This is a genomic window from Streptomyces sp. NPDC001513 (genome assembly GCF_042894695.1).
Classification (GTDB): domain Bacteria; phylum Actinomycetota; class Actinomycetes; order Streptomycetales; family Streptomycetaceae; genus Streptomyces.
In genome coordinates, this window is record NZ_JBIAVU010000017.1 from 112,805 (window position 1) to 220,793 (window position 107,989).

The 107,989-nt window shown below is 72.6% G+C and carries 103 protein-coding genes (1 of these 103 only partly in view); 53 read left to right on the plus strand and 50 right to left on the minus strand.

Annotated features, from left to right (window positions below; translation table 11 throughout):
• Window positions 1-1,274: the 3' portion of an amidase gene (locus ACFYZ4_RS32895; RefSeq protein ID WP_390785604.1), read on the plus strand. The gene continues 166 nt to the left of window position 1, outside the view; only the last 1,274 of its 1,440 coding nucleotides appear in the window; the start codon falls outside the window, past its left edge; the stop codon is at window positions 1,272-1,274.
• Between the two features lie 18 nt (window positions 1,275-1,292).
• Here ACFYZ4_RS32895 and ACFYZ4_RS32900 read toward each other — a convergent pair whose 3' ends face one another.
• The gene (locus tag ACFYZ4_RS32900; protein ID WP_351288616.1) at window positions 1,293-2,210 is read right to left on the minus strand and encodes a LysR substrate-binding domain-containing protein; all 918 of its coding nucleotides are present in this window, start codon (window positions 2,208-2,210) and stop codon (window positions 1,293-1,295) included.
• Window positions 2,211-2,282: 72 nt separating this feature from the next.
• On the opposite strand from ACFYZ4_RS32900, the gene ACFYZ4_RS32905 reads away from it, so the two are divergent.
• Together ACFYZ4_RS32905 and ACFYZ4_RS32910 are read left to right on the plus strand one after the other, a co-directional pair.
• Window positions 2,283-3,794, plus strand: a complete 1,512-nt coding sequence (locus tag ACFYZ4_RS32905) for an aminotransferase class I/II-fold pyridoxal phosphate-dependent enzyme (protein ID WP_390785605.1) — start codon at window positions 2,283-2,285, stop codon at window positions 3,792-3,794.
• A gap of 138 nt (window positions 3,795-3,932) precedes the next feature.
• The gene (locus tag ACFYZ4_RS32910; protein ID WP_390785606.1) at window positions 3,933-4,883 is read left to right on the plus strand and encodes an ABC transporter substrate-binding protein; all 951 of its coding nucleotides are present in this window, start codon (window positions 3,933-3,935) and stop codon (window positions 4,881-4,883) included.
• Between the two features lie 240 nt (window positions 4,884-5,123).
• On the opposite strand, the gene ACFYZ4_RS32915 is transcribed toward ACFYZ4_RS32910, so the two are convergent.
• The 6 genes from ACFYZ4_RS32915 to ACFYZ4_RS32940 form a co-directional block, all read right to left on the minus strand.
• Window positions 5,124-6,842 (minus strand): BCCT family transporter, encoded by a 1,719-nt coding sequence (locus ACFYZ4_RS32915; RefSeq protein WP_390785650.1) that lies wholly within the window; start codon window positions 6,840-6,842, stop codon window positions 5,124-5,126.
• Between the two features lie 243 nt (window positions 6,843-7,085).
• Window positions 7,086-7,625, minus strand: coding sequence for a hypothetical protein (locus tag ACFYZ4_RS32920; RefSeq protein WP_390785607.1), 540 nt, complete (start codon window positions 7,623-7,625; stop codon window positions 7,086-7,088).
• Between the two features lie 86 nt (window positions 7,626-7,711).
• Complete coding sequence (locus ACFYZ4_RS32925) at window positions 7,712-8,092, minus strand: hypothetical protein (protein ID WP_390785608.1); 381 nt, start codon at window positions 8,090-8,092, stop codon at window positions 7,712-7,714.
• A gap of 81 nt (window positions 8,093-8,173) precedes the next feature.
• On the minus strand, window positions 8,174-9,529 hold the full coding sequence (gene gdhA / locus ACFYZ4_RS32930; RefSeq protein ID WP_390785609.1) for an NADP-specific glutamate dehydrogenase: 1,356 nt from the start codon (window positions 9,527-9,529) through the stop codon (window positions 8,174-8,176).
• A gap of 264 nt (window positions 9,530-9,793) precedes the next feature.
• On the minus strand, window positions 9,794-10,438 hold the full coding sequence (locus ACFYZ4_RS32935; RefSeq protein WP_351288604.1) for a dihydrofolate reductase family protein: 645 nt from the start codon (window positions 10,436-10,438) through the stop codon (window positions 9,794-9,796).
• Between the two features lie 101 nt (window positions 10,439-10,539).
• Window positions 10,540-11,103 (minus strand): TIGR03086 family metal-binding protein, encoded by a 564-nt coding sequence (locus ACFYZ4_RS32940; protein WP_351288602.1) that lies wholly within the window; start codon window positions 11,101-11,103, stop codon window positions 10,540-10,542.
• A 311-nt stretch (window positions 11,104-11,414) separates the two neighbouring features.
• Between ACFYZ4_RS32940 and ACFYZ4_RS32945 the strand changes: the two genes are divergently transcribed.
• The gene (locus tag ACFYZ4_RS32945) at window positions 11,415-12,386 is read left to right on the plus strand and encodes a PP2C family protein-serine/threonine phosphatase (RefSeq protein ID WP_351288633.1); all 972 of its coding nucleotides are present in this window, start codon (window positions 11,415-11,417) and stop codon (window positions 12,384-12,386) included.
• Window positions 12,387-12,408: 22 nt separating this feature from the next.
• Here the strand turns inward: ACFYZ4_RS32945 and ACFYZ4_RS32950 are convergent, their stop codons facing one another.
• The 14 genes from ACFYZ4_RS32950 to ACFYZ4_RS33015 all read right to left on the minus strand — a co-directional run bounded on the left by ACFYZ4_RS32950 (window position 12,409) and on the right by ACFYZ4_RS33015 (window position 30,601).
• The gene (locus ACFYZ4_RS32950) at window positions 12,409-13,380 is read right to left on the minus strand and encodes an NHL repeat-containing protein (RefSeq protein WP_351288600.1); all 972 of its coding nucleotides are present in this window, start codon (window positions 13,378-13,380) and stop codon (window positions 12,409-12,411) included.
• 187 nt (window positions 13,381-13,567) lie between these two features.
• Window positions 13,568-15,265 (minus strand): PKD domain-containing protein, encoded by a 1,698-nt coding sequence (locus tag ACFYZ4_RS32955; protein ID WP_390785610.1) that lies wholly within the window; start codon window positions 15,263-15,265, stop codon window positions 13,568-13,570.
• 191 nt (window positions 15,266-15,456) lie between these two features.
• Window positions 15,457-15,816 (minus strand): metalloregulator ArsR/SmtB family transcription factor, encoded by a 360-nt coding sequence (locus tag ACFYZ4_RS32960; RefSeq protein WP_351288596.1) that lies wholly within the window; start codon window positions 15,814-15,816, stop codon window positions 15,457-15,459.
• Window positions 15,817-16,004: 188 nt separating this feature from the next.
• Entirely contained in the window at window positions 16,005-16,379 is a 375-nt protein-coding gene (locus ACFYZ4_RS32965; protein ID WP_351288594.1) for a hypothetical protein, read from the minus strand.
• A 181-nt stretch (window positions 16,380-16,560) separates the two neighbouring features.
• Window positions 16,561-18,300, minus strand: coding sequence for a thiopeptide-type bacteriocin biosynthesis protein (locus ACFYZ4_RS32970; protein WP_390785611.1), 1,740 nt, complete (start codon window positions 18,298-18,300; stop codon window positions 16,561-16,563).
• 53 nt (window positions 18,301-18,353) lie between these two features.
• On the minus strand, window positions 18,354-20,291 hold the full coding sequence (locus ACFYZ4_RS32975; protein WP_390785612.1) for a TOMM precursor leader peptide-binding protein: 1,938 nt from the start codon (window positions 20,289-20,291) through the stop codon (window positions 18,354-18,356).
• Entirely contained in the window at window positions 20,288-22,105 is a 1,818-nt protein-coding gene (locus ACFYZ4_RS32980) for a hypothetical protein (protein ID WP_390785613.1), read from the minus strand. Before ACFYZ4_RS32980 ends, ACFYZ4_RS32975 begins: the two co-directional genes overlap by 4 nt.
• Complete coding sequence (locus ACFYZ4_RS32985; RefSeq protein WP_390785614.1) at window positions 22,102-23,277, minus strand: lantibiotic dehydratase C-terminal domain-containing protein; 1,176 nt, start codon at window positions 23,275-23,277, stop codon at window positions 22,102-22,104. Before ACFYZ4_RS32985 ends, ACFYZ4_RS32980 begins: the two co-directional genes overlap by 4 nt.
• Before the next feature lie 98 nt (window positions 23,278-23,375).
• Window positions 23,376-26,084 (minus strand): lantibiotic dehydratase, encoded by a 2,709-nt coding sequence (locus tag ACFYZ4_RS32990; protein WP_390785615.1) that lies wholly within the window; start codon window positions 26,082-26,084, stop codon window positions 23,376-23,378.
• A 137-nt stretch (window positions 26,085-26,221) separates the two neighbouring features.
• Window positions 26,222-26,404 carry a thiazolylpeptide-type bacteriocin gene (locus ACFYZ4_RS32995; protein WP_390785616.1) on the minus strand — a complete coding sequence of 61 codons (183 nt, stop codon included), beginning with the start codon at window positions 26,402-26,404 and terminating at the stop codon, window positions 26,222-26,224.
• Window positions 26,405-26,427: 23 nt separating this feature from the next.
• On the minus strand, window positions 26,428-26,616 hold the full coding sequence (locus ACFYZ4_RS33000) for a thiazolylpeptide-type bacteriocin (protein WP_351288580.1): 189 nt from the start codon (window positions 26,614-26,616) through the stop codon (window positions 26,428-26,430).
• 448 nt (window positions 26,617-27,064) lie between these two features.
• A complete protein-coding gene (locus ACFYZ4_RS33005; protein WP_351288578.1) occupies window positions 27,065-28,738 on the minus strand; it encodes a hypothetical protein in 1,674 nt (557 codons plus the stop codon).
• Between the two features lie 215 nt (window positions 28,739-28,953).
• A complete protein-coding gene (locus ACFYZ4_RS33010) occupies window positions 28,954-29,829 on the minus strand; it encodes a hypothetical protein (protein WP_351288576.1) in 876 nt (291 codons plus the stop codon).
• A gap of 127 nt (window positions 29,830-29,956) precedes the next feature.
• Window positions 29,957-30,601: a GAP family protein gene (locus tag ACFYZ4_RS33015; protein WP_351288632.1), complete on the minus strand. Its 645-nt coding sequence runs from the start codon at window positions 30,599-30,601 to the stop codon at window positions 29,957-29,959.
• Between the two features lie 364 nt (window positions 30,602-30,965).
• Between ACFYZ4_RS33015 and ACFYZ4_RS33020 the strand changes: the two genes are divergently transcribed.
• Together ACFYZ4_RS33020 and ACFYZ4_RS33025 are read left to right on the plus strand one after the other, a co-directional pair.
• On the plus strand, window positions 30,966-31,922 hold the full coding sequence (locus ACFYZ4_RS33020; RefSeq protein WP_351288574.1) for a CorA family divalent cation transporter: 957 nt from the start codon (window positions 30,966-30,968) through the stop codon (window positions 31,920-31,922).
• Window positions 31,923-32,362: 440 nt separating this feature from the next.
• Window positions 32,363-32,596: a hypothetical protein gene (locus ACFYZ4_RS33025; RefSeq protein ID WP_351288572.1), complete on the plus strand. Its 234-nt coding sequence runs from the start codon at window positions 32,363-32,365 to the stop codon at window positions 32,594-32,596.
• A gap of 125 nt (window positions 32,597-32,721) precedes the next feature.
• Here ACFYZ4_RS33025 and ACFYZ4_RS33030 read toward each other — a convergent pair whose 3' ends face one another.
• The 3 genes from ACFYZ4_RS33030 to ACFYZ4_RS33040 form a co-directional block, all read right to left on the minus strand.
• Window positions 32,722-35,040, minus strand: a complete 2,319-nt coding sequence (locus ACFYZ4_RS33030) for an ADP-ribosyltransferase domain-containing protein (RefSeq protein WP_351288570.1) — start codon at window positions 35,038-35,040, stop codon at window positions 32,722-32,724.
• A 93-nt stretch (window positions 35,041-35,133) separates the two neighbouring features.
• Window positions 35,134-36,228: a mechanosensitive ion channel family protein gene (locus ACFYZ4_RS33035; RefSeq protein WP_351288568.1), complete on the minus strand. Its 1,095-nt coding sequence runs from the start codon at window positions 36,226-36,228 to the stop codon at window positions 35,134-35,136.
• A 204-nt stretch (window positions 36,229-36,432) separates the two neighbouring features.
• Window positions 36,433-37,707: a pyroglutamyl peptidase gene (locus tag ACFYZ4_RS33040; RefSeq protein ID WP_351288566.1), complete on the minus strand. Its 1,275-nt coding sequence runs from the start codon at window positions 37,705-37,707 to the stop codon at window positions 36,433-36,435.
• Between the two features lie 166 nt (window positions 37,708-37,873).
• On the opposite strand from ACFYZ4_RS33040, the gene ACFYZ4_RS33045 reads away from it, so the two are divergent.
• On the plus strand, window positions 37,874-38,569 hold the full coding sequence (locus tag ACFYZ4_RS33045) for an alpha/beta hydrolase (RefSeq protein ID WP_351288564.1): 696 nt from the start codon (window positions 37,874-37,876) through the stop codon (window positions 38,567-38,569).
• Between the two features lie 85 nt (window positions 38,570-38,654).
• Here ACFYZ4_RS33045 and ACFYZ4_RS33050 read toward each other — a convergent pair whose 3' ends face one another.
• The 3 genes from ACFYZ4_RS33050 to ACFYZ4_RS33060 form a co-directional block, all read right to left on the minus strand.
• Entirely contained in the window at window positions 38,655-39,830 is a 1,176-nt protein-coding gene (locus ACFYZ4_RS33050; RefSeq protein ID WP_351288562.1) for a histidine kinase, read from the minus strand.
• On the minus strand, window positions 39,827-40,483 hold the full coding sequence (locus ACFYZ4_RS33055; protein ID WP_390785617.1) for a response regulator: 657 nt from the start codon (window positions 40,481-40,483) through the stop codon (window positions 39,827-39,829). Before ACFYZ4_RS33055 ends, ACFYZ4_RS33050 begins: the two co-directional genes overlap by 4 nt.
• Window positions 40,484-40,600: 117 nt before the next feature.
• Window positions 40,601-41,512: an NAD(P)-binding domain-containing protein gene (locus ACFYZ4_RS33060; protein ID WP_351288558.1), complete on the minus strand. Its 912-nt coding sequence runs from the start codon at window positions 41,510-41,512 to the stop codon at window positions 40,601-40,603.
• 83 nt (window positions 41,513-41,595) lie between these two features.
• Here ACFYZ4_RS33060 and ACFYZ4_RS33065 point away from each other — a divergent pair, with 83 nt between their 5' ends.
• From ACFYZ4_RS33065 to ACFYZ4_RS33075, 3 genes are all read left to right on the plus strand, one after another.
• The gene (locus ACFYZ4_RS33065; RefSeq protein ID WP_351288556.1) at window positions 41,596-41,985 is read left to right on the plus strand and encodes a helix-turn-helix domain-containing protein; all 390 of its coding nucleotides are present in this window, start codon (window positions 41,596-41,598) and stop codon (window positions 41,983-41,985) included.
• Between the two features lie 198 nt (window positions 41,986-42,183).
• On the plus strand, window positions 42,184-42,507 hold the full coding sequence (locus ACFYZ4_RS33070) for a hypothetical protein (protein WP_351288554.1): 324 nt from the start codon (window positions 42,184-42,186) through the stop codon (window positions 42,505-42,507).
• Window positions 42,504-42,698 (plus strand): hypothetical protein, encoded by a 195-nt coding sequence (locus ACFYZ4_RS33075; protein WP_351288552.1) that lies wholly within the window; start codon window positions 42,504-42,506, stop codon window positions 42,696-42,698. The genes ACFYZ4_RS33070 and ACFYZ4_RS33075 overlap by 4 nt, the downstream gene beginning before the upstream one ends.
• 79 nt (window positions 42,699-42,777) lie before the next feature.
• Here ACFYZ4_RS33075 and ACFYZ4_RS33080 read toward each other — a convergent pair whose 3' ends face one another.
• Window positions 42,778-43,383: a hypothetical protein gene (locus tag ACFYZ4_RS33080; protein ID WP_351288550.1), complete on the minus strand. Its 606-nt coding sequence runs from the start codon at window positions 43,381-43,383 to the stop codon at window positions 42,778-42,780.
• A gap of 191 nt (window positions 43,384-43,574) precedes the next feature.
• Window positions 43,575-44,282, minus strand: coding sequence for a hypothetical protein (locus tag ACFYZ4_RS33085; RefSeq protein WP_351288548.1), 708 nt, complete (start codon window positions 44,280-44,282; stop codon window positions 43,575-43,577).
• A 214-nt stretch (window positions 44,283-44,496) separates the two neighbouring features.
• Here ACFYZ4_RS33085 and ACFYZ4_RS33090 point away from each other — a divergent pair, with 214 nt between their 5' ends.
• From ACFYZ4_RS33090 to ACFYZ4_RS33100, 3 genes are all read left to right on the plus strand, one after another.
• Complete coding sequence (locus tag ACFYZ4_RS33090) at window positions 44,497-44,757, plus strand: DUF5958 family protein (protein WP_390785618.1); 261 nt, start codon at window positions 44,497-44,499, stop codon at window positions 44,755-44,757.
• Between the two features lie 145 nt (window positions 44,758-44,902).
• Window positions 44,903-45,703, plus strand: coding sequence for a hypothetical protein (locus ACFYZ4_RS33095; protein ID WP_390785619.1), 801 nt, complete (start codon window positions 44,903-44,905; stop codon window positions 45,701-45,703).
• A gap of 33 nt (window positions 45,704-45,736) precedes the next feature.
• Window positions 45,737-46,693, plus strand: coding sequence for a GNAT family N-acetyltransferase (locus tag ACFYZ4_RS33100; protein ID WP_390785620.1), 957 nt, complete (start codon window positions 45,737-45,739; stop codon window positions 46,691-46,693).
• A 6-nt stretch (window positions 46,694-46,699) separates the two neighbouring features.
• Here the strand turns inward: ACFYZ4_RS33100 and ACFYZ4_RS33105 are convergent, their stop codons facing one another.
• The 5 genes from ACFYZ4_RS33105 to ACFYZ4_RS33125 all read right to left on the minus strand — a co-directional run bounded on the left by ACFYZ4_RS33105 (window position 46,700) and on the right by ACFYZ4_RS33125 (window position 51,006).
• Window positions 46,700-47,344: a response regulator transcription factor gene (locus ACFYZ4_RS33105; RefSeq protein WP_351288540.1), complete on the minus strand. Its 645-nt coding sequence runs from the start codon at window positions 47,342-47,344 to the stop codon at window positions 46,700-46,702.
• Entirely contained in the window at window positions 47,296-48,618 is a 1,323-nt protein-coding gene (locus ACFYZ4_RS33110; RefSeq protein WP_390785621.1) for a histidine kinase, read from the minus strand. The genes ACFYZ4_RS33105 and ACFYZ4_RS33110 overlap by 49 nt, the downstream gene beginning before the upstream one ends.
• Window position 48,619: 1 nt before the next feature.
• Window positions 48,620-49,510, minus strand: coding sequence for a CPBP family intramembrane glutamic endopeptidase (locus tag ACFYZ4_RS33115; protein WP_390785622.1), 891 nt, complete (start codon window positions 49,508-49,510; stop codon window positions 48,620-48,622).
• Between the two features lie 164 nt (window positions 49,511-49,674).
• Window positions 49,675-50,145, minus strand: coding sequence for a flavodoxin family protein (locus ACFYZ4_RS33120; protein WP_390785623.1), 471 nt, complete (start codon window positions 50,143-50,145; stop codon window positions 49,675-49,677).
• Between the two features lie 111 nt (window positions 50,146-50,256).
• Window positions 50,257-51,006 carry an SDR family NAD(P)-dependent oxidoreductase gene (locus ACFYZ4_RS33125; RefSeq protein ID WP_384341149.1) on the minus strand — a complete coding sequence of 250 codons (750 nt, stop codon included), beginning with the start codon at window positions 51,004-51,006 and terminating at the stop codon, window positions 50,257-50,259.
• A gap of 61 nt (window positions 51,007-51,067) precedes the next feature.
• Between ACFYZ4_RS33125 and ACFYZ4_RS33130 the strand changes: the two genes are divergently transcribed.
• On the plus strand, window positions 51,068-52,006 hold the full coding sequence (locus ACFYZ4_RS33130; protein WP_390785624.1) for an NAD-dependent epimerase/dehydratase family protein: 939 nt from the start codon (window positions 51,068-51,070) through the stop codon (window positions 52,004-52,006).
• A 114-nt stretch (window positions 52,007-52,120) separates the two neighbouring features.
• Here ACFYZ4_RS33130 and ACFYZ4_RS33135 read toward each other — a convergent pair whose 3' ends face one another.
• On the minus strand, window positions 52,121-53,107 hold the full coding sequence (locus ACFYZ4_RS33135) for a ScbA/BarX family gamma-butyrolactone biosynthesis protein (RefSeq protein ID WP_390785625.1): 987 nt from the start codon (window positions 53,105-53,107) through the stop codon (window positions 52,121-52,123).
• A gap of 459 nt (window positions 53,108-53,566) precedes the next feature.
• Here ACFYZ4_RS33135 and ACFYZ4_RS33140 point away from each other — a divergent pair, with 459 nt between their 5' ends.
• From ACFYZ4_RS33140 to ACFYZ4_RS33175, 8 genes are all read left to right on the plus strand, one after another.
• Complete coding sequence (locus ACFYZ4_RS33140) at window positions 53,567-54,856, plus strand: cytochrome P450 (protein WP_384341073.1); 1,290 nt, start codon at window positions 53,567-53,569, stop codon at window positions 54,854-54,856.
• 193 nt (window positions 54,857-55,049) lie between these two features.
• Window positions 55,050-55,724, plus strand: a complete 675-nt coding sequence (locus ACFYZ4_RS33145; RefSeq protein WP_351288526.1) for a ScbR family autoregulator-binding transcription factor — start codon at window positions 55,050-55,052, stop codon at window positions 55,722-55,724.
• A 236-nt stretch (window positions 55,725-55,960) separates the two neighbouring features.
• A complete protein-coding gene (locus ACFYZ4_RS33150) occupies window positions 55,961-56,629 on the plus strand; it encodes a ScbR family autoregulator-binding transcription factor (RefSeq protein WP_384341075.1) in 669 nt (222 codons plus the stop codon).
• A 259-nt stretch (window positions 56,630-56,888) separates the two neighbouring features.
• On the plus strand, window positions 56,889-57,764 hold the full coding sequence (locus ACFYZ4_RS33155) for an AfsR/SARP family transcriptional regulator (protein WP_351288522.1): 876 nt from the start codon (window positions 56,889-56,891) through the stop codon (window positions 57,762-57,764).
• A gap of 127 nt (window positions 57,765-57,891) precedes the next feature.
• Window positions 57,892-58,632 carry a ScbR family autoregulator-binding transcription factor gene (locus ACFYZ4_RS33160; protein WP_390785626.1) on the plus strand — a complete coding sequence of 247 codons (741 nt, stop codon included), beginning with the start codon at window positions 57,892-57,894 and terminating at the stop codon, window positions 58,630-58,632.
• On the plus strand, window positions 58,622-58,801 hold the full coding sequence (locus ACFYZ4_RS33165; protein ID WP_390785627.1) for a hypothetical protein: 180 nt from the start codon (window positions 58,622-58,624) through the stop codon (window positions 58,799-58,801). The genes ACFYZ4_RS33160 and ACFYZ4_RS33165 overlap by 11 nt, the downstream gene beginning before the upstream one ends.
• Before the next feature lie 318 nt (window positions 58,802-59,119).
• Window positions 59,120-59,956, plus strand: coding sequence for an AfsR/SARP family transcriptional regulator (locus ACFYZ4_RS33170; protein ID WP_351288516.1), 837 nt, complete (start codon window positions 59,120-59,122; stop codon window positions 59,954-59,956).
• Between the two features lie 204 nt (window positions 59,957-60,160).
• Entirely contained in the window at window positions 60,161-61,291 is a 1,131-nt protein-coding gene (locus ACFYZ4_RS33175; RefSeq protein ID WP_390785628.1) for an FAD-dependent oxidoreductase, read from the plus strand.
• A 28-nt stretch (window positions 61,292-61,319) separates the two neighbouring features.
• On the opposite strand, the gene ACFYZ4_RS33180 is transcribed toward ACFYZ4_RS33175, so the two are convergent.
• Both ACFYZ4_RS33180 and ACFYZ4_RS33185 read right to left on the minus strand, forming a co-directional pair.
• A complete protein-coding gene (locus tag ACFYZ4_RS33180; protein WP_384341081.1) occupies window positions 61,320-61,760 on the minus strand; it encodes a hypothetical protein in 441 nt (146 codons plus the stop codon).
• A gap of 376 nt (window positions 61,761-62,136) precedes the next feature.
• Window positions 62,137-62,427: a hypothetical protein gene (locus tag ACFYZ4_RS33185; protein ID WP_351288510.1), complete on the minus strand. Its 291-nt coding sequence runs from the start codon at window positions 62,425-62,427 to the stop codon at window positions 62,137-62,139.
• Window positions 62,428-62,884: 457 nt separating this feature from the next.
• Between ACFYZ4_RS33185 and ACFYZ4_RS33190 the strand changes: the two genes are divergently transcribed.
• The 4 genes from ACFYZ4_RS33190 to ACFYZ4_RS33205 all read left to right on the plus strand — a co-directional run bounded on the left by ACFYZ4_RS33190 (window position 62,885) and on the right by ACFYZ4_RS33205 (window position 68,278).
• On the plus strand, window positions 62,885-64,156 hold the full coding sequence (locus ACFYZ4_RS33190; protein WP_390785629.1) for a helix-turn-helix domain-containing protein: 1,272 nt from the start codon (window positions 62,885-62,887) through the stop codon (window positions 64,154-64,156).
• A gap of 76 nt (window positions 64,157-64,232) precedes the next feature.
• Window positions 64,233-65,195 carry an SRPBCC family protein gene (locus tag ACFYZ4_RS33195; protein WP_390785630.1) on the plus strand — a complete coding sequence of 321 codons (963 nt, stop codon included), beginning with the start codon at window positions 64,233-64,235 and terminating at the stop codon, window positions 65,193-65,195.
• Entirely contained in the window at window positions 65,192-66,130 is a 939-nt protein-coding gene (locus ACFYZ4_RS33200) for a 4'-phosphopantetheinyl transferase superfamily protein (RefSeq protein WP_390785631.1), read from the plus strand. Before ACFYZ4_RS33195 ends, ACFYZ4_RS33200 begins: the two co-directional genes overlap by 4 nt.
• Window positions 66,131-66,184: 54 nt before the next feature.
• Entirely contained in the window at window positions 66,185-68,278 is a 2,094-nt protein-coding gene (locus ACFYZ4_RS33205; RefSeq protein ID WP_390785632.1) for a condensation domain-containing protein, read from the plus strand.
• 15 nt (window positions 68,279-68,293) lie between these two features.
• Here ACFYZ4_RS33205 and ACFYZ4_RS33210 read toward each other — a convergent pair whose 3' ends face one another.
• Together ACFYZ4_RS33210 and ACFYZ4_RS33215 are read right to left on the minus strand one after the other, a co-directional pair.
• Window positions 68,294-69,115, minus strand: coding sequence for an AfsR/SARP family transcriptional regulator (locus tag ACFYZ4_RS33210; protein WP_351288500.1), 822 nt, complete (start codon window positions 69,113-69,115; stop codon window positions 68,294-68,296).
• A 129-nt stretch (window positions 69,116-69,244) separates the two neighbouring features.
• Window positions 69,245-69,412 (minus strand): hypothetical protein, encoded by a 168-nt coding sequence (locus tag ACFYZ4_RS33215; RefSeq protein WP_351288498.1) that lies wholly within the window; start codon window positions 69,410-69,412, stop codon window positions 69,245-69,247.
• A gap of 373 nt (window positions 69,413-69,785) precedes the next feature.
• Here ACFYZ4_RS33215 and ACFYZ4_RS33220 point away from each other — a divergent pair, with 373 nt between their 5' ends.
• From ACFYZ4_RS33220 to ACFYZ4_RS33235, 4 genes are all read left to right on the plus strand, one after another.
• The gene (locus ACFYZ4_RS33220) at window positions 69,786-71,012 is read left to right on the plus strand and encodes an aminotransferase class V-fold PLP-dependent enzyme (protein WP_390785633.1); all 1,227 of its coding nucleotides are present in this window, start codon (window positions 69,786-69,788) and stop codon (window positions 71,010-71,012) included.
• Window positions 71,013-71,198: 186 nt separating this feature from the next.
• The gene (locus ACFYZ4_RS33225) at window positions 71,199-72,773 is read left to right on the plus strand and encodes an acyl-CoA carboxylase subunit beta (RefSeq protein WP_351288494.1); all 1,575 of its coding nucleotides are present in this window, start codon (window positions 71,199-71,201) and stop codon (window positions 72,771-72,773) included.
• On the plus strand, window positions 72,770-72,991 hold the full coding sequence (locus ACFYZ4_RS33230; RefSeq protein ID WP_390785634.1) for an acyl-CoA carboxylase epsilon subunit: 222 nt from the start codon (window positions 72,770-72,772) through the stop codon (window positions 72,989-72,991). The genes ACFYZ4_RS33225 and ACFYZ4_RS33230 overlap by 4 nt, the downstream gene beginning before the upstream one ends.
• A gap of 86 nt (window positions 72,992-73,077) precedes the next feature.
• Entirely contained in the window at window positions 73,078-73,863 is a 786-nt protein-coding gene (locus ACFYZ4_RS33235; protein ID WP_351288630.1) for an SDR family NAD(P)-dependent oxidoreductase, read from the plus strand.
• Window positions 73,864-73,968: 105 nt separating this feature from the next.
• Here the strand turns inward: ACFYZ4_RS33235 and ACFYZ4_RS33240 are convergent, their stop codons facing one another.
• Complete coding sequence (locus ACFYZ4_RS33240) at window positions 73,969-74,967, minus strand: AMP-binding protein (protein ID WP_390785635.1); 999 nt, start codon at window positions 74,965-74,967, stop codon at window positions 73,969-73,971.
• Window positions 74,968-75,287: 320 nt separating this feature from the next.
• Between ACFYZ4_RS33240 and ACFYZ4_RS33245 the strand changes: the two genes are divergently transcribed.
• The 4 genes from ACFYZ4_RS33245 to ACFYZ4_RS33260 all read left to right on the plus strand — a co-directional run bounded on the left by ACFYZ4_RS33245 (window position 75,288) and on the right by ACFYZ4_RS33260 (window position 78,575).
• Window positions 75,288-76,106, plus strand: a complete 819-nt coding sequence (locus ACFYZ4_RS33245; protein ID WP_351288488.1) for an NAD(P)H-binding protein — start codon at window positions 75,288-75,290, stop codon at window positions 76,104-76,106.
• Window positions 76,107-76,276: 170 nt separating this feature from the next.
• Window positions 76,277-76,912 carry a hemerythrin domain-containing protein gene (locus ACFYZ4_RS33250; RefSeq protein WP_390785636.1) on the plus strand — a complete coding sequence of 212 codons (636 nt, stop codon included), beginning with the start codon at window positions 76,277-76,279 and terminating at the stop codon, window positions 76,910-76,912.
• The gene (locus tag ACFYZ4_RS33255; RefSeq protein ID WP_351288484.1) at window positions 76,909-77,400 is read left to right on the plus strand and encodes an anthrone oxygenase family protein; all 492 of its coding nucleotides are present in this window, start codon (window positions 76,909-76,911) and stop codon (window positions 77,398-77,400) included. Before ACFYZ4_RS33250 ends, ACFYZ4_RS33255 begins: the two co-directional genes overlap by 4 nt.
• Before the next feature lie 176 nt (window positions 77,401-77,576).
• A complete protein-coding gene (locus tag ACFYZ4_RS33260; protein ID WP_384341108.1) occupies window positions 77,577-78,575 on the plus strand; it encodes an AraC family transcriptional regulator in 999 nt (332 codons plus the stop codon).
• Window positions 78,576-78,647: 72 nt separating this feature from the next.
• Here ACFYZ4_RS33260 and ACFYZ4_RS33265 read toward each other — a convergent pair whose 3' ends face one another.
• From ACFYZ4_RS33265 to ACFYZ4_RS33290, 6 genes are all read right to left on the minus strand, one after another.
• A complete protein-coding gene (locus ACFYZ4_RS33265) occupies window positions 78,648-79,352 on the minus strand; it encodes a 4'-phosphopantetheinyl transferase superfamily protein (RefSeq protein WP_351288480.1) in 705 nt (234 codons plus the stop codon).
• Window positions 79,349-80,185 carry an alpha/beta hydrolase gene (locus ACFYZ4_RS33270; RefSeq protein ID WP_351288478.1) on the minus strand — a complete coding sequence of 279 codons (837 nt, stop codon included), beginning with the start codon at window positions 80,183-80,185 and terminating at the stop codon, window positions 79,349-79,351. Before ACFYZ4_RS33270 ends, ACFYZ4_RS33265 begins: the two co-directional genes overlap by 4 nt.
• Window positions 80,182-80,655, minus strand: a complete 474-nt coding sequence (locus ACFYZ4_RS33275; protein ID WP_351288476.1) for an SRPBCC family protein — start codon at window positions 80,653-80,655, stop codon at window positions 80,182-80,184. The genes ACFYZ4_RS33270 and ACFYZ4_RS33275 overlap by 4 nt, the downstream gene beginning before the upstream one ends.
• A gap of 94 nt (window positions 80,656-80,749) precedes the next feature.
• Window positions 80,750-82,276 carry an FAD-binding protein gene (locus ACFYZ4_RS33280; RefSeq protein WP_390785637.1) on the minus strand — a complete coding sequence of 509 codons (1,527 nt, stop codon included), beginning with the start codon at window positions 82,274-82,276 and terminating at the stop codon, window positions 80,750-80,752.
• Window positions 82,277-82,288: 12 nt separating this feature from the next.
• Window positions 82,289-83,851, minus strand: coding sequence for a flavin-containing monooxygenase (locus tag ACFYZ4_RS33285; protein ID WP_390785638.1), 1,563 nt, complete (start codon window positions 83,849-83,851; stop codon window positions 82,289-82,291).
• Window positions 83,852-83,861: 10 nt separating this feature from the next.
• A complete protein-coding gene (locus ACFYZ4_RS33290) occupies window positions 83,862-84,758 on the minus strand; it encodes a class I SAM-dependent methyltransferase (protein ID WP_351288470.1) in 897 nt (298 codons plus the stop codon).
• A 205-nt stretch (window positions 84,759-84,963) separates the two neighbouring features.
• On the opposite strand from ACFYZ4_RS33290, the gene ACFYZ4_RS33295 reads away from it, so the two are divergent.
• The 3 genes from ACFYZ4_RS33295 to ACFYZ4_RS33305 are packed head-to-tail and all read left to right on the plus strand — an operon-like array spanning window position 84,964 to window position 86,965.
• The gene (locus tag ACFYZ4_RS33295) at window positions 84,964-85,218 is read left to right on the plus strand and encodes a hypothetical protein (RefSeq protein WP_030390264.1); all 255 of its coding nucleotides are present in this window, start codon (window positions 84,964-84,966) and stop codon (window positions 85,216-85,218) included.
• An 11-nt stretch (window positions 85,219-85,229) separates the two neighbouring features.
• A complete protein-coding gene (locus tag ACFYZ4_RS33300; RefSeq protein WP_351288468.1) occupies window positions 85,230-86,216 on the plus strand; it encodes a ketoacyl-ACP synthase III in 987 nt (328 codons plus the stop codon).
• A complete protein-coding gene (locus ACFYZ4_RS33305; protein ID WP_351288466.1) occupies window positions 86,213-86,965 on the plus strand; it encodes an SDR family NAD(P)-dependent oxidoreductase in 753 nt (250 codons plus the stop codon). Before ACFYZ4_RS33300 ends, ACFYZ4_RS33305 begins: the two co-directional genes overlap by 4 nt.
• Before the next feature lie 217 nt (window positions 86,966-87,182).
• Here the strand turns inward: ACFYZ4_RS33305 and ACFYZ4_RS33310 are convergent, their stop codons facing one another.
• Window positions 87,183-88,100, minus strand: coding sequence for a BTAD domain-containing putative transcriptional regulator (locus tag ACFYZ4_RS33310; protein WP_384341116.1), 918 nt, complete (start codon window positions 88,098-88,100; stop codon window positions 87,183-87,185).
• A gap of 294 nt (window positions 88,101-88,394) precedes the next feature.
• Between ACFYZ4_RS33310 and ACFYZ4_RS33315 the strand changes: the two genes are divergently transcribed.
• The 12 genes from ACFYZ4_RS33315 to ACFYZ4_RS33370 all read left to right on the plus strand — a co-directional run bounded on the left by ACFYZ4_RS33315 (window position 88,395) and on the right by ACFYZ4_RS33370 (window position 99,492).
• The gene (locus ACFYZ4_RS33315) at window positions 88,395-89,606 is read left to right on the plus strand and encodes an aminotransferase class I/II-fold pyridoxal phosphate-dependent enzyme (protein ID WP_351301108.1); all 1,212 of its coding nucleotides are present in this window, start codon (window positions 88,395-88,397) and stop codon (window positions 89,604-89,606) included.
• 40 nt (window positions 89,607-89,646) lie between these two features.
• Window positions 89,647-90,900, plus strand: a complete 1,254-nt coding sequence (locus ACFYZ4_RS33320) for a beta-ketoacyl-[acyl-carrier-protein] synthase family protein (protein ID WP_351301105.1) — start codon at window positions 89,647-89,649, stop codon at window positions 90,898-90,900.
• Window positions 90,897-91,754 (plus strand): MaoC/PaaZ C-terminal domain-containing protein, encoded by an 858-nt coding sequence (locus ACFYZ4_RS33325; RefSeq protein WP_351301102.1) that lies wholly within the window; start codon window positions 90,897-90,899, stop codon window positions 91,752-91,754. Before ACFYZ4_RS33320 ends, ACFYZ4_RS33325 begins: the two co-directional genes overlap by 4 nt.
• Complete coding sequence (locus tag ACFYZ4_RS33330) at window positions 91,751-93,343, plus strand: AMP-binding protein (RefSeq protein WP_390785639.1); 1,593 nt, start codon at window positions 91,751-91,753, stop codon at window positions 93,341-93,343. The genes ACFYZ4_RS33325 and ACFYZ4_RS33330 overlap by 4 nt, the downstream gene beginning before the upstream one ends.
• The gene (locus ACFYZ4_RS33335) at window positions 93,340-93,597 is read left to right on the plus strand and encodes a phosphopantetheine-binding protein (RefSeq protein ID WP_351301096.1); all 258 of its coding nucleotides are present in this window, start codon (window positions 93,340-93,342) and stop codon (window positions 93,595-93,597) included. Before ACFYZ4_RS33330 ends, ACFYZ4_RS33335 begins: the two co-directional genes overlap by 4 nt.
• Before the next feature lie 44 nt (window positions 93,598-93,641).
• Window positions 93,642-94,685, plus strand: a complete 1,044-nt coding sequence (locus tag ACFYZ4_RS33340; RefSeq protein ID WP_390785640.1) for a hypothetical protein — start codon at window positions 93,642-93,644, stop codon at window positions 94,683-94,685.
• Between the two features lie 106 nt (window positions 94,686-94,791).
• Entirely contained in the window at window positions 94,792-95,553 is a 762-nt protein-coding gene (gene trpA, locus ACFYZ4_RS33345) for a tryptophan synthase subunit alpha (RefSeq protein WP_351301090.1), read from the plus strand.
• 75 nt (window positions 95,554-95,628) lie between these two features.
• On the plus strand, window positions 95,629-96,003 hold the full coding sequence (locus ACFYZ4_RS33350; protein ID WP_030721055.1) for an ectoine synthase: 375 nt from the start codon (window positions 95,629-95,631) through the stop codon (window positions 96,001-96,003).
• A gap of 60 nt (window positions 96,004-96,063) precedes the next feature.
• Window positions 96,064-97,209, plus strand: coding sequence for an acyl-CoA dehydrogenase family protein (locus tag ACFYZ4_RS33355; protein ID WP_351585780.1), 1,146 nt, complete (start codon window positions 96,064-96,066; stop codon window positions 97,207-97,209).
• A complete protein-coding gene (locus ACFYZ4_RS33360; protein WP_351301085.1) occupies window positions 97,206-97,943 on the plus strand; it encodes an N-(5'-phosphoribosyl)anthranilate isomerase in 738 nt (245 codons plus the stop codon). The genes ACFYZ4_RS33355 and ACFYZ4_RS33360 overlap by 4 nt, the downstream gene beginning before the upstream one ends.
• Entirely contained in the window at window positions 97,940-98,662 is a 723-nt protein-coding gene (locus ACFYZ4_RS33365; RefSeq protein WP_384341129.1) for an indole-3-glycerol-phosphate synthase, read from the plus strand. The genes ACFYZ4_RS33360 and ACFYZ4_RS33365 overlap by 4 nt, the downstream gene beginning before the upstream one ends.
• Window positions 98,659-99,492, plus strand: coding sequence for an alpha/beta hydrolase (locus tag ACFYZ4_RS33370; protein ID WP_384341131.1), 834 nt, complete (start codon window positions 98,659-98,661; stop codon window positions 99,490-99,492). The genes ACFYZ4_RS33365 and ACFYZ4_RS33370 overlap by 4 nt, the downstream gene beginning before the upstream one ends.
• 81 nt (window positions 99,493-99,573) lie before the next feature.
• Here ACFYZ4_RS33370 and ACFYZ4_RS33375 read toward each other — a convergent pair whose 3' ends face one another.
• From ACFYZ4_RS33375 to ACFYZ4_RS33385, 3 genes are all read right to left on the minus strand, one after another.
• Complete coding sequence (locus ACFYZ4_RS33375; protein WP_351301076.1) at window positions 99,574-100,209, minus strand: DUF6875 domain-containing protein; 636 nt, start codon at window positions 100,207-100,209, stop codon at window positions 99,574-99,576.
• The gene (locus ACFYZ4_RS33380; RefSeq protein WP_390785641.1) at window positions 100,206-100,808 is read right to left on the minus strand and encodes a hypothetical protein; all 603 of its coding nucleotides are present in this window, start codon (window positions 100,806-100,808) and stop codon (window positions 100,206-100,208) included. The genes ACFYZ4_RS33375 and ACFYZ4_RS33380 overlap by 4 nt, the downstream gene beginning before the upstream one ends.
• A gap of 93 nt (window positions 100,809-100,901) precedes the next feature.
• On the minus strand, window positions 100,902-102,296 hold the full coding sequence (locus ACFYZ4_RS33385; RefSeq protein ID WP_390785642.1) for a pyridoxal phosphate-dependent decarboxylase family protein: 1,395 nt from the start codon (window positions 102,294-102,296) through the stop codon (window positions 100,902-100,904).
• A 315-nt stretch (window positions 102,297-102,611) separates the two neighbouring features.
• On the opposite strand from ACFYZ4_RS33385, the gene ACFYZ4_RS33390 reads away from it, so the two are divergent.
• The 4 genes from ACFYZ4_RS33390 to ACFYZ4_RS33405 form a co-directional block, all read left to right on the plus strand.
• Window positions 102,612-104,081 carry a multicopper oxidase family protein gene (locus ACFYZ4_RS33390; RefSeq protein ID WP_384341137.1) on the plus strand — a complete coding sequence of 490 codons (1,470 nt, stop codon included), beginning with the start codon at window positions 102,612-102,614 and terminating at the stop codon, window positions 104,079-104,081.
• A 191-nt stretch (window positions 104,082-104,272) separates the two neighbouring features.
• Window positions 104,273-105,478 (plus strand): methionine adenosyltransferase, encoded by a 1,206-nt coding sequence (metK, locus tag ACFYZ4_RS33395; protein WP_390785643.1) that lies wholly within the window; start codon window positions 104,273-104,275, stop codon window positions 105,476-105,478.
• Window positions 105,479-105,594: 116 nt separating this feature from the next.
• Window positions 105,595-106,575, plus strand: a complete 981-nt coding sequence (locus tag ACFYZ4_RS33400) for a carbohydrate kinase family protein (RefSeq protein WP_351304892.1) — start codon at window positions 105,595-105,597, stop codon at window positions 106,573-106,575.
• A partial coding sequence (locus tag ACFYZ4_RS33405) for a homocysteine S-methyltransferase family protein (protein ID WP_390785644.1) occupies window positions 106,572-107,989 on the plus strand: 1,418 nt, incomplete at its 3' end. The genes ACFYZ4_RS33400 and ACFYZ4_RS33405, both read left to right, overlap by 4 nt.

Here is a 107,989-nt window from a genome sequence, read left to right on the forward strand (position 1 = left end):
CGGTCCCGGGCAGCACCCCGCTCGCGGGCGTGCCGTTCCTCATCAAGGACCTGGCCGTGTCCATGGCCGGCAAGCGCGTGGAGTCGGGCAGCCGTCTCGCCGCCGGCAACGTGGCGGGCGAGGACTCCTTCCTGATGCGGCGCTTCCGCCGGGCCGGTCTGGTGACGCTGGGCCGCACGGCCACCCCCGAGTTCGCCTACAGCACCACCACGGAGCCGGTCCTGTACGGCGCCACGCGCAACCCCTGGGATCCCACCCGGACACCGGGCGGCTCCAGTGGCGGGTCGGCCGCGGCCGTCGCCGCCGGCATCACTCCCCTCGCGCACGCCACCGACGCGGCCGGATCGATCCGGGTGCCGGCCGCCAGTACCGGGCTGTTCGGGCTCAAGCCCACCCGCGGCCGCGTCTCCCTGGGCCCGGACGCCGACGAGGTCTTCAACGGCCTCGCGGTGCACGGCGGGCTCAGCCGCACCGTGCGGGACAGCGCGGCCCTGCTCGACCTGATCCAGGGCCCGGAGACCGGCGATCCCTACTTCGCCGAGCGCCCCCGGCGCCCGTACAGCGAGGAGATCACCAGGGAACCCGGCCGCCTGCGCGTCGGCCTGCTCACCACCCCCTGGAGCGGGCGCGCCGTGGAGCCGGCCGTCGGCGAGGCCGCCCTGGCCGCCGCCCGGCTCCTGGAATCACTCGGCCACCACGTCGAGGTCACCACCGTGGACCTCGGCGTGAGCTGGGAGGAGTTCGTCCTCGCCAACGCCCGCCTGTGGTCCGCGAACCTGGTGCGGTGGATCGACGGCTTCGCCGGGGCGTCCGGTCGGCCCGTGGACGAGTCCACCGTCGAGCCCGAGATGCTCGCGAGCTACGCGTGGGGACTCAAGGTGAGCGGCGCGCAGTTCGTGGACGCCCTCGACGTGCGCAACCGGGTCGCCCGCTCGGTCGGCGTCCACTTCGAGGCCCGGGACGTGCTGCTGACGCCCACGCTCCCCGAGATACCGGTGCCCCTGGGCACCTACGGCCGGGGCGCGGAGGGTGCCGACGGGCTGGGCCGGCTGGAGCACCTGTTCCACCGCTCGCCGTTCACCGCCGCCTTCAACGTCGCCGGCACGCCCGCGATGTCGGTGCCGCTCGCGTCCGACCCGGCCACCGGCATGCCGATCGGCGTCCAGTTCGCCGCGGGGTACGGACGCGAGGACCTGCTGTTCCGGCTCGCCGCGCAGTTGGAGAAGGCCGCGCCCTGGGCGGAGCGCAAGCCCGCCGTGTGGGCGGGGCGGTGAGCGTCCCGGTCCGCGGGGTCAGGCCGCGGCCCAGCGCTGCGTGATCAGTGCGGCCTGCTCCTGCAGTGCCGCGATCAGTTCCTGGGCGGCGCCGGCCGAGGTGGATCGCAGTAAGGCGACGCTGATCTCGCGGGCGAGGTCGGGGTGGGCCAGGGGGCGTACCGCCAGGTCGGGCCGGGGGTGGCCGAGGGCGAGCCGGGGGACGAGGGCCACGCCCGTGCCCGCCGCCACGAGGCCCTGGACGACCGCGTAGTCGTCGGTGCGCATCACGTGCAGGGGCTCGTACCCCTCCTGGGCGCACGCCCAGGCGAGCACGCGGTCGCAGGGGTCGTGGGGGTCGGCGGCGCCCACCCATGCGGTGTCCCGCAGTGCGGCGAGGGGGACCCGGTCCAGTGATGCGCACGGGTGGTCCTCCGGCATGACCAGGAGGAGGGGATCGTCCAGCAGCGGGTGGACCTCGAAGTCCTCTTCGAGGTCGAGGCGGTCGCCGGGCTGGGAGAAGACGAGGGCGGCATCGAGCTCCCTGGCCCGCAACCCGCGCAGCAGCAGCGGAAGTTCGCCTTCGGTGAGCGAGATGTGCACCCCTTGGCGGTGCAGGCGCCTGACCGCGGGCGCCAGCAGCAGGGCGCCCGCGGTGGGGAACGTGCCGATGTGCAGGGTGCGGGTGCCGCGCTCGGCGAGGCCGCGCACCTCCAGCTCGGCCTGGCGCAGTCGCTCGAGCACGGCCTCGGCGTGCGGCAGCAGGGCTTCGCCGAGTTCGGTCAGGGTGGCGCCGCGCGGTCCGCGCTGGACGAGCCGGGCGTCGAAGTGGGCTTCCAGGGAGGCGAGATGGTGGGTGATCGTGGGCTGGCTGTAGTGCAGTGCGCGGCCGGCGGCGGCGAGTGAACCCTCCTGCGCGATGGAGCGCAGTACCTGGAGATGCCTGACGTCGAGCATATAGACATCCTATGGAGGGGCAACGAAAACTCCACTCTTCTTCGATGACTCGCGGGCTGTCACGCTCCCCGGGTGAACACGAGAACCACCGATCAGCGCTCCCCCTCCCCCACCGGTCCCGGTCCCGGTCCCGGCGCAGGCCAGCTGTGTGCCCCGTACGCCGAGGCGGTGCTGGCCCATGCCGGACGGGACTGGCTGAGGCTGAACGTCCCCGGCCACGCCGCGGCCCCCGGCTCGGACCTCGCCGGTTTCTTCGGGCCGCGGATCACGGCCCTGGACTTCCCGCCGCTGCTCGACGGCATCGACCTCGGCCCGGACACTCCGCTGGACCGGGCCCTGGAGCTGGCGGCCGAGGCCTGGGGCGCGCGGCGCACGTGGTTCCTGACGAACGGCGCCTCGCAGGGCAATCAGATCGCCTCGATGGTCGCCCCCGCGCTGGGGCGCACGCTCGTCGTGCAGCGCAGTGTGCACTCCAGCGTGATCGACGGGCTGGTGCTGTCGGGCATGGACGCCGTCTTCGTCCAGCCGTCCGTCGACCCCGGGCAGGGCATCGCCCACGGGGTGACCGCCGCGGACGTGGCGGCGGCGCTCGAGCGGACGCCGGACGCGGCCGCCGTGTACATCGTCTCCCCGAGCTACTTCGGGGCAGTCGCCGACGTGCGCGCCATCGCGGACGCCGCCCATGCCGCGGGAGTCCCGTTGATCGTCGACGAGGCGTGGGGAGCGCACTTCGGTTTCCATCCCGGGCTTCCCGCGCGTGCGCTGTCCCTGGGCGCGGACCTGGCGACCTCCAGTACGCACAAGCTGGCGGGCAGCCTGACGCAGTCGGCGATGCTCCACCTGGCGGAGGGTCCCTTCGCGGACCGGCTCGAGCCGCTGGTGGACCGGGCGTTCCGGCTCGTGCAGTCCACCAGTGCGAGTGCCCTGCTGACGGCGTCGCTGGATCTCGCCCGCAGGGCTCTGGTCACCGGTGCGGACGCGACGGGCCGCTCCGTCGGGGCCGCGGACACGGTGCGGGGCGTCGTCCGCGCGCTGGGCCGCTTCACGGTGGTGAGCGACGGGTTCCGCGCCTTCCCGGACATCGTCGGCGCCGATCCGCTGCGGATCGCGATCGACACCCGCGCCGGCGGGATCACGGGCCACGAAGCCAGGCGACGGCTCTTCCGGGACCACCAGATCATGGTCGAGGTGGCGACCGACGCGGCGATCGTCGCCGTGATCGGTGCTGGGTCCGCCCCCGACACCGACAGGTTCGTCGAAGCGCTGCACACCCTGCCCGCCCCGCTGACCGGCTCGGCGGGCGTCGCCCGGGGCATGCTGCGGCTGCCGGACCCCGGTCCCACGAAACTCACCGCCCGCGAGGCGTTCCTGGCGCCCGCCCGGGTCGTGGCCGCGGAGGAGGCCGTCGGGCTGATCTCGGCGGACACGCTGGCCGCGTACCCGCCGGGGATCCCCAACGTCCTGCCGGGCGAGGTCGTCACCGCCGAGGTCGTCCGGTTCCTCCAGCGGACCGCGACCGCGCCGAACGGCCACGTCCGGGGCGCGCTCGACCCGGGCGTGACGCGCCTGCGCGTCGTCGCCTGACACACCGGGCCGGTCCGGCGTTCGGCCCGGCGCCCCGCGCCCGCTTTCCCGCGCGCCCCTTTCCCGCGCGCCCCTTTCCCGCGCGCCTTTCCCCGCGCCCTTTTTCCCCGCACACCGTCCCCGAGAGAGAGCACAGCCATGGCCGCACGCACCACGACCCGACGGACGCTCGCCGCCGTCCTCGCCGCAACCACCGCCGCCCTGCTGCTGGGTGCCTGCGGCGACCAGACCGAGGCGGGCCGCAGCCCCGGCGCCGACGGAGCCGGCGCCGCGAAGAGCGACGCTCCCCTGTTCGCCCAGCTGCCCGCGGACATCCGGGCAGCCGGTGTCATCAAGGTCGGCACGGACGCCACGTATGCCCCGATGGAGTTCGTCGAGAACGGAAAGATCGTCGGTGTCGACCCGGACGTCGCCGAAGCGCTCGGCAGACACCTGGGCGTGAGGTTCGTCTTCACCAGCGGCACCTTCGACAGCCTCGTCACCTCTCTCAACTCCGGGCGGCAGGACGTCGTGATGTCGTCGATGACCGACACCCTGGCCCGCCAGCAGGGTCTGGACGACAAGGGGCAGAAGACCGGCAACGGCGTCGACTTCGTGGACTACTTCGTCGCGGGCTCCGTCGTGTACGTCCGGAAGGGCAACCCCCAGCAGATCGGCTCCCTCGCCGATCTCTGCGGGAAGAGGACCGCCGTACAGCGGGGCACCACCTTCGAGGAGGTGGCCAAGGCCCGGTCGAAGGAGTGCGAGGCCGCCGGGAAGCCGGCGCTTGCGATCGAGTCCTTCCCGACCGACGCCGAGGCGCAGACGCGCGTCAAGGCGGGCGGCGCCGTCGCCGGGATCAACGACTACCCCGTGGCCGCCTACCTGGCCCTCAAGGCCGACGGCGGAAACGTCTTCGAGGTCGTCGGCGACCAGATCGAGGCGGGGCCCTTCGGGATCGCCGTGGCCAAGGACAACCCCGAACTGCGCGAGGCGCTCAAGGCGGCACTGGCGGCCTGCATCGCCGACGGTTCGTACCGGAAGGCACTCGACAAGTGGGGCGCGGGCACCGGCGCGATCGCCTCGGCGAGCGTCAACGCCGGCTCCTGACCCCACCGGTCCGGGAACCAGCTCCGCCGCCCGGCTGCAGGGTGCTGTGAACGGGGAAGGGGGCACGGACAGAGCGGTCCGTGCCCCTTTCGGCCTTTCCCCTGCGCGCGACGTAGGGTCCTGGATCGAGCTGCCGCCCGTCGGTGCGCCCGGACCGGCGCGGGTGGCGGCCTGCAACTGTGCCGACCCGCAGCTGCTGGAGGTGACGGGGAAGCGCGCCGACTGAACCCCTGGGGGTCGTCAGGGGGTGGGGGGTGGGGGGGCCGGGTTTTCGCGGTCGTTCGTCGGTTTGCCGGGGGGGTCGTCCTGGGACGGGCCGATGCGGATCTCGAACGCGCCGGCGTACTTCTCGTGGCCCGCGATCACGGCTTCCTCCACCGCCTCCTCGGCGAGTTCGGTGCGGACGATCAGCGGGTCCTGGCGGAGGTCCCGCAGGAGGGCCCAGCACATGCCGATCATCACCAGGACGAACGGGGCCGCGACGAGGATCGTCAGGTGTTGCAGGCCCGCGAGGGCGTCGCCCTTGCCCTCGCCGACGAGCAGCATCACGGCCGCCACGCCACCGGTCACCACACCCCAGAAGACGACGATGAACCGGGCCGGTTCGAAGGTGCCCCTCTGGGAGAGGGTGCCCATCACGATCGACGCCGCGTCGGCGCCGGAGACGAAGAAGATGCCGACCAGGACCATCACGAGCAGGCTCATCACGCCGGCGATCGGGAACTCCTGGAGCACGCCGAACAGCTGCGCCTCGGGCGTGGTCGCGCCGCCGAGGTGTCCCTGCTCCTTCAGGCGCATGGCCGTACCGCCGAAGATGGCGAACCAGACCAGGCTCACGGTGCTGGGCACCAGGATGACGCCGCCGACGAACTGACGGATCGTACGGCCCCGGCTGATGCGGGCGATGAACATGCCGACGAACGGCGTCCAGGAGATCCACCAGGCCCAGTAGAAGACCGTCCAGCTGCTCAGCCAGTCGGCGACGTCACCGCCGCCGGTGGACGCCTCGGTGCGGCCGACCAGCTGGGGCAGCTCCTCGAAGTAGGCGGCGAGGGAGGTGGGGATCAGGTCGAGGACCAGGATGGTGGGGCCGACGACGAACACGAAGGCCGCGAGGATGAGGGCCAGCACCATGTTGATGTTGGAGAGCCACTGGATGCCCTTCTCCACGCCGGAGACGGCGGAGAAGACGAAGCAGACGGTCAGCACCCCGATGATGGCGACGAGCAGCCCCGTCCCGGCCTTGCCCAGCCAGCCCACCTCTTGCATGCCGCTGCCGATCTGGAGCGCGCCGAGTCCCAGGGACGTCGCGGAGCCGAACAGCGTGGCGAAGATCGCCAGGATGTCGATCACCCGGCCGGGTGCGCCTTCGGCGCGCTTCTTGCCGAGGAGCGGGACGAAGACGGCGCTGATGGTCTGCCGCCTGCGGCGCCGGAAGGTGCTGTACGCGATGGCCAGGCCGACCACGGCGTAGATGGCCCACGGGTGCAGCGTCCAGTGGAAGAGCGTGGTGGCGAGCGCCGTCTGCATGGCGTCGGCCGAGTCGGCGGGGTCGGTGCCGGGCGGCGGGGTGGTGAAGTGCGCGAGGGGTTCGCTGACGCCGTAGAACATCAGGCCGATGCCCATGCCGGCGCTGAACATCATGGCGACCCAGGAGACGGTGCTGAACTCCGGCTTCTCGTGCTCCTGTCCCAGTTCGATGCGTCCGTACCGGCTGATGGCGAGCCAGAGCGCGAAGACGACGAACCCCGAGGCGGCCAGGACGAACGCCCAGCCGCCGTTGTGCATCAGGCCGTTCAGCAAGGTGTCGGAGACGCTCTCCAGCGAGCTGGTGGCCGTCACGCCCCAGATCACGAAGCCCAGGGTCAGCACGGCCGTCACGCCGAAGACCACCTTGTCGGTGACGGGTGCCTTGTCCTCGTGGGGGTGGCCGCCGGGCAGAGCCGCCTTCACCGGCAGCCGCAGCCTCTGCCTGCGTTTACGTTGCTCCTGGGACACAGGCGTCACCCTTTCGCGATCACGGCCGATGGCTTCGGATATCCCGTACCACGGCGTGCACGCCTGTCCCGGCATCAACAGGCGTCGTTCGGGTGGCCCTGTGCGGGCGATGGGCCGCACGGGTGTCGAGGAGCGGCGCCTGCGGTTCCCGTGTCGCTGCCAGGGTGAGCTGTCGGGGTGAGCTGTCGGGGTGAGCTGTCGGGGTTATCTTCCGGCCAGGCCCGCGTTGGCCCCGTCGCGCAGGTCCGTGAACCCCTGTGCGATGACGGCGGCCGGCTCCAGGCACGCCGTGCGGGTGTCCGCTGCCGTCGGCTCGGTGGCGCAGCCCAGGGTTTGGTAGGTGCGGACCGCGGCTTGGAGTTTGCGGGCGACGGAATCGAGCGTCGCGAATCCCTGCCGTCCGTCGATCTCGGTCAGGGCCAGGCCGGCGGCGTCGGATGTGGCGTCGGCTGCTGCCTTGCACGGTGCGGTGAACATCCGGGGCGAGGACGTCGAGCAGGGGGAGTTCACGCCCGAACCGAACTTCCGTTCATCCGCCGAGATGCGCTTCTCGACGGCGAGCTTCACCTTCTCGGCGGCCTCCGCCTTCACCGAGACCGGCTCCGCCGACGGCGCGGAGGAGGAGGCAGCGGAGGCGGCCGGGGGGCGGTCCGAGGGCTTCGCGCCTCCGGAGTCGCTGCATCCCGTGACGAGCAGCCCCGACATGCCCAACACGGCGGCTGCTCTCAGCGCTTGCCACTTCATCTTTCGCTCCCCCTGTGAACTGTGGCGTCACCCTACCCGAGGGGTCGGTACAAGATCGGGAAGCGTCCGGGAGCGGGTACGCAGGCCTACGCCCGGCCCCGGCGATGCAGGGCGTGCAGGGCGAGGGCTGCGGTGGCGGTGGCGGTGGCGGTGGCCGCGGTGAGGATGCCCGCCGTCATGAATCCGTCGCGTGAGCGCCAGGAGAGCACCGACCAGCTGGACTGTGCGGAGAGCACCGAGCCGGTGCTGAGCCAGGAGCCGGCGGAGAGCAGGGAGAGGGAGGAGCCGATGGAAGCGGCGGAGAGGGCCGAGCCCACCGAGCCGACCGACAGCACCGAGCCGACGGATCCGATCGACAGCACGGAACCCACCGACCCGATGGACAGGATCGAGTCCTTGGACCAGAGGGAGAGGGCGGACCTGTCCTTGTGGCACCACGGGTTCGCCGACGCGTGCGGTTTGGTCACGGGATTCAGTGTGTCACGCGAGCGGTTCTCCGCACGTGCTGCCGCCGGGTGCGGCAGCACGGCGGGTGGCGTGTCGTCGGGTCAGATGACGCCCTGCGCCAGCATCGCGTCCGCGACCCGCTCGAAGCCGGCGATGTTCGCGCCGGTGACGTAGTCGCCCGGGGCTCCGTACCGTTCGGCGGTCTCGTGGGCGACGGCGTGGATGGAGTGCATGATGGCGGCGAGCTCGTCCTCCACCCGCTGCGCGCTCCAGGCCACCCGGCCGGCGTTCTGGCTCATCTCGAGGGCGCTGACCGCGACCCCGCCCGCGTTGGCGGCCTTGCCGGGCCCGAACGCGACTCCGGCGTCCTGCAGGATCCGTACGGCCTCGGGGGTGGTGGGCATGTTGGCGCCCTCGGAGACCGCCTTGACGCCGTTCGCGACGAGCGTGCGGGCGTCCTGGGCGTCGAGTTCGTTCTGTGTCGCGGAGGGGAAGGCCACGTCCGCGGGGACCTCCCAGACGCGGCCGCCGGGCACGTAGCGTGCCGAGGACCCGCGCCGCTCCGCGTACTCGCTGACGCGGCCGCGCTCGACTTCCTTGATCTGCTGGAGCAGCGGGAGGTCGATGCCCTTGTCGTCGACGACGTAGCCCTGGGAGTCGGAGCAGGTCAGCGGGTTCGCGCCGAGCTGCTGGAGCTTCTCGATCGTGTAGAGGGCGACGTTTCCGGAGCCGGAGACCACCGCGGTCAGGCCGTCCAGGGACGCGCCGCGGACGTGCAGCATTTCGGCGGCGAACAGGACGCTGCCGTAGCCGGTGGCCTGGGGGCGGATCGCGGAGCCGCCCCAGCCCTGGCCCTTGCCGGTCAGGACGCCGGCCTCCCAGCGGTTGGTGATGCGCCGGTACTGGCCGAAGAGGTAGCCGATCTCGCGGCCGCCGACACCGATGTCGCCGGCGGGCACGTCGGTGTGCTCGCCGATGTGGCGGTGCAGCTCGGTCATGAAGGACTGGCAGAACCGCATGACCTCGGCGTCCGACCTGCCGTGCGGGTCGAAGTCGCTGCCGCCCTTGCCGCCGCCGATCCCGAGGCCGGTCAGCGCGTTCTTGAAGATCTGCTCGAAGCCGAGGAACTTCACCACGCCGATGTCCACGGACGGGTGGAAGCGCAGGCCGCCCTTGTACGGGCCGAGCGCGCTGTTGAACTCGACGCGGTAGCCGCGGTTGACGTGGACCCGGCCGCGGTCGTCCTGCCACGGGACACGGAAGAGGATCTGCCGCTCGGGCTCGGTGAGCCGCTCGACCAGGGCCACGGCCGGGTCGGCGTACTCGGGCCGGGCGGTGAAGACGGGGGCCAGGGTCTCGAGGACCTCCCGTACCGCCTGGTGGAACTCGGGCTGTGCGGGGTTGCGGCGCTCGATCTCGGCCCGCAGTGCTTCCAGCCTGTCCTTCGGGTCCTTCACGTGTGTCCCTCCAGGGAGTGCGCGGTGCGCGGACGACGGCAGGTGCATGATGCCCACAGGGCCGTGAGTTCCGGTCGATTTCGGGTGCAGCACGCCCCGAACGCGCACTTTCGGAAAAGTTTTTCCGGAAGACGGCCCCTGTCCGGAGGCTATCGCGCACGGCGCTGCTCTGGGGAAAGCTTCTGTCCCGCGGACAAAAACGTCCCCCCGGCGCGGGTGCCCGTGCAGGCTGCCGTGAGCACTCAGGCGTCGGTCAGTCGTCGCTCAGTCGTCGCTTGTGACGCCGCGGTCGGGTGCGCTCATGTCCCCCGTGGCGGGGATGCCGTCGGCGAGCCCGTAGCGCAGGTAGACGGTGCCCTTCGGGCCGGCCGCCGGGGGTGCGAGGAGCGTGAGGCTGGTGGGCACCGCGCCGCCGTCGAACACCTTCTTCCCGACGCCGAGCACGATCGGGTGCACCCAGAGGTCGAGACGGTCGAAGAGCTTCTCGCGCAGGAGGGTCTGCACGAGGTCCAGGCTCCCGACGACCTTCACGTGTGCGTGCCGGTCGCGGATCTCGCGCACCGCGGCGGCGAGGTCCGGGCCGAGCCGGGTGGATCCGGCCCACGGGAGGTCGGGCGTGCCGCGGGAGGCCACGTACTTCGGGACGCTGTTGAAGAGCGCGGCGATCTCGCCGTCCTCGCCGCCCTTCTGGTGGGGCCAGTAGGCGGCGAAGATGTCGTACGTGCGCCGGCCGAGCAGGAGGGCGTCCGTGCCCTCGTACGCGGCGCCGACCTGCGCCCCGGCGACCTCGTCCAGCAGGGGTGCCTGCCAGCCGCCGAACGGGAACCCGGCCGGGTCCTCGTCTGGGCCGCCGGGTGCCTGCCCGACGAGGTCGAGGGTCGCGAACAGCTCGATTTCGATGAGGCCCATGGTGTGCTCCCGGTGCGTCGGTCGTCTCCGTCAAGGGATAGACCGGCGGTGGCCCGCGTACTCATCGCCGCGGCGGGCCCCGGTTTCACCCGCTCGGAGGGTCAGACCGTCCGGCCGAAGTAGGCGGCGAGCCGGTCGAGGGCCGGTGCGTCGTCGGGGGCGGGCCGGGACGGGCCGAACATTGCCGTCCCGGCGCGGATCTCGTCGGGGTGGTTCCCGTACCAGCCCTGCAGGGCGGCCTCGACGGCGTCGGGGTCACCGGTTCGGTCCTGGCCGGTGGCGGTGGCCAGGTCCCAGCCGTGCAGGACGGCCTCCAGGAGGTGGAGATCCGCGATCCGCGGGCCCAGGCCGCCGCCGGGCAGCGGCATCCGCCGGTCCAGGGCTCCCGCGCCCTGCCAGGCGGCCAGGACCTCCTTGGCACCCTGCGCGTACACCTCGCCGGGGTGCCGGTCGCCGATCCGGTCCTGGGCGAAGAGGGAGAAGTCCGGGGCGCCGCCTTGGGCCAGGGTGACGTAGTACGGGTTGCCCGCCACGAGGTGGTCGGCCAGGGCCCGCACGTCGAAGTCCTCGCACGGGGTGGGCCGGCCGTACTGGTCGGGGGTGAGGGTCTCCAGGAGCCCGGTGGTGTGGTTCAGGGCCTTTTCCAGCAGCACGATGTGGGACACGGTTGCGCCTCTCCTCGGGAAGTCCGGGCAGGACGTCCGGACCACTCCAGAGTGACCCTGCTTGCGGACAGTTTCGGTCCGCAATGGAGTGCGGGATCGGCGAGGTACGACGCCCGGCCGCGGAGCGGGGCAGGCGGCCGGCTCCGTCCGCCAGAGCGCTGTGCCCCCTTTGCGCACATATTCTGGGAAGTGTGATCGAGTCTGGACGGCCGCGGCTGCGTCGGCGCTACGGCCGGGGGTGGCTTGTACGGCTGTCGCCGGTCATTCTGACCGTCGTGATCGCCAGCCTGGCCTATGCCACTCCGCGGGAGATGGCCTTCAGCAGGCTCCTGCCCGCGGCGCCGGCCCTGGCCGCCGCCATGTGGCCGGTCCTGCCCACCGTCCTGCTCGGGACGGTCTGCCTCTTCCTGATGATCGGCCTCGGCTTCCTCTTCCCCGACCTGGGCACGTGGTGGACGGCCTCGGGGATCATCGCGGTCACCGTGGCCGCCGCGTACGGAAGCCACGTCCGGCTCCAGCGGGAGCGCACCCTCTTCCAGGTACGGCTCGTCGCCGACGCGGCGCAGCAGGTGGTGCTGAGCCCCATGCCGCACCGCCTCGGGAACGTCGAGATCGAGTCGCTGTACCTCGCGGCCGCGGCGGAGGCCCGGATCGGCGGGGACTTCTACGAGGTGGTCGACACACCGTTCGGGGTGCGGCTGCTCATCGGTGACGTACGGGGCAAGGGCCTGCCGGCGGTGGGGGCGGCCGCGGCGATCGTCAACGCCTTCCGGGAGGCGGCCTACGGCGAGGTCGACATGGTCGACGTCGCGCGCAGGCTGGACGCCAGCAGTACCCGCTACAACGCCGCCTTCGCCCCCGACGGGCCGCTGGAGCGCTTCGCCACGGCCCTGCTCGTCGAGATCCCGCGCGAGGGCGGTCGTCTCCACATCCTCAACTGTGGGCACCCCCCTCCACTGCTCCTGAACCGCGGGAAACTCCGTGTCCTGGAGTCCGACACCCCCTCGCCGCTGCTGAGCCTCGCGGAGCTGATCGGCGATCACTACACCGTCGACACCTTCGATTTCGCCCCCGGGGACCTGCTGCTCCTCTATACCGACGGGATCGCCGAGGCCCGCGCCCGCGACGGCGAGTTCTTCCCGCTGGCGGCGTGGATGGGCCGGCAGCCCCCGACGCCGCCCCGCGAGCTGCTCACGGCTCTTCACGGGGACCTCCTGCGCTACAGCAGAGGGCGCCTCGACGACGACATCGCCGCCCTTGCCGTACGCCTGTGTGATCCCTGAGGGGCACGGTCCCGGTGCGCGGTCACCGCGCCGGGGCGGCCTGTGGGGTGCGGGTGCGCGGGGTCAGGGCCAGTCCGGTGGGGGTGTTGAGGCCGGTGGAGTCCAGGGTGCTCTGGGTGCCGTCGGGGCGGACGCGCAGGACGCGGTTGTTGAAGCCGTCGGCCACGTAGAGGGTGGCGCGGTGGTCGACCGCGAGGCCGAGCGGGCTGCTCAGGCCGGTGGTGGGGACGGTGGTCTGGGTGCCGGTGCCGGCGGCGATCCGCACCACGCGGTTGTTGCCGCTGTCGGAGACGTAGAGGTCTCCCGTGGCGCTGAGGGCCAGTCCGGTGGGCTGTGAGAGGCCGGTGGTGGGGACGGTGGTCTGGCCGGTGCCGTCGGCCGGCACCTTCACCACGCGGTCGTTGACGAAGTCGGAGACGTAGAGGTCTCCGTCGGGTTCCAGGGCCAGGCCCCAGGGGTGCAGCAGGCCGGTGGTGGGGACGGTGGTCTGGCCGGTGCCGTCGGCGGGCACCTTCACCACGCGGTCGTTGAAGCTGTCGGCGATGTAGAGGTCGCCGACGGGGTCGACGGCCAGGCCCAGGGGGCGCGAGAGGCCGTCGGTGGGGACGGTGGACTGGCCGCCTCCGTCCGGGAGCAGCCGCACCACGCGGTTGTTGCCCGTGTCGGCGACGTAGAGGCTGCCCGTACGGTCGAAGGCCAGGCCCGTCGGGCGTACCAGGCCGTCCAGGGGCAGGGGGCTCGGGCCGCCGCCGTCGGGCAGGGTGACCACGCGGTTGTTGCCGTAGTCGGACACGTACAGCGGCGGGGAGGTGTGCGGGCGGGCGGTCTGCGGGCGGGTGTCGTGGGGCGGGGTGGCGCCCGCCGCGTGCGCGGGCAGTGCGCACAGGAGCAGCAGTCCCGTGACGGCGGCGAGGCCGCGGGTCAGCGGGCGGCGGATCCGGCGGGCGGGTGCTGGCGGTTCCTGTCCGTGTGAGTCGGCCGGGACGCGTTCCACGTTGCACCCACCTCTTCGGCGAGGGCTGGCCGTCGGTCGTGCCGGCCCGGTTGCGTCGACCCTAGGCGGCGGCCGCGGGCCGGTCCGGAGCCACGCCATCAACAACAGCGGGGGCCACTCCAATGCGCCGGTGCCCGTCACGTTCACCGGTCGGGGTGGCCCGCGTGTACGGGCCACCCCGCGGGCATCACTTCGACTGGTAGACGCCGAAGACGTCGAGCACCAGGTCGGCGTCCTGGTAGCCCTGGTTCCAGAAGGTGATGACGCCGTGGTCGCCGTCGCTCGCCTGCACCAGGTTCGGGACGGTCTCGCCGGCCGTCCAGTTCAGGGTGGAGGAGCCGGGGCGCGGCGCGGTGGGCGCGGCGGGTGTGCCTTCCGCCGGCAGCGGGTTCGGGCTCGGTGCCACCGAGAGGTATCCGGTGCCGCCGGTCTCGGTGACGGTGGTGTTCAGCACGTAGGCCTCGACACCCGTCGCGGCCTCGGGCGTGAACCCCTGCGTGATGTACTCGCGGGCCCGGAACCGGCCGCCGGGCCAGCCGTAGGCCTCCTCGCGGGTGTCGAGCGTCCGGAAGGGGGTGAAGGGCAGGAAGGCGGCCTTGCTGTCCTTGCTGTAGTAGCCGACGACGTCGACCACCACGTGGGACGGCATCCAGGACCCGTTGAACACCTTGATCGTCCCGTCCGCGGCCACCGGCACGATCACCGCGTTGGCCACCGTCTGGCCGGGCACGAAGTTCAGGTTCGACGCCGTGGGGACCGGCCCGTTGCCGGAGAAGGCGGTCAGGTGGCCCGGCCCCTGGGGTTCGGTCACCGTGACGTTGAGCGCCACGGCGGTGATGCCCTGGGGTACGCCCTGCAGGCCGCCGATCCGGGTGGTGAACGCGCTGCGCGCGGCGAGCTTGCCGCCGGGGGCGCCGAGGCCCTCGCGGGTGTCCACGAACCGGGCGGGTGTCATCGAGGTGTAGCCGCCGGCCGAGGCCCGGGTGAAGTAGCCGGTGACGTCGGCGATCAGGTCGACCGGCTGCGGGCCGCCGTTGTAGAGCTCCACGTACCCGTCCTCGCCGACCGGCACGATCACCAGGTTCGGGACGGAGCGGCCGGCCGTGTAGTTCAGGTTCGAGGTGCCGGGGCGGTCGTAGCCGGCGCCGGGCCAGGCGGTCACGTACCCGCTGTCGACGGTCTCGGTGACGGTGACGTTGAGGGCGACCGCGGTGACGCCGGCCGGGACGGCCGCGTTGCCGGCGATCTTCACCCGGGCGGAGCCCTGTCCGGGGACCTTGGCCGCGGCGGGTGCGCCGGTGCCGTCGCGGGTGTCGAGGAGCCGGGTCGGGGTGTGCGGGGTGAAGTCCGAGCCGGGGGTGAGGAAGGCGCCCCCGTTGGTGGCCTGGACGGCGTTGGCGGTGTCGGTCACCGTCACCTTCACCTGGTACTCGCCGGACTTGTCGTACGTGTGCGAGTGGTGCAGCTCGGTGGTGCCCTGGGCGGTGACCGTGTCGGTCTTCCCGTCGCCCCAGTCGATGACGACGCCGAGCGCGAAGTCGGCGCTGGTGATCAGGGTGGTGAGCTCGATGCCGTGCGCGGTGTAGCTGGTGCCGCTGACGTCGACCGCGAGAGCCGGGTTGGCGCCCGCGTCCGCCGCGGCCACTGCGGCCTGCGTACTCGGGGCGCTCTGCGGTGCGGCGGTCTTGGCGTTCGCCTTGCCGTTCGCCGCGGCGGCGCCGGGCAGGGTGGTACGGATCGTGCGGTCGGCCGGGCTGTGGAAGCCCTCGGAGGTGGCTGCCTTGGCTATCGCCTCGGCCACGCCGGCCGCGACGGGTACGGGATCCGCCGCCTGCGCGGTGCCCGGGATGATGCCGAGACCGGCTGCCACGAGGGCAGCGGTCATTACGAGTCGGTGGTTGCGCACCGGCCCCCCAGTTGTGGTGATGAGCGAGAAGAGGGGCCAACGTATGTAAGGTTCCGGCCAAGGGTCACGGAATCCTGGCGGGATTCACTCCATAGGGGCCAAGGCTTTACCGGCTGTGCGGTTTGTGATCGACAGGAGGCCGCCGCGCCGGCGGCCCGCGGGGTGGGCGGTCACAGCCCGGGCGGACCCGCGTGCACCGAGGTGTCGGCGTGCCGGAGTTCGGCGAGCAACTCGCTCTGCCCGGCCAGCAGTTCGGTGAGGATGCGCCGTGCGGCCCGCAGGAGTTCCGCGACGTCGCCGCCGGCGAGGGCGTAGCTGACGGTGGAGCCGTCCCGTATCGAGACCACGATGCCGGACCGGCGCAGTACCGCGAGCTGCTGGGAGAGGTTGGACGGTTCGATCTCGATCTCGTTCAGCAGTTCGCGTACGGGTACGGGGCCGTTCTGGAGCAGTTCCAGTACGCGGATGCGGACGGGGTGCCCGAGCATGCGGAAGAACTCCGCCTTGGCCTGGTACAGCGGCACCTGCATGCGACAACACTCCCACCCGGGTTCGACTTTCACGAGCTGGCGGCCGGACCTGCCGGATCCTCGGTGCCCGGCTCGATCCATCCTCCCGCCCCCTGGCTCCGGTCCACCCGTCGCTGATCACATTCAGATGTGCCGAGTTGAAGACTCTTTCAACTCGTGGGCATGCGGAGCCGGGAAGCAGGCGACGGTTACATCTCCAGTTCCGCCTCGATGCGCTTGAGCTGGTGCCTGGCCATGGCCAGGTTCGCCCTGCCCTTGTCCAGGACGATGTAGAGGAACAGGCCGTTGCCGCCGCGGCCCTTGATCAGCCGGATGAGGTGGTACTGGCTGCCGAGGGTGATCAGCACGTCCTCGATGTCCTCCTCGATGCCCAGCATCTCCATGGTGCGGAGCTTGGCCCGGATCACATCGGTGTTCCCGGCCGCGGCCACCGTGAGATCGAGGTCCTTGCCTCCGCCCAGCGTTCCGAGGGCCATGCCGCTCGTGTAGTCGACCAGTGCGGCCCCCACGCTCCCCTCGATCGAGGTCATCGCTTCCTTCAGAGACGTCTCGACACTCACCATCAGTACTCGCTCCCTCGGTTCTTGACGGCCCCGGCCGGCTTCGACTGCTCCGGCCGGGTGGTGACGGCCGACGCTACCGACTGGCCACCGGGAGGGCGGGGAAGATCCGATATTCGGCGGGAAACGATCGCCCGCCGTGCGAAGGCCGGTCGGGTCCGACCGGCGCCGCCGGCCGGGGTGGTCAGCCGTCGCTTGGGTGCGGGCGGCGGCCGAGGGGCAGGAGGTACTGGAGGGGCTGGTCCGGGTCGTTGAGGCCGAGGAGTTCGTGGGCCAGGTCGTCGTGGAAACCGCCCAGCGGGGTCCCGCCCAGGCCGAGCGCCGTCGCCGTGAGCAGCAGGGTCTGGGCCAGGTGGCCGGTCTCCAGCAGGGCCAGGCGCAGGGCGCGCAGCCCGTAGCGGCGGCGCAGCAGGCCGAGGTCGGCGTAGAGGGCGAGGAGTACCGGTGCCTGTGCGACGCCGATCCAGTCCGGGTCGGTCGACGGGCGCGAGAGGTAGGTCGACAGGGCGGTGATGTCCTCGAGCGGTGCCACCGGGCCGATGCGGCGCAGGGTCCGGCGCTCGGGGACGCAGTCGTAGGTGCCGGCGGGGAGCCCGGCCACGTCGAGGACGAGCAGGCGCACGCGTGCCGTGTGGAGGGCGCCCGCGCTGGGGTGGGGGCGGTGGGTCAGGGTACGGGTCGTGCCGTCGGCGAGGCGCTGCTCGCTGCGGCCGCTCTCGGCGAGGGAGTGCCACAGCAGCGCGCCGAGGGTGCCGGCGTCGAGGGGGCCGGTGAGGGCGCCGCGGAGCGAGGAGCGGGCGGCGAGGACGGCGCCCAGGGACACCTCGGGCAACGGATCGGCGGGGAGCGGGACTTCGGCGGCCACGGCCATGGCTGCGGCCGCGGCCGGGCGGTCGTCGTCGCCGTCGTCGTCGTCGGTTGGGGCGTACGGGCGCAGTGCCGAGTCCTCGCCGCGGCCGATCTGGAACTTGCTGCGCTCCAGGTACTGCACGTCGGGGGCGGTGTGGCCCGGCGGGAAGAACCCGGCCGGTGCGTCGTCGGTCTCCAGCAGGGTGCGCGCGGCGAGGCGGCACACGGCGCGTTCCTCGTCGGGGCTGACGCCCAGCCGGTTGAACAGCATGTGCAGTTGCGAGCCCCAGACCCCGGCCCGGGTCCGCTCCCCCAGGCCGTCGAGAGCCGCGTCGGCTTCGCGGACCCGTTCGGCCCAGCGCGCCTGCCAGGGCGCCGCCGTGCCCGCCCGGAGGCGCTCGCGCAGGTCCGCGGCGCGCCCGCCGAGGGCGGTGCGCTGCGCCGCGTGGACGGTGTTGACCCGGGTGTGGACGGCGGCGCCGGGCAGCAGCGGCACCTCGGTGACCCAGCGCCAGCCGGCCGCGTGCGCGCGCAGCCAGCGTGTGGCGGCGAGCCGGTCCATGCCGAGCGCGTACGCGGTGGTGTGGGCGAGGTCCGCGGCCGCGGTGAGCCGGGACGCGGCCGTGCCGGCGGCGGGCAGCGCCCGCAGTACGTCGAGGGCGGTGCGGGTGGAGGCGCCGAAGAGCGCCTCGGCGACGGGCAGCGCACGCGGTCCGCCGTAGCGCCGGGTTTCGGGTACGTAGGGGACGGCGCGGGCCTCGCCGTGGAGGGAGGGCCAGGGGCCGGGCACGGCGGGCACCCGGCGCGCCTCCCGGGCCAGCAGGCCGGGGAGTTCGGGCAGCGGTGCGGTGGCGCGGACCCGGATCCGCAGGTGGGGGCCGTCCTCCCCGTAGCGGATGAAGAACCAGTCGGCGGCCTCGCCGGCGGCGACGAGGCCGTCGAGGAGCGGGGCGGCGTCCCGGACCAGGAAGCGGTCGGTGTCCTCGGTGGTGGAGTGCAGGAACAGGTGGTGGCTCTGCCAGGTGCCCGTGTCGGTGGCGGTGGTGGTGCCCGTGTCGGTGTCTGTCGTCGTCACGTCGTCCGGTCCTCGTCGTCGCAGGTCGGTCGGGGCAGGTCGGGCGGGTCGGGTCAGGGGAAGGGGTGCGGGTGCAGGGGCAGTTGGCCGTGGCGCCCGGGCCGGGTGGTGCGGCCCAGGCGGTGGGGCACCTCCAGCAGCCGGGGCAGGCCGAGGGTGCGCCGGTTGACGTGCCCGAAGGTCATCGGCAGGGCGCCGGGGACGACGGCCTTGACGCAGTGCAGGCCGAACCGCTCGCGCAGCCCCGGCTCGCTCTGGTCGACGGTGATCACCTCCAGTCCGGCGCGGGCCAGCCGCTCGACGGTCCGCGTCAGGAGGTCCGAGAGGTCGGGCACCGGGGCGGGGGCACCGGGCCAGGCCTCGGCGACCGGCACGGTGGGGGTGTCGGCGAAGAGGAACTCCAGGCGGGGGGCAGCCTCGGGCAGGGTGCTCAGCCCGACGTGGTCGTCGAGGGTGAGCACGAGTTCCGGGCGCTCCAGCATGGGCCGCAGCCGCTCGGGGTCGCGCGGCCCTCCCTCGGCGAAGGAACGGTGCGGTGCCTCCAGGACGTTGGTGACGACCTCGGCGACGGCCGAGCGGATCGCGGCGCGCGGATCGTGGTGGGCGCCGGCCGCGAGGAACATCCGCGGCGCGTCCGGACGGTCGCCCTCGTAACGGCAGACCGCCAGGACGGCCGGGACGGCGAAGTCGTTGGTCGCGTCCAGGAGGAGCAGCCGGTAGCCGGCGGCCGCCGCCCGGTCCGCGAGCAGCAGGGTGTCGGTGTCGTCGGCCGGCAGGCGGACGCGGCGCAGCGGGGTGGCCGCGTACCAGGCCATGAGGAAGGCGTCGCGTTCCGCGACCTCGAACAGCCCGTACAGGGCGGCTTCTTCGGGGCTGTTGCCGAGGCCGCAGCCGTTGGAGGACTCGTACACGACGCGCGTCCGGTCCGGGCCGGGCACGTCCCAGTACGCGACGTGTTCGGGGACCGCGGTCGGCCGGCGGTGGGTGAGGGACCAGCCGCGTACCCAGTGGAGCGGCAGGTCCGGGGTGTAGGGGACGGTGGGTGAGCCGGGGTGGCCGTGGTGGGCGGGGTCGGGCAGGCCGAGCCGTTCGGGGTCCAGGGCCTGGTCGGGGCCCAGTGCGGCGAAGGAGGCCCACAGGTCGGTGCGGCGGCCGGTCGGGCGCATGCCCGCGTACCGTTCGACGGCCTCGAAGAGGGCGATGCGCTCGCTGTCGGCGAAGGTGCGGGCCCGGCCGTGGCCGCCGTCGTCGACGGACCGGCCGTCGGTGACGATCGCGCTGGTGAGGCTGAACGCCGAGTCCTCGGAGCGGCGCAGCAGCCGCACCGGCCCGAACCGCTCGTCGTACAGGGCGGCCCGCAGTGCGGCGCCGGTCGTACGGGGGTTGGGGCCGCGCAGGACGGCCGGGTCGGGCATCGGGCGCGGCCTGTCGGGCGGGGGGCTGAGGGGGGTCTGTGCGTCGGACGGCAGCGGGCGGCACACGTCGCAGCCGCCGATCGGGCGGACGTGGTGGGTGGACCAGGTGCCGCGGCCCTGGTGGACGACGTGGACGACGGCCGAGTCCGAGTCCGGGTGCGGGTCCCCGGGGTTCGAGTGCGGGTCCGGGTGGTCGAGGAGTTCCCGTACGAGGGCCAGGGCGGCCGGGGTCAGGGCCGGTGAGGGCACTCCGGCCAGGGTCAGCTTCGGGCTCTGCCACGGGACCCGGCCGCCCGCGGTCGCCAGTCGCTGGTACTCGGTGCAGACGAGGCAGGCCGCGGCGCCCGGCCGGAGCACCGGCCCGACCACGGTGAGCGCCCCGTCGAAGCGCACCGGGACCAGGGTCACGGGCCGGCGCAGGGCGTGGCGGCTCAGTTCCTCGGCGAGGCCGAGCGTCCAGTGGGTCAGCAGGACCGCGGCCCGGCCGGTGGTGGCCGCCAGCGCGGCGGCGGCGTCCAGTACCGGTACGGGGACAGGGACGGCGGCCCGGGCGGGGGCGGGGGCGGGGGCGGTCATCGGGTCTCCTCGGCGGTGCGCAGCACGGTGAAGCCGAAGGAGCGCAGCAGGCCGGCGGGTTCGGGGGCGGCGGCCGGGGTGAGGGCGGCGGGGCCGGCTCCGGAGAGCCGGTGCAGGGTGTTCTGGAAGGCTTCCTCGCGCGCGGCCAGGTCGGCGAGCCAGCCGCCGGTCCAGCCGAGGTCTTCCCAGGCGGCGGTGCGCGCACCGGCCGTCGCCAGCGGGGCGACGGCGCCGCCGGAGGGCCGGGGCGGGCCGGCGGACGGTCCGGCCGCGGCGATGCAGGCGGCGGCGGTGACGGCGGCCAGCGCGGCGAAGGACGCGGCGTCGCCGGGCGTCGCCTCGACGGCCTCGCCGAGCACCGGGCCCGGTCCGTTGCCCGGCCCCGCCGGGGTGCGGCGGACCACGGCCCGGTACGCCTGCGCGCCGGGGGCCGCCCGGTGCACCTCCAGGCGCGCGGCGACGGCGAGCCGGTCGGTCAGCGTCGTCCACCAGTGGCGCAGCTGCGGGTGACCGGACCATCGGGCCGGGTCCACCGCGGTGCGGCCGTCCGGGACGGCGGCGGCGAGGCGGCGGGCGGCGGCGTGGCGCAGGGCGCGGCCGCGGGCGTGGACCGGGTCGGCCCCGACGGTGAACTCGCCGTCGCCGAGGAGCAGTTCGGCGGCCCGGCAGAACAGTTCCAGCCGGGCCAGGTCGAGGCGGGGCCCGCCGCCGGTCAGGGTGCGGGGCGTTGCGGCGTTCGCGGTGGCGGGGCCGGGGAGCGTGCAGGTGGCGAGGGGCACCGGGAGTTGGGGCAGCTCCCCCGCCAGCGGTCCGGGCAGGGGTCCGCAGCGGTGCTCCCCGAGGGCGGTGATCCGCCGCAGCGCCTCGCCGAGCCCGGCCGGGGGCGCGAGGCGGACGCGGCGGTCCGCGTCGATCCGCTCGGGGCCGAGCCAGCTGTGGTGGTCGGCGCGCGCGGGGCGGGTGTCGGCGAGGAGGACGGCGGGGATCCCGGGGATCAGCCGCGGGTCCGCTGCCTCGGCGGCCGGGTCGGGCAGTCCGGCGGCCGCGCACAGCAGCCGGTGCGCGGCGGCGCCGGCCAGCAGCGCGGCGAACGCGCCCGTGAGCTCAGGGGATTGCGGCTCACCGGTGCCCGCGGCGGCGGCGAGCCGGGCTTCCAGGGCCGCGGCGTCGGCGCGCGCCTGGGCGGCGCTGCCGGGGGCGGTCGCGTATCCGGTGGCGCCGCCCAGGCCGGCCGCGACCGCCCGGTCCCGGCCGGCGGCGCGGACGGTCAGCAGGACCCGGTCCCCGGGCAGCTCCGGGTCGGGGGTGCGGGTGACGGGCAGGCCGCAGGCCTCCAGTGCCCGTACGGCGGCTGCGGCGGGCGGAGCGGCCGGGTCGCGGGCCAGGACCTCGGCGCGGGCGGTGGCGAGGGCGGCGGCCGCGTCGGCGGGGTGCCCGGCCGTGGCGTCGATCCACCGCGCGACGGCCGGGTCCACGGCGCCGCCGGTGGTGTCCGGGGTCCCGGCGGCGGGTGGTCCGGGGACGAGGAGGTCGTGGTCGGCGAGTTGGCCGACGAGGGTGTCGACGGCGACGCGGACGGCCGAGCCCGGCTCCAGGTCCTCCCGGAACTCCGCGAGGCGGCCGGAGCGCAGGGGTTCCTCCAGCAGGCCCCACACCACCGGAACGGCGGTGCTGCCCTCCAGGGTGACGCTGCCGCGCCGCCCCCGCAGGTGCAGTCCGGCGCGCAGCGGGGTGACGGCGGTGCCGGGGCGCAGCCGCTCGCCGCCCGTTCCCGTGTCCGCGCCGTTGTTCGCGCTGCCGTTCGCTCCGGTCATGTCCGTGCCTCCACCGCGTCGATGACGGCGCCGATCTCGGTGCGCCAGTCGCATCCGGTCAGGGCGGGCACGGCGCGGACGACCAGGTGCGCGGCGAGGTAGCGCTCCAGCGGGCGGACGTCGCAGACGGCCAGCAGCCGGTACAGGGCGTTCGTGCAGGCCCGGTGGACGAGGTAGTCGGGGCGGCTCCACATCGCGCCCTCGGGGTCGGCGCGGCGCAGCAGTCGGTGGAACTCGCTGTAGCGGGTGCGGATGTCCTGGTTCCAGCGCTCGTGGGCGGCGGCGTCGCCGGTGGCGGCGGCCCGGACCCGGTAGGCGAGGGGGTCTCCGTGCAGGTCGGCGCCGGCGTCGTGGCGCTGCTGCGTGAGCCGCCAGGCGCCCTGCGAGAAACCGGCCCAGGCCTGTTCCCAGTCGTCCGCGCGCCCGTCGGCGATCCGTCCGACGAGGGCGGTCACGGTGTCCCCGGCCTGTTCCCCGTGCCGTTCGAAGGTGGCGCGCAGCCTTCCGTCCGGGTCGTCGTGGAGCAGGAAGTCCTCCAGGTGGGAGACGTAGGACCAGTGCCCGCCCGTCAGGCCGCCGGGGTGGGCGCAGACGTGGGCCGCGAGGGCGGTCACCGCGAGGCGGAGCCGGGCCCGGTCGGTGTCGCCGTGCCGGCCGAGGAAGCCGGCGCCGGCCCGCAGGGCGTCCAGGCCGGACCGCAGCAGGTCCTCCCGCAGGCGGGTCCCGTCCGCTCCGAGCAGGCCCCGTACGGAGGACCGGTCGACGGGCTCGATCCGGACCGTGTTGTCGGGGCGGACCGGCCCGTAGGGCGGGGCGATGAGTTCGGCGCGCCCGGCCTCGGCGGCCCGTTCCAGGAGTTGGGCTTCGGTGAGGTCGCTGTGCGAGGGGTGTGCGTGCATCCAGGCGCGGATGCGTCCGGCCGCGGTGGCGGCGGTGTCGGCGACGTGGGCGGGGTCGGTGCCCTGCAGGCGCAGTCGCAGGTGCGGGCCGTGCAGCCAGTGCCGCTCCACGTGGGCGGCGGTGCCGTCCGCGGCGGCGGCAGCGGCGAGCGGCAGCATCACCTCGCGCAGCAGCGGGGCCTTGACCGGGTGGTGGTGGTACGCGACGACGTCGAGGGCGCCGCTGTCGCGCGGGTCGTCTCCGGCGGGGGTTTCGGGGTCGGGGGACGGCATGTCCGGCAGGCTCCTCTCCTGGTGCTGCGGACTCGGCGGGCTCGGCGGGCCGGACCGGCCGGACCGGATCGGCAGGCTCGGCGGGCTCGGCAGGGGGGTCATCGCGGGCGTCCGTCCCGGTAGACCTCCAGGACGAGTTCGACGGCCCGGGTGGGTGCGGACAGGCCGCCGGGTGCGGGCAGCGCCTCTTCGAGGACGACGCCGTCGGTGTGCCGGGACAGCCATTTGGCCAGGCAGCGCAGGTGCAGGGCGTTGCCGAGGTCGGCGAAGTGCGGTTTGGGGCGGGCCAGTCGGCTCAGGAAGTCCTCGGTGGCCCGGCCGGTGGGGGCGCCGGCCACCGGGTGCAGGAAGACCTGCTCGGGCAGGCCGAGCAGGGCGCGCCAGTGGGCGGCGGCTGCCGCGGGGACCCGGCCGGGGCCGGTGTCGGCGGCGAGGTCGGCGCGCAGGTGGGCCACCACGGCGGGCGGCAGCAGCCAGCGGCGGCGCTGGAGCACCACGTGCCGGTGGCGGAGCCGGGAGCCGACGGTGACGTGGCCGCCGGGTGCGGCCAGGGACCGGCGGGGGGCGAGGGGCCGGAGGTCGACGACCCCGCCCGGGTGGTCGGCGAGGTGGGGCGCGATGCGGGCCGGCAGCAGCACGGGGGCGAGGAAGCCGGGGTACAGCACGTCGAGCAGCTCGCCGGTGGTCCGCAGGCGGATGCGGACCTGGTCGGTGGCTTCGTCGTGGACGAGTTCCAGGTCGGCCTCGGCGATCGGGGTGCGGTGCCGGTCGGGGCCGATCTCGTCCGGGACGAGGAGGGGGTGGAGGTTGGCGTTGAACCCGCCGACGGGGCGGATCTGGGCGGGGCGGGCGCCGGGGCCGAGGCCGCGGCGGAGCCGGCGGGACACCTCGGCGGTGGCGCGGGGGTCCAGGGAGTCCAGGAAGCGGCTGGCGAAGCGGCCCCATCCGCCGTAGACGTGGTTGACGGCCAGCAGCCCGGAGGCGGGGTCGCGCTGGAGGAAGTAGGCGTAGCTGAGGGGCCGTTCGACGGTCGGGGCGGGGAGCCGTTCGCCGAGGGTCTTGAGGGTGTCGGCGGGGAGCACCGCCTCGTCGTGGGCCCCGGCGGGAGGGTTGTGGTCGCGCAGGGCGTCGGCGACCTCCGTACGCAGCCGGGCGAGCGGTTCGGTCGCGCTGGGGAACGCGTCGCGGTCGGCGGGGTCGAGGAGGGCGATCCGTCCGGCGGACTCCCAGGCGGCGGTGACGTCCGGGCCGAACTCCCAGGGGTGCGCGCAGCGTCCGCCGGTGCCGTAGCGCTCGACGAAGCGGTCCCGGACGGCGCGGCGGACGAGATGGCCGAGGTCGAAGAGTTCGGCGAGGGCGGTGACCTCGCCGAGCGCCTCGTGGTCGGCGGCGCCGAGGAAGCCGTCGAGCGCCAGCGGGCGCGGGGCGACCACGTCCTCGGACAGGACGGTCAGCGGGGCGGAGGCGGTGGGGACGGGCCGGCCGGCGGCGGCCAGCTCGTCGGTCCAGCGCCGGGTGAGGGCGGCGAGCCGTTCGGGGCGTTCCGCGGCCGGGGCGGCGGCGAACCGGGCGGTCAGCGAGCCGAGTTCGGTGATCCGCTCGGCGCGTTCGGCGTCTTCCGGGTGGCCGGGTGCGAAGGTCCGTAACCAGGCGGCGAGGTGGTGCAGGGGGTCGGGGTCCTGCGGGGGGACGGGGTCCTGCGGGACCAGCAGGCCGGCGTGGGCGAGCTGGTCGAGGAAGGCGGCGGCCGCGGCCCGGCCGTCATCACCACCGCCACCGGCATCACCGTCGGCGGCGGCCGGGCCGAGTGCCGCGGCCAGCTGCCGTGTCAGCTCCGCGAGCGGTACGGGGTTCTCGGCGAGGGCGGTGAGCAGGCGCAGCGGTCCGCCGGAGGCCACCTCCGCCTCGTCCTCGCCGGGCACGAGGTAGCGGCCGCCGGCGAAGGTGGGCCGGTCGCGGGAGTAGGCGGCCCGTCCGTCGGTGGTCCGTGCGGTGCTGGTGATGCGGTGGGGCAGTGTGGTGCGGCGGTGCGGAGCGTCGAGGAGGGCGAGGGTCAGCGCGGTCGTCAGGGTGCGGTTGGCCCGTACGACGGGGCGCAGGGGGCCGTCGAGGAGGGGTGCGGCGCCCCAGGAGGTCACGGGGCGGGCCGGGCCGTCGGCGGGCGCGCCGGCCAGCGGGCCCCACCCGACCGCCGTGAACCACGACAGCGGGCTGGTCTTGGTGCTGGCCCGCAGGGCGTAGCGCAGCACGGTGGGCTCCTCTTTGCGGGCCCGGCGGTCGGCCGCGCCGGTGGCGGCACGGTTCACGGCGCGCAGCAGGTCGGCGCTGGTCAGGGCGGTGGCCTTGGTGAGGGCGGGTTCGCGGCAGAGGGCGGCGAGTTCGGCGCGTTCGGCGTCGAGGGCGGGTCCCGCGGCGGCGTCGAGGGCGGTGAGGAGGGTGTCGCGGTCGGCGCGCAGGGTGAGCCAGGTGGTGAGCCGGGGAAGGCGGGCGGGGAGGTCGCCGAGGCGGGCGAGCAGGGCGGGGCGGGGTTCGCGGCCGTTGTGCAGGGCCCGTCGCAGGGGCAGGACGACGTCGCGGTGGAAGCCTGCGGGGTGGTCGTCGCGGGCGGCGTACAGGTCGTCGCAGAGCGGGGCGGCGGTCAGGGCCAGTTGGGTGTCGAGCCGGTGGAGGCGGGCCAGCAGGTCCCGGAAGGCGGCCGGGGCCGGGTGCTGGGCCGGGTGGGCGAGCACGGTGGCGCGGGCCAGCGCGTAGGGGGCGGAGCGTACCCGGTAGCCGTCGGCGCCGGGGGTGGAGTGCGGCTGCGGCATGGGTTTCCGTCCTGTGGGTGGGGGCGGTGCGCGGGCTTCCCGCCGGGCGCGTGGCACGGCGGGAAGCTCTGCCGAGCGGTCGTGCGGTGGCGCGGTGGTGCGTTGTTGCTGGCGTGCGGTGGTGCGTCCGAATCTCCTTACACGGGGAGTTCGGGCATCTGCGGGTGTGCGCAGGAGGACGAGCCGCAGGAACAGGAGCTGCCGCCGTTGGACGCGCCGCCTTCGGGCAGCGCGACGGTGTCCCGCATGGAGGTCACGGTGATTTCACCGAGGTCGAGTTCGTCGAGGTCGAAACCGGCGGACTGCGTGTGGTCGGTCATGGGGTTTCCTCTCGTGTGCGGGGTCAGGCCTCGAGGGCGACGGAGTTCTGCGGCTGGGCGCAGGACGACGATCCCTGGCAGGAGCAGGAGCCCCAGGACGCCCCGCCCTCGGGCAGTGCGGAGGTGTCCCTCATCGAGGTGACGGTGAGGTCGCCGAGATCGAGTTCCAGGTCGTGGAGTTCGAATTCGGGGGTACGTGCAGTGTCGGACATATAAGTCTCCCGGGGTGTGGAAGCGGAAAGCCGAAGGTGCACTGGACTTCAGTCGACCGGATCGTGCGCGGAAAGCATTGCGAGGTCGTCCGGACGGCGGCAAGCGTGCGGGGCTTCTGCTCGCTACCTGGGCAAGTCCGGTTCGACTTCGTCACGTTGCCGCCGATGAAATCCGGCCATGAGGGTGTTCCGGCCGACGTTCCGGCCGCTCTCCAGTATTCCCCGGGGTCGCTTGAGCCCCGCCGGAGCGTAAGCGGCCGCATTTCTCGGCGGGGGCACGGAAATTGCGCCGACCGGCTTGATTTCAGCGAATTCCCCGAGTGTTTATCGGCGGCCGGCCGGCTCCGGGGTCGGCGGGGTGGACCGGGCCGGGAACGGGGTGTGCCCCGGGAACGGCCGCAGTGGCTGTTCCCGGGGCACGGGGGTGGGGCTGGGTCCGCCGGGCGGATCAGTACTCGTAGAGACCGAACATGTCGACCACCATGTCGGTGGGCTCCCAGCTGCGGTTCCAGAGGTCGATGACGCCGGTCTTGCCGGTGCTCGCCTGGACGAGGTTGGGGACGGTGGCGCCCTTCGTCCAGTTCAGGTTGGAGGAGTTGGGCGGTGTCGGGCGGATCTGGGTCCCGCCGATGTACTGGGCCCAGGTGTTGGTGTCCGGGGCGACCGTGAGGTGGCCGTCGCCCTGGGTGTTGGTGACCGTGGCGTTCAGGACGTAGCCCGTGACCCACGGCTTGCCGTCGGCGAGCGGCAGGTAGCTGTAGTCCTGGCCGGGCACGACGGACCACTTGCGCGAGTCGTACAGCCGCGTGGGCGTGACGGGCAGGTAGGCGGCCTTGCTGTCGGGGCTGTAGTAGCCGACGACGTCCACGATCACGTCGGCCGGGTCCCAGCCGCCGTTGCGGACGTTGATCCTGCCGTCGGAGCCCACCGGGACGATCACCGAGTTCGCGATCGTCTGGCCCGACGTGAAGTTCACGTTCGACGTGGACGGGGCCTGCTGCCCGCTCGGGAAGAGCGTCAGGTGGCCGGCGCTCTTCGGGTTGGTGACCGTGACGTTGAGGGCCACGGCGGTGACGCCCCGGGACGGGACGCCGGCCTGGCCGGCGATCTGCACGGGGAACGTGCTCTGCCCGTCGACCTGGCCCCGTGAGGTGCCGAGGCCCTCACGGCTGTCGACGATGCGGGCCGGGTCCAGCGAGGTGTAGCCGCCGGCGTTGGTGCGGGTGAAGTACCCGGTGACGTCCGCGATCAGGTCCACGTCGCCGGGGCTGCGGTTGACGAACTCCACGTAGCCGTCCGCGCCGACCGGCACGATCGTCATGTTCGGCACGGTCTGCCCCGCGACGAAGTTGACGTTCGAGGTGTCCGGCTGCTCCGTGCCCGACGGGTAGGCCGTGACATGGCCGCCGGAACGGGCGTTGGTGACGGTCAGGTTGAGGGCCACGGCGGTCGCGCCGGCCGGAATGCCGCTGTTGCCGCCGATCTTCACACGGGTCGTGCCGTACGGGAGGACCGGGCCTGCGGCGGCGCCGGTGCCGTCGCGGGTGTCCAGCAGCCTGGTCGGGCCGTGCGGGGTGAACTTCGAACCGGACGCCTGGACCTCCACGCTGTTGGTGGCGGTCACGTTGTTGTCCAGGTCGGTCAGGGTGACCGTGACCGTGTGGGTGCCGACCTCGGCGAACTTGTGGTCCGCCTTGAGGAGTTTGGCGTTGGTGGTGTGGCTGGTCTCGGTCTGGCCGTCGCCCCAGTTGATCTCGACGCGGATCGAGGACTCGACGCTGGTGCTGATCCGGGACGCGAGGCTGATGCCGTGTGCGGTGGTGCCCGAGGCGCGCAGGTCGACCGCGAGGCCCGGGTTGTCCTTGACGGCGCCGGCGCCGGCGCCGGCGGCCTGCGGAGCGGCGGCCGCCTTGCCGTTCTCGCCCGCGTCGGCGGGCGTGGTGGTGGCCTTGCGCACGGTGCGCTCGGCCGGGCTGTGGAAGACGGCGGAAGCCATCGCCGCGGCCTTCGCGGAATCAATGGCGGCGGCCACGCTGCCCGTACGGTCCGCAGGCTGGTCTGAGGCCTGGGCCACGTTCGGTACGAAGCCGATGGCTGCCGCGACGACGGCAGCCGAAATCATGACGCGGTGACGGTGCACCGGTCCCCCCTTGTTCTTGAACCTGTTCAGAAAATGAAGCGCGTTCAGAGTACACATATAGGCGGTCAAACACGAACATAGTTCCGTAACGTACGAACGCCCTGCAGCTCAGGACGGCAGGGCGTTCACGGTGGTTGCACCAAAAATGATCAAGTTGCCGTCAGGGCGCGGTGTTTCGGCGTTCCGGCGCTCCGGTGTCAGGAGCGGCTGGTGACCTTTCGCAGCTGGTACAGGTACTCCGAATCCGGGTGGCCGACGCGCTGGTGGATCCGGGGCTCCCCCTCGGTGCCGCCGACGCTCCACGCCGGCCAGGAACACCCCGCGACCTGTACGCGGACCTTCTGGCTCCGCACGCCCCGCCCGGGCTCGTACGACCAGGTGCCGGAGCCCGAGCACTGCGGCGGCATGCGGTGCGGGTCGGCGCCGGGGCCGTGCTCGCCGACGCTGGAGACCGTGACCCGGCCGTCCGGTGTGAAGACCATGGTTCCGCCCGTGTGGTCGACCCAGGTGCCGGGTACGGTCGCCGGCCCGATCGCCGGCGGCTCGTACGCGGGCAGCAGGCCGGCGGTGAGCCCCAGCGCGCCGAGCAGGCCCGTCCCCGCCACCACCGCCGTACCCCACAGCGCCACTTGCCGACCCAGCCCCGGGTGCCGGGGCCGGGCGATCAGGGCGCCCGTCGAGAGCGACGCGACGGCTGTCGCCCAGAAGACGAGCACGGACCGGGTCTCCACGTGGTTGTACGAGGCGAAGGCCCAGATCGGCGGTGCCACCAGGGCCGCCACCGTCAGCGGCACCCACCACCACGCCTCGCGGCCGCCGATCCGGCGGCCGAGCTGGTCGGCCAGCGCCACCGCCGGCAGGACGAAGACCAGCGACAGCAGGAAGGCGATCACCACGACGATCGCGCCGAAGGAGAACAGGCCCGCCGCGAGGGCGGTGTGGTCGACCGGGCTGTCCGGCGGCGGTTGCGTCCGTACGTACAGGAGGATCACCACGACGGCGAGCGCGACCTCCAGGCAGCCCACCAGCGCCGAGACAGGCAACATCCGGCCGTACGACCGCTTCTGATGCACGGCCAACCCCCCTCGCGGCACGGCGAAACAGACGCGTCCGCCCCGGCCGGGGCGGCGCGCACCTCCATACTGCCAGCCGGGCTGAACGTGTTCAATTCATTCTCCGCGCCCACCTCGCGCCGAGCGGTCAGGCGACCAGCTCGTAGATGCCGCGGGCCGCCAGCCACAGGCCGACGAGCAGGGAGAGCGTGACGATCAGCTGCTCCTGGTGCCGCTCGAGCCAGACCCGCAGGGCGTCCAGCCTGGCGCCCGCGGCCGCCGGTGCCCAGACCGTGTACATCTCCATGACGATGAGGCCGAGGGTGGCCAGCAGGCAGTAGCCGGTCAGTGCGAGCCAGTCGCTGAGGGAGGACAGGTCCGCGGCGACGACCGTGGCGGCGCCGGCGCCGACCAGCGCCCAGGGCTGCAGCAGCCAGGCCAGTCCGGCGGCCGTGACCAGTGAGGCGCCGTCCACCCGGGCGGTCCAGCGCGGCGGGCCGTGCGGGCGGGGCGGGCGACGGCGCCGGTGCGCTCCGTACAGCACCATCCCCAGGCCGATGGCGAGTTTCGCACTCGCCGCGGCGGTCGACGGCGCGCTGTGGCGGGCCGGGGGCTCGCCACCGGTCAGCAGCACCACGCACGCGATCACCACGACCAGGTTGGCGAGCCACGACAGCAGGAACGCCAGGCCCTTGCGGACACCACGCCGTGAGGAGAGCAGCAGGATGAAGGCGCTGTTGTGCAGGGGCCCCAGGGTGATGGCCGTACCGATCACGACCAGGTCGAGGACCATCAGCGCAGTCACTCCCGGAGGCCAGGGCCGTCTGCCGCCTTCGGACGGGCGCGCCGCAGACGGGGTCGGGCGGTGCTGTCACGGCACCGCGTTCCGACTCTGCGTCCGGCGGCCCGGGCGGTCAAGCAGGCCACGCGCACGTCCCCGAATGCCGCACGCGCGGGTGGCTGGAGGTCCGCCGCGTCCCGGTCGGCGGGGGCGGGCCGGCCCGGGGATCACCTGTTCGAGGTGCGTTGCCGGGCGAACGCGTCGCCGGGATTGCGCTGCGCCGTCGCACGTACAGGCTGGAGGCGACGCATCCGATGGCCTGGGCCTACGGCGAGGGACGATGATCGTATCGGTGATGTCCATGCCGGACGGCGCCATGACGCGTACCCGTGTGTCCGAGGCGCGCGAGCGCCTCGCGACGTCCTCTTTCCTGCTCGTGGACGTGGAACTGTCCGAGAAGTCCTTGCCCGTCGGGCAGCCGCTCGCGCACCTGCTGGGTCTGGAGCATGCGGATCTGGCGTGGCTCGGGCGGGAGGGCGAGTCGGTGCGGGCCGAGTTCCTCGGGGACAGCGCCGCGTTCGTCGTGCCCGCGATCGAGGCGGGCCAGGTCATTCACGTCCATGCCGTGGTGACCGAGAGGTATCTCGTCACGGTGCACCGGGGGGCGGCCCGCCTGATCGCAAGCCTCGCCGCCCGTTTCCCCAACGAACGTCCGCCGGACGCCGTGGCCATGCTGTTCCTGCTGCTGGACGAGGCCCTGGAGACGTATCGGGGGTCCGCCGTCCAGGCCCTGCTGGACGTGAAGGACCTGGAGGACGAGATGTTTCGCCGACGGCAGCCCGAGCAGGTCTACCGCCTGACGCGGCTGCGGCGTACCGCGGCCCTCCTGCACCACACGCTCCTCCCCTACCACCGGGTGACGGAGGAGACGGTCACCCGCCGGATGATGAGCGGCAGCTTCCCGGAGGAGCGCCAGCGGCTGGTCCGCGAGTACCAGCGCACCGCCCGGTTGGTGCTCACCGACATCGAGTCGCTCCAGGAAGCGGCCCGGCGCGCCTTCGGCAGCTACTCCTCCCTGGTGTCCGCCGACCAGAACGGCGTGATCAACCGCCTGGCGATCGTGTCGACGATCTTCCTGCCGCTGACCTTCCTGACGGGCTTCTTCGGCATGAACTTCGCCTACCTGACGGACGAGATCGAGAGCGGGGCCGTCTTCTGGCTGCTCGCCGTGGGGCTGCAGGTGGCGTTCCTGGCCATCGCGCTCTACACGCTGCACCGCACCGGCCTCTGGCGCAGGCTCCGGGACGACGACGGCCACGTCGACGACGAGTAGGTCCCGCGGAAATCACCGGCTGAATTCCGGCTTCGCAACTCATTCATCAGGCTCTGGCCGCAGAGGCCGATAAGCGGATGCGCGTAATCCGCAAAGGCGTTTTCCCTCGTCAAAACGATCTTGCCGGGGTGTGACCGGCGTGATAAATTCCCGGAGCGTTCAAAGACTCTTTTGCGGGAGTCGAATCGAGCCATCACACACGGGGGAACTTTCAGATGTTCGCAAAGCGAGTGGTATCCGCTGTCGGGGCAGCGGCGGCCGTTTCGGTGCTCATAATCGGAGGGTCCGGGTCCGCCTCGGCTCAAGAGGTCGGAAAGGTCACTTGGACGAACAAGGCCACCGGTAAGTGCCTCCTCTGGGGCACGACCTGGAGCGATGGCGTCAGCACGGGCGGGTGCTGGAGCAATAACGAGTGGATTGACATGCGCACCGACGACGGCGTGACCTGGAATGAATCGGTCGCCGCCCACAACTCGAACCTCGACAGCGATGCGAATGGCAACGTATACGAGCTGGGCCGTAACAGCGGCAACTACCAGCGCTGGTACGAGCTCAAGGATTCCAAGGGCTGGTACCTGAAGAACAAGGCGACCTCACGCTGCCTGGACAGCAACAGCGCGGGCAATGTCTACACCCTCGGCTGCAATGGCGGGGACTACCAGCGCTGGAGCTAGGTTCCGGATGACCCGGAAGGCCCGGGGTCAGTGGAGGTAGCCGATGCCGCGGGATTCGGGGAGTCTGCCGCCCGGGGTCGCGGCATCGGCGCAGCCGGAGGTCGCGTAGGGGCCGGCCGGGCGGGTCAGGACACCATGGAGGTGTCGTCCACTTCGGTCAGCTTGACCGTGTAGAGGCCGCTGCGCTCGCTCTTCACGTCCGTCACCTTCAGCTGCGTGCCCGGTGTGAGGATGTACTCCTCCTCCCCCGTGAAGGCGGAGAAGCTCCTGATCCCGACCGCCTTGGCGGGCGTCACCTCGAAGAGCGTCCGCTTGCCGCGGCTGCCCAGGAAGGACCGCGCCACGTTCAGCTGCGAGGTGCACGAGGAGACGCCCCACCAGGTGACCGTCCGGCCCACCGGGTACTGCGCCCGCAGGTCCAGCGACACACCGCGCCACAGCGGCTGCGTGTGCGCGGGCAGCCCCGAGACCGCCGAGAACAGCAGGCGCAGGTACGGCAGGTAGGGCGTGACCCTGGTGCGGTCCGGGGAGCGCAGGACGGCGTTGATCTCGCGGTAGAACGCGGACTCGCAGGTGTAGAGGTAGAGGGCGGCGATCGCGTCGGCGGACAGGCCGGCGGACATCTCGTCCGCCCGCCGCTTGCCGAAGTCGCGTGAGCGGTCGATGTGTCCGGCGAGCCCGGACAGTGTCCGGGCGACCGGTGCGACGGCGTCCTGGAAGTCCATCAGCGGGGTGTCGAAGACGCCGGTGATCGCGGGGAGGACCAGGCCCTCGTCCTTGACGCTGGTGAGCCGCTCCAGGTACAGCTGGTGCAGGTTCATGGTCGACTCGATGAAGGTGCCCATGCGGGCCGCGACTCCCCCGTCCGCGCCGGGTGCCCCCGCGTTCCACCCCTTGCTGGGCAGCCAGTCGATCACGTCGGCGCCGAGTGAGGTGAGGGCCTCGTTGACCAGGGCGAAGTGGTCGCCCTCGCAGAAGATGTCGCCCTGCGCCGCCGGGTTCGCGTGGTCGATGTGGCGGACCTCGACGTCCGGGTACTTCTCCTGGAGCCGCAGGACGACCCTCTTCAGGTTGCGGGCGTGCGCCCCCCACCAGGCGAAGACGATCCCGCGGTCCTCCTCGTCGGCGTCCTGCTTGGCCTTGAGGATCTCCTCGACGATCCGTTCGGCGACGGGCCGCCAGAACGCCGTGTGCTGGTCGGTGCCCATCGCTCCGTCGCCGCTGGCGGTGAGCGAGGCGTTCAGCAGCAGCACGCCCTGGGTGAGCATCGCCTGGAACCACTCGGGCGGCTGGACGGTGTCCCGCTCCTTCAGCAGCGCGCGCACGTCGGCGATGGGCGTCTTCTTGGCTATGCCGTACTTCCACATCGCCGCCGCCTTGATGAGGCAGCGGATGCTGACGACCCTGCCGAACTGGCTGTCCTTCCAGTCGCCGAAGGTGTTGTCGAACATGGCTATGCCGGTCGCGCTCTCCGCCCGCGGGTAGGGGTTCTGGCCGAAGGCGACGACCTTCCACTTGTGCGGCGGGTGGGGCTTGAGGGCCTGGAAGGTCAGCTCGCGCACCGGGACGACCTCGGGGCTGCGGCCCTTCCCGATGAAGCGGGGTGCGTCCGGCAGCGCCTCGATGACCGGCTTCAGGAGTGGCAGCCACGGCTCGCCGCCGCCGTCGAAGAGATCGGTGAGAGCCAGGGGGTCGTTCGCGTCCGTCATGACAGAGGGGCTCTCGTTCGTCGTGGTCGGGGCAGGGGCGTGGCCGGCGGGGTGGCCGGCGGGGGCGGGCGGGACGGCGCTGGGCACCACGATGCGCACCCGCTCCTCGACGGGGGCGTTCTCGATGCCGTTCAGCTGCGTGACGATCGTGGCGCGCAGCTCGTCGTCGTCCTCGAACCAGTGGTCGTGGAAGAGGGTGTAGCCGGTCCACATGAGGTTGGCGCAGACCCTGGCCGGGACCCGGCCGGTCTGGGCGCCCATCCCGACCAGGGCCACGGAGCGGATGCTGCCCGGCTTGTGCCGGTTCTGCCGGTGAACGGCCTGGAACGCGGCGGCGCACGCCAGGGCCACGTTCAGTGTGGCGCTCACGTTCTGCGAGGACTGGACCATGGTCGGCGTCGATATCAGGTACCGGGGGGTGGTCGCCCCCGAGGGGACGCAGACCGCGCTGCCCACCGGGAGCGCTCCGGCGAACCGGTCGCGGATCGCGCGCTGCACGCGCACCTGGATGCCGGATCCGAGGTGACGCTTGATGGCGGCGTCGACCCCGCCATCCATCCGGCCCCGGGAGTTCGTCGGGGTGACCCAGGCGTCGACGTCCTCGTCGAGGATCGAGCCCCGGCGGATCTCGATGCCGGGGGTGTCCGCGAACGCCGCCCGCCATGCCTCCACCACGCGCTCGTTCACGTCGGTCAGCACCACCCTCAGCGTGGGCTGAACACTGCTGTCGGTCATCGTCCGCTCCTGTCGGGAAAGGCCCCTTCAACACTGCGAACGTAGCCGCCGGCACTGACAACGGAGCTCCGGTGCGGGGGTGATGACCAGCCGTCACAGCTGCGGAAACGACGCCTCGCGCTGGTGGGGTACGGGCGGGTGCGGGGGCGACGCGGGGTGCTCGTCGTGTTGGAGGGCGACGGTGCGGGTCGGGGCGGGGATGGAGATGCCCTCCGTACGGAAGCGCCGGTGCAGGCGCTTGATGAACTCGTGCTTGATCCGGTACTGGTCGCTGAACTCGCCGACGCCCAGGATCACGGTGAAGTTGATGCGGGAGTCCGCGAACGTGTGGAAGCGGACGGCCCCTTCGTGGTCGGGGACCGCGCCGTTGATGTCGGCCATCACGCCGTCGACGACGTCGAGGGTGACCCGCTCGACGTGCTCCAGGTCGCTCTCGTAGCCCACGCCCACCTGGACCAGGATCGAGAACTGCGCTTCCGGCTGGGTGAAGTTGGTCATGTTCGTCCGTGCGAGACGCCCGTTGGGGATGATGACCAGGTTGTTCGACAGGTTGCGCACCACGGTGTTGCGCCAGTTGATGTCGACGACGTACCCCTCCTCGCCGCTGGTGAGCCGGATGTAGTCACCGGGCTGCACGGTCTTCGAGGCGAGGATGTGCACCCCGGCGAAGAGGTTGGCGAGGGTGTCCTGGAGTGCCAGGGCCACCGCCAGGCCACCCACGCCGAGGGCGGTGACCAGGGGCGCGATGGACACGCCGAGGGTCTCCAGGGCGACGAGGAAGCCCATCACGAGGACCACGATCCGGGTGATGTTGACGAAGATGGACGCCGACGCGGCCACCCCGGTGCGGGTCCCCGCCACGGACTGGACCAGGCCCGCGACGACCCGCGCCGTGCCGAGCGTGGCGATGAGGATGAGCAGCGCGGTCAGGGACTGGTTGACGAAGCCGGAGACCCGGGCGGTGAGCGGCAGGGTCGTGGCGGCCACCGCGGCGCCGGCGATGAGCGCGGCGCCCGGGGCGATGGTGCGCAGTGCGTCGACGATGACGTCGTCGCCCTTCCACCGGGTCCGCTCGGCGTGCCGGCCCAGCCATCGCAGGAGGGCGCGCAGCAGCAGCCCGGCCGCGGCGCCCGCCGCCAGGGCGATGCCTGCGACCAGCCAGTCGTGGAGGACGAGATCCCGGTTCAACGGACCTCCTCCGCCGCGCGTTCCCGGCCGGTGGGTGTGGCGGCGGGCGCTGCCGAGCGTCGTATGAGGTGTGTCGTCACCTTGTCACCTGTCAGTTCGTCGTGCTGTAAGCCGCGTTCGGGCGTGTGTACGCATCCGGAACGGGCTGCCATCCTGCCCCATGGCGGGGTGACGGACCGCAGGCGGGGGCGGTGACCGGACGGCTCAGCGTCGTACGGCGGCGTGTTCGAGGATCGTGCGGACCTCGGCGGTGATCGCGTTCTCGTTGTGTTCGAACTCGGGGCCGGTCAGCAGTTGGGGGTCGGCGGGCAGGCCGGTGAGTACGGGGGTGTGGAGGTGGCCGCCGGGCAGGTGCGGGGCGAGTTCGGTGCGGAGCCGGTTGGAGCGGTAGGCGACCTCGTTGGACAGGTAGCCGCCTCCGCCGCCCGCCACGGCGCGGGAGCCGGGTGTGGGGCCGTCGGTCCGGTCCACGGGGGCGGTGGCGCCCGCCGGGATCTCGGTCACGTCAGGGTTGAGGAGGACCGGGTAGGGGCTCTGCACGGCGGCGGTCACCGCGTCGGCGGGGAGGGTGGTGCGGATGAACTCGGGGCCGGGGCCGAGGCCGGGGGCGGTCACGGGGCGTTCGCGGGTGCCGCCGGAGAGGGCGCGTGCATTGTCGGGGTAGGGGTCGGCGGAGCGGGCCCGCCCCGCCCAGTCCTCCAGGGTGAAGATGCCGGGGTAGCCCTGGCTGACGGTGGTGATGATGTCGGCCGAGGCGGGGCCGGCGGCGAGGTGCGGGGCGAAGGCCCGTTCCACCATGCCGGCGTCGAAGTCGGCGTAGCGGACGGGGAGGACGACGGCGCGGATCTCGGCGGGGCTGCCGTCGGCGAGGGTCACGCGGCGGCCGTTGAGCTGGAGGGCGGCCGATCCGGACGGGTTGGCGCGGCGTATCTCGGCGTCGAGTCCGAAGGGGTCGAAGCCGCTGATGAAGACGCGTCGTACGCCGGGCTCGGTCCGGAAGGCGTTGTCGGTGAGGCCGCGGGAGGTGTCTTCGAAGCGGGCGCGGAGCGCTGCCCGGTCGACGGTGAACCGCGGCTGCCAGCGGGCGAGTTCGGCGGTCATGGCGAGCCGTGCCCAGTACAGCGGGCGGTCGTCGCCGGGGGCGAGGTCGCCGCCGGGCCGCTGTCCCTGGGCGCGGCGTACGGAGGCCTGCCAGAGGGCCTCGCCCCAGGTCCGCAGGAGCCGTTCGGCCTCGGCGGGGCTGCGTGTCGTGCACAGGGCGGCGGGCAGGCGCCGTACGAAGTCGGTGAGCCCGGCCCGCTCGATCAGGGCGGTGGTGCGGGGGTCCGCGAGCCGTGCCTGTTCGGCGTCGAGCGCCGCGGTCGCCGGGGGGCGGCAGGCCGGGGCGCTGTCGGCGGCGTGTGCGGGTGAGGCGAGCGTCACGGGGAGGACGGTGGCGAGGAGGGCGGCGGCCGATGCCGCACGACGTAAGAACATCATGCGATGTGACATTACATAGCGGCTGTCACCCCCACCAGGGCACCGCGGCGGACAACAACCCGTGCGGTCGGTGACACCCCGTCACCGTCCGCGTACCGTGGGCGCGGGGAGAGCCGGGCGGGGATTTCGGACACACGACACCCCTCGAAGGACGGTCCACGCACTCATGGCATCCAAGCCCTCCATCGTTCTCGTCCACGGCTTCTGGGGCGGCGCCGCCCACTGGGCGAACGTCATCGTCGAGCTGAACAAGCGGGGATTCACCGGTCTGCACGCGGTGGAGAACCCGCTGACCTCGCTCGCCGACGACGCCGAGCGCACCCGCAGGATGGTCCGGCAGATCGACGGTCCCGTGCTGCTCGTCGGCCACTCCTACGGCGGCGCCGTCATCACCGAGGCCGGCGATCTGCCCAACGTCGTCGGTCTGGTCTACATCGCCGCGTTCGCCCCCGACGCGGGCGAGAGCCCCGGCCAGATCAGTCAGGAGATGCCGCCGGAGGCGTTCGCGAACATCGCCCCGGACTCCGACGGCTATCTGTGGATCAAGCAGGACATGTTCCACGAGAGCTTCTGTCAGGACCTGTCCGCCGACGAGGCCCTGGTCATGGCGGTCACCCAGAAGGCGCCCCTCGGCTCGACGTTCGGTGACACGGTGACGGCGCCCGCCTGGCGGACCAAGCCCACCTGGTACCAGGTCTCGACGCAGGACCGGATGATCCACCCGGACAACGAGCGCCGGATGGCGGAGCGCATGAATCCCCGCGCGATCGTCGAGCTCGACGCCGGCCACGCCTCCCTGGCCTCCCGGCCGGGTCCTGTCGTCGACCTCATCGAGAAGGCCGCCAACGAGCTCGCGGGCTGACGCGAGGGGCGAGTGGGGCGAGTGGGGCTCCCCCGCGCCCTGCGCGGCGCGGGGACCCCGGCGGACGGGCCCGGTCCGCCCCGGGTCACCCCGGGGTGTGCCGGGGCAGTCGCAGGTGCAGGCGGTAGCCGCCGTCCGGGGTGGGTCCGTGGGAGAGGGCGCCGCCCAGGTGTTCGGCGCGTTCGCGCAGGCCGAGCAGTCCGTGCCGGGCGCTGGGCAGTCCCAGGGCGGGTTGCCGGGCGGTGGTGTTGGTGACCGTCACGTCGAGGGCGGGCCCGGTCCGGCGGAAGTCGACCACGACGGCCGAGCCGGGCGCGTGCTTGCGTACGTTGGTCAGGGCCTCCTGGACGGTGCGGTAGGCGGCGCGCTCCACGGCGGGGCTCGCGTCGCGGGGGACCTCGCCGGTCAGGGTCACCTCCAGGCCGCTGTCGGCGATCAGGGTGTCGAGCAGGGCCAGGGCGGGCCGCGGGGCGGGGCCGGGGCCGGGGCCGATGTCGCGGCTGTCCGGGGCCCGCAGGACGGCGACCATGTGGCGCAGTTCGTCGAGGGTGGCCGCGCTCAGGGTGCGGATGGTGCGGGCGGCCTCCTTGGTGTCCGTACTGTCGGCGGACACCTGGAGGGCTCCGGCGCGTACCGCGATGAGGCTGACCTGGTGCGAGACGACGTCGTGCATCTCCCGGGCCAGATGGGCGCGCTCGCGGGCGAGGACCGTCTGGGCGTGGAGTTCGCGCTGGTGCGCCTGCGCCGCGCGCAGTTCCGTCATGTGCCGGGCGAGTTCGCGGCGGGTCAGGACGAGCCGGCCGAGGAGGACCGCCACGCCTGCGGCGGTGAGCGAGTAGCCGACGGCGATGGCGAACTCGAAGAGGTGGCCGCCCCGGTAGTCGTCGAGGTCGGGCAGGTTGGCGCAGATTCCGTACGCCGGCACGCACGCGGTCGCCACCCGGCGGAAGCGGTGGTGTTCGGCCAGGGAGAACAGGGCGGCCAGGGCGGCCAGGACGTTGTGGCCGAACTGCAGGGCGAGCAGGGTGAAGACGAACACCGCCACCGGCCGGCGGCGTCGTGCCAGCAGGGCCAGGGCGGCGACGGCTCCGGGAGCGGCCGCGGCCCACGCGCCGGTTTCGGAGAACGCCCAGGCGTCGGCCAGCGCGGCAACCACCAACCCGGCGTCCACCGCGCGGGGTTCCAGGGTGCGGGGTTCCAGGGTGCGGCCGGCGCGGAACGGGTGCCCGGGCCCGTCCGCCGCCGTGGCGCCGCCGCTCACGGGTGGGCCCCGTCCAGCAGGCCGGCGCGCTGCGCCCACAGGGCGGCCTGGACGCGGTTGGTGACGCCGAGCTTGGCCAGCACGGCGCTCACGTGGTCCTTGACGGTGCCGATGCCCAGATGCAGCCGGGATCCGATGTCGGCGTTGGACAGCCCGTGGGACAGCAGCACGAGGATGTCCCGCTCGCGCGTGCTGAGCCGGGAGACCGCGCGGGTGGCGGCGCCCTGCTCGCCGTGGTGGTGGAGGTAGCCGCTGATCACGGTGGCGGTGACCTGCGGGGCGAGGACCACCGCACCCGCCGCCAGTGACCTCACCAGCCGTGCGAGCTCGTCCGGGTCGGTGTCCTTGACCAGGAAGCCGGAGGCGCCCGAGCGCAGTGCGGTGGCGATGTACTCGTCGGAGTCGAAGGTGGTGAGCATGGCGACCACCGGCGGAGCGGGCAGCTCCATCAGCCGCGCCAGGATGGTCAGCCCGTCGACATCGGGCATCCGTACGTCGAGCAGCACCAGGTCGGGCGCGTGCCGGGCCACGGCCGCCAGTGCCTGCCCGCCGCCGGTGGCCGCCACCACCTCGATGTCCGCCGACGCGTTGAGGATCATCGTGAACCCGGACCGGACGAGAGCCTCGTCGTCGACCACCATCACCCGGATCACCGCACCGGTCTCCCACCTGTCGTTCCCACCGGCCCTGACCCTTTCCGCTGGTCAGAACCGAGGAAAGCAGCGCCGTCACCCTAGCGGCAAAGGAAGCGGGGGCGTGCTCCGGGTGGTTCAGGTGCTTCGGATGCCGTCGATGATGCGGGTCCAGTTGTCGCCGCCGTGTCCGTTGTCGATCGCGTGCCGGTAGTGGGCCTGCACGGCGAGCGGGAGGGCGAGGTCGAGGCCGAGTGACGCGCTGGTCTCGACGATGTGGTCGGCCGTCGCGCCCATCATGGTGACCGTGCTGAGGTCGCCGGGATGCTCGCCGGCGTCCAGCGCGGCGCCGGGGGTCTCTTCGCCGGCCCTCAGGATGGCGCCGATCGAGTCGGCGGAGGCGAGCAGCTCCGGCAGCGTCTCCTTGGCCGTCATTCCCGCGGCGGCGAGCATCGCGGTGGCGTGCATCAGTGCGGACAGGGTGGTGAGGAACACCGTGAGCTGGGCCTGGTACATCATCTGGGCGAGGCCCGGATCCTCGCCCAGGTACGTCGGCGTGCCGAGCCGTGCCAGGGCCGCCCGGTGACGGTCCATCACCTCGCCGGGGCCGCTGTAGTAGACGTGGGCGGCCTCCGTGCCGACCATCGGCGCCGGGACCATGACACCACCGGTGAGGAAGGCGGCCTTGTGGCCCGCCGCCCACGTTGCCGCCTCGCGCGTGCGGTCGGGTGTGTCCGAGCTCAGGTTGACCAGTGTCCGGCCGGCGAGTGAGGCGGTGGCGCTGTCGAGGATGTCGTACATCGCCTGGTAGTCGGTGAGGCTGAGGATCACGAGGTCACTCGCTTCGATGGCCTCGCCCGGTGTCGCCGCGAGCGTGGCCCCGTCGGCGACGACGCCGGCGGCCCGGCGGGCGGTGCGGTTCCAGACGGTGACCGGGTGGCCGGCGGTGAGGAGGGTGCGGGTGATCGCCTGGCCCATCGGGCCGAGCCCGATGACGGTGACGGTGACGGGGCTGTTGCGGCCGGTGGTGTGGTGCTGTTGTTCGTTCACCCCTCCATGCTCGGAGAGCGCCTCTAGTCTGGTAAGTACCCACTATTTTCTGGGGTACTTACCTTTCAGTAAGGGGGATGGTGATGGCCAAGGCGCCGAGGCGTGGGCCGTACATCTGCGGCATCGACGCTGCGCTCGATGTGGTGAGCGGCAAGTGGAAGGGGCTGATCCTCTGGGAACTCGACGCCCATCGCGTACGCCGCTTCGCCGTGCTCCGTCGCGCTCTGCCCGGGGTGAGCGAGAAGATGCTGACCCAGCACCTGCGGGAGATGGAGGAGGACGGGCTCGTGCACCGGGAGGTCTACGCCGAGGTGCCGCCGAGGGTGGAGTACTCCCTGACCGAGCACGGGCGCACGCTCAACCGGGCGCTCGGGGCGCTCGGTGCCTGGGGCAGTGAACGGATGCGTCGCGAAGGTCTTGAGGTGGTCGACGTGGTCGAGGTGGTCGACGCGGCCGGGGCCGCACACGGCTGAGGGTGCCGGCGGCCGGCCCGACGGCGGGTGCGCAACCCGCCGTGACGGCCGGTGCGCAACCCGCCGGGTGGCTGGACGAACCAGCCGGTCGACGGGTGCCGTTCGCCCCGGGGCCGGACTGAAGATCGTCACGTCGCGGGCCATGTCGGCAACCCGTCGACCACGCACCGTCCGGCACCAAGCAACACGGGAAACACCTTGCGCACCAAACACAGAAGTCTCGCCCTGGTCATGGCCACGGCAGCCCTCCTGGCATCGGCACCCGCCGCTCACGCGGTCGATGTGATCCAGGAGAACAACGTCAAGAACTGCTACCTGGGCAAGAAGAAGGACGTCGCGGCCTGCGAGCGGCTGCTGGCCGGCCGGCCGATGAACCAGCGGGCCAAGGACTGCCTGCTCAAGGCCGGCATCGGCGGGGCCGCCGCCCTGATCGTGGGGCGCGTCAACAAGGACGCCGCGAAGAAGATAGCCACCAGCGTGGTGGCCGGCGGGGTCACCGGCTGCCTGAGCGGGCTCGTATGAGCACCGCGCTGCAGTGGGCGGCCAAGGCCGCCACCACGGCCCTGTCCGTGCTCGTCCTGGTCCTCGTACGCGTACTGGCCGGCCCGCCCTACTGGGCCGAACTCCTCCTGACCGCGGTCGTGACGGCGGCGGCCGCCTGGGTGTGGTCACGGATCGACGGCGCGGAACCGCAGGCGACCACCCGTCAGTGAACAGTCCCCCGGCCCGGGGTGTGCCCGTGTTCCCCACGGGCACGCTCCGGGCCGGGCGGAGGCTCGGCCGGCGCGCCCGTCAGGGGCGCAGGCCCGCCCGCCTGAGTGCGGTCTCGGACAGGGCCGCGACGACGTCCCGGTCGCCGCGGCGCCAGGCGTCCGCGAGGCCGCCCGGCGGGGCGGGGATCGCGAGGAGGTCTCGCGGCGGTCCGGTGAGGGCGCGCAGTGCGAGCAGGTCGGCGCCTCCGGGTGCGTCGAGGAGACGGCGGATGGTGGCGCTGCGCCGGATCCAGCGCAGGCGCGGGGGAAGCCACAGCAGGAGTACGAACACCACGGGGACGACGATGAGGGCGGCCGCGGCCAGGGTCGCCAACTGGCTGACGGTGTCCTGGAGCGACTGTCCGGCGTCGGCGATCCCGGTGCCGGCGTCGGCCGCGGACTGGAACGGCCGCTTCAGGAGGTCGCCGACCAGCGGCACGTCCGAGGCCGTCTCGCCGGCGTCGTCGAGGGCGGTGGCGAGGCTTCTGCCGGAGCTCTCCACCTTCCGTCCCGGCTCGGCCAGCAGCATGATCGCGTCGTGGACGGCCAGGGCGAACCACACCGCGGCGGCGATCAGGACCACGGCGATCAGGTCCGCGAGGATCTGACGGTTCCGCCGCGCTGGGGTCTGGGCGTAGAGAAGCATCGGCTGCTCCTGTTCCGGTCATGGCGTCGAGGGGCCGACCCCGGTCAGGTGTGCGGTGCCGGCGCCAGGGCTCGGCCGGTTGCTCGACCGTACGTCGGAATGAGCCCTTCCACCGCTGTTCACAGGTACACGTCCGCGACACGTTGCCGGGTTGGCGCAGCGCCGATGCCGCCGCGGCGGGCCCGCCCGCGTCAGGAGGCGGCGGGCGCGTAGTGGTCGGCGTACGCCTGGAGGCGGGGAGCGAGCGGGCCGTCGGAACCGGTGGAGTTCGCCTGCATCCACAGCTCGTTCTCCACGACGAAGCGGTACGCGAACTCCTCGAAGGTGTCGGCGCACCGCATCAGCGAAGCGGCCACCGCGGCCCGGACCTCCTCGGTCGGCTCCCCGTCCGCCCACCAGCCGGCGGACTCCAGTTCCAGGTGCGAGAAGACCACGAACGCCTCGCCGCAGGGGCGCAGGTACAGGTACCAGATGACGCAGTCCTGCTGGTCCCGCAGGAACCTCACGAGGCGGGCGCCCTCTTCCACCGGGCTGCGCAGCGGGCCGGAGAGGTGGCTCCAGCACCCGGTCACCGAGACCTCGTCGAAGGCCCGGTGGAGGCGCTCGCTGCCGTAGAAGGCGGCGAAGCCCTCGGGGAGCGCCGGCCCGGTCTCGGCCAGATCGCGTGCCAGGGCCGCGAGGTGCTCCTCGTGTGCCGATCGCGGCCCGTCCACCCCGCCGAGCCAGTCGAACCGGCCGTCCAGGTGCGCGGGGGCCACGGGCGGCAGGCTCTCCACCGGGTAGACCTCGTAGGTGGAGGCGCACGGCCGGAAACGTCCCAGGTCCGTGGCGCACCAGCCAGTGGGGAACGGGACGGTCGCCGCGGCGTCGGCCGCGGGCCCGGGAACGGAAACAGACATGGAAATCCCCTCGGAAGGTGGCCGGTTCGGCGATGTGCCCGCATCCTCGCGCCCGCCACTGACAACGGCCGTCGGCGTGAGCTCGGTGTCACGGACGGGGACATGCGCCCCTGCGCGTACCCGTGGACGCTCGAAGTGCCGGGGCATGCCCGCCCCAACGTCGTCGGCGTCGCACGGTCATGGGACCCGCTCGGGCCCATGGGATGATCAGAAGATGACCGGATTTGGCGATGGGGGCGGCGCCGGTCTTCGGCGTGAGACCGGGCGGGTCGTCAACGAGGTGGCCCAGGAGCTCCGCACGTTGGACGACGGTGCCGCCTGGTTCTCCGGTCTCCCCGCCGACGAGCACGTGAAGGCGTTCCGTGTGCTCCTCTCCGTGTTCGCCGTAGCCGACACCCGCCGCAGGGAGACGTACTGCAAGGGCGCCTGTGGGCACGCGTGGCACAACCTTCCTGCGGCGGCCGAAGGGTTGTAGCGGCGGTTGTTCGCTGCTGTGGCTGGTGGTGGCCGTGGGGGAACCGTCGTCCGTCGTGCGCCGTCCGTATGGATCGGGGCACGTTCGCGCCCACCCCTCGACGGGCCGCGGGGCGACTGGCCCACGGCGCGAGGGGGAGAACGACATGGCTCTGGACACGACGGAGCAGCCGGTGGAGGCGAGGGGCCTGGCCCGCAACGAGGGGTGGGCCGCGGTGGGTTGGGCGGCGGCGGGGGTGGCGCTGCTGGCGCTCTCCGCCGTGCTGGGCAGCCTGATCACGGGGCAGATCGACTACGAGAAGTCGTTCCTGGCGGCTCGGCCGTGCGCCGAGACGCAAGAGGCGCAGGGGGCGCGTGAGTCGCAGGGGATGGGCCCCTGCCTGCGGACGATCCGTGCCACCGTGCAGTCCGCTCAGGCCGCCGAGAGCGGTCCGAGGAACACGACCATCTTCCGGGTACGGCTGCGGGCCCCCGTTCCGGCTCCCGCCGATCGGCCGTTCGACCTCGATCCGGATGGCGAACTGTCGCGGATCGTCAAGCCCGGTGCCGAGGTGGAGGTCGTCACCTGGCGGGATGTCCAGGTCTCCGTCCGCCACGACGGTGTCGGTGAGACGCTGCCCGGGCTGCCCGACGAGGCCACCATGTACGTCGGGATCACGCTGGTCGGCGTGTGGATGACGGGGGTGGCCTTCATCGCCGCGTTCGGCAGTGCCCGCCGGGCCCGCCGCCATGCCACCGGCCGTCCCGTCACGCCGCGGGTCGGCTTCGGCATGGCGAAGATCGTGTGCGTGGTGGTGGTTCCTCTCGTCGTGTCGTTCTTCGCCATGGCGATGTGGGACGCCTGGACGGCGGCGGGCATGACGGTGGCCATCTGGGCGCTCATCGCGTTCCCCGCCACGTTCGCCGCCTTGCGATGGGAGCGCGACAGCCGAAGCGAACACGCCTGACCGCCGGGTCCGGTACGGCCTAAGGTCGGTGGCATGAAGATCAACATGTTGACGTTGCCCGTGGCCGAGAACGAGGTCGACTCCTGGCTGACGGTCCTGGCCTCCGCCGCGGCCGCCGACCTGCCGCAGCTGCCCGCCCCCTCGCGGACGGAGGTCGTCGGCCGGCTGCGCGTGCCGACGGGCCGCGGGCGGGCCGTGCTCTGGGCGGCGGAAGAGGGTGCGGGGGTGGCCGCCCTGGTCCTGTTCTCGGACGAGGCCAACCGGCACACCGCGTTCGTGGACGTGCTGGCCGTGCCGGCGCGGTCGCGGCGCCGGGGCGTGGGCACGGCCTTGTGGGAGCGGGTCCGTGAGGAGCTGGTCGCGGACGGGCGGACCTCCGTCGAGGCGATGGTGGACCTCGGCGGTGCGGGGCAGGCGTTCGCCGAATCGCTCGGGTTCGTGAACGTACTGCCGATGGGCTGGTACGGGCAGGAGCTCGCCGAGCGGCCCGCGCCGGCCCCGACCACGCCCGGCTACGAGATCCTCACCTGGCACGGCCTGGTGCCGGACGCGTGGGCTCCGGCCGCGGCGGCGGCCCACGGGGCGATGGAGGACGCGCCGAGCGGGGACGTGGACATCCGGCTCGAGCCCTGGACCGCGCGGCGGCTGCACTCCGTGCAGCAGCTGGTCCTGGACCGGGGCGGGGAGCTGATCACGGTCGCGGCGGTGACCCCCGAGGGCGAGGTGGGGGCCTACACGGAACTGGTCCTGCCGGACCCCTGCGGCACGCGCGCGCTCCAGTACGACACGGTGGTCGCCCCCCGCCACCGCGGCCGGGGCCTGGGCCGCGCCGTGAAGCTGCACATGGCGGCCCGGGCCGCCGGCCGGTATCCGGCCCTGCGCCGCATCGCCACCACGGTGGCGGACGAGAACACCCCCATGCGGACGGTGAACGAGTCCCTCGGCTACCGCCGCGAGCGCGGTACGGCGTACTTCCAGCTCAAGTTGTAGCCCGGCCTAGCGTTTGAGGTAGGCCAGGACGGCCAGGACGCGGCGGTTGTCGTCCGCGGAGGGTTCGATGCGGAGTTTGGTGAAGATGGCGGCGGTGTGTTTGGCGACCGCGCTCTCGCTGATGAACAGGGTGTGGGCGATGGCGGTGTTGGAGCGGCCCTCGGCCATCAGGGCCAGGACGTCCAGTTCGCGCGGTGTCAGTTGCGCGGTGGTGCCGCGTGCGTCGCTGCGGGCCAGGAGTCGTGCGATGACCTGGGGGTCCATGACGGTGCCTCCGGTGGCGACGGTGCGTACCGCGTCGATGAACTGGGTGGTGTGGGTGATCCGGTCCTTGAGGAGGTAGCCGATCGCGCCGTGGCCTCCGGCGAGCAGTTCGTGTGCGTAGAGCTGGTCGACGTACTGGGACAGGACCAGGACGGGCAGGGCGGGCCGGGATCGGCGTGCTTCCAGGGCGGCTTGGAGGCCTTCGTCGGTGAAGGTGGGTGGCAGGCGGATGTCGACGACGGCCACGTCCGGTTGCTCTTCGAGGAGGGTTTTGAGCAGGGCGGGGCCGTTGTCGACTGCGGCGACCACGTCGAAGCCGTGTTCCCGCAGGGTGCGGGTCAGCCCGTCCCGGAGGAGGAAGAGGTCTTCGGCGAGGACGACGCGCACGGTATCTCCAAGGTCGCGGTGGTCGGGCCGCCCCGCGGGCTGTGCAGGACGAGGGTTCCGTCGAAGGGGTCCAGTCGGCGCCGTACGCCGTGCAGTCCGCTGCCGTCGGGGTCCGCGCCGCCGCGTCCTTCGTCGGCGACGGTGGCGCGCAGGACGCCGTCGGTGTGGTCCAGGCGGATGCGGACCGCGGGGGCGCCGGAGTGCTTGGCGGCGTTGGCGAGGAGTTCCGCGACGGCGAAGTAGCCGGCGGACTCCACAGGGGCGGGGAGCCGGCCGGGCAGGGTCGCCTCGACGTGTACGTCGAGGTGGCTGTCGAGGGCCAGGGAGCGCACCGCGTCGCCGAGGCCGCGGTCGGCGAGGACGGGGGGCAGGACGCCGTGGACGAGTTCGCGGAGGTCCTGGAGTGCCCGCTCGGAGGTGGCCCGTACGTCGCGCAGGAGTGCGCGGGCGGCCGGGGGGTCGCGGTCGAGGAGGCGGGTGGCTTCGTCCAGGATCATGCCGAGGGCGACGAGGCGGGCCTGTGCCCCGTCGTGCAGGTCCCGTTCTATGCGCCGTAGTTCGGCGGCCTGGACGTCGAGGATGTCGGCGCGGGACCCCGTGAGGTGTTCGATGCGGCGGACGAGTTCGGTGGTGTGCGGGGCGGCCAGCAGGCGTCCGCTCCAGCGTGCGTGCAGCCGCAGGGTGGCGGGGGCCAGCCGGATCCCGGCGGCGGTGAATCCGAGGCCGAGCAGGAGCGCGGCGAGCATCGCCGGGGTGGAGTCGACCAGGAGGAAGGCGTACCAGTTGCCGTCGCCCAGGAGCCGCCAGACGAAGGGCTGCACGGCCGCGCCGAAGAGGCCGTACCCGACGAGGGCCGGCGGGACCGCGGCGAGCAGCGCGCCCGTCCACGGCTCCGCCCAGGCCCAGCGCAGGTCGTGCCAGAACCCGTCGTCGCCGAGGAGGGCGCGGGCCTGCCGGTGGCGGGCGGCCGTGCTCGCGGGTGCGGGCGGCCGGGGCGGGAGCGGTCGCGGCGGGCTGATCACGGTTCCCGTCCAGCGGGCGGCCCGGGCGCGGTGGCGGTCGGACATGCGGCGCAGGAGTGCCGCGGCGGGCGGGAGCAGGAGGAAGCCGATGCCGACGGGCAGGAGCAGCAGCGCCCCGACCACGAGGCTGCCGGCCCCGGACACGGCGAGCGCGGTGAGCGGGAGCAGCTGGCAGCGGCCGATGTCGGCGAGCGCGCCCCTGATGCCGGGGCGTATGTCTGCCTGCGCCATGCCCACCTGTCGTTCCGTCATGTCAGCGTGCGTCGTGTGCTGTTGCGGCGGTGATCCTATCCGGCGCGGTCGCCGTACGGCGGGCTCGGGCTCGGGCTCGGGCGAGCCACGGGAGCGCCGCGGCCAGGCAGGCGGCGCCGAAGACCAGCATCGGGGCCGCCGTCGGGGCCGTCTCGTCCGTCACGAGCAGCATGCCGAGGTTGACCAGGGTGTGGAAGGCGCCCGCCAGGAGCAGCCGGTTGCTCCGTACGCGTTCCAGGGCCAGGCCGAGGATCACGGACAGCGCGACGGTGGCCGTCAGGAAGCCGGCCGCGTACGCCGGCCCTTGTGCGAGGGCGGGGACGTGCCACAGGCCCCAGGCGGTGCCGACCAGGGCGGAGGCGGTGACCGGGCCGAAGCGGGTGCGCAGCAGCGGCTGGAGGTAGCAGCGCCAGCCGATCTCCTCGGCGCAGGCGCCGAGGAGCTGGGCGGCCGCGAGCAGGGCCAGGGGGTGTGCCAGGGCCCCGGGGTTGGTGGCGGGGAGGGTGCCGGAGGTGAGCAGGAGGCCGCCTGCGGACAGGGCGATGATCAGGGCGGGGGTGAGCAGGAGGGCTGCCCGGCCGGTGGCCGGTGGCCGCGGTGCGTCGCGGTCTGCCGGGCGGCCGGCGCGGGCGGGCAGGGTGCCCGCGAGCCGGTCCCTGATGCGGGCGGGCCACAGCAGGGCTGCGGCCGCCACGGCGAGGGCGGGGCCGAACTGGGTCAGTTGCAGCACCTCGGGTGGTATGCCGGTCGCGGGCTGGAGGGCTCCGCATGTTCCCGCCGCGACGAAGGCGACGGCGAGGAACACCCCTGTCTGGGCGGCCCATCCGCCGCGTCGCGCCTTTCGTTGTACTTGTACCTGCGCGTGCGTCTGGTCCTGCTTGTGGTCCGGCATGCCGCCCGGCCTCCCCGTGGGTCGCTGGGGGCGCGGCTGTCACGCCCCGTCTTCGACTCTGCCGGTGGGGGTGCGGTCCGTCCTTGTACGTGGGTGCCGAGGGGGGTGTATCCAGGTACACCCCCCTCCCCCTCGTTGCCGGGCGTTCCGCGGCCCGGGGTGGGTCAGGGTGTGGTGGTGGAGCGGTTGGCGAGTCCTCGGGCGAACGTGCGGGCGGCGGTCAGGTCGGCTTCGTTCGGTCGCTGTGCGTTGATGCCGCCGATGAGGGTGAACGGCGCCCAGGTGTCGAACGCGCGGCAGGTGAAGGTGGCCTCGACGTCGAAGCCCCTGGCTTCGAGGAGGCGTATCAGCGGGCGGGTGAACGGCGCGAACGGCCACTGCGGCAGGCCGCTGGTGGCGAAGACGAAGGCCCGCCCCGACGAGGGCGGCAGCGCGCGGACGAACCCGAGCAGGTCCGGGTGCATGCGCTGGGAGAAGACGCCGGAGCCGAAGCCGACCAGGTCGTGGCCGGCCGGCTCGGTGACCGCCGTTTCCTGTGGTGTGACGACGCGGGCGTCGAGGACCTGGGCCATCGTCTGCGCCACGCGGCGGGTGTTGCCGTGGGATACGGACGTGCATACGAGCAGAGTCTTCATCGGCGTCCCTTTCGTCGGTCGGCCCCCTGTAGCCAGGACCGGGCAGAGGCGCCGAATGTGACGGGCCCTCGCCGGGACGAGGGTCTGTGCGATGGGAAAGGGGTGGTGACGTCAGCGCGTCGTCCAGCCGCCGTCCACCGAGAGGGTCGTGCCCAGGACGAAGGACGCGCGGTCGCTGCAGAGCCAGGCGGCCGCCTCGGCGATTTCCGCCGGGTCGGCGATGCGCGGGAGGGGGGCCGACCGCAGGAGGACGTCTTCCATCGCCGGGTTCTGCTGGAGCCAGTTGTCGATCATCTCGCTGCGGGTGGAGCCCGGGGCGATGGCGTTGATGCGGATGCCGTGGGTGGCGTACTCGCAGGCCGCGGCCTTGGTGAAGCCGAGGACGGCGTGTTTGGAGGCGATGTACGTCGCCGTGACCGGGGTGGCGACGAGGCCGGCCGTGCTGCTGTTGTTGACGATCGAGCCGCCGCCGCCCGCCAGCATGGCGCGGATTTCGTGGCGCATGCAGTTCCAGACGCCGCGGACGTTGGTGTCCATCACGGTGTCGTAGGCGTCTTCGTCCAGCAGGTGCATCGGCTGGGGGGTCACGCCGACGCCCGCGTTGTTGAAGGCGGCGTCGAGGCGGCCGTAGGTGGCGACGGCCGCCTCGACGGCGCGGGCCACGTCCTCGGTGCGGGAGACGTCGGCGACGACGTACTGGGCCTGGTGGCCGGCGGCGCGCAGTTCCCTGGTGAGGGCGGCGAGTTGGGGTTCGCGGCGGGCCACCAGGGTCACCGCGGCGCCTTCGCGGCAGAAGACGCGTGCGGCGGCCGCGCCGATGCCCGCGCTCGCGCCCGTGATCAGCGCCGATTTGCCCGCCATCAGAGAATTGCTGGTCTCCCCCGTCACGGCGCGACCGTAACACGATGGGATGGGGGGCGTGATGAGAAGAAGAGTTGTGCTGGTGACCGGAGCGGCCGGGTTCGTCGGTTCCGCGGTGGTGGAGCGGCTCGTGCAGGAGGGCGTGGGAGTACGGGCGTTGGCGCACCGTTCTGATGTGCCGTCAGGGGTGGAGGGCGTGCGGGGGGACCTCGTGCGGCCCGGGTCGCTGCGCGGGCTGTGCGAGGGCGTCGACTGTGTGCTGCATCTCGCCGCGCGGATCGGGGGCACGGCCGAGGAGTGCCGGGCTGTCAACGTGGCCGGAACGCGGGCGCTGTTGGCGGAGGCGGAGCGGGCCGGGGTGCGGCGGATCGTGCAGCTGGGGACGGCGGCCGTGTACCGGGACGGGGCGCACCGGGGTGCGGTGGAGGGGGAGCTCGCCGAGAAGCCGGGGTCGGTGACCAGTGTGACCCGGCTCGTCGGTGAGCGGATGGTGCTGGCGGCGGGCGGGGCGGTGGTGCGGCCGCATCTGGTGTACGGGCGGGGGGACCGTTGGGTGGTGCCGTCGCTGGTGCGGTTGCTGGCGCGGTTGCCGCACTGGGTGGAGGGCGGGCGGGCCCGGATGTCCCTGGTGTCGGTGGATGCGCTGGCCGGGGCGATCGCGGAGCTGGCCGTACGGGAGGAGGGTGTCGGGGGTGTGCTGCACGCGGGTCATCCCGAGCCGGTGACCGCGCGGGAGTTCGTGGGGACGGTGGCGCGGGAGCTGGGGTTGGCGTTGCCGAGGGGGGAGGTGGACCTGTCCGGGGCGCTGGAGCTGGTGGGGGGCCCGGACGGTCCGGATCCGGTGGTGCGGCGGCAGGTGTCGCTGCTGGCGGTGGACCACTGGTACGACAGCGGGCGGCTGTGGGGGCAGTTGGAGGCCTCCCCTGGGGCGCGGTTCTCGCAGGCGTTCGGTCGGTACGCCCACTGGTACCGCGGCGAGGGCCGGGAGGCGCACCGCTGAGGTCGAGGGGTTTCGGGGCGGCGGGGACGCCGGCGCGCCGGGGGGCGGGGGGTGTGGTGGGGGGCGGGTGTCACCGCGAGGGGTGGCGGCCCGGCCGGTGTGGGGCTGCGCGGGTCACCGCAGGGGGAACATCGCGTGGCTCTCTTCGTGGCGGCCGGTGACCGTCGAGGTGAAGACGGTGCTGCCGTTCTGGTGGCCGGTGATCTCGACGCGGCCGGGTGCGACGACGGTGGCGTCCACCCAGCAGGGGGCGTCGAGTTCGGCGTACTGGTGGAACTCGGTGGACAGGCCGGTGGGGGTGAACGTACCGGGGAGGTGGAGTCCGCAGGCGGCTTGGCGGGCGGCTTCGACGAGGACCATGCCGGGGTGGTGGTCGTTGGCGTGCTCGAAGAGGATCGGGTGGTCGAGGTCGGGGTTCAGCAGCCAGCGGCCGGGCCGGTCGGCGGGTGCGAGGACCACGTCGAAGGGCACGAGCCGGCCCGCGCAGGCGGCGGGTACGGGCGTGCGGCGGGCGAGCGGGCGCGTTAAGCCGGCGTGCCCGCGGTCGCCGCGCAGTCGGCGGTAGGTGCTGGGGGCGACGCAGGTGAAGCGGGCGGTGCCGGAGGCGGCGAGTTGGCCGCCTCGGTGGATGTCGACCTGGAGGAAGCCGGAGAAGCGGCTGCCCTTCCAGATGAAGTCCGTGCACCGGGCGGTCATGTCGAGTTCGCTCGGGCCGCGGCCTATGCGCAGCTGTTCGGGGCGGGAGGTGAAGTCCAGGCTCCAGAGGAGGACGTTGTGGCCGAGGGGGACTCCGTAGACGGCGTGGCAGAGGTAGAGGCCGGCCTGTCTGATGGTCTCGCCGGCCTGTACGGGGTCGTGGCCGCGGCCGTCGGCGCTGGTGAAGAAGGTGTGGGCGCGGGGCCACTGCCCGGTGAGGGAGAAGGTGTCGTCGCAGATGCGGTCGCAGCCGGTGAGGAAGACCTCGGCGAGTGAGCTGCGGTGGACGTACTCCCTGGGCACCGTGGTGGTCAGTACTGGGGCCTCGTTGCAGCGCGTCCAGGGTTCTCCCACTCCCCTGAGCGGGAGGGCGGGCGCGTGGTTCCGGGTCGTCAGCATGGTCATGGGACCTCTCCCGCAGAGCCGTTTGACGGATGGGACGGGTTGCGTACGCGAAACGCAAGATACGTACTCTCCGGTTTGGTTTGCAAGGTATGGAAGGAGAGTTGATGTCGCTCGTGCGCCATGGCCGGGGGTGGCCGATCAAGACAGGGCGGAGCCGTCGTGACGTCGACCAGCGAATATCAGGATGGCGGCAGTCGGTCGCGATGCGGGCGATCACGGCCCAAGTGGGAGAAGGCCTTCCGGTCATATGCGCCGGTCCGGCAGGCCTTGGTCACATGTTGTTCAACAGGCGACGTTCTGGCCGCCCTTGAGTGATCGTCACGTGGCGGAACCCGTCCGGCAAACCATTGGCAGGCAGGGTGGGGCAATGTCAGAATCGGGGCCGCCGCCGGTCACTAAAGAACCGGATGGATGGTTTCTGAACGCAGGGTGTCGGCAGTCCGCTGCCCCCTGTGACCGATGTTCGCCGCCATCCTGGAGAGCCGTCAGATGAACCGTCAGTGCCCCATAGCGATCGACCTCTCCGGAGCGGACGTGCACGCCGAGGCGGCGCGCATCCGTGAGCAGGCGCCGGCGACGCAGGTACTGCTGCCCGGCGGGGTGACCGGATGGGCCGTCAACCGGCACGCCGACATCCGCAGGCTGCTGGTGGATCCGCGGGTCTCGAAGGACGCCTACCGGCACTGGCCGGCGTGGATCAGCGGAGAGGTCGGCGCGCAGTGGCCGCTGTCGATCTGGGTCTCCGTGCAGAACATGATCACCGCCTACGGGGAGGAGCACACGCGGCTGCGCAAGCCGGTCGCCGCCGCGTTCACCCCGCGGCGCGTGGCCGCCCTGCGGCCGAGGATCGAGGAGGTCGTGGACGGGCTGCTGGACGGCCTGGCCGCGCTGCCGCCAGGCCGGGCGGTCGATCTGCGGGCGGGGTTCGCGCACGAACTGCCGACCCGGATGGTCTTCGAGCTGTTCGGGATCCCGGAGCGGTCGTGGGCACCCCTGCACAAGATCATCAAGGGGTTCTTCGACACGACGATCACGGTCGAGGACGCACTGCGCAACGCCGCGGACATGGACGTGACGATGGCCGACGTGGTCGCGTACCGGCGGGCGCACCCCGCAGACGACATCACCAGCGTGCTGATCGCCGCCCGGGACTCGGACGGGGAGGAGGAGGGGGTACGGCTCAGCGAGAAGGAGCTGGTCGACAACCTGATCCTGCTCTTCACGGCCGGGTACGAGACCACCGTCAACCTCATCTGCACCGCCCTGCACGAACTGCTGCGCCGCCCGGAGCAGTTGGCGCACGTGCGCGAGGGGCGCGGCTCCTGGGAGGACGTGGTCGAGGAGGCGCTGCGCATCGAACCGCCGGCCTCGTACGGGCTGTTGCGGTTCGCGGTGGAGGACATCGACATGGGCGAGGGGGTGGTGATCCCGCAGGGGGACCCGATCCTGGTGTCCTTCGGCTCGGTCGGGCGGGATCCGCAGCTGCACGGGGCGGGGGCGGAGCGGTTCGACGTCACGCGCGAGACGCGCGGCCAGCACCTGTCCTTCGGCTTCGGGACGCACTACTGCCTGGGCGCGACGCTGGCGCGGGCCGAGTGCGCGATCGCGGTGGAGCGCTTCTTCGAGAGGTTCCCGGCGGCGGAGCTGGCGACCGTGGAGGGCGGGGAGCTGCCGCGGGTGGCCTCGTTCATCTCCAACGGGCTGCGGGAGCTGCCGGTGGTGCTGGGGGCCGGGAACCGGGGCGTGTGAGGCGCAAGGGAGGGAAGTGAGGGAAGGGGTTGTGGGGTTTTGGTGGAGAGGTGACGGATTGTGATGTCCGGCTGGGGAGAGGCGCTTGACTAAAATACGGACCTTCTGGTTGGTTTTGATGAGGTGACGGATGATGGGGTGACGGATCCTGTCAGGGGATCCGTCAGCACGACCCATGGACAACGGAGGCACCGTGGCACGGCAAGAGCGTGCGGTACGTACGCGTCGCGCGATCTTGGAAGCGGCGGCGGCGGTCTTCGACGAGCGCGGCTACGACGCGGCCACCATCGCCGACATCCTCGCGCGGGCGGGGGTCACCAAGGGCGCCCTCTACTTCCACTTCGCCTCCAAGCAGGAGCTGGCCCAGGGCGTGCTCGAGGAGCAGTTCGCCGAGGGCGGGGTGCCCCACCGGGAGAGCAAGCTCCAGGAACTCGCCGACGTCGCCATGGTGTTGGCGTACCGGATGAAGCACGAGCCGATGCTCAGCGCGGGGGCCCGGCTCTCCCTGGGCCCGGGCATGCGCGACATCTTCGGCGGAGGGTCCGTACCGGGCTGGATCGAGTTCACGCGCGCCCTGCTCAGCGAGGCGAAGGAGCAGGGCGAACTGCTCCCCCACGTCGATCCCGCCGAGACGGCCTGGATCCTTTCCGCCTGCTGGACGGGCGCCCAGATCTTCTCCCAGACCCTCAACGACCGGACGGACCTCGAACAGCGGGTGGCCGCGGTCTACCAGCACATCTACCCGAGCATCTCCACGCCCGCGGTCCTCGCGAGGCTGGACCTGGGCCCCGACCGGGGGCGGCGGGTCACCGCGGAGATGGGGATCGGGACCGACCCGGCGCAGGAACCCGAGCCGGCGCTGTCCTGACGCCGCGCCCGCGGTGCGGACGGCGACGAAGACCACGCAGTGAAGACGCGCGGTGAAGACGCGCGCGACCGGGGTATACGACGGGGGGAGTGCGGCCGCAGAGCAGGTTGGCGTACGCCTCTTACGCACGTCGGCTCCAGCGGGACACAAGCCGTGCTCCGGTGCGACCACAGACGGTGGCCGACAAGATCTTGTACCCCCCTGGGCAAACCGCATTGACGGTTTGTGGAGACTCCATGGTCAAGCAGGAGCGTGCGGCCCGCACGCGAGAGACTCTGATCCGTGCTGCCGCGGAGGTGTTCGCCGAGCAGGGTTTCGTCACCGCGTCGATCGCGGCGATCAGCCGACGGGCCGGCGTGAGCGCCGGCGGGCTGCACTTCCACTTCGAGAACAAGACCGTGCTCGCCCGGGCCGTCGAGGACCGGGCGGCGCAGGCGCTGCGGCAGGTCACCACCGAGCGGTGGGGCTCCGTCGCGGCCTCGTCCGGGGCGGTGGACGGCAACGCCCTGCAGGTGCTGGTGGATTCCTCCCACGCCCTGATGGCCCTGCTCGCGGCGGACGTGGTGGTGCGGGCCGGCTTCCTGCTGTGCGCGGACGCCTCCCGCAGGAGCGCGATCGATCTGCGCCGTCAGTGGCGCCTGTGGGTCGAGGCGCTCGCGCGGGCCGCGGCGCGGCAGGGCGTGCTGGCCGAGGGGCTGTCCCCGCAGGACGCGGCGGGCGTGGTGGTGGCCGCCACCGTGGGGCTGGAGGCCCTGGGGGCCCGCGAGCGGGACTGGCTCGCGCCCCACGCCCTCAGCCGGTTCTGGACGTTGACGCTCCCCCGGCTCGCGGCCGACGGGACGCTGGGCGGGCTGGTGGCGGAAGGGTCGTCGGCTGGTGAAGCCGGCCGCGGTTCCACGGCGTAACAGGGCCCCGTACCAGACTGGTTGGTCTGTTTGAAGAGTCGTGAGGGTCGGTTATCGGGCTCCCGGCAGGGGTGATCAAGGGGCGTGGAGGCCGCTGCGGGGCGTGCGGGAGCACATGAAATCCCAGTTGGGAGCGGGTTTTTGAGGGGTCGTCAGGTTGCGTCGGTCTGCAAAACAGCACAGCCGGTTTGATATTGACAAACCGTCGGTCCTGTTTTCTACTTGCTGTACGACTCATCCAAGGACAGGGGAGTACGGCGTGGACATCGATGTACTGGGCGCGTTGGCTGTGCGGGAGAACGGGATCTCCATCACGCCGACCGCCCCCAAGCCCCGGCAGGTCCTGGCGCTCCTGGCCCTCCATGCCGACCAGGTGGTGCCCGTATCGGCGCTGATCGAGGAGCTGTGGGCGGGCGAACCGCCGCGCAGTGCCCGTACGACGCTCCAGACGTACGTCCTGCAGTTACGTGCCCTCATCGCGACCGCTCTGGAGCGGAGCGCGGCCGACGGCGCCAAGGCCGGTGCGGATCCGCGGGATCCCCGCGATCCCGGCGATCCCGTGCGGACCGCGAAGGACATACTCGTCACCCTGCCGGGCGGCTATCTGCTGAGCAGCGGCGGCGGAGTCCTGGACGTGCGGGAGTTCGACCGGCTCGCCGGGACCGGCTACCGCGCCATGGACGCGGGCGACTTCCCCGCCGCGGCGCGGCTGCTGCGCGAGGCGCTGGCCCTGTGGAGCGGGCCCGCCTTCGCCGACGTGCAGGGCGGGGTCCAGCTGGACATGGAGGCCAGACGGCTGGAGGAGACGCGGCTGTGCGCGCTCGACCAGCGGATCGAGGCGGACCTGCGGCTGGGCCGGCACCGGGAGTTGCTGGCCGAACTGACCGTGCTGGCGAGCCGGTACCGCACGCACGAGAACCTGCACGGCCAGTTCATGCTCGCCCTGCACCGCTCGGGGCGGCGCGGCGAGGCGCTGGACGTCTACCAGCGGTTGCGCGGGACGCTGGTGCGCGAGCTGGGGCTGGAGCCGTCCGTGGCGCTGCGGCGCCTGCAGCGCTCGATCCTGATGGCGGGCCCCGAGGGCCTCGCCGAGCCGGGTGTCGAGCCCGGGGGCGAGCGGCTCGTACGGGTCTGAAGTGTGTGAGGTGTGTGGGGTGTTGAGGTCTCCGAGGCCTTAGGGGCCTTCGCTCTGCGGTCTGTCAGGGGCCGTGGAGGTGCGCGGGGCCCTGTCGGCCGGCGGCGGGGCGAGAGGGGACGGCTCGGTGCAGGAGAGGTCGGAGCGAACCCGTAGGCGGCTGGTCCATGCCGCGGCCGAGAGGTTCCACCGCAACGGCTATGCCAGCGCGACGCTGGGCGAGATCGCGGGCGCGGCCGGGGTGACGAAGGGGGCGCTGTACTTTCACTTCGCCTCCAAGGACGAGTTGGCGGAGGCCGTGCAGCAGCGGGGGTACACCCTGCTGCACGACGAGGTGCGGGCCCTGCGCGAGTCGGGGTCCTCGCCGTTGCAGGCGCTGATCGACATCACGCACTGGCTGGCCGGGACGCTGTACGAGGATCCGGCGGTCGCGGCGAGCTTCCGGATCACCAAGGAGTGCGGGGCGGGGCCGCGGGGGCCGGTCGGGGCCCAGTCGGTGGTGGTGGACTTCCACGCGGCGTGGATCTCGGCGGTCGGTACGTTGCTGCGGCTGGCGAGGGACGCGGGTGAACTGCCGGCGGCGGAACGCGAGTGGGAGGGCGCGGAGGCGCTGGTGGCGGCAGTGGCGTGCGGGATCGAGGTCATGTCCGGTACCGGGATGCCGTACCGGGAGCTGCAGCGGAAGGTGGCGGCCCTGTGGGCCCTGCTGCTGCCGAGCCTGGTGGAGGCCGGGAGCGTACGGAAGTACCGGACGCGGGCGCCGGGTTGCGCGGCGGGCGGGCCGCGGTCCGACGGGGCCGCGGAATGCCTGGGGGCAGGGCGGGAGGGGGCGGGCGGTGGAGCGGGCGGAGCGGCCTGTGAGCGGTGAGACGGTGGTACCGCTGTGGGCGGCGCCGCTGGGAAGGACGGCCCGTGGTGGTGCGGTGGCCGTCGGGAGGAACGAGGACGGGGTGACGCCGCCGGGTGCCGTGCGGGCGGGCGTGGTGCTGCCCGGTGACGCGGACGGGGCCGAAGCGGCGGGCGCGCAACTCCCGTAGATGTCGCAGGGCGTGCCCGGCACGGGCAGTGCGTACGGAGGCCGGACGGGTACGTGACGTCCGGCGTTCGCGTTGGTGCGGGTGGTGGTGTTCCGGTGTGGTCGGCGCCCGGTCGGGGCCCGGGTGAAGTGCCCCTCCCCCGGGCCGGGTTCGCGTGGTGTTTCGCCTGGGTGCGGGCCTGCTCCACGGTTGCGGGACGGGGGTGTGGAGAGGGGCTCGAAGGGGGCTTGAGAATCCGGTGACATCGCTCAAGTACCGCTACCGTGCCCCGAGTCGAAGGCCGAAAAACGAGGGAGTCGACGACTTGCGGAGGAGACCGTGAAGATTAAGGTCCTGGGTCCGTTGAGTGCCGAGGTCAACGGGGGTTCGATCGTTCCGACCGCACGCAAGCCGCGGCAGATCCTGACGCTCCTCGCCCTCTACCCGGGCCGGGTGGTGCCGGTGCCCACGCTCATGGAGGAGCTCTGGGGCACCAACCTGCCGCAGAGCGCTCTCACGACCTTGCAGACGTACATACTCCAACTGCGCCGGCAGCTGGGTACCGCCATGGGTCCGGGCGGCGGCGGCCCGGGCAGTGCCGGTGGCGCAAAAGAGGTCCTTGTGACGCGGCACGGCGGGTACCTGCTGCAGATCCCGCCGGAGGCGGTGGACGTGCACGAGTACGAGAGCCTCGTGACCCGGGGCCACAGCGAGTTCGAGCGGGGCGACGACGAGAGCGCCGCAGCCATGCTGCGCGCGGCGCTCACGCTGTGGCAGGGGCCCGCGCTGGTCGACGTACGGGTGGGCCCGATCCTGGAGATCGAGGTGATGCGGCTGGAGGAGAGCCGGCTGGTCACCGTGGAGCGGCGGATCGACGTGGACCTGCGGCTGGGCCGGCACACGGAGCTGCTGGCCGAGCTCACCGAGCTGATCGCACGGCATCCGCAGCACGAGGGGCTGCACTCGCAGGCGATGGTGGCGCTGTACCGGTCGGGGCGGCAGGCGACGGCCCTGGACGTGTACCGGCGGCTGCGGGGCCGGCTGATCGAGGACCTGGGAGTGGAGCCTTCGCCTCAGCTCCAGCGGCTGCACCAGGCGATGCTGACGGTCGATCCGGCGCTGGACGTGCAGGCGGGGCCGAAGCGGGGATCGACGTTCGACCTGTACGCGGTCTGAGCCCGGGCCCGGCCGGCCCGGGCGGCCCGGGCGGCGGGGCGACCCGGGGGGGCGACGGGTGTCGGGGTGGCGGCTGTCGGCCGTCTGTCGGGGGGTGGCGGCGACTGTCGGTCCGCTGTCGGCGACTTGTTGGCGGTCCTTGACAGCTTTGCGGAGACGGCCGGCCGGATCCACCGGGCGGCCCGGTCCCGAAGGAGCCCCACCATGCACACACCCGTCACGATCATCGGCGCGGGACTCGGCGGACTCGCTCTGGCCCGCGTCCTGCACGTCCACGCCATCCCGGTCACGGTCTACGAGGCGGAGTCCTCCCCGGCGGCGCGCACGCAGGGCGGGATGCTCGACATCCACGACTACAACGGGCAGCTCGCCCTTGAGGCGGCGGGTCTGACGGACGAGTTCCGCGCCATCGTCCTGGAGGGCCGGGAGGCGATGCGGGTCCTCGACCGGGACGGGAGCGTCCTGTTCGACAAGGCCGACGACGGCACGGGTGGGCGTCCCGAGGTGCTGCGCAGTGAACTGCGCCGGATCCTGCTCGACTCGCTCCCGGCCGGCACCGTCCGGTGGGGGCACAAGGCCGCCGGCGTCCGGGCCCTCGGCGGGGGCCGCCACGAGGTGACGTTCGCCGACGGCGGCACCGTCGTCACCGGCCTGCTGGTCGGCGCGGACGGCGCGTGGTCACGGGTGCGGCCGCTGCTGTCCGCCGCCACGCCCGAGTACGCCGGGACGTCGTTCGTCGAGACGTACCTGTTCGACGCCGACACCCGCCATCCCGCCACCGCGAAGGCGGTCGGCGGCGGGATGCTGATGGTGCCCGCGCCGGGCAGGGAGATCTTCGCTCACCGGGAGAGCGGCGACACCCTGCACACCTACGTGGCGCTGGCCAGGCCGCTGGACTGGTTCGCCGCCATCGACTTCACCGATGCCGCCGCGGCCACCGCGCGGATCGCGCGGGAGTTCGACGGCTGGGCGCCGGAGGTCACCGCGCTGATCACCGACGGCGACACCCCGCCGGTCCTGCGTCCCCACTACGTCCTGCCGGAGGGGCACCGGTGGGACCGCGTGGCGGGGGTGACCCTGCTCGGCGACGCCGCGCACCTCGGCGTCCCGAACGGCGAGGGCGCCAACCTGGCCCTGCTCGACGGCGCCGAACTCGGCAAGGGCCTCGCCGCGCACCCCGGCGACGTGGAGACCGCGCTCGGCGAGTACGAGCAGGCCATGTTCGTGCGCAGCGCCGAGGTCCCGACGTTCGAGGGTGTCGAGCTCGCCGAGATCTTCTCGGGTGACAACACGCCCCACGGCCTGATCGACATGATCACCGAGCAGGGCCGATGACCCGCCGGCCGGCGCGGGCGGTCCTCCTCTAGGGGCAGGACTCCTCGTTCTTCACCGTGCCGAAGTCGATCTTCGTGTCGGTGCCGGTGGCCGTGCCGGCGGCCGGGGTCTGCGTGCAGACCTTCCAGTTCCGGTCGAGGACCTGGTTGCGGTTCTTGCCGAGCGCGTCGTGCGAGGAGAGGAGGTAGAACCCCGCGGCCTGCGCGCCGTCCTGGGCGGTCTGGAGGACCTGGCCGACGAACTGGGGGACGACGGCCGCCGGCTTTCCCCCCTTCGGCGGCGCGGGGGCGGCGCTGCCGGCCGGGGCGGGCGCGGCGGTCGTGGCAGCGGGGGGCGCGGCGGGCGCCGGGTTGGTGCCGGTGCTCGTCGTGCTGGTGCCGGTGCCGGTGTCCGCGGCCTGCGGGTTGCACCCGGTGAGGGCGAGGCATCCGACGGCGGCGAGCAGAGCGGTGGTGCGGTAGGTGCGCATCGCGCCACTCTGTCGCGGCGGGGGTGGCCGGGAAGGGGCTGTGACCGATCCGTAACGCGCGGTGCCCGCAGGGCGGCGGGAGAGCGCGGGGCGGTTCATCGCGTCTGCGGTGCCGGGGACGGGCGGGGCGCTGCTGAACCGCGGGAGGAAGCCTTTCCCGGGCTCGCGAACGCGCGGTCCGTCGCCGCGTGAAGCTGAGCGACCTGCGCCGGCGGCTGCCGGCAGTTCACCGCGTACGGCCTCACCGAGGACGAGACGGCTGGACTGCGGGGCTGGGCCCGGCGCTGGGTGAGCGATCTCGACCAGCGCCTGCACGACCAGGACCAGGACCGCGACGGCGAGGTCTGGCGGTCTCGGGGCGGTGCCCGGCGGGGCGTTACAGGCCGAGGATGAGGCCCATCGCGGCGGCGGAGCCGAGGTGGGCGGTGGTGAACAGGAGCCATTCGATGATTCCCATCCGCCAGCGGTTGCGCGCCAGTACCCGCCACTCGATGACGATGCCGGCGACGGCGGTGGCGAGCAGGGGGAGCCACAGCAGGGCCCACCAGGACCAGACGCCGCCGAAGTGGAGCACGGCGCACGCCGCGCCGGTGAGGGGCACCGTCAGCGACCAGGAGGGCGTCTGCCGCATGTCGTTGGGGTGCTCGGCGGTCGATGGGTCGTGCACGGCGGACGGCCTCTCGGTGGAACGGTTCCCGGAGCATCGAACGTAGCCGAGGGCGGTGATGTCCCTCAAAGGGTTGGCGGCGCGGGCGTGTTCACGAACGGCTCACCCGGCTCGGGCCGAGCCGCCGGACGTGGGCGGGGTTCGGCGTCTGGGCCAGCCGATGTCGTCGTCCGGGTGGGTCTTCTCGGTCGGGTCGGCGGGCCGGGGGGCTGGGGACACCGATGGCCTCATGGTCGACTCCAAGGCGCTGAATGCGAGAAGAGCGGGCTCCGGCCGGTGCCGGGGCCGGGTTCTGGAGAGTCTGCCTCGGTCGGTTCGAGGAACGCTTGAGGAACGCATGACGTGCGCATGAGAGCCGTCGCGAACCCCTGGCAAAGGTTTGCCCGCGTGTTGCCGGGCGTCCTACGCTCGATGCCGGTTCCCGACAGATTTCTTGCCCGCGACCTCAGGGATGCTCATGTTGCGACAGCCCGCGTTCGGACACCGCCTGAGAAAGCTCCGGATGGCCCAGGGCCTGTCCCAGACGGCGCTGGCCGGCGAGGGCATGTCCACCGGCTACCTGTCCCGTCTGGAGTCGGGCGCACGGCAGCCGACCGAGCGGGCCGTGGGGTACCTGGCCGGCCGACTGGGCCTGGAACCGGCCGACTTCGAGGAGCCGGCCACCGGCTCGCTGGCCCATGCGCTCACCCTCGCGGCGTCCACCGGCTCCCCCGACGCCATCGAGGCCCTCCGCCTGGCGCTGGCCGCCGAGGGGCACGAGCCGCCGGTGCTGCGCTGGCAGGCGCTGTGGCTCCTCGCCCGGGCCGCCCGCGTGCAGGGCGACCACGCGCTGGAGCTGGACCGGCTCACCCGGCTGGTCGCGCTCGGCGAGGAAGTGGGCGTGTGCGAGCTGCGCGTGCGGGGCCTGACCCGGCTGGCCCGTTGCCTGCGGTCCATCGGTGAGATCAACCCGGCCCTGGAGGCCGCCGTCGAGGCGCACCGGATCGCGCTGGGCGAGGAGTTGGGGGTGGAGGACCGGGCCACCGCCCTGCTGGCGCTGGTGTCCGTGCAGGCCGAGGCCGGCCGGATGGGCGACGCCCGCGTGCATGCCGACGAGCTGACCGTCCTCGTCGAGGGCCGCTCCGACGCGCTGTGGGCCGAGGCCATGTGGACGGCTGCCGCCGTGCGGATGCGCCAGGGCGACTACCCGGGCGCGCAGGCCTGCCTGGACGATGCCCTCGACCGGTTCGGCAGCCAGGAGGACCTGGTCCTGTGGATCCGGCTGCGGCTGGCCACGGCCCGGCTGCACTTGCAGAAGCTGCCCGCCGATCCGGAGCAGGCCCGCCGGCGTGCCGTCGAGGCCGAGGCCGCCCTCGCCTTCGTGGGTACGCCGGCCCTGCGGCAGGACCTGACCGCGCTCAAGGCCGACCTCGCGTTCGCCACCGGGCAGTACGACGACGCGCGCGCCCTGCTCGGTCAACTGGCCGCCGACCAGCCGAGGATGACGTACCGCGGCCGGGTGCGGCTGGAGATCCTGCGCCATCAGCTGCTGATCCTCGGCGGCGACCCCGCCGGGATCCAGGGCCTGCGCGATCTGGCCCAACAGGCGCAGGAGGACGCCAACATCGACCTCGCCGCCGAGATCTGGCGGGTGCTGGCCGACGCACTGACCCAGGCCGGTCAGGCCGGTCAGGGCGTTCAGGGCGTTCGGGCCGGGCGGCTGAGCGGGGCCTCGGCCGTCGGCGGTTGAGGAAGCCTCAAGTCCCCTGGTGCAGCCTGGGGTGCAGCCTGGAACGCATCGCGGGAACGATCAGGGGGTACGTCTCATGCCGTCGCAGCGCGTGCACGCGAGCGAGCGGACGGCGTGGGTGGCCGCCCCGGCCGGCGTGGTCTACGGACTGCTGGCCGACGCCGTCCGCTGGCCCCTTCTGCTGCCCTCGTACGTCCACGTCGAGCGGATGGACTTCGACGGGGTCCGGGAGCGGCTGCGGGTCTGGGACGTGCGCGACGGGAGGGTCCGCTCCTTCCACATGCGCCGGGTGCTGGACCCGCACGCCAGGACCGTCGGGTTCGAGCAGGAGGACACCGCCCGCCCGGGCGTGCCCACCGCCGGCGTGTGGACGGTGGAGGCGCTCGGCGAGACCGAATCGCAAGTGACGCTGCGTCAGGAACGGACGCTGGAAGGGCTGCCCGCCGCCGAGACCGAGCGCAGCCGGCGGGAGTGGCAGGCGGAGCAGGCCGAGCGGCTCGCCCACGTGAAGGCGGTCGCGGAGCGCTGGGAGCGCCTGGATCAGCTGCTGTTCTCCTTCGAGGACAGTGTGCGCGTCGACGGCCCCGCCGAGCTGGTCTACGACTTCCTCTACCGGATCGGGGACTGGCCCGAGCGCGTCCCGCACGTGGAATCGGTCGGTGTGAGCGAGGACGTACCCGGTGTGCAGCTGGCGACCGTGGACACCTGCGCCGCTCCCGGCGGGCGTACGGTCACCACCCGGTCGGTGCGGCTGTGCTTCCCCGCGGCCGCGCGGATCGTCGACAAGGAGCTGACGACGCCCCGGCTGATCGCCGCGCACAGCGGCGAGTGGTCCCTGGTCCCGGACGGGGTCGGCGTACGGGTCGTCTGCGCGCGGCGGGTGATGCTGCGGGAGGAGGCGGTCGAGGAGGTGCTGGGGGCGGGCACCGACCTCGTGGAGGCCCGCCGGTACGTACGGGCGTGGCTGGGGCGGGCCGGTACGGAGACGCTGCGCCTGGCCGGGTGGCACGCCCAGAGCGCCGTACGCCGTCTGCGATGAGCCACGAGGAGGAGATCGTGAGCATGGTTGCCGCCGGGTCCCGCCCGGAGCCGCCCGACGCGCCCCTGCACGTTGCCGGTCCCGAAGGGCCGTGGGACGAGGTGGGCGACCGGCTCGACGACACCGGCCGGGCGGTGATCTGTACGACGTGGGGTCAGTGGCTGGCCGCCGTGCTGCTCGATCCCGCGCTGCGGCCCCTGCTCGGGCGCGACTGGCCGCGCTACCGGCAGACGGCGGCCGCGGCCGGCCGGATGCGTTTCGCCGTCTCGCGGTTCGTGGTGAAGCACGCCGCCGCGGCCGCGCTGAACGTTCCCGTGGACACCGTGGAACTGGGCTACGAGCCGGACGGGCAGCCTCTGGTGCGGGGTGCGGGCGGGGACCTGGAGGTGAGCCTGGCGCACACCGGTGAGCTGATCGTGGTCGGTGTCAGCCGTGGCGGTCCGATCGGTGTGGACGCGCAGCCCGCGGACCGGGACGTCGCCGTCGAGGTGGCGCCCGGGCAGCTGTGCACCGCCGCGGAACGTGCGGCACTGGAGGCGCTGCCCGTGAGCGAGCGCCGGGCCCGGCTGTTGTGGCTGTGGACGCTGAAGGAGGCCCGTGCCAGGGCGCTCGGGCACGGGCCGCGCCGCGACTTCCCGACCTTCGGGTTCGAGCGCGACGAGCGGGGCCGTGTGGTCCTGGCGGGCACGCCGGACGGGGAAGGGGACGGGGGCGGGGGGTGGGCGTTCACCGCCCATCGCGTCCTGGAGCGTTATCTGGTCGGCGTCGCGCACCGGCGCCTGCCCGCCCTGCCGGCGGACGGGAAGGCGCAGGTCGACACCGGTTCGCGAAGCGCTGCAGCGCCACTTGAGGAAAGGGGGCCCGGGCCCGGGGACCACTTACCCTTTCTGCGACCGGTGACCTCCGGGTGGGGCGAGGGAAGGCGGACGCGGTGAACGCAGGGGAACGCTCCGCGGTGCCCTGCGCGTCGGTTTTCCGCTGTCGTGTCCGTGTCGGTGACTGACAAGGCCGCGGACGGGCCCGGGCCGGTCCTCGCGGTGGTGCACGAGGCGGGCCGCGCCGCCCCCGGGTCCGCGCTCGTCCTCGGCCTGCGGGGGCTGCGCCACGACGCGGACGCCGAGATGTTCGCCGCCCGCATCGCCGAGCGCCACCGCCGGTTCCGGGTCACCCTGGAGGGCCACGGTCCGGGCCGGCACACCCTGCGCCTGCTCCCGGACACCGGCACGCCCGGCCCCGCCCTGCCGAGCCCCGCCTCGCCGGGGCCCGCCTCGCCGGGGCCCGCGGGCTTGAGCCCCGAGCTGCTGGCCGATCTGCTGGGCCCGTACCCGGGCGCCGGTGAGCCCCTGGCCCTGTCCGGGGAGCGGCGTGAACTGCTCGCGGAGGCCGTCACCCGTGCCGACGGGCCGGACCGGTACCTGGAGCAGGTCCACTGGGACTGGTCGGGCCCGCTCGACCGGGGCCGCTTCGACGCGGCCTGGCAGTCCGTCTGCGGGCGGGAGTCGATCCTGCGGGCCGCCTTCGACTGGACGGCGGTGCCGCGGCTGCTGCTGCATCCGTACGCCGAAGTCGAGATCGTCCACCGCACCCGCGCCGACACCACCTGGCGGGAACTCCTCGACGCGGACCGGGCGCAGGGGTTCGCCCTCAACCGTCCGCCGCTGCTGCGCCTGACCCTGCTGGAGGGGGACCCGGGGGCGCCCACCCGGGTGCTGCTGACCTGCCACCGTGCCCTGCTCGACGAGCGCGGCGTCCACCTCCTGCTGCGCGCGTTCTACCGCGCCTACCTGGCTGCGGGCGCCCTGCCCGGCGGTGAGCGCCGCCCCGACCTGCGCGACCACGCGCGCTGGCTGGCCCGGCAGAGCACCGAGGGCGCCCGGGAGCTGTGGACGCGTGCGGCGCCCCCGCGCGGGGCGGCGACCGCGCCGGGACGCCCCGGCCCGGCCACCCGCCAGAGCGGCGAGGGACGCCTGAGCCGGCGGCTGGAGGACCCGTACGGGCCGCGGCTGCGTTCCTGGGCCGCGGCGCGGGGGGTCGGCGAGAGCAGCGCCCTGCACGTGGTGTGGGCGCTGCTGCTGTACCGGGCGGCGGCGGCCGGGGGTCCCCTGGCGGTGAGTTTCGGGGTGCGGGTCTGCGGCGGTGACATCGCGCTGCCCGGCGCGGGCGGTATCCCCGGGCTGCTCGGCAGTGCGCTGCCGATGACGGTGCGGGTGGATCCGGCGGCCCCGCTGGCCGGTCTGTTGCGGCAGGTGCACGACGCCCGGCTGGACATGGGTGCCTATCCGTGGGTGTCGGCCGACCGCATCCGCGAGTGGAGCGGCCGGGGGCCGGGCGAGCGGCTCACCGACACCGTCGTCGTCTTCGACGGCCCGGCCGATCCGGGGGCCGACGCGGTGCGTGAACTGCAGGCGCAGGGCGTCGGCGTGGACGCGCCGCGGTCGGTCGGCGCCGGCGGGGGTGTGCCCGTCACGGTGGTCGCCCGGCACGAGAGCGGCGGCGCGCTGGTGCTCGACGCCGTCTACGACCGGGCGTGTATGGCCGACGCGGACGCCGCCGCCGTTCTGGGGCAGTGCGTCGGCCTGCTGCGGGCCCTGACCGATCTGCCGGACGCCGATCCCACGGTCGGGGCGGTGCTGGGCCTGCTGGCGGAGGTCGAAGCCCCGTCCATGGCCGCCCGGCCGCCGGCGGTGCGGCGTACCTCGCTGCGCACGCTGCGCGGCGGGTCGGCCTCGGCGGAGGTGATCTGTCTGGTGCTGGTCCCGGGGGTGGTGGGCGGCTGCTACGAGCGGTTCGCCCGCGACCACCGGGGCCCGCAGACGGTCGTGGTGGTGGACCTGCACGATCCGCCCGGCGCGGCGCTGCCCGGCGCGGTGCCCGCCGCGCTCGCCGAACTGGCGGCCTGCGGCAGGCGGCTGGTGCTGGGCGGGTGCGGGCCCGGCGCGGGGGCGGCGTACGAGCTGGCGCGGGTTCTCGCGGACGGGACCGGATCGCCGGTGAGTGTCGTCATGACGGGCCTCGGCGGTCCCCGGAGCAGCGCGGAGGCGCTCGCCCGGGGGCTCGCGGGGGTGGCCGTACGGCGCGGCTGAACGCGCCCGCAGGGTCTAGGCGGCGTAGAGGTCGAAGGTGGAGGTGCGGCGGGGTCCGGCGAGGACGTCGAGCTGCGGGTCGACGGCGAGCATGGCCTGGTGCAGTCGCTGGAGTTGCGGCGAGGGTTCCACGCCCAGGTCCTCGATCAGGCGGCCGCGCAGCCGGCGGTACACGTCCAGGGCGGTGGCCTGCCGGCCCGAGCGGTACAGGGCCACCATGACCTGCGAGTGGAGTCCCTCGTGCTGGGGGTGACGTGCGGTCAGCTCCGTCAACTCGGCGATCAGTTCGGCGTGCCGGCCCAGCCTCAGGTCGGCGTCGATCCGCCGCTCCACGGTGACCAGGCGGCTCTCCTCGAGGCGCATCACCTCGATGTCGAGGATCGGTCCGACGCGTACGTCGACCAGGGCGGGGCCCCGCCACAGGTCCAGGGCGGCCCGGTAGCGGGCGGCGCAGACCTGGCTGTCGCCGGATTCGAAGGCCGACTGGCCCTCGCGGACGAGGCGTTCGTAGTCGTGCACGTCGACGTCGTCCTCGGGTATGTGCAGGAGGTAGCCGCCGTGCCGGGTGACGAGTACGTCCTTGGCGCCGCCGGGGGCGTCGGGGCCCATGGCGGTGCCCAGTCGTCTGCGTAATTGGAGGATGTACGTCTGCAGGGTGGTCAGCGCGCTCTGTGGCGGCGCGGTTCCCCAGATCTCCTCCATGAGGGTGGGAACCGGTATGACGCGCCCTGGATAGAGCGCGAGAAGCGACAGGAGCTGTCTTGGTTTGCCCGCGGTCGGAACGATGGATCCCCCGTTGACCTCTGCGCTCAGCGGACCCAGAACCTGAATTCTCACGGTCTCCTCCGTACTTCCTTGGCTCTTTTCCTCCGGTGGCCAAGGAGCTGCCCCCGTTCGAGGCACGCTAGCCGGGGTGGATGTGCTCCATCTCTTTCCTGTAGTGGCTTTCGAGCCTCCGCCGAGCGGTTACGGCCAGTCGATCAGGGCGGTGGCGGGTCCGGCGGCGGGGGTGCCGGCCGAGGTCGGGGGGACCGGCCAGTCGATGGGGCCGTCGGCGTGGGCGGCTGTGCCCGCGGTGAGGACGGCGGTGGCGACGAGGGTGGCGGTGGCGACGATGCGGGCGATGTTCTTCATGGTGGCTCCTCCGTGGCAACGTGGTGAATCTTCTTGGCAAGTCCTCTGCCAAGAAGATTGGCAACGTCTGCTCGGGATTTGCTCGTCAATCGCTTGAGAAAAGCTGGAGGGGAGGGCGGCCAGTGCCCGCCGGCCGCCCTTTGTGTGCATGCGCCGCCTGCCTGAATTGCCGTGACCTGCACGGACGTTGCTTTGACAGGGGGCGGGCGGGGATGTGCCAGGAATTGCCAAGGGGCCGGAACTCGAGCATTGCCGGAGCGGGCATTGCCAAGACCGCCGAGCAATAGGCAATGTATTGCCAAGCGTTCTGGCAATACGTGGAACACAGGGTCGTGGACGTGCCACGGCCCCGACTGCGGGGGGAGGCCCCTGAATGAATGCGCCGACGAATGCGCCGACGTACGACACGGAACGAACGGCCCACCTGGACACGGCGGGCACGGGCCGGATGCCGGACGGCGTGCGCGCCGTGCTCGCCGCCTGCACGGCCCGCGACGACCGCTTCGGGAGCCGCGCGCTGAAGGAGCACCTCGGCGCGGTCCTGGACACCGAGGTGCACGACCGCCTCGGCGACCTGCTGGGCGTCCCGGCCGGCGAGACGGTCCTGGCCACCGGCGCGGCCGCGGCCTTCGACGCCTTCGTCTCCGCCACGGAGCTCGGCCCCGGCGACCGGATCTGGACCACCCCGCACGAGGGCGTGGACCACCTGACCACCCTCTGTTCCCTGCGCGACCGCACCCGTTGCCGGCTGGAGGTGGTCCCGCTGCGCGCGGACGGCGACCTCGACCTGGACTGGATGCGGGACCACATCGACGAGGACGTCGCCCTCGTCTCGGTGGTCCACGTCTCCTCGGCCTGCGGAACCGTCAATCCGCTCGAGCGGGTGGGCCGGATCCTGGCCCCCCACCGGGCCCGGTACGCCGTCGACGCCTCCCACTCCGTCGGCCAGCTCCCCGTCGACGCCGCGCGCATCGGAGCGCACCTGGTCACCGCGGACGGCTGGCGGTTCCTGCGCGGCCCGGACGCGGTGGGCTTCGCCTACGCCGCGCCCGGGGTGTGGGGCGGCCGCCCGCCGGCGCCCGCCCCGGCGGCCGTGGCCGCGCTGAACGCCGCCCTCGCCCACCACGCCGCCGCCCTGCGCCTGCCGCGCGAGGACCTCCTGCCCCGGCTGCGCGCCGTCGTCGAGCGGACGCCGGGGATCGAACTGCTCGCGCCGGGCCGGGAGCAGGCCGGGATGCTGGCGTTCCGTCACGGCGAGGTCCCGGCCGCGCTCATCCGGCGCGGCCTGGCCCGGCGCGGGGTCGTCCTGCGCAAGAGCGTGGCGCAGGAGAACCCGCTCCACCCGGCCGCGCGGGACGGCGCCACGGCCGTCCGTGCGTCCGTGCACCACGACAACGGCGCACAGGACATCGACCGCTTCGAGCAGGCCCTGCGGGACGTCCTGCGGGAGGAGCGGGAGAGGCGGGAGGAGCGGGAGCGCAGCGGCGCGGTCTTCGCCGCGGCGCCGGCCGCGGTCGGCGCGGACGGCCCCGGCGGGCCGTCGCCGTACCGGGCGAAGCCGGCCGGCCGCCGCCACCTGATCCTGCACCGGGCGACCTGAGCCCTGCCGCACTCGGGCGGGCCCCCACCCCCGCCTTCAGGCCACCGCGCCCTCGGGGCGCGGGGCCCGCACGCCGGGGCGGTGCCCGGACCACGTCTCGTACGGGGTTCGAGGGGACTTCCACGGCGTCTTGAGCCCCGCGCGTGACGGTGGCCGCAATCCGGTCTTCAGATCTGGAGGATCCACATGACCATCACCGACGTGTCCACCCTGCCGGCCAGAGACCCCGCCGCGGAACTGGCCGGCATCAAGGCCCTGGCCCTGGCCGGCCCCGACGAGCGGGCCACCCAGGCGCAGCACGCCAAGGGCAAACTCACCGCCCGCGAACGCATCGCCCTGCTGCTGGACGAGGGCTCGTTCCACGAGATCGAGGCGCTTCGCCGGCACCGTGCGAGCGGTTTCGGGCTGGAGCAGAAGCGGCCCTACACCGACGGTGTGGTCACCGGCTGGGGCACGGTGGGCGGCCGTACCGTCTTCGTGTACGCGCACGACTTCCGCATCTTCGGCGGGGCGCTCGGCGAGGCCCACGCGGAGAAGATCCACAAGGTGATGGACCTGGCCGAGGCGGCCGGCGCCCCGCTGGTCTCGCTCAACGACGGTGCCGGCGCCCGGATCCAGGAGGGTGTGTCCGCCCTGGCCGGCTACGGCGGCATCTTCCAGCGCAACACCCGCTCCTCGGGGGTCATCCCGCAGATCAGCGTGATGATGGGTCCGTGTGCGGGCGGGGCCGCCTACTCCCCCGCGCTCACCGATTTCGTGTTCATGGTCCGCGGTACCTCGCAGATGTTCATCACCGGTCCCGATGTGGTGCGTGCGGTCACCGGTGAGGAGATCACCCAGAACGGTCTCGGTGGCGCCGACGTGCACGCCGCGGTCTCCGGGGTGGCCGCGTTCGCCTACGACGACGAGGAGAGCTGCCTGGAGGACGTACGGCACCTGCTCTCGCTGCTGCCGTCCAACAACCGCGAGACACCGCCGCGCGAGTACGGCGACGACCCGGCGGACCGGCGTACCGAGGCGCTCGCCGGCATCGTCCCGGCCAATCCGCAGCAGGCGTACGACATCCGCCGGGTCATCGAGGAAGTCGTCGACGACGGCGAGCACTTCGAGGTGCAGCCCGGCTGGGCGGCGAACGTGGTGTGCACGCTGGCCCGGATGGACGGGCACGTCACCGGTTTCGTCGCCAACCAGCCCGCCAGTCTCGCCGGGGTCCTCGACATCCAGGCGAGCGAGAAGGCGGCCCGCTTCGTGCAGTTCTGCGATGCCTTCAACATCCCGCTGGTCACCCTGGTCGACGTTCCCGGTTTCCTGCCCGGTGTCGGTCAGGAGCACGGCGGGATCATCCGGCACGGCGCCAAGCTGCTGTACGCGTACTGCAACGCGACCGTCCCGCGGATCTCGCTGGTGCTGCGCAAGGCGTACGGCGGTGCGTACATCGTCATGGACTCCCGTTCCATCGGCGCGGACCTGGCGCTGGCGTGGCCCACGAACGAGATCGCCGTCATGGGCGCCGAGGGCGCGGCGAACGTCATCTTCCGCCGGGAGATCGCCGCCTCCGCCGACCCCGACGCGACGCGCGCGCAGAAGATCAAGGAGTACACGACCGAGCTGATGCATCCGTACTACGCGGCCGAGCGCGGTCTGGTCGACGATGTCATCGACCCGGCCGAAACCCGCTCGGTGCTCGTCGGGGCGCTGGCGATGCTGCGTCCCAAGTACGCCGACCTGCCGTCGCGCAAGCACGGCAACCCGCCGGTATGACGGCCGGGGAGACGGCGGCCGTCGTCGGGGCGGGGGCGCAGCCGTGGAGGTTCGTGCGCGGGCGCCCCGATGCGGTGGAGACGGCGGCCGTGCTGGCGGTCCTGAGCGCCCTGCTGGGCCGGCGCGCGGCCGGGCGGCCGGATCCGCCGCGTACGGAGGCGGCCGGGTGGGACCGCGGCGGCGGGTTCCGGCGCGCGGGAACCTGGCGCGAGCGCTGATCCGTCGCGCCCCGAGTGCCCTGCGGCACGCTCTGGACGTCTGGTGAGCGACGGAGGGAACAAGGATGAGCGTGAAGACGAGAGAGATGTCTCCCGAACGGCCTGTGGCGCTGGTCACCGGGGCGACCAGCGGCATCGGGCTGGCCGTCGCCCGGGACCTGGGCGCCCGCGGCCACCGGGTGTTCGTCTGCGCGCGTACCGGGTCCTCGGTCAAGCAGACCGTCGCCGACCTGCAGGGCGAAGGGCTGAGCGTGGAGGGCGCGGCCGCCGACGTGCGCGACCGCGGCGCCGTACGGTCGCTGGTCGCCGCCGCGGTGGCGGCGTACGGGGCACCGGTCAGTGTCCTGGTCAACAACGCCGGGCGCAGCGGCGGCGGGGTCACCGCGGAGATCACCGACGAGCTGTGGCACGACGTCATCGACACCAACCTCAACAGTGTGTTCCTGCTGACGCGGGAGGTCCTCACCAGTGGTGGTCTCAGTGCGCAGCCCTGGGGCCGGATCGTCAACATCGCCTCCACCGCGGGCAAGCAGGGGGTTCTGCTCGGTGCCCCGTACTCCGCGTCCAAGCACGCCGTGGTCGGTTTCACCAAGGCGCTCGGCAAGGAACTCGCGCCGACCGGTACCACCGTCAACGCGGTCTGCCCCGGGTACGTGGAGACGTCCCTGGCGGCGCGGGTGCGCAGCGGGTACGCGCAGGCGTGGGAGACCACCGAGGAGTACGTGCAGGAGCAGTTGGAGTCCAAGATCCCGCTCGGCCGGTATTCCACGCCCGAGGAGGTGGCGGCTCTGGTGGGTTATCTGACCACTGATCTGGCCGCCTCCATCACGGCCCAGGCGCTCAACGTGTGTGGGGGGATGGGGAATTACTGAGGTCGGCTGTCGCCCGGGGGCCGGGCGGCAGGAAAGGGGGGAGGGCCGCGGGCGGTCGATCGTCCGCGGCCCTCCCCCCTTTCCTGCTGCCGGTTTCCCGGCTGTTCACAGGGTGGTCGGCGGCCCCGAAACGTCCCAGACGACGGCCTGCGGGGCGATGCGGGCGTCCCGCCAGTCGGCCAGGGCGGTGGTGTCCACCGGTTCGTCCGAGAGCAGTACGTGCCGCAGCGCGGGCAGGGTGTTGCGGCTGGTGCGGGCGGCCGCGGTCAGCCGGGTGAAGGCGGAGGGCAGTTGTGTCACCACGCTCACCTGCTGCTGGGTCAGCAGCCGGGCGAAGGCGCGGGCGTCGGAGGCGGTGTCGCGGTCGACGACGACGGTGCGGGCGCCGCTGAGCAGGGGTGCCCAGATCTCCCGCATGCCCAGGTCCAGGCTGAGGGAGTGGAAGTACGTCCACACGTCGTCCGGCCCCGACTCCAGCATCGGGATCACGGCGTCCACCCACGCCAGGACGTCCCTGTGGGTGACGGGCCGCAGGGTCAGGGCCCGGCCGGGATCGCCGCCGGCGGGCAGGGCCAGGAAGGCCGTGTGCGGGGGGATTTCGCGGCCGGTCGCCGTCTCGGGGCGCGCGGCGATGACGAATCTGCCGGCCTTGGCGAGCGGGATCTCGTCGCGCAGCAGTCCGCTGTCGGAGAGGACCATCTCGACGCCGGCGTGGCGCATCAGGTGTTCCTGGAGGCCGGTGTGGTGTCCGGGTTCCAGTGGCAGTACGGCGGCTCCGGTGCGCAGTGCGCCCACCACGGCGGCGGGGACGGTGCAGGAGCGCCGTGCGCGGACGGCGACGGCCGCGCCGGGTCCCGTGCGGCCCGACAGGCGGCGTGCGATGTCGTCGGCGAGCCAGTCCAGTTCGAGGTAGGTCGTCTGCTCGGTGGTGTCGCGGGTGCAGACTTGGGTGGGATGGCGGGCGGCGGCGGCCGCGAAGCGGATGTCGATGCGGTCCCGACGCTCGGGCCGCCCGGCGGCCGGGTCGAGCCCGATCCGTCCGTGCAGAGCGGCCAGGTCGGCGGACAACTGGTCGAGCTCCGGATGATCCGGAGTGGCGTTCATGCGGCCTCCCAGCGGCGGGTCGTGACTCCGGGGCCGATCGTGTCGCAGCGGACCGGAAAACGGCTCAAGTCCCGCCGCATAGGCGGGCTCGACGGTCGGTCGGCATCCGCCGGACGGGCGCTGGACGGCCGCTCGACGAGTGGTCGAGGGTCGCTCGGGACGCCTGGCCCGCCCGCTGGGGGCATGCCTACGATTCTGGGGCTCACGCCGAAGCCACACTCTCTCCGTCGCGCTCCGAGGTGACCACTCGTAGACGCAGGCATATGGAACTGAGCTTTGTGGCTATGGCCCGTCTCGCGAGACTGGACTTGACTGTACTCATGACTCAGAACACGCAGATCACCCTCGTCATCGGCGGTCACGGCAAGACCGGCCGGCGCGTCGCCGAGAAGCTTTCCGCCCTGGGCCGCGAGGTCCGGATCGGTTCCCGTAGCGGCCGGCCCGCCTTCGACTGGCACGAGCCCGCCACCTGGGGTCCGGCGCTGGAGGGCGTCGACCGGGTGTACGTGACCTACTACCCCGACCTCGCCTTCCCCGGCGCCGCCGAGCAGGTCCGCGAATTCTCCAAGGTGGCCGTCGCGAACGGTGCGCGCCGTCTGGTGCTGCTGTCCGGGCGCGGCGAGGAGGCCGCGGAGGTGTCGGAGGAGAACCTGAAGGCCTCCGGCGCCGACTGGACCATCGTCCGCTCCAGCTGGTTCAACCAGAACTTCAACGAGAGCTTCTTCCTGGAGCCCGTCCTGGCCGGCGAGATCGCCCTGCCGACCGGTGACGCGGTGGAGGCGTTCGTCGACGCCGACGACATCGCCGACGTCGTGGTGGCCGCGCTGACCGATGACAAGCACATCGGCAAGACGTACGAGCTGTCGGGCCCGCGCCTGCTCAGCTACAGCGATGTGGCCGCCGAGCTGACCAAGGCCACCGGGCGCGAGATCACGTACATCTCGGTCACCAACGAGCAGTACCGTGCGGTGCTGCGCGAGAACAACCTGCCCGAGGAGTTCGCGGATCTGTTCACCATGATCCTGGACGGGCGCAACGCGCACCTGGTGCACGGTGTCGAGGAGGCGTTGGGCCGCAAGCCCAAGGACTTCTCCGACTTCGCCCGCGACGCCGCGGCGTCGGGGGTCTGGAACGTCTGACGGCGCGAGCCCTCACTGCTGCATCCCTTATCGCTCCTTGACCGGGCGGCGACTCTGGTACGGCCGCCGCCCGGTACTCGGGGTTCCGGGGACGCACACCCGCACACCCGCACTCCGGTACCACCCGCACACTCGCGCCACCGCGCTCGACCGACCGGCAGGAGGCTCCCGTGCCAGCTCCCCCGTCGTATTCCAGCGAACACGGACTGGAACACCTTCCCCCGCACTTCCACGGCTTCGCCCTGATGCACATCGCGATGCGGCGCGACGCGGCCCGGCTGCGCGCCGCGGCCCCGGCGTGGAGCGGCGCGGGCACCGAGTGGTGGCAGCGGCTGCGCCAGGTCATCGAATGGCACCACACCAGCGAGGACGACGTGCTGTGGCCGGGACTGCGCCGCCGGGACGCCGACTTCGACGCGCAGGCACGCGAACTGCACGAGGACCACGAGGAACTGGACGCCGCGATGGCGGCCGTCTCGACGGCGATCGCCCACCGCGGCGACGGCCTGGTCCGGGCGGCGCAGACCTTCGAGGGCGTGCTGCGCGACCACCTGCGCGACGAGGAGCGGATCGTCTTCCCCGTCTTCGACCGGCTGGGCGAGCGGGCCTATCTGGCCGAGGAGCGCAAGGTCGTCTCCAGCGCCCCGATGCGGGTGATGACCTACCTCCAGCCGTGGATGTTCGACGGCGCGTCCCGGCAGTCGGTCGCGCACGTCTCGGCCACCATCCCGCCGCCCGTCCGGCTGATCGGCGCCACGCTGCTGAACCGGCGCTACGAGCGCACGTTGAAGGGAATCCTGAAGTGAGCAGCACGACCACGCAATCGGTGACGCTGGTGGCGGCGACGGTGGGGACCGGGCTGATGGCCGGGCTCTACTTCGCCTTCGACATCTCGGTGATGCCGGGGCTGGGCCGCGGCGACGACCAGACGTATGTGACCGCGATGCGGAACATCAACGAGGCCATCGACAACGGCCTGTTCGGGCTGCTGTTCCTGGGCGCGTTCCTGGCGACCGGGGTGGCGGCCGTGCAGCAGCAGCGCGGCGGACGCCCGGACGCGGCGCGCTGGGGCTGGCTGGCGTTCGCGCTGTACGGGCTGTCGCTGGTGGTCACGGCGATCGTGAACATCCCTCTGAACAACCAGCTGGCCCGGGCCGGCGCCGATGTGGCGGCGGCCCGTTCCCGCTTCGGCGGCCGGTGGGCGTCGGGCAACATCGTGCGTACGGTGGCCTGTACGGCGGCTCTGGCCGCGCTGGGACGGGCCCTGACGCTGCACGGCCGCGCGTCGGTGTAGTCCCCCCGGCCGCGGCGACAACGGCGGCGGTGCAGACGCTGTGGCGCTGCGCCGCTCCTCCCCCGCGAACGGCGCCCGCTCTCTTCTCCGTCCCCCGCGGGAGAGCGGGCGCTTCGCCGTGTGCGGATGCCGGTTGCGTGCCGGGGGCAGGATGTTCGAGGCGAGAGGATGTACGCATGGACACGCTGACCGGACTGCTGGAAGGGCCCAAGGCCCGGGGGGCCTTCCTCCTCAAGTCCGTTTTCAACCCGCCCTGGTCGCTGCGCGTGGAGGACCGGGCGCCGCTGTCCGTCGTCACGATGGTCCACGGCGACGCGTGGCTGGTTCCCGAGCACGGCACCCCGGTGGTGATCCGGCCGGGCGATGTGGCCGTCGTGCGGGGCCCCGATCCGTACACGGTGGCGGATTCCCGGGACACGCCGGTGCAGATCACGGTCGGCCCGGAGCAGCGGTGCAGTACCGAGGAGGGCGAGGACGTCACCGAGACGATGGCGCTCGGCGTGCGGACCTGGGGGGATGATTTCCAGGACGCCGGCTCGGCCGTGATGCTGAGCGGCACCTATCAGGCGCCGAGTGAGATCGGGCGGCGGCTGCTGAGCGCGCTGCCGACGGTTTTGGTGCGGCCGGCCGAGGCCGCGGACACGATGCTGGTCGCCCTGCTCGCCTCGGAGATCTCCAAGGACGAGCCGGGCCAGGAGATCGTTCTGGACCGGCTGCTGGACCTGCTGCTGATCGGGGTGTTGCGGACCTGGCTGGCGGCGCCGGGCAGCGGGGCGCCGTCCTGGTACCGGGCGCAGAGCGATCCGGTGGTCGGGCCGGCCCTGCGGCTGCTGCACGAGAATCCCGCGCACGGCTGGACGGTCGAGGAACTCGCCCTGAAGGTGGGGGTGTCGCGGGCTTCGATGGCGCGCCGGTTCACCGAGGTGGTGGGTGAGCCGCCGGTGGCGTATCTGACGGGGTGGCGTCTGGCCCTGGCGGCGGACCTGCTGCGGGAGCCGGACGCCACCATCGCGACGGTGGCCCGGCGGGTGGGCTACAGCTCGGCGTTCGCCCTGTCGACGGCGTTCAAGCGGGTGCGGGGCATGAGTCCGCAGGAGTTCCGTTCGGGCGCGCACCCGGTTGCCGCGCCGCAGGCCCCGCAGCGGGCGCACACGGTGGTGCTGCCCGGGCCCTGACGGGCGGTGACGCGGGCCCGGGCGCCGGGGGGGTGCGGCGCCCGGTCCCGGGCCGGGTCCGGTGTCCGTGTTCTACGTGGGGGCCGCCGAGGAGGTCAGCAGGGGCGCGGTGGCCCGCTCGGCCGGCTGCCGGCGGCTCTCGCGTGTCACCGCGGTCAGGATCAGGTCCGGGCCGGCCAGCCAGCGGCCCCGGTAGTGCGGGTCCGCGGGCGGGGGCGGCGAGGGGTGCATGGTCGCCGTGAAGGCGCCGTCGGGGGAAAGGGTGAGGGTGGCGTCGCGGAAGCCGAGCCAGATGCCGGTGGCCGGGTACCAGGCCTTGTACGCCGCCTCCTTGGCGGAGAAGAAGACGCGGTCCCAGGGGACGGTGGGGTCGGCCGAGGCGAGGTGGGCGAGGTGGGCTCGTTCCTCCTCGGAGGCGATCAGGGCGAGGACGCCCCGGGGCAGCGGTCCGGCGGGTTCCGCGTCGATGCCCACGGCGGCCATCACGGTGGCGGGGGCCGCCACGGCCGCGCGGTAGCCCGCGCAGTGGGTGATGCTGCCGACCACCCCGGACGGCCACTGGGGGGCGCCGCCTGCTCCCGGGAGCAGGGCGCCCGTGGGGTGGCCGAGGTCGGACAGGCAGCGGCGGGCGCAGGCCCGGGCGGTGGCGAACTGGGTGCGCCGGTGGGCGCGGCGGCCCTCCATGAGGGCCGCCTCGGCCGGGAAGAGAGGGGCGGGCGCCGCGTCGTCGAAGGCTTCCGATGACGTGACGCCCGGGGGAAGGAGTTCCTCGATCATCGCGCGGCGAGCTCGGTGACGGCGGCGACCGCGAGGAGCGGGCGTTCGAGTGCGAGCATGTGGCCCGCGCCGGGTACCGGTTCGAAGCGGGCGCCGGGCAGGACCTCGGCGAGGGTTTCGGCGAGCGCGATGTCGATCACCTTGTCGCCGTCGCCGTGCAGGACGACGGCGGGGGTGGTGACCGACTTCAGGGCCTCGCGGACGTCCCAGCCGCGGGTGCAGCGGAAGAAGTCCGCCCGGACGCGGGGCGTGGTGGCGGCGAACATCTGCCGGTTGACGTCGCGCACGACGGGGTCGACGTCCTTGCCCATGGTGGAGCCGAGCAGTTTGCCTCCCAGCCAGGGCCGGCGCAGGGCCCGGGAGAAGAGGGCGTTGCCCATCATCTTGACCTCGCTGTCCGGGGTGTCCTGGCCGTGTGCCGCGGTGCCCAGGAGGACCAGGCCGCGCAGCCGGCCCGCCGAGGGCGAGGTGGCGGCGTAGGTCAGGGCGGTGAAGCCGCCGCCCGAGTGGCCGACGAGGACCGCCTCGCGGGCGTCGGTCTCGCCGAGGACGGCGGCCAGGTCCGCGCTGAGGCGTTCCACCGAGACCGGGGTGCGGCCCAGGGTGGAGGCGCCGTGGCCGCGCTGGTCGTAGAGGACCACGCGGTGTCCGGCGCGGATCAGGCGGTCGGTGACGGTGCCCCAGGCGCGGCGGGTGTGTGCCCAGCCGTGCAGCAGGACCACGTCGGCGCCGCGGGGTGTGCCGCTGAGGGGGGCGAGGACGGTCACGGCCAGTTCCGCGCCGTCGTCGGTGCCCACGGTCAGTTCGCCGGCGGTCTCCGGGGCGGCGGTCACCGGGGTGCCGCCGACAGCTGCCGGTCCAGTGACGCGAAGGCGGCGAGTGTGGCCTTGGAGTGTTCGGCGCCCAGGTCGGCGACCTTGGCCAGGGCCTTGAGCCAGCCGTGCGGGCTGCCGGTGAAGTGCATCGAGACGCGGGTGCGGCCGTCGGGCAGCGGTTCGAGCAGGAAGGTGCTCGGGCCGCGGAAGACGCCGTCCACGTACTCGATGTCGAGGCGGCGGCCGGGTTCCACGGCCACCGTGCGGGAGGTGAAGCGCAGCTTCAGCCCGCCCTTGTCGACGCCTTTGGTGTGCACGACCACGCCCACCGTGCCGCCGACCTCGTCGGGGGCGCCGGAGACGGCGGTGAACGTGTTGTGCGGGACCCACCACTTCTTGGCGCCGCGGAATTCGGCGACGAGGGCGTCCCAGACGGCATCCGCCGGGGCGTCGATCACCGCCTCGTCGATCAGGTCGTACGTCGTCATCTCGCAGCCTCCACTCGATATGGGAAAGGCGGTGGGGGCGGGGTCCCTCTCCCCTGCCCCCACCGCCGGGTCTCCACGGCCGGCCGGCCTGCCGTCAGGCGAAGAAGCCCTGGCCGGGCGTGAAGATGTTGTTGGGGTCGAACTTCCGCTTGGCGTTGACGAAGCCGCTCCAGCGGTTGCCGAAGTGCTTCTGCCAGTCGGCGCCCGTCATCGGGATGGAGCCCACCAGGTAGCGCTTGGCGCCGCTGGCGACCGCGATGTCGTACAGGCGGCGGTTCTGGTCGATCATGCCCTGGATGTTGGGCTCACCCGGGTTGGGGAAGCGCAGCAGGTCGAAGAGGTAGACCACGGACTCGTTGGGCATCATCGCCAGCGGCCGCTTGATCTTCGACGTGTAGAACGGGTAGAAGAGCAGGAATCCGCCGCCGAGGGAGGTGTCGTCCAGCTCCTGCTCGACGCGCTTCATGAACGCCTTGGTCTTGGAGGCGGGAAGGAACATGCTCAGCCACGGCTTGGGCGTGTACCAGTGGCCGCCTTCCTTCAGGTACGCCTCGTAGGCGTCGAGGCGGAACATGTAGTCCCTGAAGGAGACGTCCTCGATGACCGCGTCGGCGCGGACGTCCTTCAGGTCGCAGAGCAGCTTGGCGCGGTTGGGCGGCGTCGTGTTGTAGGTGGCGCCGACCTCCAGCTTGTACCGCCAGCCGGAGTTGTCCGGGGTGCGCAGCATCTCGCCGGCGTGGACCTGGAAGCGGCCGTCGGCCAGGACCTTCTCCGAGTCGACGAGGTACTGCTCGACGGTGCTGTAGAACAGGCTGAAGATGACGGCCCGCTTGGGGGCCGGGATCAGCTTGACGGTGGCGCGGACGATGATGCCGACCTGGCCGCCGCCCGACAGGGCCGCGTTGAACAGGTCCGAGCGCTGGGTGGCGCTGGCGGTGACGAGCTTGCCGTCGCCGGTGACGATGTCGATGGACTGGACGGTGTCGCAGAGCAGGCCGTACTTCTGGACGGTGCCGCCGATGCCGCCGATGGAGATGGTGCCGCCGATGGAGATGTACAGGTAGTCGGGGAGCGCCGGCGGGGTCTTGCCCACCTTGAGGGTGGCGTCGGTCAGCTGACCCCAGGTCACTCCGGCCTCGACGACCGCGGTGTCGTTGCCGATCGAGATGATCTTCGACATGCCCTTGGCGTCGATGGAGATGCCGCCGGGGACGCGGGCCTGGCCGTAGACCGAGTGGGACTCGATGTCGTTGCCGGTGCCGCCCTGGCCGTTGACGGCGACCTTGATGTTGTGGGTGCGGGCGTAGTCGACGATCTTGACGATGTCGTTGGTGCCGCCGGGGCGCAGCACCGCCCACGGCTTGCTCGCGGCGCCGTCGAAGAGGTGCCCGAAGTCGTTGGCGAAGGCGTCGACCACGCCGGGGGTGGTCTCCAGGGTTCCGACGAGTCCCGGTACGGGGACGATGTCGGAGTTGCCGGCGGCCTCGGCGGCCGTCGCCCAGGTCTGGGAGACGGTGTTCCAGCCGACGACCGCGACGGCGGTGGTCGCGATCCCGCCCAGGACCCGGCGGCGGGACGGCTCGGCCGGGGTGCCCGCGGCAGTTCTGTGGGTGCTGCTCATCTCGTGCGTCTCCTACTGGTGAGGTACCGGCTTGGTGCTGCGCACCCGGGAAGCGAGCTGGTACTCGCTCAGGTCGAGGCGCTTGGTCCCGCGACGGAAGCGCCAGGTGTAGGTGGGGAAGACCGTGGTGTTGCGGCCGTTGGCGTCGAGGTACCAGCTCTTGCAGCCGCCCGACATCCAGACGGTGCCCTCGAGGTGCTGGTCGAGTGTGCGGTTGTAGGCGTCCTGCGCCTCCTGGCGGACCTCGATGCTGGCCAGGCCGCGCTTGTCCGCCTGCTTGAGGGAGTCGACGACGTACTGGACCTGCGCCTCGATCATCACGGTCTGCGAGGAGTGGCCCAGGGCGGTGTTGGGGCCCAGGAGCATGAAGAGGTTGGGGAAGCCGGCGATGGTGGTGCCCCGGTGGGCGGCCATGCCGTCCTTCCAGGCCTCGCGCAGCTGGACGCCGCCCTTGCCCCAGATCCGGCGGGCGACCGGGCGGTCGGTGGCCTGGAATCCGGTGCCCAGGATGATGGTGTCGACCTCGCGCTCCACACCGTCGCTGCCGACGATCGACTTGGGGCGGACCTCGGCGATCGTGTCGGTGACGATCTCGACGTTGGGCTGCTGGATCGCCGGGTACCAGGTGTTGGAGAACAGCAGGCGCTTGCACGCCACCAGGTAGTCGGGGGTGAGTCTGGCGCGCAGCGCCTCGTCCGCCACCGACTTCTTCAGGTGGTCGCTCGCCATCTTCTGGACCTTCTCGGCGAGCTTGGGGCGCTTCCAGAAGAAGGCCAGGATCTCCCGGCCCCACATGTTGAAGCCGCGCCGGAACTGCTGGTAGCCGGGGAGCGAGCGGAGCAGCTTGGTGTGGAGCTCGCTGTTGGCCTTGTCGGGCTTGGGGCCGATCCACGGGGGTGTGCGCTGGTAGAGGTCGAGCTGTCCGACCTCGGGCTGGATCTTGGGGACGAACTGGATGGCGGAGGCGCCCGTGCCGATGACGGCGACGCGGCGGCCGGCCAGGTCGTGGTCGTGGTCCCAGTTGGAGGAGTGGAAGACCTTGCCCTCGAAGTCCGCCAGTCCCTTGATGTCGGGGACGGCGGCCTCGCTGAGGTAGCCGGTGCCGGTGACCAGGAACTGGGCGGTGTAGGGGCCCTGTGAGGTCTCGATCTTCCAGTGCCGCTCGCCCTCGTCCCAGCGGGCGGCCTCCAGTTCGTGCCCGAACCGGATGTGCGGGCGTACGCCGAAGCGGTCGGCCGTGTCGCGCAGGTAGGCGTACAGCTCGTCGCGGGAGGCGAACGTCGACTTCCAGTTCGGGTTGCGGGCGAAGGAGAACGAGTAGAGGTGGGACATGACGTCGCACGCACAACCCGGATAGCTGTTGTCGCGCCAGGTGCCGCCGACCTCGTCGGCCCGCTCGAACACCAGGAAGTCGTCGATGCCCGACTGCAGCAGTCGGATGGCGGTGCCCAGGCCCGAGAAGCCGGTGCCGATGACCGCGACCCGCAGGTGCCGGGTGGGTCCGCGGCCGCCGGGGGCCGTCTCGGTGCCCGTGCGTGCTCCGCCGTCCTTGGCCGGCTCAAGAATGCTCGTCACGTCGACCTCCTCAGCGGCGCGTGATGGTGACGCGGAAGTTGTTGAAGAACTTGTCCTCGAGCGTGTAGGCGAAGATGTCGAGGTAGCGCTCGAAGCGGGAGACGACCTCTTCGCCCTCCAGGGCCACGGCCTCGTCGCGGCGCTCGGCGAGCAGGACCAGCCAGGCGCGGCAGGCCATCGCGAAGGACTCGCGCTCGTTGGCGATCTCGTCGATCTCGAAGAGGCCCTCGGCGGCGGCGGACAGCTCGCTCAGGTGGGGGATGTGGCAGCCCTCGAACTCGGAGCGCTGGAGGAACTTCAGGTCGTCGAGGAGCGCGCGGTTCATCGGCAGCGCCTCGGCGGTCATGGTGTGCAGTACGAACTTGGCGCCCGGGTTGAGGGCGTTGGCGACCTGCTGGAAGAAGTACCGGTAGCGCTTGGTGCGCTCCTTCGGCGGCAGGTTGGAGGAGACGAAGTGCTCCAGGGCGTTGATGCAGAACGCGGCGTCGTACTTCTCGCTGTCGTCGGCGACCTTGTAGTCGGCCCAGCTCTGGACCAGCGTGGTGATCTTCGGGTTGTTCAGGCCGTCGATGAAGGCTTCCTGGGTGCGGGAGAGGGTCAGGCCGACGGCCTGCTCCGCGCCGTGCACGGTGGTGAGGCGGTTGAGCATGGTGCCCCAGCCGCAGCCGATGTCCAGGACGCGCTTGGTGGTGCCGGCGCTGACGTTCGCGAGTTCGGCGAACTTGTCGAGCTTGCGCTCCTGCGCCTCGTCCAGGGTGGCGACCAGGTCCTCGCCGTCCTCCCAGTAGCCGCCCGAGTACATCATCGTGGGGCCCAGCAGGAGTCGGTAGAAATCGTTGCTGACCTCGTAGTGGTGCCTGATCGCATCGACCTCGGGGTCCACCGACTTGGGGGCGACCGTTGTCATCCTGATCCTCTTTCCTGCGTGTCCGGCGGGCCTTGTTTCCGAATTCGCGACCGAGAAAACCCGATGCCCCGCAAGGCGTGCGCAAGAGGGCCCGGATTCGGGTTCCGGTGTGGTGTTGCGCGTTCCTTGCGGGGGCGGAGCTTTTATCGCTCTCGAAAACAAGACACGCACTGCCGAGTTGCATTGCCGAGAGAGGACCGACCCCATGTCGCTGCCCACCATCGAAGAACTGGCGAGCCAGCTCGAGGCCGTCTCGGGTGCCGCGGAGGTCAGCCCCGACGCCCCGCTCCAGCACATCGCGGACGTCGACTCGCTGGACCTGATGGAGTGGCTGTACGGATTCCAGAACCAGTACCCGCACATCCCGGCCGACGAGTCCCTCTTCGCGGACCTCGACGACACGACCACGCTGCGTGACGTCTACGCGAAGATCGTCGATCTCGTCCCGGCTCAGGCGTAGCGAGGGGTGACGTGACCGGCTTCGACATCACCGGGTGGGGCATGTCCGTACCCGAACGCATCGTCACCAGTGCGGAGCTCGCCGAGCGGTTCGGCGTGGACGAGCACTGGGTCGTCAGCCGCTGCGGCATCCGCGAGCGGCGGGCGGTCAACCCGGGGCAGACCACCGCCTCCCTGGCCGTCGAGGCCGGCCGGCGTGCGCTGGAGAAGGCGGGGCTGACCGGCGCCGACATCGCCCACCTCATCGTCGCGACGGCCACGCCCGAGCAGCCGTCCCCGGCGACGTCCGCGTTCGTCCATCACGAACTGGGCGTCTCGGGGAGCGCGCACGACGTCAACTCCGAGTGCGCGGGCTTCGTCTACGGGCTGGTGTCCGCGATGGCGTTGATCGCCATCGATCCCCGCCCGATCCTGCTGATCGGGTCCGACACCCACACGCTGACGGCCAATCCGGCCGACCGTGACCTGTCCATCCTCGTCGGTGACGGTGCGGGCGCCATCGTCCTGCAGCCGGGCGCGGAGAACCGGGTCAAGGCGTGGAACCTGGGCGCCGACGGCGCCTGCACCGGCTCGCTGAAGGTCCTGGCCGGCGGCAGCCGGATGCCGACCACCCAGGAGACGCTGGACGCGGGTCTGCACTACGCGCAGATCAACGGCAACGAGATCTACCTCAACGCCGTCCGCTACACCGTCCGTACGGTGCGCGAGACGCTGGAGAACGCCAAGGTGGAGGCGGCCGACGTGGACCACGTCGTTCCGCACCAGGCCAACATCCGGATCATCAACTCGATCCTGTCGCACACCGGCCTGCGCCAGGAGGCGCTGATCACCAACCTCCAGAAGTACGGCAACACGGCTTCGGCGTCGATTCCGATCGCGCTGACCGAGGCTTTGGAGGAGGGCCGTATCAAGGCCGGTGACAAGGTCCTGCTGGCCGGTTTCGGCGCGGGCATGACCTGGGGTTCGATCCTGATGGAATGGGGCGGTGTCGCGGCATGAGCAAGAACGGTGCGGGAGAGCGGCCCGAGTCCCCGGTCGCGCTGGTGACCGGCGCCTCGGGCGGCCTCGGCCAGGCCCTGGCGCTCGAACTCGATGCGCTGGGCTGCCGGGTCGCGGTCCACTACAACAGTGCCCGTGAGGCCGCCGAGGCCGTGCGGGAGAAGCTGGTGAACCCGTCGGTGCTGGTCACCGGGGACGTCGGGTCGTGGGAGGCCACCCAGGCCCTCCACGAGCGGATATCCGCGGAGCTCGGCCCGGTGGACGTCCTCGTCAACAACGGGGCGATCCGCAAGGACAGCCTGATGGCGATGCAGAATCCCGCCGACTGGGCGCAGGTCATCCAGACCAACCTGGTCGGCTCGTTCCACACCGCCCGGGTCTCGGTGCCGCACATGCTGCGGCAGCGGTGGGGCCGGGTGATCAACATCGTGTCCCCGTCGGGCATCATCGCGACGGCCGGGCAGACGGCGTACTCGGCGTCGAAGGCGGGTCTGATCGGCTTCACCCGTACGCTCGCGGCGGAGTGCGGGCGGCGCGGGGTGACGGTGAACGCGCTGTCCCCCGGGTTCATGATCACGGGTATGACGAACACGCTCCCGGACCGGGTCATCGAGGGCATGGAGGGCAAGGCCCCCATTCCCCGGTTCGTCACGGTCGAGGAGGTCGCCGGCAGTGCCCGTCTCTTCCTGGAGCAGGACTGCATGACGGGCCAGGTCATCAGCATCGACAGTGGTGTGTCCATCACCTGACCCCCCTGGCCTCCCCTCCCCCGGCCCCGGCCTCCCACCCCCAGGGGAGGCCGGGGCCGCTCGCCGTGCCCCGACGGCCGCGGCGGCCGCGGTCGCACGGGCGGTACGCGTACGGGTACGGGTACGGGGCCTGGTTCGGGTTCGGCCTTCCCGGGGGGGGTGGGCATGGCGAAGGCCGCCGCGGAGTCCGCGGCGGCCTTCGGCGTGCGGCAGGGGGTCAGGCTGCGGGGAAGGAGGTGACGGGATGGGTGACGGGGTGGGTGACGCAGCCGTGGTCGGCCAGGGAGCAGGGGCGGGGGGCCGACGCCCGGTGGTCCATCTCGAAGACCCCCATGAGCACCGGGTCCAGGCCGGCCGCGGAGCGCGGGGCGAACGCGCGGGGTTCGGGGGTGCGCAGCAGTTCCAGGTAGGCGGCTTCCGTCTCGGGCGCGGGATCGATGCCGAGTTCCTCCGCCAGTACCTCGCGCAGCTGCTGGTAGCTGCGTAGGGCCTCGGCCCGGTTGCCGGCCCGGGTGTGGGCGGCCATCCGGCAGCGGTAGGCGCTTTCCCGGAAGGGGGCGCGGCGTACGGCCTCCTCCGCGTAGCGCAGGGCGTGGTGTTCGTCGCCGAGGGCGGAGGAGGCCAGGCTCGCGGTCTCCAGTGCCTTCAGGCGGACTTCTTCGAGCTGTTCGCGCATGGCGTTGACCCATTCGCCCTCGTGGGAGGGGAGGAACGAGCCGCGCAGGTTCGACACCGCGCCGGCGGCGAGCTGTTGCGCGACGGGGTAGGCGCCCTCCGCGTACGCCTCCGCGGCCTCGGTGACCGCGGTCTCCGCGCATTCCACGTCGACGGCCGCGTCCTGCGGTATCCGCAGGAGGTACCGGCCGCCCTGTGCGACCAGCGGGGTGACTCCCGGCTGGTCCTGTGGCGTGGTGACGAAGGTGCGGACGCGGCTCACGAGGCTGCGCAGCGCGGAGGCCCAGGTGTCCGGCAGGCCTTCGGGCCATATGGTCTCGGCCAGTTGGTCACGGTCCGTGCCGCCGGTCCGCTCGAGGATCAGGCGGGCGAAGGCCACTTGCGCCTGGGCGCTCGACAGGTGTTGAGGCGCTGCTCCGTCCGGCTCGATCGTGACAAGACCTATGAGTCTGATCAGCACTATGCACTCTCCGAAACGGTCGGCTTCCGGCCGTGTCCCCCTGGCTCGTGCGATTCCGAGGATACCGGCGGGCCGTCTCGGCATGTCAACAGCGACCGGCAAAACATTCCTTCGCGAATGAAAGCCGAGGTCCGGTGATTGTCCTCCGCTTTTCGAGTACGGCTTTGGTCTTCCTCTTGCGCCGCTATTGCGCCCCCCGAGTCTTAATGGAATTCCACTAGAGCCCCGCCGGAACAACGGCGGAGCACCGATGGAGTTCCGGGTCCGCCGGACGATCGCGACGAGGAGAAGCACGTGAACGCATCCGCCGCCTGGAGCCGACTCGAGCCGAAGCTGGCGTACTTCCGTGACCGTGTCCGGTCGCTGGAGTACGAGCCCAACCGGAAGAACAGCTTCGTCGCCTACACCGTCGAGCGGGATTCGGCGTACGCGGACCAGGACGGCCGGCGCCTGCTGATGATGTCGGGGTACAGCTACCTGGGTCTGGCCGGTGACGAGCGGGTGGTGTCGGCCGCCAAGGCCGCCGTCGACCGCTACGGGACGGGCAACCACGGGGTGCGGGCGCTGGCGGGTTCCACGCCGCTGCACGAGGAACTGGAGGCCGAGGTCGCCAAGTTCGCGGGGCGTGAGCAGGCGCTGGTGTTCGGTTCGGGGTATGCGGCGAACGTGGGCACCGTCGGTGCCATCGTCGGTCCCGGCGACACGGTCTTCATCGACAAGTACGACCACGCGAGCATCGTCGACGGCTGCAAGCTCTCCGGTGCGACCGTCACCCGTTTCCGTCACAACGACGTCGCCCACCTGGAGCGCCGGCTCGCCGCCGCCCCGGACACCGGTGTCCGTCTGGTCATCGTCGACAGCGTCTACTCGATGGACGGTGACATCGCCCCCCTCGTCGAGCTGCGCAAGGTGTGCGACGCGCACAACGCGCTGCTGATGGTCGACGAGGCCCACGCGCTCGGTGTCATCGGTGCCACCGGCAAGGGCATCGAGGAGCACTTCGACTACGAGGTGAAGGTCGACGTCAAGCTCGGCACCCTCTCCAAGGCCATTCCGTCCATGGGCGGTTGGGTCGCCGGCTCCGCCGAGCTGATCCACCACCTCAAGTACGCGGCCCGCCCGTTCCTGTTCTCCGCGGCGCTCGGCCCGGCGCAGAGCGCGGCGGCGCTGGAGTCCCTGCGGATCCTGCAGCGCGAGCCGGAGCGGGTGGAGTTCATCCAGCGCGAGTCCGAGCGGTTCCGCACCACCTTGCACGAGGCGGGCATCAGCACCGTCGACAGCGAGACCGCCGTCGTCCCGGTCATCGCCGGATCCGACACCGCCGCCTACGACTACGCCACCGTGTGCCGCAAGAACGGTGTCATCGGCCTCCCCGTGGTCACCCCGGCGGTCCCCAACGACCTGGCCCGGCTGCGCATCGCCATCACCGCGGCGCACACCAAGGCCGACCTCGACTTCGCGGCCGAGGCGTTCATCAAGTCGGCGCGCGAGTGCCGCATCATCTGACCCCCTCACGACGACCGTCCTCACGCCTTAGGGAGCAGACATGCCTGGACCGTCCAGGGGCAGTTCGGCGCTTGTGCCCGTCGCCATCACCGGCATGGGCGTGGTCACCCCCGGCGGGTGCACCCCGGACGAGCTGTGGGACACGCTGCGGGCCGGCCGGTCCACCGCCGCCGAGCTGACCCACTTCGACCTCGGCCGCCACCGGGTGCGGATCGGCTGCCGGGTCCGCGGCCTCGACGGCCTCGCCGGGCTGGTCCCGGCCAAGGAGGCCCGCCGGATGGACCCCTTCGCGCACTACGGCACGGCCGCCGCCCTCGCCGCGCACCGCGACGCGGGATCCCCCACCGCCGAAGCCGGCCGTACCGCCATCGTGGTGGGCAACGCGGTGGGCGGGCGGGCCACCAGCGACCTGGAGTCCGCCCACTACACCGAGGGCGGCCCGGCCCGGGTCAACCCGCTGATGCCGCTGATGACGATGCCCAACGCGGCCGCCGCGCACATCGCCATCCGGCTCGGCTGGACCGGGCCCGCGCTGACCGTCGCCAACACCTGCGCCAGCGGCGCCGACGCGATCGGGCACGCTTTGATGCTGCTCCAGACCGGGCGCGCCGATCTCGTCATCGCCGGCGGTGCGGAGCACACCCTCACCCCGGTCACCCTGGCCGGGTTCGGCAACCTCAACGCGGTCTCCTTGCGCAACGACGACCCGGAGCACGCCTCGCGCCCCTTCGACAAGGACCGCGACGGGTTCGTGATGGGCGAGGGCGCGGGATTCGTCGTCATGGAACGGCTTCAGGACGCGCGGGCGCGCGGGGCCCGGACGTACGGGCTGGTCGCCGGGTACGCCGCCACCGCCGACGCCCACCACCTCGCGATGCCGCTGCCCGACGGGGCGGGAGCCGCGGCCGCGATGGCCTCGGCCATCGCCGACGCCGGCCTGGATGCGTCCGACATCGTCCACGTCAACGCCCACGGCACCTCGACCCCGCACAACGACCGGTCCGAGGCGGCCGCCCTCACCAAGGTGTTCGGCAGCGCGCAGCCGCCCGTGACCGCACCCAAGTCGGTGATCGGCCACCTGATCGGCGCCGCCGGAGCCGTGGAACTCATCGCCACCGTGCAGGCCATGCGGCACTGCGAGGTACCGCCCACCGCCAACCACGAACAGCTGGAGCCAGGAATGGACATCGACGTCGTCCACGGCACACCCCGTGCCGTGCGCCCGGGACCCGCGATCACGAACTCCTTCGGGTTCGGCGGCCACAACTCCTCCGTGGTGGTGACGCCGGTATGACGCTGCTGTCCCTGCCCTCCCCCCTGCGTACGCTCACCGTCACCGAGCCCGAGATCACCGACTACCGGGGCGCGGCCCGGCGGGGGCTGCCCACCGCCCGGCCCGGTCAGGCCTCCCCCGTCCACACCTTCGTCCTCGCCCACACGGTGGCCGAGCAGACCGTCGCGGCGCTGACCGCCGCCGAGCCCGGTCCGGTCTCGGTGGTCCACCTCGGCCAGGACATCCGCACGGTGCGGCCGGTCCGGCCGGGCGAGCGGGTGAGCGTGGCCCTGGAGGTGGCCGGCATCCGCAAGGAGCCGCGCGGCGCCCGTATCGCGCTGCGGGTGCACCTCGTCGGCGAGGACGGTCCCGAGCCGTTCGCGGAACTGACCATCTCCGCCCTGCTGGTCGGTGCGACGCTGCTGGAGCCCTTCGGTGACATCGGTGTCGGCCCGGCCGCCCCGGCCCCGGCCGGGGCGGGCGAGCCGCAGAGCGCGGTGCACGCGCTGACCGCCGACTGGATCACCGCCTACGCCCACGCCTCCGGTGACCTCAACCCCATCCACCTCGACGTCGACGCGGCCCGCGGGGCCGGTTTCGAGACCGTCATCGCGCACGGCATGAGCGTGGTCGCCCTCGCCGTGGAGGAGGCCGTGGACCGCTTCGCGGGCGGCGACTCCGCCCGGGTGCGCGGCCTGGGCTGCCGCTTCTCGGCCCCGGTGCCCCCCGGCATCCCGCTGGAGATCCTCCTGCAGCCCGACGCCGAGGCCCGCGTGGTGCGCTTCACCTGCAAGACGCCGAAGGGCGCGGCCGTGAAATCGGGCTGGATCGAGCTCGCACAGCCGGCGCCGCAGGAAGGAGAGGAACAGCCATGACGACGAGCGTCCCGGCCGTCCCGGCCGTCGAACTCGGTCTCCTGGGAGGGTTCCTGACCCAGGTCCGCGACCGCCCCCACGCCACCGCGCTCCTCTTCAACGGGGAGGAGACCACCTACCGCGAGCTGTACGAGATGGCCGGCCGCGAACGCGACCGCCTCGCCCGCCTGGACCTCGCCCCCGCGGTCCCGGTCGGCATCCTCGCCGACAAGTCGCCGGCCGCCGTGGCCCTCGTACTGGGCTGTCTGCTGGCCCGCCGGCCGCTGCTGCTGCCGTCGCCGGCCCTCGCCGACACGCTGCTCGCCGATCTCTTCGCCCAGGCCGGCTGCGCCCGGGTGCTGGCTCCCGCAGGTCAGCCGGCCCGGGTCACGCCCAACCCTGAGGTTCGGGCCCAGCCGCTGCCGGCCGACGAGGCCGCGGACGTGGCGTTCATGCTGACCACCTCCGGCTCCACCAGCCTGCCGAAGATCGTCCCGCTGAGCCTGGACGCCGTGGACCGCTTCACCCGCTGGGCCGCGAACGCGTTCGGGATCGGCCCCGACCGCACCGTCCTGAACTACGCCCCCCTCAACTTCGACCTCTGTCTCCTGGACGTGTGGACCACGTTGGCCCGCGGCGGGCGCGTCGTCCTCGTCGACCCGGCGCTGGCCGCCCACGGACGCCACCTGCGCGACCTGGTCCTGCGCCACGACGTCCACGTCGTGCAGGCCGTCCCGATGGCCTTCGGACTGCTCCAGGACGCGGCCGACAAGACCGGTGACACCTTCCCCGGCGTCGAGCACGTCATGTTCACCGGCGACGCCATCCCCGACCGCACCCTCGGCGCGCTGCCCGCCCTCTTCCCCAAGGCCCGCATCCACAACATCTACGGCTGCACGGAGACCAACGACAGCTTCGTCCACGAGGTCGAGACCGACGACGCCTCCGGTGCCGTGCCGTCGCCCGTCCCCATCGGCCGCCCGCTGCCGGGCGTACGGGCCCTGGTCCTGGACCCCGACACCGGGGAGCTCGTGGACGGGCCGGGCAGCGGAGAGCTGTACGTCTCCACGCCCTTCCAGACCCGCGGCTACCTCGACCGGACCCGGCACGCCGACAAGTTCACCGCCCATCCGCTGGGCCTGGACGAGCGGCGCTGGTTCCGCACCGGCGACCTCGTACGGCGGGACGCGGCCGGCACCCTGCACCTGAGCGGGCGCACCGACTTCCAGGTCAAGGTCCGCGGGGTCGCCGTCAACACGGCGGAGATCGAGCGGGTCCTGCAGGACCACCCCGACGTGCTGGAGGCGGGCGTGGCGGCGCTGCCCGACCCGATCGCCGGCAAGCGGCTCGTCGCCGCCGTCCGGCGTGCCCCCGGCGCCGCCCTGACCTCTCTGCAGCTGCGTACGCACTGCGCCCGGCACCTGCCCCGGGCAGCGGTCCCCCACCAGCTCACGCTGACCGACGCCCCGCTGCCGAAGACCGCCACCGGAAAGGTCGACCGCAAGGCGCTCGACCGGCTCGACCGGACCGCCTCCCCCACAGCCACACCTGCCACGGCATCCGCCACGACATCCGTCGCCACTTCTCTCGCCGAAGGAATCCCGTCATGAGCAACATCGACACCATCAAGAACTTCGTCATCACCGAGTTCCTCCCGGGCACCCCGGCCGCCGAACTCGCCGCCGATCACGACCTGCTCAACGACGGGGTCATCGACAGCCTGGGCGTCCTGAAGCTGATCGCCTGGGTCGAGGACCGTTTCGAGCTCGCCATCGGCGACGCCGACCTGGACCCCAACAACTTCCGCAGCGTCGAGGCGATCGACACCTTCATCGCGGAGGCCCGCCGCACGGCGGCCGCGTAGAACCACCCACCACCACCCCGAACCGGACGAGACGGAGACCGACCGTGCACGATGCACTCATCGGCCTGCTGGAGCAGCGGGCCCCGGTCGGCCGGGAGACCTGGCGGTCCTGGTGGGACCAGCTCGGCGACGGCCAGCTCGACAAGCCCGAGGTCGTCGCCCTGCTGGCCTCCCTGGCCAGCCGGCTCCCGGACCACCAGACCCTGCGCCACCTGCTGGACTCGCTCGCCGAGCGCCGGCCGGCGGCGACGGTGACCACCTCCTGGGAGGGCACCGTGAACGTGGTGGGCACCGGCGGCGGGCCCAAGACCTTCAACATCTCCACCGCTTCGGCGTTCGTCGCCGCGGCCGCGGGGGTCAAGGTCGTCAAGACCGGGTCGCGGGCCTACACCGGCTCGCTGGGCTCCGTCGACCTGCTGGAACGGCTCGGTGTCCGTCTCACCTCCTCCTACGCCCAGACCGAGGACACCCTCGCCGCCCACGGGATCGCCTTCGCCGGGCCGTTCGTCTACCCGGCGCAGCTGACCCGACTGGCGCGGACGGTGGCCCCGTACTCGATGAAGCCCTTCGGCCGCTTCCTGAACGCGCTGGGGCCCTTCCTCGCCGACCTGCCGGTGACCGCCCAGGTCACCGGGGTGTCGGCGGCGGCCCCCCTGGACACGCTGCGCCGGCTCGCCGCGACCACGACGACCCGCCGGATCTGGCTGACGTCGAACGACACCGGCGCGGACGAACTGCTGCCCTTCGCCACCAACACCGTCCACGGGGAACACTCCCTGACCCGGATCATCCGGCCGGGCGAACTCACCCCGGGCGACGGCTCCTTCGGGGACCTGCGACCGGTTTCCGAGCCCGCCGGGGCGGTCGAGCACTTCCTGGCCGTCCTGGCCGGCACGGCGGGCCGGGTGGCCACCCACACGGTCTGCCTGGGCGCGGCCGCCCTGGTGGTGGCCTCCGGTGTCCGCCGGGACTGGCCCTCGGCGGTCGCCCTCGCCGAGGGCGCGGTCCGCTCCGGCGCGGCCCACGACCTCGCACGGCGCCTGGCGGCCGCGCCCGCGGCCCGCACACCGGCGGTGGCCCATGCCTAGGCCCGCGGCGCCGGCCGCCCAGCGGGCGGGGACCACAACGGCCCCGACCCCGGCAGGGAGTCCCGCACCCTTCTTCCCGACCCGGCGGCCCGGCGGTACGCCCGGCGTGGCGCTGTTCCTCAACGCGGGCGACCCGCCGCTGCCGGTCCTGCGGGACCTGGTCCTGATGCTCGACGAGGAGGGCGTGGACTGCCTGGAGCTGGCCGTCCCGTTCCCCGACTCGGTCACCGACGGCCCCGTCGTGCGGCGCTCCGCCCGCCGGGCCCTGGAGGGCGGCGGCGCCGGCCTGGACGACGTGCTCGCCTTCATCTCCGGCGTACGGCCGCACCTTTCGCACCTGCGGATCGCACTCCTCGCGGACTGGAGCCACTCCCTCAAGGACCGCGACCTCGCGGCCGCCACCCGCGAGATCGCCGCGGCGGGCGCGGACGGACTCCTCGTCCACGCGCTGCCCCCGCGGCTGCGCGAGGCGCACCTGGAATCGGCCCGGGCGGTCGGGCTGCCGGTGGTCACCACCTGCTACGCCAGCAGCCCGGCCGAGGTCCGGGCGCAGGCTGCCGCGCAGGCCGGCGCCTACCTGTATCTCGTCGCCCACTACGGACGCAGCGGGACCGCACCGGCCGCCGGCCATGCCGCGCTGGCGCAGACCGTCACGGATCTACGGGCGCACACGACGTCCCCGATAGCCGTCGGCTTCGGGGTCAGCACACGGCAGGACGTTTTGGCCGTCGGCGCATCCGGCGCCGACGCCGCGATCATCGGCTCCGCCGCGGTGGCCGCCGTGGAGCGGGCGCAGGAGGACGGCCTCGATGTGACCGCCGCCTTCCGCACGTTCGTCCGCTCGGTCCTGCCCGACGTGCCGCACTGACCTTCCCTACCAGCGGAAGCAGGCTCCACCCCTCAACAGCACCATCCGTGCACCACCTCACACCGGGAGATTGCCATGATCGTTCGCGACATCGAGTCCGTGAAGACCGTCGAGTGGGGCAACGGCCTCAGCCGCCGCTTCCTCCTCGCCGAGGACGGCCTGGGCTACTCGCTCACCGACACCACGGTGCTCGCCGGCACCAAGTCGCGTCTGGAGTACGTCAACCACCTGGAGGCCTGCTACTGCATCGAGGGCTCCGGGGAGGTGATCGAGCTCGACGGCACCTCGCACGAGATCGTCCCGGGCCGGATGTACGCCCTCGACCAGCACGACGCCCACTTCCTCGTCGCCAGCCCGCACGAGGACCTGCGCCTGGTCTGCGTGTTCTCGCCGGCGCTGCGCGGCGACGAGGTCCACAGCCTCGACGCCCACAGCTCCTCCGCCTACTGAGCCGCGCGCCCCGGCGCGTCACGCCCGTCAAAACCGTCAGCCGAATCAAAGGGGTCCCTCGTGATCCGTTGGAACGCCGACCAGGCAGATCTGCGCGAAGGCCTGGAGCGGTGGGGAGACGCACTCAGCGCAGACCACATCGAACTCGACGAGCAGTCCGCCTTCTCGGCGGACAAGTGGAAGCTCGTGCAGAAGACCGGGATCCTGTCACTGCCCTTCGACGAGGACCACGGAGGCCTCGGACAGTCCCTCCTCACCACCATGTACGTGCTGGAAGGCCTCGGCGAGTACAACCGTGACTCGGGCCTGAGCTTCTCGGTCACCACGTCCATCTGCTCCACCGGAATCCCGATCCGGCAGTTCGGCACCGTGGAGCAGAAGGAGCGCTACCTGCCCGGGATCTGCTCGGGCGAGACGATCGGCGCCCACGCCATCACCGAGGCCGAGGGCGGTTCGGACGCCATGGCGATGGCCACCAGGGCCGTGCGGGACGGGGACGACTTCGTCATCAACGGCAGCAAGGTCTTCGTCAGCAACGGGCCGATCGCGGACGTGATCGTGGTCTACGCCCGGACCCATCCGGACGGCGGCCCGCTGGGAACGACGGCGTTCCTGGTGGACCGGAACACCCCCGGGGTGAGCGCCGGCAAGCCCATCAAGAAGATGGGGCTGCGGACCTCTCCGCTGAGCGAACTGTTCTTCGACGACGTACGGGTGCCCAGGACCGCGGTGCTGGGCAGGGTCGGGGGCGGGTTCCTCGTCCTGGACCACGTGATGAAACGGGAGATCCTCTTCTCCTTCATCGTCAACGTGGGCGAGATGCAGCACCGGCTGCAGCGGTGTGTCGACTACGCGAAGACGCGCAAGTCCTTCGGAAAGGCGATCGGTTCGTACCAGACGATCGCCAACAAGATCGTCGACACGAAGATCCAGCTGGAGACCGCCCGCAAGTGGCTCTACGACACCGGGGAGAAACTGGAGGCGGGCGAGAACGTCACCGTGGACCTGGCCATCGCCAAGCTCGTCACGAGCGAGTCCAACCTGGCCACCAGCATCACCGCCGTGCAGATCTTCGGCGGCCACGGCTACATGTCGGAGTTCGGCCTCGAGCAGGACGTGCGCAACGCCCTGGGCGGCACGATCTACTCGGGGACGAACGAAATCCAGTACAACCGCATCGCCTCGATGCTGGGACTGGGCAAGTGAGCACCACCCGCCCGCTGTCCCGGACGCTGCTGAAGGTCTGCGGGGCCACCGGCCCCGCGGACATCGAGGCGGCGGCGGCCGCCGGGGCGGACTGCGTCGGCCTCTGGCACGGCGTACCCGGCGGCCCGTCGGAACTGGACCCGGACGGGCTCGCCGCCCTTGTGGCGGCGGCCCGTCCGGCCGGGCTCCTGCCGGTCCTGGTGACGTTCCTGGCCGACCCCCGCGCACTGGCCCGGGTCGTGCGGCGCACCGGCGTCGCCTGGGTCCAGCTCCACGCCTACCAGCCGCCGGCCGTCGTACGGGCGCTGCGCGAGGCACTGCCCGCGGAGGTCGGCCTGGTCAAGGTGCTCCACGTCGACGAGGCGGGCGGCTGTGTGGAGCGGCCGCTGATCGGTGCGTACGAGCGGGCCGGCACCGACCTGTTCCTCCTGGACACCGCCACCGGGGACGGCCGGATCGGCAGTACCGGCGCCGCCCTGGACCCCTCCCGTCTGACCACCCTGCTGCCCCGACTCACCCGGCCCTTCCTCCTGGCCGGCGGTCTGACCGCGGCCAACCGGCCCGCCTACGAGGACGTCGTACGCCACAGCGGTTTCCGCGGCATCGACGTGGACACGGCGGCACGCGACCAGGCGACCGGGGGCTTCGGCGTCCCGGAGATCGCCGCCCTGGCCCGCGCCTGGCGCACGGGCACCCCCGTCCCCGACCCTCCCCTGCTGGAGCTTTCGCGATGACGAAGCAGAACCGGAACGGCTTCCCTTTTCTCGAGGCCCTCCTGGCCTCGCCGACCCCCGTGGTGATGGAGGTGAAACGGCGCGACGCGCACGGCTACGACATGCTCGGCGGCCGCACCCCGGCCGCGATCGTCCAGGCGTACGAGACGGCGGGCGCCCCGTGCATCTCGGTGGTGACGGGCCGCTGGTTCGGCGGCTCGCCCGCGCTGCTGCGGGACGTGGCCGCGCTCAGTGGCCTTCCGCTCCTGCAGAAGGACTTCATCACCCGCAAGGACCAGATCCGCACGGCGAAGGAGCTCGGCGCCTCGGCGGTGCTGCTGACGGCGGCGCTGCTCCCGGCGTCGAGCATGCGGACCCTGGTCACGGAGTGCCTGCTGGCCGGGCTGACGCCCTTCGTCGAGATCACGACGGAGGCCGAACTCGAAGCCGTCCACCACCCCGAGGAGTGTGTGATCGCGGTCAACAACAAGGACATCAGGACCCGCGAGAAAGGCGCCGGCGACCTGGGCCGCTCCCTGGACCTGCTGCCGGCGGTCCGCGCCGCCGGGGCGGCCTGCCCGGTGAGCGCGAGCGGCATCGACGGCCCGGCGACCGCCGCCCACCTCCTGGACGCCGGGTTCGGGGGGCTGCTGGTGGGCACCTCGCTGCTGCGCACCGGCTCCCCCGTGGAGTGGGTGGACGCGATGGCGGGCGCACGGAAGGGGCTGGCGCTGCGATGAGCACCGCGACGGGCGGCGCACGCCCCCACACCCTGAACGCCGCGGGCATCCCCCTGTCGGGGCTCCTGGCCCTCCCCGAGGGCCGGGAGGTCCGCTCCACGATCCTGGCCGTCCACGGCCGCGGCATGCGGGCCGCGTACTGGAATGCCCTCATCCCCCTCGCCACCGGCCTGGGCCACGCGGTCCTGGCGCTCGACCGGCCGGGCTACGGCGACTCGGCAGGCCTGCTGCCCGAGGGCCAGAGCCTGGCCGGGCAGGCGGAAACCCTCCACGCGGCCCTCAAGGAGCACGCGGCCGGGCACGCGATCGGCGCCGGCGTGTTCCTCCTGGGCCACTCCGACGGCGGCAAGGTGGCCCTGCACACGGCGGCCACCGACGGCGCGGTGCCCCTGCTGGGCCTGGACGCCTCGGGCGTCGGCCACCACTACAACCCGCAGGCCCTGCACTTCCCGTCCACCCTGGGCGGCGGTGCCTCCACACTCAACTGGGGCCCCCTGAACCTCTACCCGCGCGGCACCTTCCAGGCCAGCCGCGCCCTGCTGTCCCCGACCCCGCCGCGCGAGTCCGCGGAAACCGTGTGGTGGCCGGGCCAGTACGAGGAACTGGCCCCCCGCGTCCGTGTCCCCGTCCGCCTGACCTTCGCCGAGCACGAGGCGTGGTGGCACCTGGACGATGCGGCGCCGGCAGCGATGGCGGCCCTGCTGACCGCGGCCCCCCACGTCACCGTGGAACACCTTCCGGCGGCGGGCCACAACATCAGCCTCGGCCACGCGGCCACCGCCTACCACCTGCGCGTCCTGGCCTTCCTGGAGGACTGCCTGCGCCTCTAGCCCCCTTCCCCGCAACACCAATCGGCCGCGCCCCCACCAGGGGGCGCGGCCGATCGTCGTTCACCAGGAGGGGCGGGGTGCTCAGGCGGCCACCACCCGGCTCACCAACTGGTCGCGGATCCGGGCCGGGAGCGCCGGCGCGAACCGCTGGAGGTAGTGGTCCATGTGGGAGTCGTCGCCCACCAGGAACGGCAGGTCGAAGACCAGGAGCTTGCGGACCGCGAGCAGCGGCAGCGGGGCGCGCAGCGGGCGGAAGGACTCGTTGTACAGGCCCGGTTCCTCGCAGACCGGGTGGAACTGGCCGATCATCAGCCCCTCGGCGACGAACTCGTCCTTCGCCTTGCGCTGGAGTTCGTCCAGCTCCACGGAGTCCGTGGGGTCGAAGCCCGGCAGGACCAGCAGGATGGTGAGGAGTTCGCGGTCCTCGGGCGAGAGCGGCCGGGAGAGGACCGCGTGGCGGGTGCGCAGCGAGTCGACGGCCATGGCCAGGTCCTCGCAGCCGGCGGTCGGCAGGGCCAGGTGGAAGAGGTCCTTGCGCAGCGAGGGCTGGGTGTAGGGGCACACGGGTCCGGTGCGGCCCAGTTCGGGGTGGCTGGAGACCAGGAAGTCCCGGCTCCACATGAGGACTTGCAGCAGTGGGCCGATGGCTTCGGGCGGTGCCTCGCCGCGGGCGACCTGGCTGCTGGTCCACGACTGGATCAGGTCGTCTCCCCTCATCGGGGGTTCCTCCACATCGGTCGCAGGACGGGTCCGCCGTCGGGCAGGGTGATGTCCGTGCCCAGGCGTTCGAAGCCGGCGCGCCGGGTGACGGCTTCGCCGCCCGGTGAGCTGGCCTCCGTGTAGGCGCCGACGCCGTCGGCGTCGGCGCGGGCGGTGATCTCGGCGAGGAGGCCGGACATCAGGCCGCTCTGCTGGTGGCCGGGGCGGACGGCGCCGAAGGAGGCGTAGTAGTGCGGGGTGTGTGGGTGGCGCTGGGCCTGGAGGCGGGCGATGGTGCGCAGTGCGTCCGTGTGCTTGCCGAGGGCGTGGGCGAAGGCGGCGTCCAGGGCGTCCTCGTCCGGTTCGGCGCCGGGTGGCAGGAACAGGAGCACCGCGTCGCCGTCGGGGGTGGTGAGGATCGCGTCGTGGGCGGCGGAGAGTTCGACGAAGACCCGGAAGAAGCCGGGGAGCAGCTCGGCTCGCAGCCGCTCGTCGGGGATCATCCAGCGGGTCAGGGCGTCGTCGTGGAAGGCGGCGGACATCAGGGCGGACAGGTGGTCGAGGGACGGCCTGTCGGGCCGGGGTAAGGCGGTGGGGCCGGACGGGTTCGGGGACAAGGCGTGGACCTCCGGTGGGAAGGGCGGGGGCGGGAAGGGGGCTTTGTCGGTCGGGTGTTGGCGTCGGGGTGGTGGCGGTCGGGGTGGTGGCCGTCAGGGCGTGGTGCGGCCGCGCGCGGCCAGGTCCTCGACGCGGGCGTGCAGGGTCGGCAGGTAGTGCTCGGACTCCGGCTTGATCAGGACGCTGCGGATCACGCGGGCGGCGTCGGCGTCGCGTGCCACGTGCGGGTGGCGGCGTACGAAGGCGTCCGCGTCGGCGCGCAGCACGCTCAGGAACACGGGGTCGGCCTCCGCCGTCATGCCGTCGCGCAGCAGGCGGTCGGAGGCCGCGTCGATCGAGGAGAGGGTCGGGTGGGCGGAGGTGGGGAAGTAGGTGACGATGTCGAGGTCCGGGCGCTGGTAGAGCTCGAGTTCGTCGGAGGCGGTCAGCAGATCGGCCCAGTGCAGTGCGGCCCGGCGGTTCGCGGCGATGATCCTTCCGAAGCCGTCCGGTGTGAGCGGCAGCAGTTGCAGGGTCAGCCACAGGGCGGCGGCGGCCGCTCCCGCGCGTGAGCACTCCAGGCTGATCTCGCCCAGGTGCAGGTCCGCGTCGGTGAAGTAGGTGTACGGCGAGTCGTGGGCGAAGTGCCGGCCGGCGCGCGGGTCGGGGAAGAGGACGGCGCCGCAGCCGTAGGGCTGCAGGCCCTGCTTGTGCGGGTCCACGACCACCGAGTCGCAGGCGGCGATCGCCCGCCAGGGGGCCGGGTCGATGCCACCGGTACCGGCCCGGCCCAGGATCGCGTAGAAGCCGCCGTAGGCGGCGTCGACGTGGACCCGTGCCCCGTACCGGCGTGCCAGCGGCAGGACTTCGTGGACGGGGTCGACCGCTCCGAGTCCGGTCGTTCCGGTGGTGACGACGACGGTGCCGATGCGGCCGCCGCGCAGCGCGCTCTCCAGCGCCTGGAGGTCGATGCGGCCGCTGGTGTCGGTGGGGATGCGGTGGCCCTCCATGCCCAGGACGTGGCACATCCGCTCGTGGGTGTAGTGGCATTCGCCGCTGTAGGCGACGCCGCGGTCGGGGTGGAGCTGGCGGGCGACGTAGAGGGCTTCCAGGTTGGCCATGGTGCCGCTGGTGGTGAGGTGGCCGACGTGGGCGTCGAGTCCGAACATGGCGGCGAGGTCGGCGACGGCCTCGCGTTCCATCTCGGTGGTGGCGGGTCCGCCTTCGGCGGCGTGGTTGTTGGGGTTGAAGAGCATGGCGGTGAGGTAGCCGGTGACGGCCGCCGGGTGCGGCGGTTTGACCATCTGTCCGGCGTAGCGCGGGTGGAAGAACGGGTAGTTGTGGTCCATCCGCTTGGCGAGGCGGTCGAAGGCCTCGTCGAAGGCGTCGGGCCGCACCCGGTGCGCGTCGTGGGTCTCGTACGGGCCGAACTGCCCTCCCCACCGCTCCGCCACCGCGAGTGCGCGCGGCAGCCAGTCGCGTAAGTCGTGCAGGTCGTGCAGGTCCACGGGAGCCTCCCCCAGCGGCCGCCCGGTTCGGCGGCACGAGTCGGGCGTACGCGGTCGTACGTACGCATGAGGAGGGTTACGAAGGCCCCGCAAGGCCCGCGCAACGGCTGACGCCCGCACACCATCTGGGCTCGAGTGATGCGCTAGGCGCGTCTGGTCCACTCGCGGCGCGACAGCCGTGCGGGGCATTGCCTCGCCGGCTGCCCGCAGGCACCGGCACCGGCCGCCGGCGTGCACCGGCGGCCGGCCGTTTTCGGCGGGCCCTGTGCCGCTCCCGGCGTCCGCCCGCACCCACCCTTCCCAGGAGGTAATCCCATGGTCACCAGACGCAGCCTGCTCGGCGGTGCCGTCGCCGCGACCGGCGCCGGCCTGCTCACCACCGGGGGTCTGACGCCGCTGCTCAGCGCCCGCACCGCCCAAGCCACCGGCACCGGCTCCGGCGGGGGCAAACCGGTGACGGTGCCGGCGCCGTTCACCGTGCGGATGCCGACCCTGCCGGTGCTCCAGCCGGTCTCCACGCTGGGCGGCCAGGACACCTATGCCGTCACCATCAAGGAGGTGGGCCGGGAGATCATCCCCGGTGTGCAGACGAAGGTGCTGACCTACGACGGGCAGTTCCCGGGGCCGGTGCTGCGGGCCCGCAGCGGGCGGAAGGTGGTGATCCGGCACCGCAACACCCTCACCATGCCGGTCTCGGTCCACCTGCACGGCGGCAGTGTCTCGCCGGAGAACGACGGCGGCCCGATGGACACCTTCGCGCCGAACACCTCGCGCACCTACACCTACCCCAACCAGCAGCCGGGCGCCGGCCTGTGGTTCCACGACCACGCGCACCACATGGAGTCGGAGCACGTCTTTCGGGGGCTGTCGGCCACCTATCTGCTCTCGGACGACACGGAGCGGTCGCTGCCGCTTCCGTCCGGCCAGTACGAGGTGCCGATCGCGCTGCGCGATGCCCGCTTCGACGAGGCCGGGCAGCTGGTCTACGTGATGGACGACGTGTTCGGGCGGACCACCATCCTGGCCAACGGCCGCCCGAGCCCGTACTTCGAGGTGGCGGCCCGCAAGTACCGCTTCCGGCTGCTCAACTCCTCCAACATGCGCTTCTTCCAGCTGCGCCTGTCGGACGGCGGCCAGATGATCCAGATCGGTACGGACGGCGGCCTGCTGGAGCACCCCTTCACGACGGACTCCATCGGGCTGTCGCCGGCGGAGCGGGCGGATGTGGTCATCGACTTCTCCCGCTACCGGGTGGGGACGAAGATCGTCCTGGAGAACGTGCTGGGGCCCGGCACGCCCGACCAGGTGGGCAAGGTGCTGCGCTTCGACGTCGTACGGACGGCGCCGGACGCGAGCCGGATACCGCAGACGCTGCGCACCCTGGCGCCGATGGCGAACGCCACGGTCGAGCGCACCATCGTCCTCGCCATGGACGAGGACGGCCGCGAGGAGCCGCGGGGGCTCATCGACGGCCAGGTCTGGGACTACCGGCGCATCGACCAGACCATCGCCCACGGCAGTTCGGAGATCTGGACGGTCACCAACGCCAACAAGATCGTTCCGCACAACTTCCACATGCACCTGGTCCAGTTCCGGCTGCTGGAACGCAACGGGGCCCCGGTGGCGCCGGGCGAGGCCGGGCTGAAGGACACGGTCCGGCTGTTCCCCGGCGAGACGGTCAAGCTGCACGCCACCTTCGACACGTACCGGGGGACGTACGTCTACCACTGCCATCTGCTGGACCACTCGGCGATGGGCATGATGGCCAACTTCCGCATCCGGTAACGGGGGGGCCCGCCGGAGAGGGGGCCGTGTCGAGCGGGGGTGGGGGAACCGGCCAGCTCCGCTCGACGCGCTCTCAAGGACGGGCCGAGGACCGGGCGGCAGGATCCTCGGCAACAGACCATGTCCGGCCGTGTCCCCCACGTCCGACCCTGCCCGATCCGACCACCCGTCCCCACACCACCTGGAGTGAGATGTCCCGCCGTCTGTTCACCTCGGAGTCCGTGACCGAGGGACACCCCGACAAGATCGCCGACCAGATCAGCGACACGATCCTCGACGCGCTCCTCTCCGAGGACCCCGCCTCCCGGGTGGCGGTGGAGACCCTCATCACCACCGGTCTCGTGCACATAGCCGGCGAGGTGACGACGAAGGCCTACGCGCCGATCGCTCAGCTCGTCCGGGAGAAGATCCTCGAGATCGGCTACGACTCCTCGAAGAAGGGCTTCGACGGCGCCTCCTGCGGCGTGTCGGTGTCCATCGGCGCCCAGTCCCCCGACATCGCCCAGGGTGTCGACACCGCCTACGAGAGCCGTGTGGAGGGCGAGGAGGACGAGCTCGACAAGCAGGGCGCCGGCGACCAGGGCCTGATGTTCGGCTACGCCTGCGACGAGACCCCCGAGCTGATGCCGCTCCCGATCCACCTCGCGCACCGGCTCTCGCGCCGGCTGTCCGAGGTCCGCAAGAACGGGACCATCCCCTACCTGCGCCCCGACGGCAAGACCCAGGTCACCATCGAGTACGACGGCGACCAGGCCGTGCGGCTGGACACCGTCGTCGTCTCGACCCAGCACGCCTCCGACATCGACCTGGAGGCCCTGCTGGCCCCGGACATCCGGGAGAGCGTGGTCGAGTACGTGCTGCGCGGGCTCGCCGAGGACGGCATCAAGCTGGAGACCAAGGGCTACCGGCTGCTGGTCAACCCGACCGGCCGGTTCGAGATCGGCGGCCCGATGGGCGACGCCGGCCTGACCGGCCGCAAGATCATCATCGACACCTACGGCGGCATGGCCCGCCACGGCGGCGGCGCGTTCTCCGGCAAGGACCCGTCCAAGGTCGACCGCTCCGCCGCCTACGCCATGCGCTGGGTCGCCAAGAACGTGGTCGCCGCCGGCCTCGCCTCGCGCTGCGAGGTCCAGGTCGCGTACGCCATCGGCAAGGCCGAGCCCGTCGGTCTCTTCGTGGAGACCTTCGGCACCCACACCGTGCCCACCGACCGCATCGAGCGGGCCATCACCGAGGTCTTCGACCTGCGTCCGGCCGCCATCATCCGCGACCTCGACCTGCTGCGCCCCATCTACGCGCAGACCGCCGCCTACGGCCACTTCGGCCGTGAGCTGCCCGACTTCACCTGGGAGCGCACCGACCGCGCCGAACGCCTGAAGGCCGCCGCCGCCTGAGCACCCCGGCGCGCACCGCCCGCGCGCCACCGGACATCCCCACCCCCCACACCCCGCCCTGCCCTGCCCTGCCACATCCCGCCCCGCCGGCATCAGACCAGTTCACAGGAGTCCACGTGCGTATCGCGGTGACCGGATCCATCGCCACAGATCACCTCATGGCCTTCCCGGGCCGGTTCGTCGACCAGCTCCTCCCCGACCAGCTGGAACACGTCTCGTTGTCGTTCCTCGTCGACACCCTCCAGGTGCGGCGGGGCGGAGTGGCGGCCAACATCTCCTTCGGCCTCGGCGGCCTCCTCCTCGAACCCCTCCTCGTGGGCGCCGTGGGCCCGGACTTCGGCGAGTACGAGGTCTGGCTCAAGGAACACGGCGTCGACACCGGCTCGGTGTACGTCTCCTCCGAGCACCAGACCGCCCGCTTCATGTGCATGACCGACCAGGATTCCAACCAGATCGCCGCGTTCTACGCGGGCGCCATGGCCGAGGCCGGGCGCATCGACCTGCGCGGCGTCCATGACCGCACCCCCCTCGACCTGGTGCTCGTCTCCCCCAACGACCCCGGCGCGATGGTCCGGCACACCGAACAGGCCCGACAGCTGGGCATTCCCTTCGCCGCCGACCCCTCGCAGCAGCTCGCCCGCCTCACCGGCGCCGAGGTACACAGCCTGGTCACCGGGGCCCGCTGGCTGTTCACCAACGAGTACGAGTCCGCGCTGCTGCGCGAACGCGCCGGGTGGAGCCATGCGGAGGTCCTCGACCGCGTCGGCACCTGGGTCACCACCCTGGGCGCCCAGGGTGTCCGTATCGACCGCAAGGGCGAGCCGGCCCTGACCGTCCCCGCCGTCCCCGACGTCCACGCCGAGGACCCCACCGGCGTCGGCGACGCCTTCCGCTCCGGCTTCCTGGCCGCCGTCAGCTGGGGGCTGGGGCTTGAGACCGCCGCACAGCTCGGCTGTGCGATGTCCGCGCTGGTCCTGGCGACCGTCGGCTCCCAGGCGTACGAGATCCGGCCCGAGCGCCTGCTCGCCACCGTCCGCGCGGTGTACGGGGAGCAGGCGGCCGGGCTGCTGGCACCGAAGCTGGAGCGGCCGGCATGACGACGAATTCACAGACCCGGGCCGATGCCCTGCGGGAGGCGCTCGCGACCCGCGTGGTCGTCGCCGACGGGGCCATGGGAACCATGCTCCAGGCGCAGGACCCCACGATGGAGGACTTCCAGCAGCTGGAAGGCTGCAACGAGGTCCTGAACATCACCCGCCCCGACATCGTGCGCTCCGTGCACGAGGAGTACTTCGCGGTGGGTGTGGACTGCGTCGAGACGAACACCTTCGGTACGAACTACGCCGCGCTGGCCGAGTACGACATCGCCGAACGCAACTTCGAGCTGTCGGAGGCCGGTGCCCGGATCGCCCGCGAGGTCGCCGACGAGTTCACCGCGAACACCGGGCAGCAGCGGTGGGTGCTCGGCTCCATGGGCCCCGGCACGAAGCTCCCCACCCTGGGGCACATCACCTACGGCCAGATCCGTGACGCCTACCAGATCAACGCCGAGGGCCTGATCACCGGCGGCGCCGACGCGCTGCTGGTGGAGACGACGCAGGACCTCCTCCAGACGAAGTCCTCGATCATCGGTGCCCGGCGGGCGATGGAGGCCCTGGGGGTCACCGTCCCGCTCATCTGCTCCGTCACCGTCGAGACCACCGGCACGATGCTGCTCGGTTCGGAGATCGGTGCGGCGCTGACGGCGCTGGAGCCGCTGGGCATCGACATGATCGGGCTGAACTGCGCCACCGGCCCGGCCGAGATGAGCGAGCACCTGCGCTACCTCGCGCGCAATGCCCGTATCCCGCTGTCCTGCATGCCCAACGCCGGCCTGCCCGTCCTGACCAAGCAGGGTGCCCACTACCCGCTGTCCGCGGCCGAGCTGGCCGACGCCCAGGAGACCTTCGTCCGCGAGTACGGCCTCTCCCTCGTCGGCGGCTGCTGCGGCACCACCCCGGAGCACCTGCGGCAGGTCGTGGAGCGGGTCCGCGGGACCGCGATCACCGAGCGCACCCCCCAGCCCGAGCCGGGCGCCGCCTCCCTCTACCAGACGGTTCCGTTCCGTCAGGACACCTCGTACATGGCGATCGGTGAGCGGACGAACGCGAACGGGTCGAAGAAGTTCCGTGAGGCGATGCTGGAGGCCCGCTGGGACGACTGTGTGGAGATGGCCCGGGATCAGATCCGTGAGGGCGCGCACATGCTCGACCTGTGCATCGACTACGTGGGCCGTGACGGTGTCGCGGACATGGAGGAGCTGGCGGGTCGTTTCGCGACGGCTTCCACGCTGCCGATCGTTTTGGACTCGACCGAGGTTCCGGTGATCCGGGCGGGTCTGGAGAAGCTGGGCGGCCGTGCGGTCATCAACTCGGTCAACTATGAGGACGGTGACGGTCCGGAGTCGCGGTTCGCTCTGGTCACCCGGTTGGCGCAGGAGCACGGTGCGGCGTTGATCGCGTTGACGATCGA

What these genes read in the sequence shown, in the direction of transcription:
- ACFYZ4_RS32900 (WP_351288616.1), bottom strand. Translation starts at nt 2,210, where the DNA reads ATGCTCGACGTCAGGCATCTCCAGGTACTGCGCTCCATCGCGCAGGAG.
- ACFYZ4_RS32910 (WP_390785606.1), top strand. Translation starts at nt 3,933, where the DNA reads ATGGCCGCACGCACCACGACCCGACGGACGCTCGCCGCCGTCCTCGCC.
- ACFYZ4_RS32920 (WP_390785607.1), bottom strand. Translation starts at nt 7,625, where the DNA reads ATGAAGTGGCAAGCGCTGAGAGCAGCCGCCGTGTTGGGCATGTCGGGG.
- ACFYZ4_RS32935 (WP_351288604.1), bottom strand. Translation starts at nt 10,438, where the DNA reads ATGGGCCTCATCGAAATCGAGCTGTTCGCGACCCTCGACCTCGTCGGG.
- ACFYZ4_RS32945 (WP_351288633.1), top strand. Translation starts at nt 11,415, where the DNA reads ATGGCCTTCAGCAGGCTCCTGCCCGCGGCGCCGGCCCTGGCCGCCGCC.
- ACFYZ4_RS32955 (WP_390785610.1), bottom strand. Translation starts at nt 15,265, where the DNA reads ATGACCGCTGCCCTCGTGGCAGCCGGTCTCGGCATCATCCCGGGCACC.
- ACFYZ4_RS32960 (WP_351288596.1), bottom strand. Translation starts at nt 15,816, where the DNA reads ATGCAGGTGCCGCTGTACCAGGCCAAGGCGGAGTTCTTCCGCATGCTC.
- ACFYZ4_RS32965 (WP_351288594.1), bottom strand. Translation starts at nt 16,379, where the DNA reads ATGGTGAGTGTCGAGACGTCTCTGAAGGAAGCGATGACCTCGATCGAG.
- ACFYZ4_RS32975 (WP_390785612.1), bottom strand. Translation starts at nt 20,291, where the DNA reads ATGACCGCCCCCGCCCCCGCCCCCGCCCGGGCCGCCGTCCCTGTCCCC.
- ACFYZ4_RS32980 (WP_390785613.1), bottom strand. Translation starts at nt 22,105, where the DNA reads ATGACCGGAGCGAACGGCAGCGCGAACAACGGCGCGGACACGGGAACG.
- ACFYZ4_RS32985 (WP_390785614.1), bottom strand. Translation starts at nt 23,277, where the DNA reads ATGCCGTCCCCCGACCCCGAAACCCCCGCCGGAGACGACCCGCGCGAC.
- ACFYZ4_RS32990 (WP_390785615.1), bottom strand. Translation starts at nt 26,084, where the DNA reads ATGCCGCAGCCGCACTCCACCCCCGGCGCCGACGGCTACCGGGTACGC.
- ACFYZ4_RS32995 (WP_390785616.1), bottom strand. Translation starts at nt 26,404, where the DNA reads ATGACCGACCACACGCAGTCCGCCGGTTTCGACCTCGACGAACTCGAC.
- ACFYZ4_RS33000 (WP_351288580.1), bottom strand. Translation starts at nt 26,616, where the DNA reads ATGTCCGACACTGCACGTACCCCCGAATTCGAACTCCACGACCTGGAA.
- ACFYZ4_RS33005 (WP_351288578.1), bottom strand. Translation starts at nt 28,738, where the DNA reads ATGATTTCGGCTGCCGTCGTCGCGGCAGCCATCGGCTTCGTACCGAAC.
- ACFYZ4_RS33015 (WP_351288632.1), bottom strand. Translation starts at nt 30,601, where the DNA reads ATGGTCCTCGACCTGGTCGTGATCGGTACGGCCATCACCCTGGGGCCC.
- ACFYZ4_RS33020 (WP_351288574.1), top strand. Translation starts at nt 30,966, where the DNA reads ATGACGCGTACCCGTGTGTCCGAGGCGCGCGAGCGCCTCGCGACGTCC.
- ACFYZ4_RS33030 (WP_351288570.1), bottom strand. Translation starts at nt 35,040, where the DNA reads ATGACCGACAGCAGTGTTCAGCCCACGCTGAGGGTGGTGCTGACCGAC.
- ACFYZ4_RS33040 (WP_351288566.1), bottom strand. Translation starts at nt 37,707, where the DNA reads ATGATGTTCTTACGTCGTGCGGCATCGGCCGCCGCCCTCCTCGCCACC.
- ACFYZ4_RS33045 (WP_351288564.1), top strand. Translation starts at nt 37,874, where the DNA reads ATGGCATCCAAGCCCTCCATCGTTCTCGTCCACGGCTTCTGGGGCGGC.
- ACFYZ4_RS33065 (WP_351288556.1), top strand. Translation starts at nt 41,596, where the DNA reads ATGGCCAAGGCGCCGAGGCGTGGGCCGTACATCTGCGGCATCGACGCT.
- ACFYZ4_RS33075 (WP_351288552.1), top strand. Translation starts at nt 42,504, where the DNA reads ATGAGCACCGCGCTGCAGTGGGCGGCCAAGGCCGCCACCACGGCCCTG.
- ACFYZ4_RS33080 (WP_351288550.1), bottom strand. Translation starts at nt 43,383, where the DNA reads ATGCTTCTCTACGCCCAGACCCCAGCGCGGCGGAACCGTCAGATCCTC.
- ACFYZ4_RS33085 (WP_351288548.1), bottom strand. Translation starts at nt 44,282, where the DNA reads ATGTCTGTTTCCGTTCCCGGGCCCGCGGCCGACGCCGCGGCGACCGTC.
- ACFYZ4_RS33090 (WP_390785618.1), top strand. Translation starts at nt 44,497, where the DNA reads ATGACCGGATTTGGCGATGGGGGCGGCGCCGGTCTTCGGCGTGAGACC.
- ACFYZ4_RS33095 (WP_390785619.1), top strand. Translation starts at nt 44,903, where the DNA reads ATGGCTCTGGACACGACGGAGCAGCCGGTGGAGGCGAGGGGCCTGGCC.
- ACFYZ4_RS33100 (WP_390785620.1), top strand. Translation starts at nt 45,737, where the DNA reads ATGAAGATCAACATGTTGACGTTGCCCGTGGCCGAGAACGAGGTCGAC.
- ACFYZ4_RS33110 (WP_390785621.1), bottom strand. Translation starts at nt 48,618, where the DNA reads ATGACGGAACGACAGGTGGGCATGGCGCAGGCAGACATACGCCCCGGC.
- ACFYZ4_RS33115 (WP_390785622.1), bottom strand. Translation starts at nt 49,510, where the DNA reads ATGCCGGACCACAAGCAGGACCAGACGCACGCGCAGGTACAAGTACAA.
- ACFYZ4_RS33120 (WP_390785623.1), bottom strand. Translation starts at nt 50,145, where the DNA reads ATGAAGACTCTGCTCGTATGCACGTCCGTATCCCACGGCAACACCCGC.
- ACFYZ4_RS33125 (WP_384341149.1), bottom strand. Translation starts at nt 51,006, where the DNA reads ATGGCGGGCAAATCGGCGCTGATCACGGGCGCGAGCGCGGGCATCGGC.
- ACFYZ4_RS33130 (WP_390785624.1), top strand. Translation starts at nt 51,068, where the DNA reads ATGAGAAGAAGAGTTGTGCTGGTGACCGGAGCGGCCGGGTTCGTCGGT.
- ACFYZ4_RS33135 (WP_390785625.1), bottom strand. Translation starts at nt 53,107, where the DNA reads ATGACCATGCTGACGACCCGGAACCACGCGCCCGCCCTCCCGCTCAGG.
- ACFYZ4_RS33140 (WP_384341073.1), top strand. Translation starts at nt 53,567, where the DNA reads ATGTTCGCCGCCATCCTGGAGAGCCGTCAGATGAACCGTCAGTGCCCC.
- ACFYZ4_RS33150 (WP_384341075.1), top strand. Translation starts at nt 55,961, where the DNA reads ATGGTCAAGCAGGAGCGTGCGGCCCGCACGCGAGAGACTCTGATCCGT.
- ACFYZ4_RS33175 (WP_390785628.1), top strand. Translation starts at nt 60,161, where the DNA reads ATGCACACACCCGTCACGATCATCGGCGCGGGACTCGGCGGACTCGCT.
- ACFYZ4_RS33180 (WP_384341081.1), bottom strand. Translation starts at nt 61,760, where the DNA reads ATGCGCACCTACCGCACCACCGCTCTGCTCGCCGCCGTCGGATGCCTC.
- ACFYZ4_RS33190 (WP_390785629.1), top strand. Translation starts at nt 62,885, where the DNA reads ATGTTGCGACAGCCCGCGTTCGGACACCGCCTGAGAAAGCTCCGGATG.
- ACFYZ4_RS33195 (WP_390785630.1), top strand. Translation starts at nt 64,233, where the DNA reads ATGCCGTCGCAGCGCGTGCACGCGAGCGAGCGGACGGCGTGGGTGGCC.
- ACFYZ4_RS33200 (WP_390785631.1), top strand. Translation starts at nt 65,192, where the DNA reads ATGAGCCACGAGGAGGAGATCGTGAGCATGGTTGCCGCCGGGTCCCGC.
- ACFYZ4_RS33215 (WP_351288498.1), bottom strand. Translation starts at nt 69,412, where the DNA reads ATGAAGAACATCGCCCGCATCGTCGCCACCGCCACCCTCGTCGCCACC.
- ACFYZ4_RS33220 (WP_390785633.1), top strand. Translation starts at nt 69,786, where the DNA reads ATGAATGCGCCGACGAATGCGCCGACGTACGACACGGAACGAACGGCC.
- ACFYZ4_RS33225 (WP_351288494.1), top strand. Translation starts at nt 71,199, where the DNA reads ATGACCATCACCGACGTGTCCACCCTGCCGGCCAGAGACCCCGCCGCG.
- ACFYZ4_RS33230 (WP_390785634.1), top strand. Translation starts at nt 72,770, where the DNA reads ATGACGGCCGGGGAGACGGCGGCCGTCGTCGGGGCGGGGGCGCAGCCG.
- ACFYZ4_RS33235 (WP_351288630.1), top strand. Translation starts at nt 73,078, where the DNA reads ATGTCTCCCGAACGGCCTGTGGCGCTGGTCACCGGGGCGACCAGCGGC.
- ACFYZ4_RS33240 (WP_390785635.1), bottom strand. Translation starts at nt 74,967, where the DNA reads ATGAACGCCACTCCGGATCATCCGGAGCTCGACCAGTTGTCCGCCGAC.
- ACFYZ4_RS33245 (WP_351288488.1), top strand. Translation starts at nt 75,288, where the DNA reads ATGACTCAGAACACGCAGATCACCCTCGTCATCGGCGGTCACGGCAAG.
- ACFYZ4_RS33260 (WP_384341108.1), top strand. Translation starts at nt 77,577, where the DNA reads ATGGACACGCTGACCGGACTGCTGGAAGGGCCCAAGGCCCGGGGGGCC.
- ACFYZ4_RS33265 (WP_351288480.1), bottom strand. Translation starts at nt 79,352, where the DNA reads ATGATCGAGGAACTCCTTCCCCCGGGCGTCACGTCATCGGAAGCCTTC.
- ACFYZ4_RS33275 (WP_351288476.1), bottom strand. Translation starts at nt 80,655, where the DNA reads ATGACGACGTACGACCTGATCGACGAGGCGGTGATCGACGCCCCGGCG.
- ACFYZ4_RS33280 (WP_390785637.1), bottom strand. Translation starts at nt 82,276, where the DNA reads ATGAGCAGCACCCACAGAACTGCCGCGGGCACCCCGGCCGAGCCGTCC.
- ACFYZ4_RS33290 (WP_351288470.1), bottom strand. Translation starts at nt 84,758, where the DNA reads ATGACAACGGTCGCCCCCAAGTCGGTGGACCCCGAGGTCGATGCGATC.
- ACFYZ4_RS33295 (WP_030390264.1), top strand. Translation starts at nt 84,964, where the DNA reads ATGTCGCTGCCCACCATCGAAGAACTGGCGAGCCAGCTCGAGGCCGTC.
- ACFYZ4_RS33305 (WP_351288466.1), top strand. Translation starts at nt 86,213, where the DNA reads ATGAGCAAGAACGGTGCGGGAGAGCGGCCCGAGTCCCCGGTCGCGCTG.
- ACFYZ4_RS33320 (WP_351301105.1), top strand. Translation starts at nt 89,647, where the DNA reads ATGCCTGGACCGTCCAGGGGCAGTTCGGCGCTTGTGCCCGTCGCCATC.
- ACFYZ4_RS33325 (WP_351301102.1), top strand. Translation starts at nt 90,897, where the DNA reads ATGACGCTGCTGTCCCTGCCCTCCCCCCTGCGTACGCTCACCGTCACC.
- ACFYZ4_RS33330 (WP_390785639.1), top strand. Translation starts at nt 91,751, where the DNA reads ATGACGACGAGCGTCCCGGCCGTCCCGGCCGTCGAACTCGGTCTCCTG.
- ACFYZ4_RS33335 (WP_351301096.1), top strand. Translation starts at nt 93,340, where the DNA reads ATGAGCAACATCGACACCATCAAGAACTTCGTCATCACCGAGTTCCTC.
- ACFYZ4_RS33350 (WP_030721055.1), top strand. Translation starts at nt 95,629, where the DNA reads ATGATCGTTCGCGACATCGAGTCCGTGAAGACCGTCGAGTGGGGCAAC.
- ACFYZ4_RS33365 (WP_384341129.1), top strand. Translation starts at nt 97,940, where the DNA reads ATGACGAAGCAGAACCGGAACGGCTTCCCTTTTCTCGAGGCCCTCCTG.
- ACFYZ4_RS33370 (WP_384341131.1), top strand. Translation starts at nt 98,659, where the DNA reads ATGAGCACCGCGACGGGCGGCGCACGCCCCCACACCCTGAACGCCGCG.
- ACFYZ4_RS33375 (WP_351301076.1), bottom strand. Translation starts at nt 100,209, where the DNA reads ATGAGGGGAGACGACCTGATCCAGTCGTGGACCAGCAGCCAGGTCGCC.
- ACFYZ4_RS33390 (WP_384341137.1), top strand. Translation starts at nt 102,612, where the DNA reads ATGGTCACCAGACGCAGCCTGCTCGGCGGTGCCGTCGCCGCGACCGGC.
- metK (WP_390785643.1), top strand. Translation starts at nt 104,273, where the DNA reads ATGTCCCGCCGTCTGTTCACCTCGGAGTCCGTGACCGAGGGACACCCC.